Origin of the sequence: Kiloniella spongiae (assembly GCF_001026905.1) — a bacterium.
Taxonomy (GTDB): domain Bacteria; phylum Pseudomonadota; class Alphaproteobacteria; order Kiloniellales; family Kiloniellaceae; genus Kiloniella; species Kiloniella spongiae.
In genome coordinates this window covers 172,189-287,531 of the sequence record NZ_LAQL01000006.1, presented here as the reverse complement: position 1 = coordinate 287,531, position 115,343 = coordinate 172,189, and the positions used below count along the sequence as shown (strand labels likewise).

Annotated in this window: 109 protein-coding genes, 1 tRNA gene and 1 pseudogene (2 of these 111 only partly in view); 51 read left to right on the top strand and 60 right to left on the bottom strand. The window is 44.6% G+C overall.

Annotated features, from left to right (window positions below; all coding sequences use genetic code 11):
* The 7 genes from WH96_RS10300 to WH96_RS10270 all read right to left on the bottom strand — a co-directional run.
* A protein-coding gene (locus tag WH96_RS10300) for a hypothetical protein (RefSeq protein WP_047764057.1) crosses the window boundary here: on the bottom strand, positions 1-463 show its 5' portion. It extends 89 nt beyond the left edge of the window; the window shows 463 of its 552 coding nt (coding positions 1-463); it begins with the start codon at positions 461-463; its stop codon lies beyond the left edge, outside the window.
* On the bottom strand, positions 451-1,650 hold the full coding sequence (locus tag WH96_RS10295) for a glycosyltransferase family protein (RefSeq protein ID WP_047764056.1): 1,200 nt from the start codon (positions 1,648-1,650) through the stop codon (positions 451-453). The genes WH96_RS10300 and WH96_RS10295 overlap by 13 nt, the downstream gene beginning before the upstream one ends.
* Positions 1,650-2,294 carry a histidine phosphatase family protein gene (locus WH96_RS10290; protein WP_047764055.1) on the bottom strand — a complete coding sequence of 215 codons (645 nt, stop codon included), beginning with the start codon at positions 2,292-2,294 and terminating at the stop codon, positions 1,650-1,652. The genes WH96_RS10295 and WH96_RS10290 overlap by 1 nt, the downstream gene beginning before the upstream one ends.
* The gene (locus tag WH96_RS10285; RefSeq protein WP_047764054.1) at positions 2,287-3,492 is read right to left on the bottom strand and encodes a glycosyltransferase family protein; all 1,206 of its coding nucleotides are present in this window, start codon (positions 3,490-3,492) and stop codon (positions 2,287-2,289) included. The genes WH96_RS10290 and WH96_RS10285 overlap by 8 nt, the downstream gene beginning before the upstream one ends.
* 2 nt (positions 3,493-3,494) lie before the next feature.
* Entirely contained in the window at positions 3,495-4,682 is a 1,188-nt protein-coding gene (locus WH96_RS10280; RefSeq protein ID WP_047764053.1) for a glycosyltransferase family 4 protein, read from the bottom strand.
* A gap of 13 nt (positions 4,683-4,695) precedes the next feature.
* Positions 4,696-5,919, bottom strand: coding sequence for a glycosyltransferase family 4 protein (locus WH96_RS10275; RefSeq protein WP_047764052.1), 1,224 nt, complete (start codon positions 5,917-5,919; stop codon positions 4,696-4,698).
* 81 nt (positions 5,920-6,000) lie between these two features.
* Positions 6,001-7,299 (bottom strand): glycosyltransferase family protein, encoded by a 1,299-nt coding sequence (locus WH96_RS10270; RefSeq protein ID WP_218045032.1) that lies wholly within the window; start codon positions 7,297-7,299, stop codon positions 6,001-6,003.
* Between the two features lie 379 nt (positions 7,300-7,678).
* On the opposite strand from WH96_RS10270, the gene WH96_RS10265 reads away from it, so the two are divergent.
* Both WH96_RS10265 and WH96_RS10260 read left to right on the top strand, forming a co-directional pair.
* Positions 7,679-10,396: an ABC transporter transmembrane domain-containing protein gene (locus WH96_RS10265; RefSeq protein WP_047764051.1), complete on the top strand. Its 2,718-nt coding sequence runs from the start codon at positions 7,679-7,681 to the stop codon at positions 10,394-10,396.
* A 73-nt stretch (positions 10,397-10,469) separates the two neighbouring features.
* On the top strand, positions 10,470-10,934 hold the full coding sequence (locus WH96_RS10260; RefSeq protein ID WP_047764050.1) for a cyclic nucleotide-binding domain-containing protein: 465 nt from the start codon (positions 10,470-10,472) through the stop codon (positions 10,932-10,934).
* A 265-nt stretch (positions 10,935-11,199) separates the two neighbouring features.
* Here WH96_RS10260 and xth read toward each other — a convergent pair whose 3' ends face one another.
* Together xth and WH96_RS10250 are read right to left on the bottom strand one after the other, a co-directional pair.
* Complete coding sequence (gene xth, locus WH96_RS10255) at positions 11,200-11,997, bottom strand: exodeoxyribonuclease III (protein ID WP_047764049.1); 798 nt, start codon at positions 11,995-11,997, stop codon at positions 11,200-11,202.
* 557 nt (positions 11,998-12,554) lie between these two features.
* Positions 12,555-13,319 (bottom strand): gamma-glutamyl-gamma-aminobutyrate hydrolase family protein, encoded by a 765-nt coding sequence (locus WH96_RS10250; protein WP_047764048.1) that lies wholly within the window; start codon positions 13,317-13,319, stop codon positions 12,555-12,557.
* 168 nt (positions 13,320-13,487) lie between these two features.
* Between WH96_RS10250 and WH96_RS10245 the strand changes: the two genes are divergently transcribed.
* On the top strand, positions 13,488-14,285 hold the full coding sequence (locus tag WH96_RS10245; RefSeq protein WP_047764047.1) for a sterol desaturase family protein: 798 nt from the start codon (positions 13,488-13,490) through the stop codon (positions 14,283-14,285).
* A 19-nt stretch (positions 14,286-14,304) separates the two neighbouring features.
* Here the strand turns inward: WH96_RS10245 and WH96_RS10240 are convergent, their stop codons facing one another.
* The 4 genes from WH96_RS10240 to amt all read right to left on the bottom strand — a co-directional run bounded on the left by WH96_RS10240 (position 14,305) and on the right by amt (position 20,510).
* A complete protein-coding gene (locus tag WH96_RS10240) occupies positions 14,305-15,006 on the bottom strand; it encodes a LolA family protein (RefSeq protein ID WP_053005829.1) in 702 nt (233 codons plus the stop codon).
* A 118-nt stretch (positions 15,007-15,124) separates the two neighbouring features.
* A complete protein-coding gene (locus WH96_RS10235; protein ID WP_047764046.1) occupies positions 15,125-17,509 on the bottom strand; it encodes a DNA translocase FtsK in 2,385 nt (794 codons plus the stop codon).
* Positions 17,509-18,810, bottom strand: coding sequence for an aminotransferase class I/II-fold pyridoxal phosphate-dependent enzyme (locus tag WH96_RS10230; RefSeq protein WP_047764045.1), 1,302 nt, complete (start codon positions 18,808-18,810; stop codon positions 17,509-17,511). Before WH96_RS10230 ends, WH96_RS10235 begins: the two co-directional genes overlap by 1 nt.
* Before the next feature lie 314 nt (positions 18,811-19,124).
* The gene (gene amt, locus WH96_RS10225; RefSeq protein WP_047764263.1) at positions 19,125-20,510 is read right to left on the bottom strand and encodes an ammonium transporter; all 1,386 of its coding nucleotides are present in this window, start codon (positions 20,508-20,510) and stop codon (positions 19,125-19,127) included.
* Between the two features lie 400 nt (positions 20,511-20,910).
* Here amt and WH96_RS10220 point away from each other — a divergent pair, with 400 nt between their 5' ends.
* From WH96_RS10220 to WH96_RS10200, 5 genes are all read left to right on the top strand, one after another.
* Positions 20,911-22,761 carry an autotransporter assembly complex protein TamA gene (locus WH96_RS10220; protein WP_047764044.1) on the top strand — a complete coding sequence of 617 codons (1,851 nt, stop codon included), beginning with the start codon at positions 20,911-20,913 and terminating at the stop codon, positions 22,759-22,761.
* A 35-nt stretch (positions 22,762-22,796) separates the two neighbouring features.
* Positions 22,797-27,212, top strand: coding sequence for a translocation/assembly module TamB domain-containing protein (locus WH96_RS10215; protein WP_047764043.1), 4,416 nt, complete (start codon positions 22,797-22,799; stop codon positions 27,210-27,212).
* 197 nt (positions 27,213-27,409) lie between these two features.
* Positions 27,410-28,675 (top strand): UbiH/UbiF/VisC/COQ6 family ubiquinone biosynthesis hydroxylase, encoded by a 1,266-nt coding sequence (locus WH96_RS10210; RefSeq protein ID WP_245629473.1) that lies wholly within the window; start codon positions 27,410-27,412, stop codon positions 28,673-28,675.
* A 248-nt stretch (positions 28,676-28,923) separates the two neighbouring features.
* Positions 28,924-29,613, top strand: a complete 690-nt coding sequence (locus WH96_RS10205; RefSeq protein ID WP_047764042.1) for a hypothetical protein — start codon at positions 28,924-28,926, stop codon at positions 29,611-29,613.
* Between the two features lie 27 nt (positions 29,614-29,640).
* Positions 29,641-30,213, top strand: a complete 573-nt coding sequence (locus WH96_RS10200; RefSeq protein ID WP_047764041.1) for a TetR/AcrR family transcriptional regulator — start codon at positions 29,641-29,643, stop codon at positions 30,211-30,213.
* Positions 30,214-30,224: 11 nt separating this feature from the next.
* On the opposite strand, the gene WH96_RS10195 is transcribed toward WH96_RS10200, so the two are convergent.
* The 5 genes from WH96_RS10195 to WH96_RS10175 form a co-directional block, all read right to left on the bottom strand.
* Positions 30,225-30,623, bottom strand: coding sequence for a gamma-butyrobetaine hydroxylase-like domain-containing protein (locus WH96_RS10195; RefSeq protein ID WP_047764040.1), 399 nt, complete (start codon positions 30,621-30,623; stop codon positions 30,225-30,227).
* Between the two features lie 26 nt (positions 30,624-30,649).
* Positions 30,650-30,832 (bottom strand): Trm112 family protein, encoded by a 183-nt coding sequence (locus WH96_RS10190; protein ID WP_047764039.1) that lies wholly within the window; start codon positions 30,830-30,832, stop codon positions 30,650-30,652.
* A 44-nt stretch (positions 30,833-30,876) separates the two neighbouring features.
* Positions 30,877-31,578: an LON peptidase substrate-binding domain-containing protein gene (locus tag WH96_RS10185; protein WP_047764038.1), complete on the bottom strand. Its 702-nt coding sequence runs from the start codon at positions 31,576-31,578 to the stop codon at positions 30,877-30,879.
* A gap of 95 nt (positions 31,579-31,673) precedes the next feature.
* Complete coding sequence (locus WH96_RS10180; protein WP_047764037.1) at positions 31,674-32,588, bottom strand: thioredoxin family protein; 915 nt, start codon at positions 32,586-32,588, stop codon at positions 31,674-31,676.
* A 123-nt stretch (positions 32,589-32,711) separates the two neighbouring features.
* Positions 32,712-33,245 (bottom strand): prolyl-tRNA synthetase associated domain-containing protein, encoded by a 534-nt coding sequence (locus tag WH96_RS10175; RefSeq protein WP_047764036.1) that lies wholly within the window; start codon positions 33,243-33,245, stop codon positions 32,712-32,714.
* A gap of 165 nt (positions 33,246-33,410) precedes the next feature.
* On the opposite strand from WH96_RS10175, the gene WH96_RS10170 reads away from it, so the two are divergent.
* Positions 33,411-33,485: transfer RNA gene (locus WH96_RS10170), tRNA-Gly, on the top strand.
* A 199-nt stretch (positions 33,486-33,684) separates the two neighbouring features.
* On the opposite strand, the gene WH96_RS10165 is transcribed toward WH96_RS10170, so the two are convergent.
* Positions 33,685-34,476, bottom strand: coding sequence for a substrate-binding periplasmic protein (locus WH96_RS10165; RefSeq protein WP_047764035.1), 792 nt, complete (start codon positions 34,474-34,476; stop codon positions 33,685-33,687).
* A gap of 174 nt (positions 34,477-34,650) precedes the next feature.
* Here WH96_RS10165 and WH96_RS22760 point away from each other — a divergent pair, with 174 nt between their 5' ends.
* Both WH96_RS22760 and WH96_RS10155 read left to right on the top strand, forming a co-directional pair.
* Complete coding sequence (locus WH96_RS22760; protein ID WP_047764034.1) at positions 34,651-34,938, top strand: DUF2842 domain-containing protein; 288 nt, start codon at positions 34,651-34,653, stop codon at positions 34,936-34,938.
* On the top strand, positions 34,938-35,333 hold the full coding sequence (locus WH96_RS10155; protein WP_047764033.1) for a hypothetical protein: 396 nt from the start codon (positions 34,938-34,940) through the stop codon (positions 35,331-35,333). The genes WH96_RS22760 and WH96_RS10155 overlap by 1 nt, the downstream gene beginning before the upstream one ends.
* Here the strand turns inward: WH96_RS10155 and WH96_RS10150 are convergent.
* Positions 35,306-35,659 carry a hypothetical protein gene (locus WH96_RS10150; protein ID WP_047764032.1) on the bottom strand — a complete coding sequence of 118 codons (354 nt, stop codon included), beginning with the start codon at positions 35,657-35,659 and terminating at the stop codon, positions 35,306-35,308. The genes WH96_RS10155 and WH96_RS10150 overlap by 28 nt on opposite strands.
* 770 nt (positions 35,660-36,429) lie before the next feature.
* On the opposite strand from WH96_RS10150, the gene WH96_RS10145 reads away from it, so the two are divergent.
* Positions 36,430-41,265: an NAD-glutamate dehydrogenase gene (locus tag WH96_RS10145; protein WP_047764031.1), complete on the top strand. Its 4,836-nt coding sequence runs from the start codon at positions 36,430-36,432 to the stop codon at positions 41,263-41,265.
* A gap of 135 nt (positions 41,266-41,400) precedes the next feature.
* On the opposite strand, the gene WH96_RS10140 is transcribed toward WH96_RS10145, so the two are convergent.
* The 3 genes from WH96_RS10140 to WH96_RS10130 form a co-directional block, all read right to left on the bottom strand.
* A complete protein-coding gene (locus WH96_RS10140) occupies positions 41,401-42,114 on the bottom strand; it encodes a DNA helicase (protein WP_047764030.1) in 714 nt (237 codons plus the stop codon).
* Between the two features lie 283 nt (positions 42,115-42,397).
* The gene (locus tag WH96_RS10135; protein WP_047764029.1) at positions 42,398-42,718 is read right to left on the bottom strand and encodes a YbjQ family protein; all 321 of its coding nucleotides are present in this window, start codon (positions 42,716-42,718) and stop codon (positions 42,398-42,400) included.
* Positions 42,719-42,893: 175 nt separating this feature from the next.
* Positions 42,894-43,187, bottom strand: a complete 294-nt coding sequence (locus WH96_RS10130) for a putative quinol monooxygenase (protein WP_047764028.1) — start codon at positions 43,185-43,187, stop codon at positions 42,894-42,896.
* 141 nt (positions 43,188-43,328) lie between these two features.
* On the opposite strand from WH96_RS10130, the gene WH96_RS10125 reads away from it, so the two are divergent.
* Positions 43,329-43,601: a hypothetical protein gene (locus WH96_RS10125; RefSeq protein ID WP_053005828.1), complete on the top strand. Its 273-nt coding sequence runs from the start codon at positions 43,329-43,331 to the stop codon at positions 43,599-43,601.
* On the opposite strand, the gene WH96_RS10120 is transcribed toward WH96_RS10125, so the two are convergent.
* Entirely contained in the window at positions 43,598-44,365 is a 768-nt protein-coding gene (locus WH96_RS10120) for a substrate-binding periplasmic protein (protein WP_053005827.1), read from the bottom strand. The genes WH96_RS10125 and WH96_RS10120 overlap by 4 nt on opposite strands.
* A gap of 176 nt (positions 44,366-44,541) precedes the next feature.
* On the opposite strand from WH96_RS10120, the gene WH96_RS10115 reads away from it, so the two are divergent.
* A complete protein-coding gene (locus WH96_RS10115; protein WP_047764027.1) occupies positions 44,542-45,219 on the top strand; it encodes a LysE family translocator in 678 nt (225 codons plus the stop codon).
* A gap of 168 nt (positions 45,220-45,387) precedes the next feature.
* Positions 45,388-45,927, top strand: coding sequence for a YaeQ family protein (locus WH96_RS10110; protein WP_047764026.1), 540 nt, complete (start codon positions 45,388-45,390; stop codon positions 45,925-45,927).
* 70 nt (positions 45,928-45,997) lie between these two features.
* On the opposite strand, the gene WH96_RS10105 is transcribed toward WH96_RS10110, so the two are convergent.
* A complete protein-coding gene (locus WH96_RS10105) occupies positions 45,998-46,351 on the bottom strand; it encodes a DUF7674 family protein (protein WP_047764025.1) in 354 nt (117 codons plus the stop codon).
* Between the two features lie 190 nt (positions 46,352-46,541).
* On the opposite strand from WH96_RS10105, the gene WH96_RS10100 reads away from it, so the two are divergent.
* Both WH96_RS10100 and WH96_RS10095 read left to right on the top strand, forming a co-directional pair.
* Positions 46,542-47,312, top strand: coding sequence for a nuclear transport factor 2 family protein (locus tag WH96_RS10100; protein ID WP_047764260.1), 771 nt, complete (start codon positions 46,542-46,544; stop codon positions 47,310-47,312).
* A gap of 10 nt (positions 47,313-47,322) precedes the next feature.
* The gene (locus WH96_RS10095) at positions 47,323-47,616 is read left to right on the top strand and encodes a hypothetical protein (RefSeq protein ID WP_047764024.1); all 294 of its coding nucleotides are present in this window, start codon (positions 47,323-47,325) and stop codon (positions 47,614-47,616) included.
* 143 nt (positions 47,617-47,759) lie between these two features.
* Here WH96_RS10095 and WH96_RS10090 read toward each other — a convergent pair whose 3' ends face one another.
* Positions 47,760-49,901: a nuclease-related domain-containing protein gene (locus tag WH96_RS10090; protein WP_053005826.1), complete on the bottom strand. Its 2,142-nt coding sequence runs from the start codon at positions 49,899-49,901 to the stop codon at positions 47,760-47,762.
* A 390-nt stretch (positions 49,902-50,291) separates the two neighbouring features.
* On the opposite strand from WH96_RS10090, the gene WH96_RS10080 reads away from it, so the two are divergent.
* A complete protein-coding gene (locus WH96_RS10080) occupies positions 50,292-50,876 on the top strand; it encodes a helix-turn-helix domain-containing protein (RefSeq protein ID WP_046505501.1) in 585 nt (194 codons plus the stop codon).
* A 212-nt stretch (positions 50,877-51,088) separates the two neighbouring features.
* Here WH96_RS10080 and WH96_RS10075 read toward each other — a convergent pair whose 3' ends face one another.
* A complete protein-coding gene (locus WH96_RS10075; RefSeq protein WP_047764022.1) occupies positions 51,089-51,490 on the bottom strand; it encodes a rhodanese-like domain-containing protein in 402 nt (133 codons plus the stop codon).
* A 135-nt stretch (positions 51,491-51,625) separates the two neighbouring features.
* On the opposite strand from WH96_RS10075, the gene ftrA reads away from it, so the two are divergent.
* Positions 51,626-52,666 carry a transcriptional regulator FtrA gene (gene ftrA / locus WH96_RS10070; protein WP_082130439.1) on the top strand — a complete coding sequence of 347 codons (1,041 nt, stop codon included), beginning with the start codon at positions 51,626-51,628 and terminating at the stop codon, positions 52,664-52,666.
* A gap of 348 nt (positions 52,667-53,014) precedes the next feature.
* Here ftrA and WH96_RS10065 read toward each other — a convergent pair whose 3' ends face one another.
* Positions 53,015-53,407 carry a GFA family protein gene (locus WH96_RS10065; RefSeq protein ID WP_047764021.1) on the bottom strand — a complete coding sequence of 131 codons (393 nt, stop codon included), beginning with the start codon at positions 53,405-53,407 and terminating at the stop codon, positions 53,015-53,017.
* A 126-nt stretch (positions 53,408-53,533) separates the two neighbouring features.
* Positions 53,534-54,439 carry a leucine-rich repeat domain-containing protein gene (locus tag WH96_RS10060; protein WP_053005825.1) on the bottom strand — a complete coding sequence of 302 codons (906 nt, stop codon included), beginning with the start codon at positions 54,437-54,439 and terminating at the stop codon, positions 53,534-53,536.
* A 265-nt stretch (positions 54,440-54,704) separates the two neighbouring features.
* On the opposite strand from WH96_RS10060, the gene WH96_RS10055 reads away from it, so the two are divergent.
* Positions 54,705-55,892 (top strand): glycine C-acetyltransferase, encoded by a 1,188-nt coding sequence (locus WH96_RS10055; RefSeq protein ID WP_047764020.1) that lies wholly within the window; start codon positions 54,705-54,707, stop codon positions 55,890-55,892.
* Between the two features lie 278 nt (positions 55,893-56,170).
* Entirely contained in the window at positions 56,171-57,202 is a 1,032-nt protein-coding gene (tdh, locus tag WH96_RS10050; protein WP_047764019.1) for an L-threonine 3-dehydrogenase, read from the top strand.
* A 95-nt stretch (positions 57,203-57,297) separates the two neighbouring features.
* On the opposite strand, the gene WH96_RS10045 is transcribed toward tdh, so the two are convergent.
* Positions 57,298-57,888 carry an OsmC family protein gene (locus tag WH96_RS10045; RefSeq protein WP_047764018.1) on the bottom strand — a complete coding sequence of 197 codons (591 nt, stop codon included), beginning with the start codon at positions 57,886-57,888 and terminating at the stop codon, positions 57,298-57,300.
* A gap of 97 nt (positions 57,889-57,985) precedes the next feature.
* Here WH96_RS10045 and WH96_RS10040 point away from each other — a divergent pair, with 97 nt between their 5' ends.
* The 4 genes from WH96_RS10040 to WH96_RS10025 all read left to right on the top strand — a co-directional run bounded on the left by WH96_RS10040 (position 57,986) and on the right by WH96_RS10025 (position 59,515).
* Positions 57,986-58,603, top strand: coding sequence for a TetR/AcrR family transcriptional regulator (locus WH96_RS10040; protein WP_047764017.1), 618 nt, complete (start codon positions 57,986-57,988; stop codon positions 58,601-58,603).
* Between the two features lie 14 nt (positions 58,604-58,617).
* Positions 58,618-58,800 (top strand): hypothetical protein, encoded by a 183-nt coding sequence (locus WH96_RS10035; protein ID WP_047764016.1) that lies wholly within the window; start codon positions 58,618-58,620, stop codon positions 58,798-58,800.
* A gap of 114 nt (positions 58,801-58,914) precedes the next feature.
* Positions 58,915-59,190, top strand: coding sequence for a ribbon-helix-helix domain-containing protein (locus tag WH96_RS10030; RefSeq protein ID WP_047764015.1), 276 nt, complete (start codon positions 58,915-58,917; stop codon positions 59,188-59,190).
* Positions 59,174-59,515 (top strand): type II toxin-antitoxin system RelE/ParE family toxin, encoded by a 342-nt coding sequence (locus tag WH96_RS10025; RefSeq protein WP_047764014.1) that lies wholly within the window; start codon positions 59,174-59,176, stop codon positions 59,513-59,515. The genes WH96_RS10030 and WH96_RS10025 overlap by 17 nt, the downstream gene beginning before the upstream one ends.
* A 164-nt stretch (positions 59,516-59,679) precedes the next feature.
* Here the strand turns inward: WH96_RS10025 and WH96_RS10020 are convergent, their stop codons facing one another.
* Positions 59,680-60,618 (bottom strand): toll/interleukin-1 receptor domain-containing protein, encoded by a 939-nt coding sequence (locus WH96_RS10020; RefSeq protein WP_047764013.1) that lies wholly within the window; start codon positions 60,616-60,618, stop codon positions 59,680-59,682.
* A 202-nt stretch (positions 60,619-60,820) separates the two neighbouring features.
* Between WH96_RS10020 and WH96_RS10015 the strand changes: the two genes are divergently transcribed.
* The 7 genes from WH96_RS10015 (at position 60,821) to WH96_RS09985 (ending at position 66,705) form a co-directional block, all read left to right on the top strand.
* Complete coding sequence (locus WH96_RS10015) at positions 60,821-61,723, top strand: LysR substrate-binding domain-containing protein (protein ID WP_047764012.1); 903 nt, start codon at positions 60,821-60,823, stop codon at positions 61,721-61,723.
* 127 nt (positions 61,724-61,850) lie between these two features.
* On the top strand, positions 61,851-62,681 hold the full coding sequence (locus WH96_RS10010) for a LysE family translocator (RefSeq protein WP_053005824.1): 831 nt from the start codon (positions 61,851-61,853) through the stop codon (positions 62,679-62,681).
* A 179-nt stretch (positions 62,682-62,860) separates the two neighbouring features.
* Entirely contained in the window at positions 62,861-63,424 is a 564-nt protein-coding gene (locus WH96_RS10005) for a cysteine hydrolase family protein (RefSeq protein WP_047764011.1), read from the top strand.
* Positions 63,425-63,466: 42 nt separating this feature from the next.
* Positions 63,467-63,952 carry a cupin domain-containing protein gene (locus WH96_RS10000; protein WP_047764010.1) on the top strand — a complete coding sequence of 162 codons (486 nt, stop codon included), beginning with the start codon at positions 63,467-63,469 and terminating at the stop codon, positions 63,950-63,952.
* 279 nt (positions 63,953-64,231) lie between these two features.
* Positions 64,232-64,906 carry a helix-turn-helix transcriptional regulator gene (locus WH96_RS09995; RefSeq protein ID WP_204248168.1) on the top strand — a complete coding sequence of 225 codons (675 nt, stop codon included), beginning with the start codon at positions 64,232-64,234 and terminating at the stop codon, positions 64,904-64,906.
* A 162-nt stretch (positions 64,907-65,068) separates the two neighbouring features.
* Entirely contained in the window at positions 65,069-65,458 is a 390-nt protein-coding gene (locus WH96_RS09990) for a YybH family protein (protein ID WP_162200140.1), read from the top strand.
* Between the two features lie 338 nt (positions 65,459-65,796).
* On the top strand, positions 65,797-66,705 hold the full coding sequence (locus WH96_RS09985) for a hypothetical protein (protein ID WP_047764008.1): 909 nt from the start codon (positions 65,797-65,799) through the stop codon (positions 66,703-66,705).
* 78 nt (positions 66,706-66,783) lie between these two features.
* Here WH96_RS09985 and WH96_RS09980 read toward each other — a convergent pair whose 3' ends face one another.
* Positions 66,784-67,422 (bottom strand): LysE family translocator, encoded by a 639-nt coding sequence (locus WH96_RS09980; RefSeq protein WP_047764007.1) that lies wholly within the window; start codon positions 67,420-67,422, stop codon positions 66,784-66,786.
* Between the two features lie 340 nt (positions 67,423-67,762).
* Between WH96_RS09980 and WH96_RS09975 the strand changes: the two genes are divergently transcribed.
* The 3 genes from WH96_RS09975 to WH96_RS09965 are packed head-to-tail and all read left to right on the top strand — an operon-like array spanning position 67,763 to position 69,102.
* Complete coding sequence (locus WH96_RS09975; protein ID WP_047764006.1) at positions 67,763-68,356, top strand: DUF2975 domain-containing protein; 594 nt, start codon at positions 67,763-67,765, stop codon at positions 68,354-68,356.
* A gap of 21 nt (positions 68,357-68,377) precedes the next feature.
* On the top strand, positions 68,378-68,596 hold the full coding sequence (locus WH96_RS09970; protein ID WP_047764005.1) for a helix-turn-helix domain-containing protein: 219 nt from the start codon (positions 68,378-68,380) through the stop codon (positions 68,594-68,596).
* A gap of 41 nt (positions 68,597-68,637) precedes the next feature.
* On the top strand, positions 68,638-69,102 hold the full coding sequence (locus WH96_RS09965; RefSeq protein WP_047764004.1) for a hypothetical protein: 465 nt from the start codon (positions 68,638-68,640) through the stop codon (positions 69,100-69,102).
* A gap of 95 nt (positions 69,103-69,197) precedes the next feature.
* Here the strand turns inward: WH96_RS09965 and WH96_RS09960 are convergent, their stop codons facing one another.
* Positions 69,198-70,265 carry a porin gene (locus tag WH96_RS09960; RefSeq protein WP_047764003.1) on the bottom strand — a complete coding sequence of 356 codons (1,068 nt, stop codon included), beginning with the start codon at positions 70,263-70,265 and terminating at the stop codon, positions 69,198-69,200.
* A gap of 161 nt (positions 70,266-70,426) precedes the next feature.
* Here WH96_RS09960 and WH96_RS09955 point away from each other — a divergent pair, with 161 nt between their 5' ends.
* Positions 70,427-70,756: a hypothetical protein gene (locus WH96_RS09955; RefSeq protein WP_053005823.1), complete on the top strand. Its 330-nt coding sequence runs from the start codon at positions 70,427-70,429 to the stop codon at positions 70,754-70,756.
* Between the two features lie 187 nt (positions 70,757-70,943).
* Here the strand turns inward: WH96_RS09955 and WH96_RS09950 are convergent, their stop codons facing one another.
* The 7 genes from WH96_RS09950 to WH96_RS09920 all read right to left on the bottom strand — a co-directional run bounded on the left by WH96_RS09950 (position 70,944) and on the right by WH96_RS09920 (position 78,741).
* Complete coding sequence (locus WH96_RS09950) at positions 70,944-71,285, bottom strand: hypothetical protein (protein ID WP_053005822.1); 342 nt, start codon at positions 71,283-71,285, stop codon at positions 70,944-70,946.
* Positions 71,275-71,928: a nitrile hydratase subunit beta gene (gene nthB, locus WH96_RS21320; protein WP_053005821.1), complete on the bottom strand. Its 654-nt coding sequence runs from the start codon at positions 71,926-71,928 to the stop codon at positions 71,275-71,277. Before nthB ends, WH96_RS09950 begins: the two co-directional genes overlap by 11 nt.
* The gene (nthA, locus tag WH96_RS09940; RefSeq protein ID WP_047764002.1) at positions 71,928-72,578 is read right to left on the bottom strand and encodes a nitrile hydratase subunit alpha; all 651 of its coding nucleotides are present in this window, start codon (positions 72,576-72,578) and stop codon (positions 71,928-71,930) included. Before nthA ends, nthB begins: the two co-directional genes overlap by 1 nt.
* An 82-nt stretch (positions 72,579-72,660) precedes the next feature.
* Complete coding sequence (locus tag WH96_RS09935) at positions 72,661-75,459, bottom strand: Ig-like domain-containing protein (RefSeq protein ID WP_047764001.1); 2,799 nt, start codon at positions 75,457-75,459, stop codon at positions 72,661-72,663.
* 124 nt (positions 75,460-75,583) lie between these two features.
* Positions 75,584-76,669 carry an NAD(P)H-dependent flavin oxidoreductase gene (locus tag WH96_RS09930; RefSeq protein WP_047764000.1) on the bottom strand — a complete coding sequence of 362 codons (1,086 nt, stop codon included), beginning with the start codon at positions 76,667-76,669 and terminating at the stop codon, positions 75,584-75,586.
* Between the two features lie 88 nt (positions 76,670-76,757).
* Complete coding sequence (locus WH96_RS09925; protein ID WP_047763999.1) at positions 76,758-77,813, bottom strand: class I SAM-dependent methyltransferase; 1,056 nt, start codon at positions 77,811-77,813, stop codon at positions 76,758-76,760.
* A 355-nt stretch (positions 77,814-78,168) separates the two neighbouring features.
* Positions 78,169-78,741 carry a carboxymuconolactone decarboxylase family protein gene (locus tag WH96_RS09920; RefSeq protein WP_047763998.1) on the bottom strand — a complete coding sequence of 191 codons (573 nt, stop codon included), beginning with the start codon at positions 78,739-78,741 and terminating at the stop codon, positions 78,169-78,171.
* A gap of 390 nt (positions 78,742-79,131) precedes the next feature.
* Between WH96_RS09920 and WH96_RS09915 the strand changes: the two genes are divergently transcribed.
* On the top strand, positions 79,132-80,556 hold the full coding sequence (locus WH96_RS09915; RefSeq protein WP_047763997.1) for an aminotransferase-like domain-containing protein: 1,425 nt from the start codon (positions 79,132-79,134) through the stop codon (positions 80,554-80,556).
* A gap of 228 nt (positions 80,557-80,784) precedes the next feature.
* Complete coding sequence (locus WH96_RS09910; RefSeq protein WP_047763996.1) at positions 80,785-81,471, top strand: winged helix-turn-helix transcriptional regulator; 687 nt, start codon at positions 80,785-80,787, stop codon at positions 81,469-81,471.
* Positions 81,472-81,831: 360 nt separating this feature from the next.
* Here WH96_RS09910 and purH read toward each other — a convergent pair whose 3' ends face one another.
* The 8 genes from purH to WH96_RS09870 all read right to left on the bottom strand — a co-directional run bounded on the left by purH (position 81,832) and on the right by WH96_RS09870 (position 92,509).
* Positions 81,832-83,406: a bifunctional phosphoribosylaminoimidazolecarboxamide formyltransferase/IMP cyclohydrolase gene (purH, locus tag WH96_RS09905; RefSeq protein WP_047763995.1), complete on the bottom strand. Its 1,575-nt coding sequence runs from the start codon at positions 83,404-83,406 to the stop codon at positions 81,832-81,834.
* Between the two features lie 180 nt (positions 83,407-83,586).
* Positions 83,587-84,444, bottom strand: a complete 858-nt coding sequence (locus WH96_RS09900) for an NAD-dependent epimerase/dehydratase family protein (RefSeq protein WP_053005820.1) — start codon at positions 84,442-84,444, stop codon at positions 83,587-83,589.
* Between the two features lies 1 nt (position 84,445).
* Positions 84,446-86,398: a polysaccharide biosynthesis protein gene (locus WH96_RS09895; protein WP_047763994.1), complete on the bottom strand. Its 1,953-nt coding sequence runs from the start codon at positions 86,396-86,398 to the stop codon at positions 84,446-84,448.
* Between the two features lie 112 nt (positions 86,399-86,510).
* Positions 86,511-87,368, bottom strand: coding sequence for an MraY family glycosyltransferase (locus WH96_RS09890; protein WP_162200139.1), 858 nt, complete (start codon positions 87,366-87,368; stop codon positions 86,511-86,513).
* A gap of 164 nt (positions 87,369-87,532) precedes the next feature.
* A complete protein-coding gene (locus WH96_RS09885; RefSeq protein ID WP_053005819.1) occupies positions 87,533-89,332 on the bottom strand; it encodes a heparinase II/III family protein in 1,800 nt (599 codons plus the stop codon).
* Between the two features lie 12 nt (positions 89,333-89,344).
* Positions 89,345-90,007, bottom strand: coding sequence for a ribulose-phosphate 3-epimerase (rpe, locus tag WH96_RS09880; RefSeq protein ID WP_047763992.1), 663 nt, complete (start codon positions 90,005-90,007; stop codon positions 89,345-89,347).
* A gap of 118 nt (positions 90,008-90,125) precedes the next feature.
* Positions 90,126-91,307: a diaminopropionate ammonia-lyase gene (locus WH96_RS09875; protein WP_047763991.1), complete on the bottom strand. Its 1,182-nt coding sequence runs from the start codon at positions 91,305-91,307 to the stop codon at positions 90,126-90,128.
* A gap of 32 nt (positions 91,308-91,339) precedes the next feature.
* Entirely contained in the window at positions 91,340-92,509 is a 1,170-nt protein-coding gene (locus WH96_RS09870) for an amidohydrolase (RefSeq protein WP_047763990.1), read from the bottom strand.
* Between the two features lie 120 nt (positions 92,510-92,629).
* On the opposite strand from WH96_RS09870, the gene WH96_RS09865 reads away from it, so the two are divergent.
* Together WH96_RS09865 and WH96_RS09860 are read left to right on the top strand one after the other, a co-directional pair.
* The gene (locus tag WH96_RS09865; RefSeq protein ID WP_053005818.1) at positions 92,630-93,097 is read left to right on the top strand and encodes an Lrp/AsnC family transcriptional regulator; all 468 of its coding nucleotides are present in this window, start codon (positions 92,630-92,632) and stop codon (positions 93,095-93,097) included.
* A gap of 318 nt (positions 93,098-93,415) precedes the next feature.
* Positions 93,416-95,608 (top strand): methyl-accepting chemotaxis protein, encoded by a 2,193-nt coding sequence (locus WH96_RS09860; protein ID WP_053005817.1) that lies wholly within the window; start codon positions 93,416-93,418, stop codon positions 95,606-95,608.
* 10 nt (positions 95,609-95,618) lie between these two features.
* On the opposite strand, the gene WH96_RS09855 is transcribed toward WH96_RS09860, so the two are convergent.
* Complete coding sequence (locus tag WH96_RS09855) at positions 95,619-96,998, bottom strand: RsmB/NOP family class I SAM-dependent RNA methyltransferase (RefSeq protein WP_047763988.1); 1,380 nt, start codon at positions 96,996-96,998, stop codon at positions 95,619-95,621.
* Positions 96,999-97,181: 183 nt separating this feature from the next.
* On the opposite strand from WH96_RS09855, the gene WH96_RS22530 reads away from it, so the two are divergent.
* Complete coding sequence (locus WH96_RS22530; RefSeq protein WP_053005816.1) at positions 97,182-97,442, top strand: DUF1674 domain-containing protein; 261 nt, start codon at positions 97,182-97,184, stop codon at positions 97,440-97,442.
* 53 nt (positions 97,443-97,495) lie between these two features.
* The gene (locus WH96_RS09845; RefSeq protein WP_047763987.1) at positions 97,496-97,777 is read left to right on the top strand and encodes a chorismate mutase; all 282 of its coding nucleotides are present in this window, start codon (positions 97,496-97,498) and stop codon (positions 97,775-97,777) included.
* Positions 97,778-97,783: 6 nt separating this feature from the next.
* Here the strand turns inward: WH96_RS09845 and WH96_RS09840 are convergent, their stop codons facing one another.
* Entirely contained in the window at positions 97,784-98,734 is a 951-nt protein-coding gene (locus WH96_RS09840) for a DMT family transporter (RefSeq protein WP_047763986.1), read from the bottom strand.
* Positions 98,735-98,924: 190 nt separating this feature from the next.
* Between WH96_RS09840 and pdxR the strand changes: the two genes are divergently transcribed.
* The 3 genes from pdxR (at position 98,925) to WH96_RS09825 (ending at position 102,375) form a co-directional block, all read left to right on the top strand.
* Positions 98,925-100,469 carry a MocR-like pyridoxine biosynthesis transcription factor PdxR gene (gene pdxR, locus WH96_RS09835; RefSeq protein WP_047763985.1) on the top strand — a complete coding sequence of 515 codons (1,545 nt, stop codon included), beginning with the start codon at positions 98,925-98,927 and terminating at the stop codon, positions 100,467-100,469.
* Between the two features lie 92 nt (positions 100,470-100,561).
* Entirely contained in the window at positions 100,562-101,416 is an 855-nt protein-coding gene (locus tag WH96_RS09830; protein ID WP_245629472.1) for an HAD-IIB family hydrolase, read from the top strand.
* Positions 101,416-102,375 (top strand): LysR family transcriptional regulator, encoded by a 960-nt coding sequence (locus WH96_RS09825; protein WP_047763984.1) that lies wholly within the window; start codon positions 101,416-101,418, stop codon positions 102,373-102,375. Before WH96_RS09830 ends, WH96_RS09825 begins: the two co-directional genes overlap by 1 nt.
* A 178-nt stretch (positions 102,376-102,553) precedes the next feature.
* Here the strand turns inward: WH96_RS09825 and pgsA are convergent, their stop codons facing one another.
* Positions 102,554-103,111, bottom strand: coding sequence for a CDP-diacylglycerol--glycerol-3-phosphate 3-phosphatidyltransferase (gene pgsA / locus WH96_RS09820; protein ID WP_047763983.1), 558 nt, complete (start codon positions 103,109-103,111; stop codon positions 102,554-102,556).
* Positions 103,112-103,307: 196 nt separating this feature from the next.
* On the opposite strand from pgsA, the gene WH96_RS09815 reads away from it, so the two are divergent.
* A complete protein-coding gene (locus WH96_RS09815) occupies positions 103,308-103,928 on the top strand; it encodes a DUF2062 domain-containing protein (RefSeq protein ID WP_047763982.1) in 621 nt (206 codons plus the stop codon).
* Between the two features lie 117 nt (positions 103,929-104,045).
* Here WH96_RS09815 and WH96_RS09810 read toward each other — a convergent pair whose 3' ends face one another.
* A complete protein-coding gene (locus WH96_RS09810; protein WP_047763981.1) occupies positions 104,046-104,300 on the bottom strand; it encodes a DUF1344 domain-containing protein in 255 nt (84 codons plus the stop codon).
* 291 nt (positions 104,301-104,591) lie between these two features.
* On the opposite strand from WH96_RS09810, the gene WH96_RS09805 reads away from it, so the two are divergent.
* Both WH96_RS09805 and WH96_RS09800 read left to right on the top strand, forming a co-directional pair.
* Positions 104,592-105,017, top strand: a complete 426-nt coding sequence (locus WH96_RS09805) for a GFA family protein (protein ID WP_047763980.1) — start codon at positions 104,592-104,594, stop codon at positions 105,015-105,017.
* A 2-nt stretch (positions 105,018-105,019) separates the two neighbouring features.
* Positions 105,020-105,715: a DUF2461 domain-containing protein gene (locus WH96_RS09800; RefSeq protein ID WP_047763979.1), complete on the top strand. Its 696-nt coding sequence runs from the start codon at positions 105,020-105,022 to the stop codon at positions 105,713-105,715.
* A 188-nt stretch (positions 105,716-105,903) separates the two neighbouring features.
* Here WH96_RS09800 and WH96_RS09795 read toward each other — a convergent pair whose 3' ends face one another.
* Both WH96_RS09795 and WH96_RS09790 read right to left on the bottom strand, forming a co-directional pair.
* Positions 105,904-107,430, bottom strand: coding sequence for an EAL domain-containing protein (locus WH96_RS09795; RefSeq protein ID WP_053005815.1), 1,527 nt, complete (start codon positions 107,428-107,430; stop codon positions 105,904-105,906).
* 210 nt (positions 107,431-107,640) lie between these two features.
* Positions 107,641-108,313: pseudogene (locus tag WH96_RS09790) on the bottom strand (IS3 family transposase); the annotation flags it as partial.
* Between the two features lie 11 nt (positions 108,314-108,324).
* Between WH96_RS09790 and WH96_RS09785 the strand changes: the two are divergent.
* Positions 108,325-108,645 (top strand): DUF2461 family protein, encoded by a 321-nt coding sequence (locus WH96_RS09785; protein ID WP_245629471.1) that lies wholly within the window; start codon positions 108,325-108,327, stop codon positions 108,643-108,645.
* 164 nt (positions 108,646-108,809) lie between these two features.
* Here the strand turns inward: WH96_RS09785 and WH96_RS09780 are convergent, their stop codons facing one another.
* The 4 genes from WH96_RS09780 to WH96_RS22330 all read right to left on the bottom strand — a co-directional run bounded on the left by WH96_RS09780 (position 108,810) and on the right by WH96_RS22330 (position 112,305).
* Entirely contained in the window at positions 108,810-109,517 is a 708-nt protein-coding gene (locus tag WH96_RS09780) for a hypothetical protein (protein WP_047763977.1), read from the bottom strand.
* Entirely contained in the window at positions 109,518-110,708 is a 1,191-nt protein-coding gene (locus WH96_RS09775) for a nucleotidyltransferase domain-containing protein (protein ID WP_047763976.1), read from the bottom strand.
* Positions 110,689-111,855: an SAVED domain-containing protein gene (locus WH96_RS09770; RefSeq protein WP_047764245.1), complete on the bottom strand. Its 1,167-nt coding sequence runs from the start codon at positions 111,853-111,855 to the stop codon at positions 110,689-110,691. Before WH96_RS09770 ends, WH96_RS09775 begins: the two co-directional genes overlap by 20 nt.
* A 276-nt stretch (positions 111,856-112,131) precedes the next feature.
* The gene (locus WH96_RS22330; protein WP_204248167.1) at positions 112,132-112,305 is read right to left on the bottom strand and encodes a hypothetical protein; all 174 of its coding nucleotides are present in this window, start codon (positions 112,303-112,305) and stop codon (positions 112,132-112,134) included.
* Between the two features lie 123 nt (positions 112,306-112,428).
* On the opposite strand from WH96_RS22330, the gene WH96_RS09765 reads away from it, so the two are divergent.
* Positions 112,429-112,791, top strand: coding sequence for a helix-turn-helix transcriptional regulator (locus WH96_RS09765; RefSeq protein ID WP_047763975.1), 363 nt, complete (start codon positions 112,429-112,431; stop codon positions 112,789-112,791).
* A gap of 16 nt (positions 112,792-112,807) precedes the next feature.
* On the opposite strand, the gene WH96_RS09760 is transcribed toward WH96_RS09765, so the two are convergent.
* Together WH96_RS09760 and WH96_RS09755 are read right to left on the bottom strand one after the other, a co-directional pair.
* Positions 112,808-113,614 (bottom strand): ImmA/IrrE family metallo-endopeptidase, encoded by an 807-nt coding sequence (locus WH96_RS09760; RefSeq protein WP_047763974.1) that lies wholly within the window; start codon positions 113,612-113,614, stop codon positions 112,808-112,810.
* 260 nt (positions 113,615-113,874) lie between these two features.
* Positions 113,875-114,240 carry a winged helix-turn-helix transcriptional regulator gene (locus WH96_RS09755; RefSeq protein WP_047763973.1) on the bottom strand — a complete coding sequence of 122 codons (366 nt, stop codon included), beginning with the start codon at positions 114,238-114,240 and terminating at the stop codon, positions 113,875-113,877.
* A gap of 211 nt (positions 114,241-114,451) precedes the next feature.
* Between WH96_RS09755 and WH96_RS09750 the strand changes: the two genes are divergently transcribed.
* Positions 114,452-115,343, top strand: partial view of a Rossmann-fold NAD(P)-binding domain-containing protein gene (locus tag WH96_RS09750; RefSeq protein WP_047763972.1) — the 5' portion only. The gene runs 53 nt beyond the window's last position; 892 of the gene's 945 nt are visible here — the first part of the coding sequence; it begins with the start codon at positions 114,452-114,454; its stop codon lies beyond the right edge, outside the window.

Here is a 115,343-nt window from a genome sequence, read left to right as displayed (position 1 = left end):
CAAGCGGCAGGTTGGACTCTTTCGCAAATAGTATGACTGACCAGACCAGGTATCTGAAGCCATACAGGTTGGAATCAAAAGTGAGTTTTTGTTCTCTGCTTTTTAAAGTTAGATGTAGGACACCTTTGGGTTTTTGATCACTATCTTTGTCTTTTACCGGACGCCCATAATATCGTAACTCTATGTTTTCTATATCTTTAAATTGAACTTTACGTTTTCTGAAATCTGTAATTTCAACTTGTTCGCTGTCCAGATTTACGTGTGTTCTGTGACGTCGGAATGAATGAAATCCAAAGACAATAAAGATAACAAGGATGGCGCCAAAACAGATCTGAGAAAAAGTGTTGTTCAGACCGTAAATCAATCCGCCAAGACCTATTGTTAAGCCAAAAACAGTTTTCAGGTAATCAAGATAAATATCAAAAAGGGGGTATTTGAAGCTCTGTGGGGCTATTTGGGGCACTGTATGGCTCTCTGGTTAGTTTTTTTCTCAATTAAACTTTTGATAAAAAGTGTTGTTTTGTGTGTGCCGTGAACATCTATTTTTATAGTTGAAATTGATTTTTGGACAACATCGTCTATTTTTCTCGCTAGATTTTCCGGTGTTAGGCCTGCTTCTGACAAAAGTGAGAGTGCACCCGCTTTTTCGAGTTTCTGTGCTCGATCTGTTTGCTCGCTCTGACTGTCGGCTGAAAAGGGAACGACAATCGCTGGCGTCTCAGTCATAAGCGTTTCCATAACAGTGTTATAGCCGGCCTGACTGATGGAAAGTTGAGATTTGGAGAGAAGTGCGCAAAAATCCGGGCGGTTTCGTTCAACAATCATACCCTCAGGTGCCCGCTTGACGATGTCGTTGAATTCTTGATCAGGCAGATTGGTTCCCAGAAGCAATAGCCAGGGCACATTGTTCAAAGTGGAGAGATTTTTGGCTTTTATGACCGCTTCAGCCAAGGGCAGAGCTACGGCCCCTCCACCTGCAGAAACGAGTACACCTTTTCTATCCTCTGGTGAACTGGTTCTATAACTGGGGTCTCGATTTTGGTCATGTTCAACGACGTAGCCTGTATAGATGATTTTATCTTTAATTTTTTCGGCAAGCGGAAAGCTATCTTCAAGGGGGATAAAATCAGGATCTCCATGAACCAGAACATGATCAATATCTTTTTTGACCCGATCAATAATCCACTCACTTTTACCCGGGGTTTTATGGGTTGTTAGGATGTCTCGGATAGAACTGATGACGGGGATGTTCATTGATTTCGCTAACGCGATCAGAGGATCCAACTCGAAACGCATCTGGCGTCTGCCAAAAGGAAACATTTCTATCAAAAGTACGTCTGGAGAAGCCTTGCGAAAAGCTGATAAAAGCATCTCTTTTCGATGTTCTTTCCACTCATCATCAACGATTGATCCATTAATATCCTTTAGAACCTTAAAACTGTTATCGGCTGCATGAAGTGCAGGAAGCTGAAAAAGTTGGGCTTTACCAATATCAAGGTAGGATACGGGGCGCCCTCCCGATGCAAAAAGTACCGACATGCCTGCTTTGTCCATGGTTTTGGCAAGTAAAGAAGCGCGTCTGAGGTGTCCGATACCCAGAAGATGTTGAACATAGATAAAAACATTAACGGTATCTTTTGGGATCTTCATTAGAGGGCTTCTTCGGAGGGGTTTGATAATTTTGTGGGTCTTGGGAAAAAATCAATAGACGATAACAAACTGATATTCATTGTTTTTACGCTGATTTTACCTGCTGAGGAAATCTGAAAAAGATGAGCGCAGTTATCTCTTATTTTTTCTTTTGGTTTGCCGCGCATGTCCCAGTTTGTTGCGGCGGCATAAAGCGCTCGTAGGACTCCTTTGTGAGACACAGAGACAATTGACTGATTTGATTTTGCAATTCTACCTAGAAAAGGTTTCAGGCGTTCTTGAACATCTCTGGGGCTTTCACCGTCAGGGGGGCACAGATCCAGCCCAAGCGCCTCCATTTTTTCCATTTCTGGCCCTAGCTTTTCTCTCAATTCGGGTAACCTTTGCCCTTCCCAATTTCCCCAAGACATTTCGATCAACAAAGGATCAGTTTTAAACTTCTTTCGTCCTAGCAGTTTGGCGGTTTCTTGAGCACGTTGCAAAGGGCTGACATACCAAGACACGTCCATCCATTCCTTTGGAAGTTGCCACTTTTTAACAGTCTCTATGCCTTGCCCAGAGAGGGAAATATCAGATCTTCCCTGCATTCGTTTCTCTGCATTCCAAACAGTTGGCCCATGTCTGAAGATTAATATTTCAGACATTCTTCAGAAACTTTTGTAATGGTTTATCATTAAGAATATTTGAAATAATTGTTGCCGTGTTTTCAGCGCCATTTGTATTTAGGCTGGAGGGTGGCTTTTGTTTGTTTTGTAATGTTTTTTCTATGTCTGTGGCGAGTTTTTCTGCTGTCAGGGTTTCTTCGTCCACGTAGGTGAGGGCGTTTTGTTCCGATAACAGTTTGGCCCTGAGTGTCTGTTCAGTTTCCAGACCACCCGAATAGGGAACAATGACGCGAGGGCACCCGGCGCGCAGGACTTCCATAACAGTGTTGTATCCACCCTGACTTATTGACAAGGCGCAATTTGCCAAAAGTGATGTAAAATCTGGCCTTGAGCGTTCAACAATCAAGTGGTTATCTGATTGCGCTTTGTATTTTTCGAACAGTTTTTCAGGCAGGCTGTGTCCGATGAGAATACGCCATCGTTTTTCTTTCAAAACACTTTGTTTTCTTGCTTCTAAAGCTGCTTCTATCAGACGCTCGCTTACAGCACCGCCACCAGTTGAAACCAGAACCTCATCAATACCATCCGTAGGGTGAGGAGTACCATCGACCTTTTCATCAACAACATAACCGCTATAGAGAATTTTATCGGCGATATCACGCGCGGGATGAAAGGTTTTGTCAAAGGGGATCAGGTTTTGATCGCCGTGAATCAAAACGTGATCAAAATGGATATCTACCCAAGCAAGCATTTCGGTAATACGTTCCGGTTTTGGTGCTTTGACGAGAATATCCCGAACGGATGAGACTATTTTACTGGAAAAACCAGACATTTTAGCGGCTTCGAGCAAAGGAATAAGCTCAAAACGCATTTGTCGACGGCCAAAGGGAAACATTTCCAACAACAAAAGTCGGGGCCTTGTGGCACGATAAATATCGACAAGATCTCTGGCCCTTTTGGCCTTAAAAACTTTATCAATTGGCTGATCGTGTTGATCCAGTAATTCTTTGAACAGGATACCATCAGAACGAACGGGATCGAGTTGATAAAACTGTGCATCGCCGGTGTCCAGCCCGGGTACATCCATACCGCCGGAAACAAAAGCAGCCGAAAGGCCAGCCTTATTCATAGCTCGGGTCAGGGTTGCGGCTCGTTTTTGATGTCCAATACCCAGAAGATGTTGAACATAAAAGAGAACGTCAATGCGGTTATCAGATCTCGTGGTTTCAGATGTCATTGTTATAGCGTCTTGTTTCTTTTGGCATAATCTAACAGGGGTAACCCAGGTTCAATATAGTCTTTTCTGGATGTTGCAAGGATTGCATCCAGGCGGTGTCCGGCTGTAGTTAAACTATGCATGGCTTCGACCTTTTCTGCGGCAGATTTTCCCATATCTCTGCGACGCACCGGGGCTGTAAGTAAACTTCTGAGCGCAGCGGCAAAGGCCACAGGATCTCCTGGTGTTGTCAGAATACCCGTTTCGCCATCTGAGACTACTGCAGGGACCCCCCCTGTTTTTCCTGCGATGACAGGTAATCCACCAGCCTGGGCTTCTAGAAATGCCAGACCATAAGCTTCGTTAACCGCAGGCCAGGTATAGATATCACACGCGGGAATGATTGTTGCTAGTTCTTCTGCAGCAAGCTGGCCTGTGTAGGTAATTTTGTTTTTTGGCACCCATACAAAGGTTGCTTCAACCTCAGATCTGGCTTGTCCATCCCCAACGATGATTAACTGCCAAGGTAAATCCGGCAGACCGCGCAAAGCTTTTGACAGGACTTTGTATGATTCCAGCTTGTCTCCGGGGCGCATCATGGCAATTGCCAGTAACCATTGCTTGTGTGGATCTAGCCCATATTGTTCAGCAGCAACCTTACGACACTGTGACCAGTTTTCTCGTTTTGCTATAATTGGATCGGGAACAATAAAGGGTGGCAGGGACCAGTTTCTGACAGTTTCTGGTAGGCAGTGCGTGTCATGCGGATTAAGGCTGATGACACATTCAGCCTGATTTACGGCTGAAACCACAGCTCGGTGACTTAAATCCCAAGGGCCATTGGCCCGTTTGTTGGCAATGGAGGCTTCTATAGGGATGTAGGGAATATTGAGCGCTTCACAGACAAGGGGACCTATCCAGTCAGGCGCTTTATAATAGAGATGATAGGTGACCCAAATATCTGGACGCTGGTTTTTTGGTTTTCCCCGGATTTTTTTTACATATCTTGCGGCAAGCTTTTCGCCAATATTCTTCAACCGGGCTTGGCGGTCTTTGTCGCCTGTTGAGTCTCTACTGCGCAGATGGGAAGCAATTTCAACGTCATGTCCCTGAGTTTCGAGAGCTTGGATCAGTAATCTGGCAACGTGACGATCGCCTGATGGCGTAGGGTGGCGGGGTGATTTTAAGGGGGCGTAAAAAGAAATCCGCATTTCTGTCGCCTGACTATTTTGCCGTGAACCGGTCAAAAAGCTGATCGATACCTTGTTTCATGGAAAACTCACCTCTTACGCGTTTTGCTCCGGCTTGCCCCAGTTTTTCCCTGAGTGAGGGATTTTCGATGAGCTTTTTGAGTGCAGCGCCTAAAGCATCCGGGTTTTCTTGTGAAACTAATAAACCTGTTTCATTGTTGATGATAAGTTCAGGTATAGCAGATATATCGGTTGAAAGGCAGGCCAGAGCCTGACTTTGTGCTTCCATAAGCACATTTGGCATCCCGTCGCGATCTCCATCTTCTGTGATTCTTGATGCTAAAACAAAAAGATCTGCTTTTCGATATTGCTCCAGAACCACTTCCTGAGGTTGCGCGCCCATCCAGGTGATTTTATCTGCGATGCCAAATAATTGGGCCTGATTTTTCAGGTCCTTGCTTAATGTTCCTCCACCGATATGAATGAAGTGCCAATGTAATGTTTGTGGTAAAGAGGAAAGAGCTTTTAAGAGATCGTCATATCCTTTTTTTGCAACGGCACGTCCAACGGATATCAGAGTTACGCTTTTATCTTCTGAGCTTCCGTCATTCCGGGAATGGTCATGAGCAGTTTTATTAAAACGATCAAAATCAAGACCGTGGTAGACTAGATCTACACGGCTTTTATTTTCGGTTAAGCCTCTTAAATAATCCACGTTGAATTTCGTGCAGGTCGCCAACCATTTAATGTCGGATAGCTTTTCCCGCAGTTCCCATTCCGGAGATGTCCATATATCCTTGGCATGGGCTGATCCGCACCAGGGAATATCCCTCATAAAGGATGCATAGCGTGTCACTGAAGATGGTGTATGCAAAAAATGCGCATAGAGCCAATCGATGTCTTCTGGTAACTCAGAAGCGAGAACGCAAGCTTGGGCAAAGCGTCTGATCCGATTTGGGGTTCGGTCGCGTTTTAGATCTTTGATGAAAAGGGAAAAGGCCCTTTGGTAGCCAGCCAGTTTTCGGACTTTCCACCAGCTTTTTAAGACTCGCAAAGGTTCTTGATAAGCATATTCAGGCAGGTAGCTAACGGGAGCCTTGATTTCTTGATGAATGGGATGCGTGGATGTGTCCGTGGGGTGGCGGAGAGAGACCAGTGAAAGATCCAGTCCGCGTTGTTCCAGCGCAAGAAGTTCCTGTGCGATAAAGGTTTCGGAAAGGCGCGGGTAACCCTTTAGGATTACGGTTATTTTTTTCATACCGTCGGACTATATCTCTTGTGCTTCTGCATGGTTTTCGAAGAGGTGTTTCTGATGAAGAACACGATTAAGCAGGTGAGGTTAATTTGTATTTGATAGTTTGTCGATCAATCCCAGTTTTGACAGCTTTGCCTTGAAACAGTTATCAGCAAGTTTGATGACGTTTTTCTGACCGTCAAGCAAACCTGGTACGACGACATCAGATGGTAGATGTTGCTGAGGTAAGTTCCTTAAGGCTGTTGCCATTTTTTGCGGATCGCGTTTGTCGTCATTTTCCAACATACGAACCAAACCGAGTTCCTGTGCGCGACTGGCCCGGATGTATTGTTCCATCCTGGGGACAGTTCTTGGAACGATGAGTGCGCGCTTATCATAGGAAAGAATCTCACAAAAAGTATTGTATCCCCCCATACCAACAATGCCGATGGCTCGATCGACCAGACTTTCGAATTGGGCATTAAAGGTTATGGCTTCAACATTAGGTAATTTGCTGGCACGGACCTGAAAATCATGCTGAAGATCACTATTCATAAAAGGCCCAAGGGCAATCAGCGCTGGATAAGGAAGATCTGGATCGTTTTCATAGGCGGAGATCACCCAATCAATAATTTCTTCGCCATCACCACCGCCGCCGACAGTCACGAGTAAGTAAGGTGTTTCTTCACCAATTTTTTCAAGTACAGGCATTGGTACATCGCTGCCACCGGTCCGACGTAGATAGCCAGTGTAGGTCATTTTCCGTTGGACTGACGGAGGAAGATCAATGCCGTCTAGGGGGTCACAAATTTGTGGAAGACCATAGATCCAGATGTCGTCATAGTATTCGGATAAGGCAGGTGCGGTGTTTTTGCGCTCCCACTCAGTAGAGAGAAGATCTGGATCATCCATGACATCTCTCAGGCCTAGTACACAAGGAGTGCCACGGTTTTTGAGCAAGCGTAATGTATCTTCCACTTCGCCTCTTAGTCCCAGAGGTTCTTTATCCACAATGAACAGATCCGGATCATAAAACTCTGCTGTATGCTTGATAATGGATGATCGGATGCTCAGGGTTTGTTCAATATCAATGTGTAGGTTGAGCGATGTGTAATCGCCATTTCTCAGTTTGATGACTCCGGGTATGCGGACAAAATCCACGCGGGCTTTAAACCCGAATGACCCAATGATTGGCGAGCCGGATAAAATCAAAACGGATAAGTTTTTATGTTCTTCTACCAGTGTATGGGCAATTTCCCGACAGCGGCGTAAATGGCCCAAGCCAAAGCTATCGTGACTATAGATCAGAACACGGGTGCTTTTATGATCATCAACGATGTGTGTACTGTCTTGTGTAATGGTTTTGCTCCCCTCGGTAATGCTGGCGACTATGCCACATTTCATTCCCAGGACCCAAGAAAGAATAATGCCAATAGAGCTTTTTGGTATAATTTTTCTTGGGTAGTTAAATTCAGATTAATGTAACTATATGTTATTAAAAATATTTTTGTCAGATAGATATGTTTAATAACATAATATATCCAATATTATTAAGCTAACATAGTCTCTCTATTCGAGTATTACACAACGAATAACAATGTGTTTATTACCGTGAGTTTACCTCTGTTCGCACTTCGGATAGGCTGGTTTTCTCAGGCGTTAAAAATTTGTGGGTAGTTTACTCAATAGAATTTAGGATTTATCTTGTAACCTGTTTGAAATACAGATGTATTGGCCGCGGTTTTAGTTTTATTAAGGCCGGGTGCGGGGGATTTGGGGCGCAATGGAACAAAGACTTTTCAAGTATATTTGGAAGCACAGTAGAAAAGATCAAATTAAAATTCTTTTCCTGGTGCTGGCATCCATGCCCTTTTATTTCCTTTCATTGGATTTACCAAAAAGCATCATAAATCGTGCTGTTGACTCTCAGAATTTCGCAGACATCAACTCTACTTTATCTTTCATGCGGTTTGAACTTCCTTTTGGAGAAGCAATCTTTGGTGAGAAAGTTGTTTTATTTGAAGGTTTTGATTTAACACAAATTGCGTTGTTGTTTGCATTGTGTTTTTCTTTTCTGGGACTTGTGCTGGTTAATGGGCTCTTTAAGTTTGTTATTAATACGTTGAAAGGCCAACTGGGCGAGCGGATGCTCCGGAGATTACGTTTCGAGTTGACCGATCGCATTCTGCGTTTTCCTGTTATGCATACGCGCCGTGTTAAACAGGCTGAAATTGCAACCATGCTCAAAGATGAAGTTGAACCTCTTGGTGGTTTTATTGGCGATGCGATTGTTACCCCGTTCTTTTTGGGCGGTCAGGCCTTAACGGCGTTGATCTTTATCATGGTTCAGAATGTTTGGCTGGGCGTTGTGGCGATGAGTATTGTTCTCGTACAAGCTTTTGTCATTCCCAAACTACGCAAACGTATTCTGGATCTTGGCCGTCAACGCCAAATGACTGCGCGGGCTTTGGCCGGGCGAGTCAGTGAATTGGTCGAAGGTGCCGTAGAAATCCAGTCTCACGATACCAGTAACTATGAACGTGCCGAGATATCAAATCGGCTCGGCAAGATTTTCAAAATTCGGTATGAAATCTATCAGCGAAAGTTTTTTGTTAAATTTTTGAATAATTTACTGGCACAAATAACACCCTTTATCTTCTATCTTGGCGGTGGGTATTTGGTCATTACCGGGCAGTTTGAAATTGGTACGCTTGTAGCCGTTCTTGCTGCCTACAAAGATTTGCCGCCTCCTATAAAAGATCTCATTAACTGGGATCAACAACGGAATGATGTCCAAATCAAATACGAGCAGGTTGCTGATCAGTTCCAGCCAAGCGGTATGATCGAGGCTGAAATGCAACAGCTTGAAGAGAAGCATAGCCCGCCGCTGACAGGTGATATTGTTGTCAGTAATCTTGGTCTTGTAGATGAAAATGAAAACAGGCTCCTGGAAGGCATCACTTTCACAGTTGGTGTTGATAAGAAAATTGCCGTTGTTGGAAATGCCAGCAGTGGGAAAGAATATTTAGGGTTGCTTCTGGCCAATCTGGTTAAGTCGTCTTCTGGATCGATGAAAATAGGGGGCAAGCCGATAGCACATCTGCCTTCTGCTATTACCGGACGTCGAATTTCTTACGTTAGCTCAGAAGCTTATCTCTTTCCCATGTCTGTTATGGATAATCTTTTTTATGGGTTACGGAACTGGATGATCAAAGATCCAGCCTGCCTTTCTAATTCTGAGGCTGAACTTCTTAGGGAAAAACAAGAAGCTCTTAGGACAGGAAATATCGCCTTAAACCCGGATGGTGAGTGGATTGATTTTACCTCTGCAGGGATAAATGATCCGGCTGAATTGGTCCCTCGCGTAACAGAAGTATTGCGCGCCGTTGATTTTGCAGAAGATGTTTATCTCTTTGGTTTGAGCGGCATCGTAGATAGTGAAAATCGCCCGGATATTGCAGAGAGTATTCTGGGAGCCAGGATTGCATTGAAAGAGCATTTGAAAACGACTGGTGACGAAGATCTTGTTATCGCATTTGATCCTGAGAAATATAACAATAATGCGACTTTACGTGAAAATTTATTATTCGGAACACCACGTAAAAAACAGTACGCAGGAAATAATCTTTTAGCGATGCCTATCTTGCGTGAGGCTGTCAAAGAGGCTGATTTAAGAGACAGTATCTATAATATGGGTCTTTCTATTGCCCGAACCATGGTTGAACTGTTTATGGGCCTTCCTCCGTCTCATCAGTTCTTTGAACAATTCAGCTTTATCTCTGCTGACGATCTGCCGGAATTCGATAAGATTGTAAAACGAGCCGACAAAAGTAACTTCTCTGATATTTCGGATTCTGACCGTGAAGCTTTGATGTACCTACCTTTCGATTATGTTGAGGCCCGTCATCGTCTTGGGCTCGTGACGGAAGACGTTGAAGCAAAAATTTTGAAGGCCCGTAAGATATTTGCCGAAAAACTGGAAAGTCGTGATCCGGATGCCGTCGAGTTTTACGATCCGGATAACTATAACTCAGCGGCAAGTATTCAGGATAATATCCTCTTTGGCCGCTTGGCTTATGGCCGAGCTGAAGCAGGTGCGACTATCGGGCGGGTGATGACAGAACTTCTGGATGAATTGGGATTGCGGTCAGAGGTTATAGAGGTGGGGCTTGAATTTAATGTCGGCATTGCTGGAAATCGTTTGAGCAGTGTTCAGCGGCAAAAGCTGGCCCTGGCACGCTCGCTCATTAAACGCCCAGATCTTCTCATTTTAAACGAAGCAGCGGCAATTATGGATTCACAAAGCCAGATCAGATTGGTGTCATCTATCATGGAAGCCCAGGAAGATCGTGGCGTTTGCTGGACATTGCAGAGGGCAAGCCTGTCGCAACACTTTGAATATGTTATAGTTATGCAGAATGGAAAAGTTGTCGAAAGTGGCAGTTTCGACGAACTGAACAAAGAGGGTAAAGTTTTAAAAAGCCTTATTGATGACGAATAGAGGTACAAAACTAACCAAAAAAACTAACGCAAAAACTACCACGAGAAACAGAGTAAGTGGGGAAGCAGGGTAAATGTCTATCGAACAAGAAGTTGAAGTGCTAAAGAATATTCCGCTCTTCGCAAATATTGATCCTTCCAGATTAAAGCTTATGGCCTTTGCAAGTGAACGCCTGATTTTCAAAGAGGGAAAAGAGCTTTTCCATCAGGGAGATGCGGGGGATGCGGCTTATATCTTTATCGAAGGTGAAGCCGATGTCATTGTTGATACGGATGATGGTCCTCTTGTTGTTGCTTCTTTTGGGAAAAATGACTTTGTTGGTGAAATTGCTATTCTTTGTGATGTACCAAGGACGGCGACTGTTAAAGCCACGTCGGAACTCATTACATTAAAAATTACCAAAGAGCTTTTCTTTAATATGGTGATGGATTTCCCGGAAATGGGTGTGGAAGTTATGCGGGTGCTTGCGCACCGCATTGATCATACGACCAGTCAATTAACAGAGGCCCGAAACGTCTTGGCTGAAAAAGCAGGCTAGAACTTTGACTATATTTAGAAGTTTAAGATGATATTTCTTTTACTCTTAAATCGCCTTTAATCTTGATATTTATGCACAGCTTAATTTCAACTTGGCTCTTCTATCGCTAACCTATTATCCTTCACTTAAATACAGTGTCGGAGTAGCTGAATTTTCAGCTCGATCTCTATTTTTTAAGCTAGAGAGAGCTGTGTGATCAGTTCTTTGGTTTAAGACTTAGGATTTTGTAACCGACATGAGAAAAGCTATAAACGACATGTGGAAATCAGATGTCGATATCGACGATATTTGGAACATGATCAGATGGCTTTTCCCAACCACGTGTGTGCCTAACAACTTCAAAGTTTTTCAAAGCAGATTTCAGACTTTGGGTGGCAAGTATGTGATCCAAACGCCATCCATAGTCTTTCTCAAAGGAAGGTTTATAGCGATAGCCCCACCAGCTGTAGAGAGGCTGGTCTTCAGGAATAAAATGACGACCAACGTCAATTAAGTCGCCTGATTTTCTAAGTTTTGCCATCAGCTCACTTTCTAATGGCGTGTGTCCAACAGATTTAAGGAGCTTTTTGTGGTTCCAAACATCCTTTTCCAACGGAGCGACATTTAGGTCACCAACAAGGATCAGTTTTTTCTCTTTAACGTCTGGTTTTTTGGCCCATTTGGACATTTCTTTGAGGAACTGGAGCTTATGAGCAAATTTGTCATTTTGTTCCGGGTCCGGAATGGGGCCGCCTGAAGGAACATAAAAATTATGAACTTCGAGGCCATTATTTAACGCAATGGCGATATGTCTACGGTCATCTTTCCCACACCAGATTATCTTTTCATGATTTTTAACGGTGTTTTTGCAAAGAATCGCGACGCCGTTATAACTTTTTTGTCCATGGAAAAATACTTCTTCGTAACCCATTGATTTTATATCATGTAATGGGAATTCGCTATCTTGAACTTTAGTTTCTTGTAAACAGAGAACATCGGGTTTGTGACTATCTGTAAAATCTTTAAGATGGCCTAAACGTTGTCTGACGGAGTTAATGTTCCAGGTAGCAATACGAAGCGTCATTAATTTATTCCATATACGAAACAAGTTTATTCCGTATTCGATATGAATTTGTTTCGTATATGGAATAAATGATTGGTTTTATTTCTGATGCGAAATGAGATCAAACTATTATTAAATTAAAACCTCAGGTGAAGAACATTAAAGATTCTATCACATAGATTTCAAAAATAAAAGAAAGGAACACCTGATTGGGGGGATAACCAGGTGTTCCCGCTTCTTCGCAGAGTTTCAAGGAACCAGAGGGGGGATTCCAGTTCCTTTAACGTCGCCAGGAGTGAGGTAGGAGGCGACGTGATTCTAAGATAAGCCATCTAGTGGGGATTTCAATGAACCTGTGGATAAAATTTAAGTTACAGGACTTTATTCATAAAATAAGAGGTATTTTTGGAATATAACCCTAATTATGAAGATAATTTGTCGTTTAAATTGAAAGTATTTGTCGGGACTCCACAGAAAACAAAGAATTATAAAACAATGCTCTCGACGTATATCCTAGAAAAGGATCCCTACAAAAGCAATCTAAGCTAGAAGGCTTGATCCTTAAAGACATCCAGCCCTTAAGAAAATTCTCTTTCTCGCTCTCTTACAGCATCCCCGAAGGCTTTGAATATAGCTTTTGATGTATTGTTATCATTCGCTCTGTATTCCGGATGCCATTGAACGCCGAGAACAAAAGACTGTTGTTCTGGCATAGAGATAGCTTCCACAGTACCGTCCTTTGCAACGGCGTCAGCGATCAGTCCCTCACCAAGTTGGTTTATCGCTTGATAATGGAGTGAGTTTACCTTTGTTTCGTTGCTCTTAAGTATATTAAACAAACACCCATGCTCTGCGATGGAGATAGAATGGTTTGGACCATAATCAATTTCCATGTCCTTAGTATCGGGGCTGCTATGATCCATGCGTCCGGGGATATCACTGACCTGTGGATACAAACTGCCGCCCAAAGCAACATTTAATTCTTGGAAACCTCTACAAATTGCTAAAATAGGTATTTCTTGTTTAAGGGCTTCTTTTATCAAAGCAAAGGTTGTCTGATCCCGCATGGGGTCATACGGCTCTGCTTCGGGGGAAGGTGGTGTATTATAACGATCAGGGTGAACATTGCTGGCACTACCGGTTAGCATGATGCCATCCAATCTTGAGACTAGCTTTGGTATATCCAATAAGTCACCAAGAGCTGGAACGATTACAGGCATTATACGTGATGATACAGCAACCGCGCGTAAATACTTATCATCAACAGCGTGGTAAGGTTTGGGTGTATCTGCTTTGTACAGGCAGGCTGATACACCGACAATTGGTAATACTGAATTGGTCATTGGACTTATAGATCAAATATGTTCATGAAAACTTGATTTGTGATGGTACTGTTTACGCTATTGAGTGCAAGCTTGTTCTGACTTCCAGAAAGTAATTGGGAAAATAAACAAAAAGACAATAATGAGAACGAGGATCAGGGTATGAGTTTAGTGATGTGTGATATATAGATGGAAAATTTAGTAACAACTTTGTTGGCTTATAAAGGAGGGCTTGTTTTTTTATGGCTCTTATTTCTTTTTGTATTTGAGAGAGCTTTTCCTGCGGTGCCTTTGAGTTCGCGCGGTGAATGGCTAGAGAAGTATTTCCCCATCAGGGTTCGGCGAAATATAGGCTTATGGTTTTGTAATCTATTCCTGTCCCCATTTGTTGTTATTCCGCTGACTGCTTGGGCAACGTCACACATCATTGGTTGGCGACCGGAATTTTTGTCTGGTAATGCGGGGATTATATTTGATCTTATTCTTTTGGATGTTTTGATTTATTGGTGGCATCGTCTCAATCATGAAATACCCTTTCTCTGGCGCTTTCATGAAATACATCATTTGGATACAAATTTGGATACGACTTCAGCGCTTCGTTTTCACTTTGGTGAGGTTTTGTTGTCTGCATTAATGAGAGTATTTATTGTTGTAATTTTTGATATTCCTTTGATATCGATCATTATATTCGAAATTATTTTATTGATTTCAACGCTCTTCCATCATTCTAATGTGCGCTTGCCAGGTCCGTTTGAGAAGGCTTTATCGCTGGTCATTGTTACGCCAGCTATTCATTGGGTACACCATCATGCACTTCGTGATGACACGGATAGTAACTATGGAACGGTCTTCAGTTTTTGGGACAAGATTTTTCGCTCCAAAAGCAAGACGCAAAGAACGGTTGGTATGGCGATTGGCGTTGAAGGAGCACAAGACAAAGCACTCCTTCAGTTATTAATAAGGCCTTTTAAAAAGAGGAATCTCTAAACAGCTTATTTTAAACAGCTTATTTTTCTGGATTTTGTCTTTTTAAATCGAGATCATCAGTTTTAAAAATGTCTTCATCAATTGTGGTATCATAGACAGGGTTTATCAGTGATACCTGAGTTGTGATTCCTTGAGCATCCACGACTTCCCATTTTCTCAAAGAAATAGGATTATCACTGAATAGCAATGTCATCTGTGTGCCGTCTGACTCGCCTTCTGCTTTTAATTCAAGTTGAATTGTGCTGTCGGATTCCTGGGCACTAAGAATTTGAATATCTTTGTGCAGCTCGACTTTTTCGCGAATTAAAAACCACAGCGGTGTTTTCCAAAGGGGAAGATAAGTTGATTGTTTTAGTTTTTTATCGAAATAAAGCAGGGTTGCGCCATTGGCAATCATGATAATTGGAACCGGAGGATCATATTCAAAACGCATTTGTCCTGGCCGCTGGATGCTTACTTTTCCTTCAGACAGGCTGCCATTACTGGATATTTGTATAAAGCGTGCTGAAACTGATTTCAGATCATTTAAATAGCCTTCTACGCGACGAACGATAGATACTTCGTCAGGGGAGAGGCCTGTTAGACCGTTGGGTTCATTTGAAATATTTGAATCTGCATAAGCTAGTGACTTTGTGAACCAAGGCGATCCTGCGAACACAGATAATGTTAAGGTAAGTATTAGCAAGGTTTTTGCTGAAAATATTTGGGTAATCTTGACCAAGATTTGATCCTTATAAATCAATAATTCAATAATATGTTTGTGCGTTATGTTGCGATTGAAAACAAGGCCGTATCTCTACGTATTCTGAACTCCCCTGTCCTCAATTCACTTTTGTTTTTTATTCATCTCGGTCTGGCACCAGAACTTCACGTTTCCCAACGTGATTAGCTGATGAAATAACGCCTTCATCTTCCATTCGTTCGATGATTGTTGCGGCTCTGTTATACCCGATTTGAAGGCGTCGTTGAACGTAGCTGGTAGAGGCTTTTCGACTCTTGATAACTTCTGCAACAGCTCTGTCATAAAGCTCGTCTGCTTTACTGCTGTTCCCGCCGCTACTAGATGGAGCTGTGGCGTCAAAATCGGGGCCTTCGGAATCTTCAGTGGTTACTGATTCGATATAATTCGGCATGGCCTGCTTTTTCAACCAGTTTACAACTTCTTCGACTTCTTCATCGGTGACCAATGGGCCGTGGACACGCTGAATTCTGCCACCCTGTCCCATATAAAGCATGTCACCTTGCCCGAGAAGCTGTTCTGCGCCCTGTTCGCCAAGGATCGTACGGCTGTCAATTTTTGACGTGACATGGAAGCTGATGCGGGTCGGGAAGTTTGCTTTGATTGTACCGGTGATAACATCAACAGACGGACGCTGTGTGGCCATCATAATATGGATGCCGGCGGCACGGGCCATTTGTGCAAGTCGTTGAATCGCAGCCTCAATGTCCTTGCCAGCCACAAGCATAAGATCGGCCATTTCATCGACAACAACGACGATGTAGGGCAGGGCATTCATATCGAACGGTTGTTCTTCGTGGATAGGCTGCCCGGTTTCTGGGTCAAATCCCGTCTGAACCTTTCTTGTTAGAATTTCACCATTCTTGCGTGCTTCTTCCATTCGGGCGTTGTACCCGTCGATATTCCTTACACCTAGCTTGGACATAGCGCGATAACGGTCTTCCATTTCACGTACGGTCCATTTCAGAGCAACCACAGCCTTTTTAGGTTCAGTGACCACAGGTGCCAATAGATGGGGGATATTGTCGTAGACAGAGAGTTCCAACATTTTAGGATCAATCATGATGAATTTACATTCATCTGGCGTAAAGCGATATAACAAGGAAAGAATCATGGCATTTACGGCCACTGATTTACCAGAGCCTGTTGTACCTGCAATCAGCAAATGGGGCATCCGGGCAAGATCTACGATGGATGGAATGCCACCGATATCTTTACCAAGTATGATGGGGAGCTTGCCTTTGTCTTTATCGTAGTCGCTGGATCCCATTAGCTCTTGCAAATAGACGGTTTGCCTTTTGCTGTTTGGTAGCTCAATACCAATCGTTGTTGAACCAGGAACAACGGCGACACGTACGGAAATTGCTGACATTGATCGGGCAACATCGTCGGCAAGACCAACAACCCGGCTTGTTTTTGTGCCTGGGGCTGGTTCTAGTTCATATCGTGTGACAACTGGGCCAGGTCGTATTGTAACGATCTCTCCTTTGACGCCAAAATCATCAAGAACGGTCTCTAGCAAGCGTGCCGTTTTTTCTAACGCGTCTTTACTTAAGCTGTTTTTACCTGAATCGCTTGGGGTATCATTGAGTATGGAAATCGGCGGTAGTTCATATTCACCGTCAACGGTTTCCAGATTGAGACGCCCTTGCTCTTCTGCCTTGATACGTTTACTTGGTTTAGTCGCTTTGGCAGATGTTTCAACGCGTGCATTGGTGATTTTTTCTTCTTCAAGAGTCGGTTCAATCCGATCTTTCTTTGCGCGTCTGCGGATTGCCTGATCTCGTTTGCCACGAATATCAGGCATTTCATCTTCTTCATCGCGGTTTCTTTTAAAGGGGTTGGGCGCGCTGAAGATATGTTTGATTTGACTTGTTGCGGAAAAGCCAAACTTTAATCCACGTCCGATTGTTAGCCATTCTTCTTTTCTGAGGGCGACAGCATAAAGGAAAAGAGGAATGGCAATAAGGAATGAAACGAGAGAAATGACCCAGGATAAATCACCTAGATAAGGTTGAGACTCGTTAAGGGCTAATTGACCAAATGCGCCACCTAGATTGGATGTTTGGCCTTGGCCTAGCCAGCCCTCTGCCTGTGGGAGCCCTGCAGACGTAACGAAGAGCGCGATGATCAATAGGGGGAGTGTTAAGGTTCTGAGCCAGGGGTGGCTGAGGCTGTGATCTTTAAAGCATCTCCAGCACCAGGCCGCGAGTATAAGGGGTAAGCAATATACGGATAAGCCGACAAACGGCAGCATAAAGCTCGCGATTTGAGCGCCGTAGATACCTAACAGATTCTCAACAATGCTATCTGTGGCTCTGTTAAAGCCCGGATCTGTAGGGCTATAGGTCACGAAAGACAGGAATAGCGCGATTCCTGTAAGCAACAGTATAACGCCTAGGCATTCTATAAGTCGTTTTTGAAAAAAAACGCCAGTGCCCTGTGGAAGCAGTTGAACTTTATCCGATTTGGCTGATCGTGCCATTAACTACTAGCTCCCAAATCTTTGGTTTCTGAGTTCTTCATTGTTTCGAGCAGGTTACGAATACTTTCGAGAGCCTTTTCCATAAAATCAGAATTATACACAAGGGCAAGGCGAATATAGCGATCCCCAGGTGATGAACCCGTACTGTTGGCATGACTCATATAGGCGCCGGGCATGACACGGATACCAGCTTCCTGCCAAAGTCTTTTGGTAACTTCTATACCATCACCAACTTCCAGCCATAAACAAAAGCCGCCTGCGGGAATCTCCACAGGAACACTTTTCCCGAGGATTGTCTGCGCAAGGTCGAAATTTTTCTTATAGAGTGCTCGGTTAACCTCAACGTGTTCTTCGTCTTGCCATAGCCGTGTTCCTGCGGCCTGAACGGGAATAGGAACGCCTGCGCCGCCAACCTGACAGGTGGTGTTAATCATGGAAATCCATTTTTCATCGCCGGCAATAAAGCCGCAACGAAGGCCAGCTGCACTGGATCGTTTGGAAAGAGAATGAAAAACCAGAATATTGGCCAAGGGATCAGGTTGAGAGCTGCCTGGAAAATTTGTTTCCAGTTCTGCTGCTATTTCTCCAGCTATTTCTAAAGCTGAATGTGGTGCAGTATCGGTATAAATTTCGGCGTAACACTCATCAAAAACGACGACGAAATTGTACTTACAAGCCAGTGAGATCAGGTCTTTTATACGTTGTGGATCTGCGACAGCCCCTTCGGGATTTGAGGGACTGCAGAGCACGCAAAGCTCGGTTCGCTTTAAAATATCTTCGGGAACTGTTGTGTAATCGGGCAGGTAACCGCTTTCTTTGGTTGCACTGACGGTTACAACTTCTGCTGCGGCTGCGGCTGCGGCCCCCGTGTAAACATGATAGCAGGGGTTGGGGGTCAGGAATACAGGAGCTTCTTCACCTTTTTTGGGTGTTGAGAGCACTGTGAGGGCTGTCATAAAAAGCCCCTCGCGCGTGCCGGGTACAGCTAAGATATGTCTGGTTGGATCGATAAAATTTGTTGGTAGATTGTATCGTTTTTCCAGCCAATTAGCGCTGGTAGAAAGATATGCTGGTGTCCCTTTTGAGAGAGGGTATTTTGACCAGCCTTTAGCTGCTTTTTCTATTTCTTCGGTAACAAAATCGGGTGGTTGTGTCTGCGGTTCACCAATTGAAAGGTTGATCACCTGTCCATCTTCCAGGCAAGAGCGCCCGACAGGAAGGTCTTCTAGCAGGGCGCGAAGACGGGTAAAGGGATGAAATTCCTGTAATTTTTGGCGGTCAACAAACTGGCGGGTAATCACGTGAACTCTTAACCTCAGACTCTTTAATGTTTTAATCAGCAGTAAATTGATTTTAATTAATGTAACTAAATACCAATTCGGGCAAGAGCGTGGCTAGAGAAAAGAAATTTTTTTGCCGTTTAATAAAAAGACCGCCTATCACGAGGGTGTGATAGGCGGCAAGTTAAGGCCCTACTAGGAAAGAGCTCGGATAGCGGTCTGTAGGGCCTAAGGAGGATGAGACGTACCGGAAAAGGGATTAACCGGATGCCGCGCCTCAGGTGATTTCGCGATAGGTTGCGAAATCACCAGCTTCAGTGGAGAGACTGAAAACGTTAGACGAGTTTCTGTGAACCTCGTCCAAATTCTGGATAGGCTTCCAAACCTAATTCGCTGACATCAAGGCCGTTGTATTCCTCTTCTTCGGAAACCCGAATGCCAACGGTCATTTTGAGCAGAAGCCAAAGGCCGGTGCTGCAGATAATGGTGAAGGCGCCAATGGCAATAATGCCTGTTAGTTGTGAAACAAAAGTTCCAGAGCCAAAAATTCCAACAGCCAGCGTTCCCCATATTCCTGCGCAAAGATGCACAGGAATTGCACCGACAACATCGTCAATCTGCAAGCTATCAAGTAACGGAACGGCAAAGACAACAATCGCACCGCCTATACCGCCAATGATAATGGCCATATATGCATGGGAAACATCGGGTCCTGCCGTGATCGCGACTAAACCGGCTAAAGCACCGTTGAGAGCCATTGTGAGATCGATTTTTTTGTAGAGAAGTTGCGTCAGGATCATGGCGACCACAACACCAGCAGAGGCTGCGATGTTTGTGTTCACAAAAACAATAGCCATGGCAACGGCATCTGCTGCAGATCCAAGCGCAAGCTGTGATCCACCGTTAAATCCAAACCATCCCATCCACAGAATGAATGTTCCGAGTGTTGCGAGTGGTAGATTGGATCCGGGGATTGGTTTGACTCGACCATCTGCTGAGAATTTACCTTTGCGTGGGCCTAGCACAATTGCACCAGAAAGGGCTGCCCATCCGCCGACTGAGTGAACGATGCTTGATCCGGCAAAGTCACTAAAGCCAAGCTCGGTCAACCAGCCACCACCCCAGCTCCAGGAAGCCTGTATTGGGTAGATAATGGCGGTTAGAACCGCAATGAATAACATAAATGGCCAGAATTTTATGCGTTCGGCCAGTGTGCCAGAAACAATAGACGCGGTTGCGGCGACGAAGACCATCTGAAAGAACCAGTCAGACATAACGGAATAGCCGTTTGATGTGACAGCGGTTATCAACTCTTCGGTGCTGGTTTCTGCGGAAAGCAGAGCGACTTCTGTGTCGCCTGAATCGTAGAAAAAGCTGAAGGTTCCTATGAAGCCGCCTTCGTCTACGCCAACATATAAAAGATTATAGCCAACGAGATAAAACATAAGCCCTGCAATAGAATAAAGGGCAATGTTCTTCAGACAGATTGCGGCGGTGTTTTTACTGCGAACCAAACCTGCTTCAAGCATGGCAAAGCCTGCTGCCATCCACATGACGAGGACACCATTTACCAAAAAAGAAAATGTATTGAAGACAAAGGCAGTTTCTTCTGTCACCGCAGCATGTGCAGGTGCGGTGAGTGTAAGTGATGAAGCAGCGATCGCAAAAAGTGCGATAGTACTTTTGCGGGCTTTTTGTAGGGAGCTGAGAAAGCTGGACATTGTTTCTTCCATTATTAGCGTTCTGGGACTGATCTTCTAGTTCCAAGAAACGTGCCAACTTTTAAAAAAAATAATATTGTTTAATTTCAAATAGATATATGTTGTATATGGCACTTTAGAGTGGATTCAAATTGTGCAATGCAAAATAATTTATGTCTAAATTTTAATCACAGAATATCAGTTGATTAAAATTTAGACATACCTGATGTGCTTATTTATAAATAGGTATAAGCCACGATTGAATAGTTGCCGATAAAGCTATAGTCATTGATAGGTAGAGTTTAGTGGAGCGTTGTTTTTCTATATTAAGGCACGGGGTAAGCTTATTTGACTGGACAGGTTGATCCCGAATAGAGCCAAGAATGGAGTAATAACGTAGATACAATTGAGTACGCCCTTTATGAGACGATTTAACTTTCTTGGGAAGATCACGAAATTCCTAGGAATTAACATACCTTTTGTTGTCTTTGTCCTGTTGTTTGTCGGGATGTTTGGTCATGCGAATGCTCAGAACTTATTATCTATCGATAATTCTGAGGGATATAAATACGAGGTTTTTATATCAGGCGATATACAAGGTGATCTGTTAAGTCTTACTGAGGAATCTTCCCGCTTGGAACAGCTTAAGGACAAGCTCCCTTCCAGTTTGGCGGCACTCAAGCGCAGGGTAGCGGAAGACAGTGAGGGGTTTGATAAGGTTCTGCGCTCTGAAGGTTACTACGATAACAACATCTCTTATGAGGTTGATGATAGTCAAAGGCCCATCAGCGTCGCTTTTGACATTAAGACAGGTCCTCAATTCCACCTCAATACATTCAGTATTGTATTCAAATCCGGAAAGCAGATTCCCCCGGCATTAAACAATGCTAACATTGGAATCTCAGTGGGTGTTGTTGCCCGCTCGGAAGCTATTGTCGAAGCGAAAAACCAGGCAATTGTAATTCTGGCTGATCATGGGTATCCGGATGCGAAACTGGCTGATCAGGAAGCCATCGTTGATTTTGCGACACAAAAAATGGATGTCACGCTTGTTCTTGACGAAGGTCCGAGACTGGTTGTGGGGAATTTGGAATTCGAAGGTTTGAATGAAGTTGATGCAAACTATTTGCAGAAACTGGGACAGTGGAAAGCTGGTATTCTTTACAACGCCAAAATCATAGATGAACTGCGGCGTAAATACCTGCGGACTGGTTTGTTCGAAGCTGTCCGGATGAAGCCTCTGGATACAAGTAATGCGGCCCGTGATGGCACCTATGTGACTCCCATAACCTTTGTATTTGTCGAGCGAGAGCATAAATCGGTTGGCCTTGGGGCCAGCTTCTCAACAAGTGAAGGGGCTGGAACGCAGTTTTTCTGGGAAAACAGAAATACCTTTGGGCAAGGCGAAAAGCTGAGGGCAGATTTAACCGTTGCCGAGATCCGTCAGCAACTAAAACTGGGGTTTAACAAGCCAAATTATCTCAGAAATAACCAGAGCTTTAATGCCAATACAAATATCAAGCATGAAGATACAGATGCCTACGAAGAAAATTCTGTTAGTGCTTTTGTTGGTATAGATCGTAAGTGGGGTAAGAATTGGACTGTTGGTGGTGGTCTTGAGCTCGAATTATCCGAAATTGAAGATGAAGACGATACAGAATCCTTTGCCTTTGCGAGTATTCCTCTTAGTGCGCGATACGATTCAACAAATGATCTGCTGGATCCAACAACAGGTTTTCGCTTTGGCGTGACAGCAACGCCCTATTATGGATTAACGGCTGCTTCTCCGGAATTCTTCAAGACCGAAATTGATGGATCGACCTATTATTCAATTCTTGATGATGACAGGTTGGTTTTTGCGACCCGTGGTAAAATCGGTCTCTTGGCTGGGGATAGTGCCAGGGACATACCTGCGACCAAGCGATTTTATGCCGGGGGTGGCGGGTCAATTCGGGGGTATGAGCATCAAACTGTTGGCCCGCTTAATTCAAGCGATGACCCCATAGGTGGACGGTCTCTTGTCGAATTTGGTGCAGAAGCCCGGGTGCGTGTAACTGAAGACATTGGCCTGGTTCCTTTTATTGAGGGTGGCAATGTTTATGACAGTGCGGTTCCTGATTTCTCTGAGAACTTTCAATGGGGTGCGGGCCTTGGGCTTCGGTATTACACAGCCATTGGCCCGATCCGACTTGATGTGGCTGTTCCGTTGAACCGACGCGAAGAGATTGATGATGCCTGGCAGTTCTACGTCAGTATAGGGCAGGCCTTCTAAGATGAAGATCAGTCCAAACTGTAAATGGGCCTAAAATGAAAGTAGGCAAAGGTAAAATTCTCGCCGGGATCATTTGTGCGCCACTGGCTCTCATTCTGCTTTTGCTTCTCGGTAGTTATATTTATCTACAAACCGATAGTGGACAGACGACGCTATTGGCACAGGTTGAAGCCGCTGTTAATGCCCCCGATGATTTGAGCATTAATCTGCAACAGCTTGAAGGTAATGTCTTTTCCAGTGCTCGACTTGGTAAAATTATCCTAAGTGATGCTAAAGGGGACTGGCTTGAAGCAACGGATCTGGCTCTGGATTGGTCACCACAGGATTTATTGTTTGGTCAGTTAAAAATAAACCAAATCTCTCTTGCTTCTCTGGTTGTGAAGCGTAACCCAGACTTGCCTCCCTCGTCGGAAGAGACACAAAGCACAATATCCCCCCTACCTTTACCTATAGATATAAGTCTTGGTCAGCTTGATGTTGCAAAGATTGAGCTTGCCGAGAGTATATTGGGGCGAGAGGCTTTGTTGGCACTGTCGATGAAGTTTTCTGCGCGGGATGAATCAGGCATTCTCAGCACCTTCAATATTGACCAGTTGGATGCTCATCAGGGATCTGTCAGCGCCAGGGTCAATTACCAACCTGTTGCAGATACTCTGTCAATTGATGCACAGCTTACAGAACCACAGGGCGGGTTGATTGCACGGGCATTGGATCTCCCCGGTTATCCTGAAGTTAGTCTAACTGTTACAGGGCGAGGACCCTTGGTTGACTGGCAGGGGCAACTCAAAGCTAACGCAGGGGAATTGTTTGAAACAGATCTGACCCTTTCTAGTCAGGGTCAGGATACGATCACCTTTGATCTTTCTGGTGCAACAGAGTTTTCAGATAAACTGACGACTTCCCTGCCTTTGTTGGATAACAAGCCGATTGACCTGGCATCGACGGTTTTCTGGAACAGAGAAGATGATCTGATCACGCTGTCATCATTGGATATTACCAATACAAACCTGAGTGTTTCTGTTGGCGGTAAGGTGGATCTGGACAACGAGACAGTTGATATCTCAGCCAGTACCTCCTTATTGCAGGTTGATGCTTTAAATCAGTTGATTGCACCGGCCTTGCTAGGGCGTGGGACTGTTGATCTTGATGTCGCTGGTGATTTTCAGTCGATGAATATCACGACAACATTCCAGGCAGGAGGCATAAAGCTTAATCAGGACGAGAAGTCTGATGCGCTAGCGCAGAATGCTTTAAGTATCGGGGATATCATCGGGAGTATCAGTTCTGATCTCAATTTGGCGACGCTGGAAATGATTCCCGTTAATGCCTCTGCAGCTCTCACAGAAGTTAGCGGACTTCCTCCAGAGGCAGAGAAGGTGCTGGGGCGTAACTTGCGCCTTGAGCTTGAGAGTCACTACGTCGTTGAAAGCGGGTTGTTAAATATCCCGATGTTGCGTGCACGCGGGGCGTTTTTTAGCGCTGATGTCAGGGCGGCCATGGCAACCCGTGAGAATACGGCAAGTTCAAAGATTGCAATCATTCTGGATGATCTTTCCCAAATCGCCCCAATAAAGGGCAAGCTTGTCACTGAGTTAAGCGTGCAGAGTCTGGATATTGCCAAGCAGTTGAGCGGTGACATTGGGGTTACAGTTCATGACCTTGATGTGGGCAATCCTGACCTTCAAGAGTTAATAAGTACTGATCCAGCCTTGCATGCCAACATCAATTTGGACAATGCGATACTTAATATATCGAACATCGCTCTTTCTCTTCCGGTGGCACAAATCGCAGGGTCAGCTAAACTTCCTGCCACCTTTGAAAGCCTTGTGGCTGATATAAATGTTGAGGCTCCGGACCTTTCGCGTTTCAGTAAAGTTGCCGGGCTTGCTCTATCGGGATCTGCAAACTTTGAAACAACACTTAGCGGCGAGGTGGCAGACCCAGAGGCAGAAGGAAAGGTGACGCTATCTGCTTTAAATCTAAATCAGAATACAATCGGTAATTTGGCGACAACCTTTAGTGCGAAGACGTTGGCGAGTGGAGCAAGTGGTGTTGTTGAGTCTGAGCTTCGCGGTGGAATTCTGCCTCTTGATTTGGTATTTGGATTTTCCCTACCAGATTATGGGCAGCTGGAAGTCGCCGATATTCTGTTACAGACGGGGCAGAATAATATTTCGGGCACAGCAACAGTACCCTTTGATGGTACACCGCTTATCGCTGATATCCGGGGGGATTTACGCGATATTGCTCCTCTTGGGGCCGCCTTTGGGGTTGATGTCGCTGGTGCCGTATCTAGCAATGCAGTCCTAAGCAAAAAAGATGGGGCACAACATCTTGCTCTGGATTTGAAGGCAAGGAATCTTTCACCAGATTCAGGGAACACGGTTATCAGAGATCTGGACATAGCGGCCACATCACAGGGTGATTTCAGTGATCCCGTGTTGGCAATGACCGCCAATCTATCCGACATTTCAGTGCAGGACCGTCTTATTGAACAGGTACGTTTAGACCTGCAAGGTGGTTTATCTAATGCTGATTTTACCTTTGCCCTGAACAGTTCAACAGCACCGGCTGTTACCCTAGGGGGTGCTGGAAATTTAGCGCTTCCTGTGGCGGGAAAAACAACACAGACGCGTTTTGAGTTATCTCAACTGGATGGAACGGTTGCAGAAAAGGCTCTTGTTTTGCACCAAGCTCTTGTGGTGCTTCAGGGACAGGACAAAACCAGTGTTAATCCCTTTGAACTTGCATTTGATCGGGGGGTGATTTCCGGCTCTGGGGAGCTGACAAACTCCGGTGCTGATGCAAAAGTAGAGATCAAAACCTTTCCCGTTGATTTGATCAATTTGGTTGCTCCTGATCTGGAAATCAAAGGGATGTTGGCAGGAAAAGCAAACTTGTCTCTTCGTCCTGAAAAGGCAGAGGGAAACCTTTTGTTAAAGGCTGAAAACATTAGGTTTTCAAACGATCCGAATACAACAATACCTCCTTTGCAAACGACATTATCTGGAACGTTACGCAATAATCGGTTTGATTTTCAAAGCGATGTAACAGGGCTAGAGCAATCGACAATTCAGGCCAAAGGCTCGGTGCCTTTTCAGGTTGGCTTTTCACCTTTGTCTGTCCCGGTGCCTGAGAATCAAGCTTTGACGGGGGATCTTTTAATCGACAGTGAGATTGAGAGTTTGTGGGCAATTTTGGCGTTGGACACACAGGAAATGCGTGGAAAACTCCACAGTGATTTTCAGGTTTCCGGGACTGTCGTGAACCCGCAGTTGGTTGGCACAGCAACTCTGCGCGAAGGTCGCTATGAAAATATCGAATTGGGCACACTGCTTAAAAACATCACACTTGATGCCGGGTTGGAAAATAGTCAGTTGCTGCGATTAAATCTTCAGGCAAATGATAATAAACAGGGAACTTTGAAATCTGAAGGTACTGTTCGCTTTGAAAATTTAAGCAACCCACTGGTTGATTTGGCTATTCAACTCGATAATCTTGCCGCCCTCGATCAGGATCAAATAGCCGTACAGACCGATGGTAATATCGCCATCAAGGGATCACCGGTTAGCATGATGGTGTCGGGTGATATCACGACCCGGGAAACCAATATTAATATCGGCAGTGCTGTTGCCCCTAGCGTCGTAGAGCTGGAGGTAACTGAAATAAATCGTCCCCATCGCCCGGGCCAGCCGACTTCGGGGGATGTGATGGCTGAGAAGGAAAAACCACCTTCAAAAATTTCACTGGATTTGTTGCTCGACATGCCGCGTAAGGTTTTCATTCGCGGACGGGGACTTGATTCGGAATGGGAAGGTAGATTCACCATCAAGGGACTTGCCAATGCACCAGTGATTGAGGGGTATCTGAGTCCAGTAAGAGGGCAGTTTTCCTTTGCAGGTAAAAACTTCAAATTGCGACAGGGTAAGATAGCATTGTTGGGTGGTACGCAGATTGATCCAGAACTTAACCTGTCTGCAATCTACGAAGCGGATAACGTGACGGCTATTGTATCTATCCAAGGAACAGCATCCAACCCGAAGATCAGTTTCTCTTCACCTGATGGCCTGCCCGAGGATGAGGTCCTTTCTCAGGTATTGTTTGGTAAGGCTTCGGGTAAACTTTCTGCGGTGGAGGCTCTTCAACTTGCATCGGCCATAGCGTCTTTGTCGGGCAAAATAGATTCTGGCGGCGGTGTTCTTGGCTTCGCACGGGATACCTTGGGGGTAGATGTTCTTACCGCAGGAACCAATTCCGATACGGGATCGCCAGAAGTCAGTGCCGGAAAATATATCACCGATAATATCTATATCGGTGTTGATCAGGGGGCTTCAGCGGATAGCACTAAAGCAAAGGTTCAAATTGATCTGACACCCAACATCACACTTGAGAGTGAGACCGGACAGACGGCAGATAGCAAGGTCGGCGTCTTCTGGAAGTGGGATTACTGATTAATTTTCATTCTCTGAATATTTATCAAAATCAGTATTTGAAACTCACAGGTCAAATTGCCGCAAATAACTGCTCGTTGTCGGTTATCTTTTGGCAAAGGCTTTAATCCCTCTTATATAAGAATGAGCAAGTCTGGTGCTATCTGGATTATCTTTGTTCTGATTGTACTTATCTTAAAAAAAGATCCTGAATATAAATGGCTCAAAATAATATGGCTCAAAAAGATCTAACCGTTGAAGTTCTTGTCGTTGGTGGTGGCCTGGTTGGCCTGACGTTGGGTGTTGCTCTTGCTGGCGCAGGAATGGATGTTGCCGTTGTTGATCGTGAAGAACCTTCTGCTCAAAAAGCTACACCTTTTGATGGACGTTCATCTGCCATTGCGTTGGGGTCTCAGCGGGTTTTTGATCAGGTTGGTCTGTGGGATGGTATGACATGGGCGGCGGAAGCTATTCGCTATATCGAGATTACCGATGGTCAGATTGACCGGGGGCCGTCGCCGCTTTCCATGTCTTATGATTTTAGTGAAGTCGGTGATATGCCGATGGGATGGATTGTGGAAAATCGGGCCATCAGACTTTCGACACATGCCAAGGCTGCTGAACTTGAAAACCTGTATCATCTGGCGCCGCATAGCTTGCAGGAACTGGAAAGAGATAAACGTGGCGTTGTTGCCTTTCTGGATGATGGCACAAAGATCAAAGCGCGCTTGGTAATTGGCGCAGACGGACGTGGTTCTCAGCTACGTAAAAATGCCGGGATTAAGGTATCAGGGACGGATTATCATCAAAACGGTATCGTTTGCACCGTGGTACATGAAAAGCCCCATAACGGCGTTGCTTTTGAACATTTCTTGCCTTCCGGTCCCTTTGCGCTTTTACCGTTACCTGATAGCGAAGAGGGTGTACATCGCTCTTCATTGGTTTGGTCAGAAAAAAGAGACCTTGTTGATGGTTATATGGCCATGAGCAATGAAGATTTTGCCAATGAGCTTCATCGTCGATTTGGCGAAAGTCTCGGGGCCTTTACCGTGACAGATATGCGCTGGTCCTATCCTTTGAGCTCATTACATGCCGAACGCTACACAGATACCCGCCTTGCCCTTGTGGGGGATGCTGCTCATGGTATGCACCCGATTGCAGGGCAGGGATTGAATCTTGGTTTGCGGGATGTTGCTGCATTGGCACAGGTTGTTGTCGATGCCCGAAGAGTAGGGCTTGATGTTGGATCAGTCCAGGTTCTGGAAGATTATGCCAAGTGGCGCCGTTTTGATAACGTGCTCTTGCTGGGTGCCATGGATGGTCTTGTAAAACTGTTTTCCAATGATCTGGCGCCAGTAAGGGTGGCACGTGATCTTGGCTTGGCGACCGTTGACAAAATTCCACCCGTAAAACGTTTTTTCATGAAACATGCCATGGGAATTGTCGGGGATCTCCCCCGGTTGATGCAGGGTGAGAAACTATAAATCCTTGAGGGTCTAGATCAAGATATTCGGTCATAAGGCAAATCAGTCGAACCAGAAAACTGACAAGAAGAACTCTCTGGACTAATGACATAAAATCGCCAGAGTTGGTTGTTATCTTTATGCTAATATTTGAGAATATAATGTGATATCTCACAAAAATGTTGAGTATATATCTTGGCATAGACTGGCCTAGCTTGGGATGGGATGAGTAGAAGTTGTTTTGCGTTGGAGAGATATCAGTGTCTTTCATGAAAGACGAAATTAAATGGCCCAAAAGTGTCTTTGCTGGCCTGTTTTTATTTGCCGTTGGCTTGATGCCTATAAGCAAAGTTCAGGCGGCGGGGGATTCCGTTATTGCCCAAGGCGGAAATGGGGAGGTTTTTTTTGCGGCTTTACCCGATCAATGGCAGGCTTTGCCCAGAAATACCCAAGCCCAATCAACAACCGCAGAATGGCTGCCGCCCGGGCAGGACGTCAATAACTGGAAGGATATGATTACGGTTCAGGTTTTCCCGGGTTGGGCTGATGGTGATGTTACCAGTTTTCTGGATGAACTGGCGGCAATTTATAAACAAAATTGCGAGGTTAGTGGTGCAACACCGCCCCTGAAAGATCAGGTTAACGGCTTTCCGACAGGCTTCCGGCTGATCAACTGTACCCGTGATTTAACTCGTAATACAGGAGAAGTGGCTCTCTTTCGGGCGACGGTTGGCCAGAATGCTTTGTATTTAATTCAGCATGTTTTTCGCGTGCCTGAATTTGAAATCGGGGCACAACCTGTCACAAATGAGGCAATGAAGCAGGCTTTCGAAGGAATCCGGACGGGTTGGGCATGTAATAAAAATTCTAAGAAACACCCTTGTCCACCAAGTTGGCAAAGCTCTTTATCCAAACTGGATGGGAAACCGTCCGTTGTTGTGATCAAGGCCCAAAACTAACAAAACAAATAAAACGAATTGAACGTGATGCGCCGATCTAAAAAACGTGATCACCTTGTTGATGTGGCACTCGGGCTTTTTTATACCCAAGGATTTCATGCGACTGGTGTTGAACAGATTGTTTCCGAAGCTGGTGTGGCCCGCATGACGCTCTACAAACACTTCCCTTCCAAAGATGATCTGATTCTTGCCGCTCTCGAACGACGCGATGAACAGATCAGGCAATGGTTATTAGAGTACATGGAGGCACAAGGTGAGCCAAAGAACCAGCTGCTGGCTATGTATGATGCTTTGGAATTATGGTTTAACGATCAGGCTTTCCCCAAGCACCGTTTTTCGGGATGCATGTTTATTAATGCAGTCGCTGAGTTTTCTGATTTCAGGCATAAGGTCCATGAGGCTGCAGCTCGCCATAAGGCTATCTTAACCAAAGAGATAACAGGATTTGTTGCAAAGGCTGGTTTTGCCAACCCAGATGAACTCGCTGCAGAACTCATGCTTCTGAAAGAAGGTGCTATCGTGACAGCGCAGGTGAGCGGTGACAAGAAGGCTGCCAGACGAGCTAAAAAAATAGCGGTTAAACTGTTGGCAGAAAAGTAATTTTCATACTTTTAAGGATCTCTGGAAAGGCCCCGTTTTTCCATTTCGTCCAAGTATGCTTGCCAGATTGTTTCTTGCTCTGTTGCCAGCTTATAGAGGTATTGCCACGAGTAGATTCCCGTATCGTGTAAATCATCAAAGGTTAGTTTGACGGCATAGTTTCCAACGGGCTCAATTGCAATAATGCCGACCATACGTCGCCCGGAAAGGACCTGCTTCTGGCTTGGATGATGACCTTGTACTTCTGCTGAGGGGCTTTCTATCCGAAGGTATTCCGCTGGTAGGGCAAAGGTTTTTTTATTTTCAAACGTTATATGGAGTGCGCGTTCTTCTGACTTGTATTTCAGATCGGTCGGCCAGTGTTCAGTGTGAAAATCTTGCGCGTTATCTTCTTCAATTGACTCGGTCATTGATGATCTATCCAGAACCTGTTGGCTTAATCGATTTGTCTGGCTTCGTCGGTAAGCATAACAGGAATACCATCACGAATAGGGTAAGCGAGCTTTGCCTGATGTGAAATTAGCTCTTGCTTCTGTGCGTCATACTCCAGTGGTCCTTTGGTTTCTGGGCATACAAGTATTTCGAGTAATTTTCTGTCGACGCGTGGTTCGCTGCTCATAATCTTATCCATTGTGCGCTGATCTATCGTGTAATCAGTACGGTTTATTGTTTGGCAAAGTTCTGGTTACTTTGGTGAACGGCCATATCCATGATTGTTTCCATGATATCGGCACGTTGTACCAAAGTTGAAGCTTCTAATATTGCTTGCTTTTCTGCGGATGAAAAGGGGCAAATCATTGCAAGAGTATTTACCAGACGATGATTGTTTGTGTGCTCTATTGCTTTCCAGTCGGCATCAATATTGTTGAGGTCAAAGTAGTTCCGCAAACACGACAAAAGTCGGGTACGATCCAAATCTTCTGACTCGGTATTTTCCAGATCGGGTCGGTAAGGATTATAGTCTGGAATAACACGTCTATAACCAAATTCTGCGGGTGTCTCCTCGGCAACGTTATAGCGGATCAAACCTTGAAGAGAGATGAGGTAGCGTCCGTCATCGGTCTCCATGAAAGATGTGATTCTGCCAAGGCACCCGATTTTGTAGAGCGATACATCGTCATCATCCAGAGTATCCTGATCTATGGCACCTTTATCTAGAATACCGTGGGCTGATTTGTTGTTTGGTTGAATCATCCCGATACAGCGACTTTGTCCCAATGCATGATCAATCATCGTGAGATAACGTGGTTCAAAAATATTAAGCGGAAGCGTTCCCCCGGGAAGTAATAGTGCGCCTTCCAATGGGAAAACTGGAAGTTCGTTCGGGAGTTCGTTAAACTTTGGATCGAAGATACCACCGGTCATAGCATGCCTTTGAAGACTGTATTTATGAAGACTGTATTTGTAGGGTAACTCACCGTAATCTTTTTGCTTGGTTTGTAATCACACAATGGCGGTTTTTAGCTAAAGAGCAGCGATGATAATTTACCACGTGCTTTCATTGTCATGGGGTCCATCATGCCCCAGGCTTCAAAAAATTTCAAAAGTTGAATACGCGCGGCATCATCATTCCACTCACGATCGTGCTTGATTATGTATAACAGGTGGTCAGCAGCCTCTTCGTGGTTGCCTTCTGCCTGCAGTGCTAATGCTAGATCAAATCTTGATTGATTATCGGTCTGATCGTTCTCAACTTTGTTTTTGAGCGCAACAACTTCTTCGTTATCAAGGCTTTGGCCAGCGAGCTCGAGTTTAGTCACGATAGCTGAAAATTCGGGCTTTGTTTTAACGTCATCTGGTAATTGATCAAACAGCGCCTGCGCTTCTTCTGCCATGTTAGCACTAATCTGGCATTCAAGCATACCAATAAGCGCAGGTTCGTTGTCAGGTACGTGTTCCAGGATTTGGCTATAGATAGACATGGCTGCCATATCGTCTTGGTTTTCCCGTGCCATTGCGGCTTGTTCAAGCGCATCTGCAATAGGATCGCCCTTAACGCCGCCGGTTTTCTGGATCACAGTATCAATGAACTTGGTGATTTCACTGGGGGGAAGAGCACCGTTAAAACCGTCAACAGGCTGGCCTTGAAAAAAAGCATAAACCATTGGTACGGATTGCACGCGTAGTTGTGACGCCAACATTTGATTTTCATCGATGTTGACTTTAACGAGCTTTACAGCGCCTTTAGCAGCCATAATAGCCTGTTCGATGGCAGGCATCATTTGTTTACATGGCCCACACCATGGCGCCCAGAAATCAACAAGAACAGGCTGGTTCATAGAAGCTTCAATGACGTCTTTGGCAAAATCTTGCTGATTAGTATCTTTGATCAGATCAGCTTGTGGTGCTGGTGTGTTGCCGATGAGTTCTTCCATAGTTCAATATCCGAGCTTTTAAGATTTACGATCCTAGACTTGGGCTTTAATCAGGGGCCTCAATCCAGGAAAATTTGTTTTCTACCTGACAAGATGATGCTGAATAACCTCAACTGCAAGGGGTCAAGTCAGGTCCTGCACGAGTTGTGTTAAATTATCCATATCCAGCTCTTCTGGTGGGTGGTTAATTGCTGTTAGAAACTGCACCAGATCTGTTGGTGTAATTGATGTGGTCATCGTATTTGTTAGGGGGTGGGAATTAATTGGTGATTGTTTCATCATTTGTGAATCGAGAATCACTTTTACGGCATTATCTTTATCGTTGATCGCGGTAAAGGGAGAAACAGATCCGGGGGTGATGCCAAGAAATTCCATTAGACGATCTGCACTGCCAAAAGAAAGCTTCCCTGCGGTTAGGGCCTTCCCGAGTAATTTCATGTCGATTTTTCTGTCTTCAAGACAGACAAGAAGCCACATCTGCCCCTTTTTATTACGTAGGAAGAGGTTCTTTGTGTGAGCGCCAGGGATGTTGCTGCAATGTTCTTTGGATTCTTCTACGGTATAAACGGCGGGATGGGTAATCGTTGTGGTTTCGATTCCAAGTGTATCAAGTTTTTTAAAGAGATCATCAGGGGTGCAAGGGGTGTTGTTGGTCATATTTTTCGCCTGCGTCTTTATGCAAATTTTGTTTAGAATTAAGGGTATGCCTCGTTTTTTTTGTCTTTGAAACCAGAAAGAACCAACAAGGATTATTTTTTTGCGAAAAAAGCCCTTGCAAAGTCAAACTTCGTGGCGTAAATACCCCTCCATCAACACAGAGACGCGGGCGTAGCTCAGTGGTAGAGCATCTCGTTGCCAACGAGAATGTCGTGAGTTCGAATCTCATCGCCCGCTCCAGTGTTGAATGAAAAAAACCCGGCTTTGGTCGGGTTTTTTCGTTTGAAAGTAAATATTTATGCAAGCCAAGTTGAAATAGATCTATCAGTATAACGGCTTATATTTTGATTGTTCTACGCTCTATTTCACGCTCAGAAGATATTCAGCTCGCTGCCGTAGAAATTTCAACAGCGCTTGGTAATTCCTTCATTCTATCTGATTAATTGACCTTTACCTGAATACCTGTTTCCAAGCTCCAAAGAGACAGATTAGGCATATGTTTACTGAGGATTGCCGCGTGTTGACCTTCTTTGATAAGCTCGTTTAAAGCTTTTTGCCATTTGTTGACTTCCGCCAAAGGTGTATTCTTTGAGAAGGCAAGATACATATCTGCTTCATTAAGAACCGCGATGGGCTTTACCTCGGTAAAGCGCAGATTATTTTTTTGCAGGTCAAAAGACATCGTGAGGTCAGAGACCTGAAGAGCAGAGATTCGACCACTAATCAAAAGATCTAATTGTTTGTCGACCTGGTGAATGGGGACCAGATTGTTAAAGGATAATTTTTCCAGCGCTTTATGTACGGCACCTTCGGCTTGTAATCCGATACTGTGTAGAGCTTTTAGGTCTGAAATATTTTGCCCTGAAAAATCAGATGTTTTTCTTATGAATATATAATCACGAACACTGTATAAAGGGCCGACCCAGTTGAATAGGCTTTCTCTTTGTTTTGTACGTGTGATTGAAAATATACCGGTATTGGGGGTGGACAGGGTGGTTCGATACGCTCTTTTCCAAGGAAGAACCTTTGGTTCGCTAACTGTATCTGTTTTTTCCTGCAAGGCACGGACAATATCAGCACCAACACCCTTGAGCTGGTTTTGCTCAAGATAGTTAAAGGGCGGATAATTTTCTGTGAGAAGTTGTAATTCTGAGGCCTTTGCGGGAGAAATGTTTGCTGGGAAAATGCTTAAAAACAGTAATAAGACGATTAAAGAGCGTAACAGTACCATTATATCCTCAGTTCCTACCCCCTCCCGATGATCAATCGAATGACTACTATAGTATGTTTGGTGTTAAAGATAGTTTAAAATGTTTTTAGTTGTCTGGTTCTGATGAACTGGGCAATTCAGGTGAATTTTGATTAGGATACATAGGGGTGTAACCTACAGTGTGTTTCTTTTTTTGTGCTGGCCCTTTTTTGGGGAGCGGGATATAAAATCATCCATTCTGTTTTGCTTGTATTAACTGTTCAAAGAGTTACAGCCTTGGTTAAAAACCTTCTTGGGTATCTTTTATTTTTTCTTTTTCTCGGGCTCTATTCTGCAATGGTTATTTCTATCGGGACAGACTGGTTACCGGATCATCCAGTTGTACATCTTTTATATTATCCCTTTGTTGGGCTTATCTGGATATATCCAGTGATCAAGGTGATGTTCTGGATAAAGCGACGGCGTGAAAGGCAAGAGAGTTAATGTATTTGAACAAATTCTCATGGATTTCAGTATGGTTTTTTACTGCTGTAATTATTGTGGTCCCATATAGTGCCAGATCCTTCGATAATCTCGGCCGTGAAGAAACCCTTGATTTTTGTGTGAGAGAACTAGGGAAACGCATAGGAGCTGAAAATGCCCTCAAGATGGAAGATCACTGTGGATGTGCTGCGGATCTTGCTTTGAAAAGAACACCTGATTCTTTGAAAACGCCTCTGGCGCGGTTAGTGCGCCATCAGGGTTTAAGGCCCGAAGATCGAGCAGCACTCAAGGCTGAATCAGGTAATCTTTTTCTTTACATTGCAATGCTCGACAGTCATTGCCCCAAAATTTTGAGTGATCCACAGCTTCAAAAACTTTTATTGCCATCACAATAAAGCTTGCATTCGGCGATAACTTCACCGGCTTTATTTTCCAGTTTGCTGTGCAAAGAGTCAGGTTTGATTTTTTTCATAAACCATTTGCTAAAAGCCGTGAGCTCAAGGGTATGCACCTCTGCCTCTATTAGAAGACAGTATTGGTCTTTTTCTGCAGAGGCTGATAAGTCAGCGAGCACAGTGTACTCATTGAGGTTCAATTTTTTTTTAACCGTGTCGATTGATAGTGATTTGGCTGAAAAACTCAGTCTGATAAATCGATAGGGGCTAGATAATTCATCGAAATTAGATGTGCTGTATTGCTGGGCCTGAGCTGAAGTATTCATGATCGGATCTCGTATGGCGAAGATTTAAACAAGCAGGCGTCGTGATGGGCGTTGACATTTTCATGCCACCGGTCATTCGCGTGCTCGTATACATTCGCGCAGATATTGCTATGTTTATCCGATACATGCTCATAGAGTTACCTCGTCTCATGTTTTAATGCAAGTCGCAGATGAACAAGTCACAAAGGTGTCATCTTGACTGACGGGGATATAGAGCATTTCCAAGAGTACTTCTGTTGAACTATTGGGTGCTCTTTGCCCTGGTTATCTTTTCCGTTTTTATAAGAAGGGGTAATTGTGGATATTTTGCGATCTGAAAATGTCTCTATAAAAGATTTCCAAATATATACGTCTTGTTTGTTTATTGGTTCTCTTTCTACTATCAGCTTTCGTGTTTGAGTAAATGATTGTGTGATCATGGGGACTTGGGTTGTGATGACTCTGGGCGAATCTGTTTCATTAAATGAAATACTTAAATAACTTTGACCCATGCCAGCAATAGATGATGCCAATGGGCTACTTTTGTTCTCTTTTATTTGGTGGTTTTATAACTTATTTCTTAAACTTATGGGCGAAAAAAATGTGGATAACTTTACTCTTTTGTAAGTATTGAAAAAATATCCTGTAGGCGACGCATTTTTTACTAACAATGGTTCTGAAATAGGTTAACGTGGTTTGTCCTCCACCTTTAAGGGCGGACCTGGGGTGGGGACGTCGAATAGAGCAATAACCTAATAATTAAAAAGCGACAGCGGTCCGAGGAAAGAATAATGGCCATTCATGGCAATAACAGTACATCTGAATGTATTGATAAAGTAGTCGAACTGGTTCACAAAAAAATAAGTGCTGATAAAGCCCAGATGATTGAACAATTTGTGCGCACTTTTTATGAAAACGTCCCGCCGGATGATTTGCGTGGAGAGACAGCAGATAATCTTTTTGGGGCTTCTCTGGCTCTTTGGGGGCAACTACAACAGCGCAAAACCGGGGAAACCAAAATAAAGGTTTATAACCCGCGGCCTGAAGAGCACGGATGGAAATCGTCCCATACCATTATTGAAGTCGTGAATGACGATATGCCATTTCTGGTTGATTCGGTCACGGCAGCGCTGGAGCGTCTGGATGTTGAAGTGCACCTGGTCGTGCATCCAGTCCTTAGTTGCATTCGTGATGCAAAGGGCAAACTCAGCGCCATAAATTCAAACGGCGGCGGTGAAGGTATCCTGACTGAATCTGTGATGCATATACAGATCAGTGAACAGGTTGCCGAAAGTCATACCCAGATTGCGCACGAACTGACCAAGGTTTTTGAAGACGTCAAAGCGTCTGTTGAAGACTGGCAGCCAATGCTTGGCAAGATGAACAACGTGATTAGCGAGTTAAAGAAATCACCGCCTTCTCTGTCCAAAACCGAGATCAGCGAGTCAATTTCTTTCCTGGAATGGATGACCCAGGATAACTTTACCTTTCTTGGTTATCGCGAATACAAGTTTGAAGGCGAAGGTACCAATTCAATTTTGAAGGTGTTGCCGAATTCATTGGGTGTTTTGCGCGATATTGATGTTCATGTTTTTGATGGCCTGAGGGATTTTGGATCTCTGCCTGCAGAAGTGCGGGACTTTATGACCAAGCCTGTTCTATTGCGCATCACAAAGGCGAACCGCCGCTCAACAGTACATCGCGCGGTGCATCTGGATACGATCGGTGTGAAGCGCTTTGATGATAAGGGCAAGGTGATCGGTGAGATCCTTTTCGCGGGTCTTTTGACCTCAACGGCTTATGCTCGCTCACCGAGTGATATTCCACTTCTACGCCATAAAGTGAAGAAAGTGTTGGATAAGTCCGGTTTCAAGTCCGGTAGCCATGATAGCAAAGGACTGGCACATATTCTTGATACCTACCCTCGGGATGAACTGTTTCAGATTTCAAGTGCCGAGCTTTCCACAATCTCTCACGGTATTCTTCATCTTCAGGAACGTCGCCGGATTGCGCTTTTTGTTCGTAAAGATCCTTTTGAACGCTTTGCTTCCTGTCTGACCTATATTCCGCGTGACCGTTTTGATACAGCACTGCGCCGCAAGATTGGAAAGATCCTTTGCGAAGCCTACAATGGGCAGGTTAGTGCATTCTTCACACACTTGTCCGATACTGTCCTTGCACGGGTTCATTTCATCATTAAAACCACACGCGGTCAGGTGCCGGATGTGGATGTTGGTGAATTAGAAGCCCGTATCGCGGAAGCTGGTCGTTCCTGGCAGGATCGTCTTGAACAGGTTTTGATCGAAGATCGTGGTGAGGAACAGGGTATCCGGGCGATGCGTCGTCTTGGTGCTGCTTTTCCGGTGAATTATCAGGAACACTTTAACGAAAACGATGCGGTTTTTGATATCACCCGAGCCGAAGAAGCGCTTGAGGGTGATGGGCTGTCCATGAATCTCTACCGTCCACTTGGGGCAGATCCTGAACAGGTTAGATTTAAGATCTATCTGAGGGATAATCCGGTTCCATTATCTGACGTCTTGCCGATGTTAGAGAATATGGGGTTGAAGGTTCTCAGCGAGATTCCGTATCACTTTAATTCTCTTGAAACCGGCGAAAGCGTGTGGATGCACGATTTCAATATGGTGATTTCAGGGGATCACGAAATTTCTATCTCTCACCTGCGCGAAGGTTTTCATGAGGCATTTGCCTCTGTCTGGCATGGTCAGATGGAAAACGACGGTTTCAATAGACTGGTTCTGGTTGCCGGGCTTAAAGTTCGTGAAGTTACTGTTCTAAGGGCCTATTGCAAATATCTCCTTCAGGCACGTATTCCTTTCTCACAGAGCTATATGGAACAAACTCTGGCTAGTAATCCAGATATCACAAGGCTGCTCGTTGATCTCTTTCTGGTGCGCTTTATGGGCAAAGGCACAGAAAGAGATGAACAGCTAGCGGATGATCTTAATAGCAAGATTAACGAAACACTGGATAATGTCAGTAACCTTGATGAAGATAGAATCATTCGTCGTTTCCGGAATGTCATAGAATGCACGTTGCGCACAAACTTCTTGCAGAAAACGGACGAAGGCGATTTTAAAACCTATCTGTCGTTCAAGCTGAACTCGGAAAAAATCACTGATCTACCGTTACCAAGACCTTATCGCGAGATCTTTGTTTATAGCCCGGATGTTGAGGGTGTGCACCTTCGGTTTGGCCCCGTTGCCCGCGGTGGGTTGCGTTGGTCGGATCGGCGTGAAGATTTCAGAACTGAAATTCTTGGTCTCGTCAAAGCACAGCAGGTCAAAAACTCGGTTATTGTGCCTGTAGGTTCCAAAGGTGGTTTTGTGGTCAAGAATCCGCCGCCAGCTAGCGATGGGCGCGAAGCTTTTATCGATGCAGGTATCGAGTGTTATAAAACCTTTATCCGTGGTTTGCTGGACCTTACAGATAATTTGGTTGCTGGCGAAGTTGTACCGCCTGAAAGATTGATACGTCGCGATGCGGATGATCCTTATCTGGTTGTGGCAGCTGATAAAGGGACGGCAACTTTCTCTGATATCGCAAACGGCGTTTCTGCCGACTATGGTTTCTGGCTGGATGATGCCTTTGCTTCTGGTGGTTCAGCTGGCTATGACCACAAGAAAATGGGTATTACGGCCAAAGGGGCTTGGGAATCCGTTAAACGTCACTTCCGCGAATTGGGTAAGGATATTCAGACCGAACCCTTCACGGCGATTGGTGTTGGCGATATGTCGGGTGATGTGTTCGGGAACGGCATGTTGCTGTCTGATCAGACCAAGCTTGTGGGGGCCTTTAACCATCTGCATATCTTCGTTGATCCTAATCCCGATGTGGCGAAATCTTTTGCGGAACGTCAACGCCTCTTTGATCTGCCGCGTTCATCCTGGACGGATTATAACGAGAAACTGATCTCCAAGGGTGGTGGGATCTTTGATCGCAATGCCAAATCCTTGAAAATTAGCAAAGAGATGAAAGATCTTTTTGATATTACCGAGGACGAGTTGGCGCCCAACGATTTGCTGCGCGCAATGCTGAAATCAACAGCTGAATTACTCTGGTTCGGAGGAATTGGCACCTACGTGAAACATTCCAGCGAAACCAACGGGGATGCTGGTGATCGTGCCAATGATGCCTTGCGTCTCAATGGTAAGGAGCTGCGCTGCAAGGTTGTGGGTGAGGGCGCTAATCTGGGTATGACCCATCGTGCACGTATCGAGTATGCGCAAAATGGTGGGCGTGTGAACGCTGACTTCCTGGATAACTCTGCGGGTGTTGACTGCTCTGACCACGAGGTAAATATCAAAATTCTGCTCGGCGCTGTTGAACAGGATGGTGATATGACCCGTAAACAGCGTGATAAACTGTTGGAATCCATGACCGATGAAGTGGGTGATCTGGTCTTGCGTGACAACTATTTACAAAGTCAGGCCATCTCGGTTACGGCGAATATTGGTGGACGTCTGCTTGACCGTATTGCCCGTTATATGCGGTCTTTGGAAAAGCAGGATCTCCTGAACCGTGCTATCGAGTTCCTTCCCGATGATGAAATGGTGCTCGAGCGTATGAAACAAGGACTTGGTTTTGAGCGACCAGAGCTGGCAACCCTGATGTCCTACAGCAAAATTTCTTTGTATGACGAATTGTTAGGATCAAATCTTCCTGATGATTCCTATATGGAAGATACGCTGATTGACTATTTCCCGACTGCTTTACGGAAAAAGTTTGCCAAGCAGATTGGCGAACATCGCCTGCGTCGTGAAATTATTGCCACAGCCGTGACCAATGACATGATCAACCGCGTCGGGATTACCTTTGTTTATGAGGTAAAGGAAAAAACCGGCATGGCGTCATGCGACATTGCCCGGGCCTATACTATTGCCCGTGAAGTGTTCGATATGAATACGCTGTTCGATATGATTGAAGGGTTGGATAACAAAGCACCTGCCTCGCTTCAGGCAACGCTTTTGGCGGAATGTGGTCGTTTGATAGAACAGGGAACTGTTTGGTTCTTGCGTCATGGGGCTCATCCGCTGGATATCCGTAAAGAGGTTGATTCCTATGCCAAGGAAGTTGGCACCATCGCTGCTCAGCTGGAAAAACTGCTCTCAACCGAGAACAAAGATTTGCTAAAAGCAAATATTGCAGGCTTGAAGGCACAGGGTGTTCCGGCTGATATTGCCAAGCGGATAGCGGGTTTACGTCTTCTGACACCAGCCTGTGATATCGTTCGTCTTGCCCATACGCTTAAAATGCCAGTGGATACCGTTGGCAGCACCTATTTCTCTATCGGAGAACGCTATGGCTTTGATTGGTTGCGCAGTGCCGCCGGTCGTCTGCCAAGTGAATCTGCATGGGATAAACTGGCTGTGACGGCGATTGTTGATGATCTCTATGGTCATCAAGGTGAATTGACATCCCGAGTACTCGAGGCGGCGGGAAAAACCGACCGTGTTGAAGCGGCAATCAAAGAATGGGCTGAATCCAAACGTCCGCTGGTGAACCGGACGGAACAGATTCTCGCGGAGCTGAATGCCGCTGGTAAGCCAGACTACGCCATGCTGGCCGTCGCGAACCGACAGCTCAAAAACATGGTCTCCTCCTAAGGTAACTTTGTTACATCCATTTAGGGGTTAAAGTTAAGGCCAGCTTCGCTTTAGAAGCTGGCCTTTGTTTTATGATTGATATGTATCTTTGATAGATGGAATTACAAAAAAGAAAGTTGATTTAGATACCATCCCTCAGTTTATGCTATTTACCTGAACGACATCCTTATTCAGAAAGCAACTTTTGTCGAAAAGTGTCAGGTCTAGTGGATTAGGAAGTCGAATATCTGAAAGCTCGGGAAGCTGCTTTTGAGAAAGTTCAAATGACCGGTCGATCTGTGAGATAAGTACAAATATCGCGCCAGTTTCTTTGGCATAATCCTTTAGGGATTGAATCTGTGTCAACAGATCGGGGTTAGTTCGCTTTTGATCCAATAGCTGTAGGTAATCAATAACGACAAGCTTGGGTGCAGTACCGGATTTTATTTTCTCGATAATGTAATCAGCACTGATTTCGTCTGATGTATCAATCTCTAGATTGTTATCTGTAATTAGATCGTTTTCGCCAAATGCTTCAATGCGCTCGAGCGCATCTTTTTTGTTATAATCCAAGGTAAAGAAAATGCTTCGGTGGCCTGATTTAACTGTTTCAGCGACCAACTGTAGCCCCATAAGGGTTTTTCCGTGCCCTGGCCGGGCGCCGAGCAGGATCAATTCACCCGGATTCAGCTTTGAAAGCAGCGTGGCGGGATGAAGGTGTGTTGATGCTTTGGCTGAAAGTAAACTCCAGTTAGAAAAGCCTTCTTGTGTTGCGATTTTGTTCAAGGCTTTGTGGAGCGGAATTTCTTGATGACGCGCCAGCAGCTTCGCTTTGTGTTTTAACTGGTATATTGGGGCAGATAATTTCATTCGGAAACCTCCTGTGACGAGCGGCTGATACAATCCCTCCTTATGCATAATGCTCGAACAGTTGGTTCGATGAATTGGTTACCCTGTATGTAGAATACTTTCCCTTCGGAGGGGGGAGGCAGGAGCAACAGCCTATAAAATGAAGATTACTGCGCCAATGATTTAGGTTCAAGTGGGTTATGTTCCGGGAAGTTGAAAAAGCCCTTAAAAAGAAGAAGGTCGGTACAAACCGCACCGACCTTTATCTAAAATCATATACACAGTGAGTGCATAGGATGTATGCCTAGGCGTCTTCTAGAACCACAGCAGTACCGTTTGCGCTGACCATCAGCATAGAACCACCGATTGATTCGTAATCGAGGTCCACACCGATAATGGCATTGGCGCCTGTTTCCTGTGCCTGTTCGATCATGTCATTCATGGCGTGATCCTTGGCACCACGCAGGGCTTTTTCATAGCCGCCAGCACGTCCGCCAAGCACATCGGTGACCTTGGCAAAGAAATCCTTTACGAAGTTAGCGCCGACGATGGCATCACCGCTGACGATACCTTTGTAGGCAACGATACGTTTTCCCTCGATGGAATCAGTTGTGACGATTTGCATGAAAGTTCCCCGTTTTTATAGTGATTTATTGAATTTAACTGCTTGTCTATTCATGCCTTTTCTACACTTTTCTACAAGGGCATGGCAATAATTTGGGTGAAATAAACCTTGAAAGAGAGGGGTTTGGGAATAGCTTTTCCCTGCCTCTGAATCTGTTTGTCTTACCTGATCTGGCTCATTTCCCGATCTGGCTCATTTCATGGAGAGTAAAGTTTTCAACGGCGCCGTCGGTTGCGGCCAGATAGGCGGCTAAGTGCGGAGCGGACATGTGGGTTTGCCACAGTTCGCGGTTTCCCCAGCTTTCAAAAAACATGAAATGAGCAGGGTTGTCATTATCCTGATGCAGATCGTATTGCAGGCAACCTTCCTCGGCACGTGTAATGGGGATCAGCTTTTCCAACTCGGCCCGTACCAGATCAATTTTATCAGATTTGGCATAGATATTGGCAACGATGGTGAGGTTTGTCATGGGTTTTCCGTTTGTCTGGTTTGATGTGTACAGGTGAATTAGTGACGAGAAAAGGAAAGCTATTCTTCAGAATATCGCTGTAATCAATGTAAAAAAACTTCAGGCGGACATACTGCGAACTCAAATGATTTAAAAGCGTTCATGGACAAGGGCAAAGATTACTTTAATCAGCAACTATCTTTCTATGACCCAGATTTGACGATTTGTTGTGGGACAGGTTGGTTTTATCATGAGTTTGTATTTGGCGTGAAAGAATGGAAAATTTCACAAAGAGGGATTGAGTATTTTGAACGGAAACGCGGAAAATTTGTGCTTTCTTATTCTCATCCTGAAGCCCGTGTTTCACCAAACTTACTGTACTATGGCTTGGTTGACGCTATCAGAGAGATATTGAAGGTACGGGTGTTTTGTTAATGCGTAGCACCAACATACTTTTCGATGATAGCTTGATCTTTCCCAGCAGCGCAGAATTTTGCAAGCTGTTGGTTAAATGAATCCCGAAGTTGCTGGTTATTAAAACCAACCGAGGCCGCGACTTTGGGAAAGATAGCGTGGGCGTCAAAGATACTTAAATCTCTGTTTTTATTTTCTTTCCTGTAAAAGTAGTAAAAGATGTTTTCGTCCAGAACGGCGGCGGAATATCGCTCCATCAACAACAGCTCGGGCATGGCGTTGACGTTATTGATTTCGTTGTAGGAAACGGCGTTGTTTACGGCCTTAGTAAATTTGGAACCAAAATAACCGCCTGCACCGACAAAGGTGACGACCCTGTGCTCGCTGAGCGAGCTTAGGTCGTCCAGAACATAATCATATCGGTTGAGGGTAAAAACCGTGGGTTTGTAGTCAATAATGGCATCTGATGTATAATATCCATCTCTGTCGTCTTGGTAAAAAACGGGCACAGCTACGTCGGCTTCTCCTTGGTTGACCATGGCTAAAGCACGCTTTGTCGGCACAAAGCTTACGGTTGATTTATACCCCATGTCATCGAAAACAGCGCGCAATATATCGAGGTCCATGCCCCCTTCTTCAGCGGCAATAATATGTGGTGGATAATCTGTCGCGACTATTTTGATTTCTCGCCCTGTTTCTTGCGCATAGGCCCCACTTGTAAGCAAGTTTGGAAACAGGCCAAAAGAGAAAAGACCAACCATCAATAGATCATAGAGTTTGGGCAAGCTTTTCCTCCCAAGATCAGTTTTTCTTTTCGTGTATCTTATAATAAGATTATCAACTATAGATTAAAGTTTCCCTGATGTCGCCCAGATCATTTGTTGAAGCTATCAAATTACCCTCGTAACATAATGCTTTTGTCCTTGAAGAAGGAAGAGCACGAAGGATAGGGCAGGAGAATATGATTGATCTAATTTCGTTAGCATCCATAGGGCTTGCGTTTTTTATTGTTGCGGTCTCTCCCGGCCCGGCAACGCTGGCGAATGCTACGGTGTCCATGAGCAAGGGGCGTAAAGCGGGCCTGATCTACGGCGCAGGTCTTTCCTGTGGTCTCGGTTTTTGGGGGATTGTCGCAGCCAGTGGTTTGGGCGCGGTGCTGCAAAGCTCGATGTATTTGTTGATGATCCTCAAGGTTTTTGGTGGGCTGTATCTGTTGTGGTTGGCCTTTCAATCCGTCCGTGCGGCGATGAAATCCGATACCAAACAGCAAACTCAGCCTTCTACTCAACAATCGCCAGCTACTCAATCAGGCACCAAAAAATGGTCTATGCAAAACTGGTTTATTCAGGGCCTCATTCTGAATCTCTCCAATCCCAAAGCTGTTGTGGCGTGGATGGCGGCCCTTTCCGTTGGGCTAGATGCCAATGCCAATGAGGGTGTCTGCGTCTATGCGTTAATTGCTGCGACCCTGATGTGTATGGCTATCGGTGTGCTGGTTTATGTGTTTTATGCCGTTATCTTTTCTTTTGGCGGCATCATGCGTGGCTATAAACGCGGTCGTCGCTGGATCAATGGCGCGATCGCCGGGTTATTTACTCTGGCGGGGTTCGGTTTGATCCGATCGGCCTTTGTTCGTTAGCTCCATAGTCAAACGGTTCTCGTAATATCCTACTGTGGCGTCATGCAAAGGTGATTGAGCAGCTTACTGCCTTTTCCGCTTTCCCAAAGTCGCTAATGCCATTAAACAGAACCAGCAAACAAATCCAGTACAATCCCAACTCCCCAAAAAGCAGAACAGGCGCACCTCATGGCAAAGAATGCCACCATTTATAAAGTCGAACTTTCCGTTGCCGATATGGATCGTCACTATTACGAGACTCATAACCTGACTGTTGCCAAACACCCTTCGGAAACCGATGAGCGTTTGATGGTGCGTGTGTTGAGCTTTGCCCTGAACGCCCACGAACAGCTGGAATTTACCCGTGGTCTGTCTACCGAGGACGAACCGGACCTCTGGCAAAAAAGCCTGAGTGGCGAGATCGATCTGTGGATCGCGCTGGGCATGCCGGGGGAAAAGATCGTGCGCCAGTCCTGCGGCAAGGCTAGCAAGGTAATAATCTATTGTTACGGTGGCAACACAGCAGAAATGTGGTGGGAGAAGATCAAAAACAGCACTACCCGCTTTGACAATCTCGAAGTGATAAACTTCTCGCGAGAAGACACCCGCGCCCTGGCCGACCTCGCCAACCGTTCTATGCGGTTATCTGTGACCATTCAGGACGGCGATGTCATGGTCGCTATTGATGACAGCACGTTGCACGTGACGCCGATTAAGTGGAAGAATTAGTCAAATTAACAAGCTGATAAAATGAGAACAGTGCGATTTCAAGCACTTTCGCGACAGTTAACTTTCCCTGTTAGATAGCAGGGTTGTGAAAGTTATTATATAGCTCTTTCAATTGCTTGGGTAAAATTTCCCATGCCCAGGTTTGATCTCTTTTTTTGTGCGGAGGAAATTCCAAATCCTCAACGTAGCAGGTATCAATTGCATCACGCATCTTCGCGGAACCCTTTTCATAGTACTTAAGGGCGATTGCATAGCAGGCTGCAACGGCTTCATGGTCATCTTGTTTAATCTTTGCCATGGTGAAACGACAAAAGGCATTCAATTCAAAACTGAGTAATCCTGATTCAGCATTGAGTGCTTCCGTTAAATCGGGAAAGCTCTCCTTGAGCTCTGCAAGCAACTGGCTACGGTGCAATTTCTCCATTGGCTCTGGCTTCCAGTCTTGTTGATAAACTGACCTGATTGATAAATTGATTTCGAATTATAGGCGATCAGATATGATAATTCCAGACTGGTATTAGCTATTGGCCAGACTTGTATTCCCAATTAGAAAATATGTTATCTTTCGCTTGGGTTGTGAAATCCGTGTAATCCAAAACAAAGGGCAGCAGGCTATGGACCAGAAAAAGTCAAAGAAAGATCAAATCCATGCGTTGCTAAAAAGCATAGAGACCGGAGATCCCGAACCCATTGCGGTGGTCAATGAAGCAAAATACATCCAGCACAACCCGCAAACCCATGAAGGCAGTGAGGGTCTTGCCGCACTGTTCAAGCGCCTCTCCAAAACGGGGCCGAGGGTAAATATCGTCCGTGCCTTTGAAGATGGCGACTTCGTTTTTGCTCACACGGAATACGATTTCTCACGCCGCAATATCGGTTTCGAAGTCTTTCGCTTCGAAGATGAGAGGGCGGTCGAACACTGGGATAACATCCAACCGCGTTTAGGTCCCAATCCGGCGGGCCATTCCATGGTCGATGGTCCTACAGAAGCAGCCGACCACACCCATACAGAAAACAACCGAAAGCTGGTACAAACCTTTGTTGAATCTGTGCTGATTAACGGCGATCTTGACCGCCTGACAGATTTCCTTAACCCTCGGGATTTTACTGATCACAACCCCCGCCTAGGCGAAGGGATCGATGCGTTACAACAGGAATTGGCAAGCACCCACGAAGGACAAAGACGCATCAACTATCAACGTAGCCACCGCATTCTGGCCGAAGGCAACTTCGTACTGTCCATCAGCGAAGGCAGTTTTGAAGACAAACATACCGCCTTTTATGATCTCTTCCGCGTGTCAGAAGGAAAGCTGGTAGAGCACTGGGACACGACAGAGCACATCGCCCCGAAAAGTGAGTGGAAAAACAAAAACGGGAAGTTTTGAGTGAGAGAGCATGACAGCAGCACCAAAATATATTCTGCATTGCCCTTTATCAGATGAAAATCTCTTAGAAGAATTTGTTGAAGCGACCCTTAGAGAAAATGGATCTCTGATAGCAGTTGTTGGTATGGGGTGCGAAAGGATTGAAGATATCATCGATGAAATTATCGTTGGAGATGCTCAGTATGAAGAGCATCGATTTATAGCTACGACATCTCATCCTGATGAAAGCTACGAAGAGGTACTTGAGTTCGTGGAATTATATGATTTCGGTCAGGGTGAAGTAATACATGAAGTGCGGCTGTGAGGGGGAGCTCTAACTTCAATAAGCCGGCTTTGTGCCATAAGCAGACATTAAGTTGTCTTCATAAATTGTCACATCGTCAGGACATTAATTGGAAAATTCCAGTTCTAAATGGTCCGATTAAACCCGAGCACGTCACGCCCATTTTATATTAAACAGCATTTCTTGAATTTCTTTCCGCTGCCACACGGGCAGGGCTCATTACGCCCAACCTTGTGTAAGGATTGGTTAAGCATACTGATTTTGCGTACTTTCTGTTTTGTTACATGATTGCGGACAATTTCGTCCTTTTCCCGGTCATACTTCCAAGGACATTTTAAGTATCCGCCAAATTCAAAAGGCTTACCTGATGTCAGTGCGATGGCGAGACCGAACCAAGTATCTGCACGCTCTTTATATCTATACATTTCACAATGGGCCATTAAATGATCTTGTCTGAGCTCATGGGGTATAAAGCTAAATAATATTGTCAGACCTCCTTGCTTTGACCCGAATGACAGCGTGAATGTTTTCTTTGTTTGATTAATCTTGTGAGCGGCATATTCTAAGCTATCATTTACCTCTCCAAGAGCTTCTTCACTTTTTTCCAACAGATGATAGCCAAGATCAATCATACCATCTTGGTCACACTGGCCGATGGCATCCAGCAAATTTCCAATAGGTTTATTCGCATACCGTGTGAGCAAACCATCTGGGGTCCTTTCGCCAGGCCAGCCAAGACGACGGACGTAAAATGAAGCGTCCAGATCGGCAGAGAAATCTTCACCAAGATCTATGAAATCAACTTTTTCATCATCGAAAAACAGATTGTATTTCATATGGTAGGCAAGGACTTCATATTCCAACATTGAGGCGATCTTTTCATTATAAAGAGACCGTCGATAAAGAAAATTTATGAAGTGAAGTGGTGTGTCGAGGAATTCGCAAAGAGCATCCAGATAAAATACGTCAAAAACGTAAGGATCACGTATTATTTCTGTGCTATCATATTTTAAAAATTTCCGAACTTGAAATCCAAGCGCGGGGTAGCTTTCAGCCACTACACAGCCAATGAAAATTTCTGCAAAGCTTCGACGAATTGAGATGATTTTTTTATCAGATGTTTCTAGTCTGTAGTTATTATCTTGTATAAGTTTTGCACAGTTATAACCCTGTTTGTACGCATGCTGCACAGCCTTTTCAAAATCCGATTTAATGGCTTTGTTATCACCGCTACGTGCCTTCAAAGTTAGTGGTTTTGACTTTGCTTGCAGAATTATCGCTCTGTCCGCAAACACAACCAGCACATCGATTTCACCAGCTATGTCATCTGTTTCGCCAAGTATATTGATATTGGTAAAAACTCGCTTCTCGCCAAACACAGATCTCAAGCGTTCTGCTGAGAATTCCTCAGTAAAGTCTCCACGATGTTTTTCGGCTAAGGGTCTATATTCTTTATTATCCCGCATCCAGAAAATAGGAGACACATAAAACGACTCAGCTAAAGTGAACATATCATACAGAACATATCTTCCATTTGGTAAAGGAATGAATGGCTGAGCATTAGTCAAACTAAAGTCATTAATGGAAACATATCCGGTATTACACGGTGTTGATGGGATGGAAAATGTCTTAATGAACGCTTCCACAGATTGTTTTTTAACTTCGGTACGTTTCGTTAATTCATCGGCACAAAATTCGAAGATAGGGAGGCAAGTGAACTGGTCAAAGTTATGATTTTGCTGTCGAAACTCATGTAGTTTCTCATTCAGTAAATCCATAAGGGCATAACATAAATCACAACATTCAGTGACTGAAAATCCTTTATTCTCCTTAAACCAATCGGCGTCTTTGTCGTATCGGATTTTAGCTAAATCCAAATACTGGATCATAAAAGCGCTTTCGCCAGAATAGAAAAATGGTTCACGCAGAAACTGCCCAGTGCCAATGTCATCCATTATGCTTGGATTAACCTGATCACCTACGATCAATTGTGGGCTCAATACTTTATGCAATTCTAGAAGCAGACTTTGTGTTTCATGATGCATTCGTGCCATCTCTTCGGGAGAAGGTATGACATTGTGAATTTTGGATTTTACCATCAGACTGATTAGTAGTTGAATTTCGTTACGAATCAGTCGGTCATCTCTCTTGACTTGCATCATGGTGTCGCCAGTGACTTTTTCTCCAAAAGAGATGAAGTTATTCTCGACACTAAGGTTTGCAATCAGATGCTGGTATCCTGCTGAGGAGCTTAAAGCTTCCAATTCGTTTAAAATATCTTTTTCTGATCTGGTTTGATGAGGCATGTGAGGTTACCAATAAGATCCTAGAGCCCTGTCTACGGTCGTCTCCCTGATCCCATGTAGGTGTCTGGTGGTCAGATCGGTATGCTGGACATATGAAGACATCCCCTCTTCATGTAATTTTATTAGTAACGCCAGATAACTCATTTCAGCAATAGCTCGCGAGTTCCTATTCTTAAATTCCATATTCCGCTTTGGGTCGAAAGCAGAAGCTTCAATAGAAACATTATCGTGTAATATTTTTTGCACAACCTTTAGTATTAAAAATAACCATATAATAAATAATGCTTCTCTATCAAACAATACAACCCAACTTCAAAACTTCTTCCATCTGGCACCTCAATTAAAAATCCACTATGGTGGAAATTCCACTAAAGGGGTTTTAGATTAGGTATGAGTACAAAACGCAAGGGTGTTCCGCAGATCGGGGATAAGGTGCGGGATGCGCGCAAGGAAAAGAAGCTGACGCTGGATCAGTTGGCGAAGCTTTCCGGAGTGTCGAAATCCATGCTTTCGCAGATAGAGCGCGGACAGGCCAACCCGACCTTTGCGACGCTTTGGAGCCTGACGCAAAGCTTTGGCATGGATATCTATGAACTGTTAGAGGGCGCACCGCGCGAGCCGGAAGTGGTCAAGATAGAGGCCGTGCCCGCGAACCTGACGCCCACAATGTCCAGCCCGGATGGTAGCTGTGTGATGCGCATTCTCTCCCCTGTTGAAAACGCCGCGCTGTGCGAGTGGTACGAACTGAGCTTCGAAGCCGCCGGGGCCTTGCGCTCTGCCCCCCATGCCGAGGGAACCCGCGAACACCTGACCGTGCTGTCGGGCCGGATAGAGGTTGAATCCGCGGGCGATACAGAAACGGTAGAAGCAGGCGGCACCGCCCGCTACCCTGCCGATTGCGACCATGCCCTGATCAACGTGGGCGATGGCAACGCCGTTGCTCTGTTGGTTGTGGAGCGGCTACAGGGGCTTTAGTATTCGGGCTGTACGTTAACGCGTACGCTATTTGTATAAAAGGCATCTACTTCGACCTATTTGTTCGGGTAGATGCCTTTTCTGTATGTAAGTTCGTAAATTTCTATCTTGTGATTCTGGTCAGTCAATCACCCACGCAATGATCGTCTGTCGGGCTTTTATCCTGTCGTAGATGACTTTTAACTGATCCCCCAAAATCAGGCCCCAAAAAATCAAATGACGCCTGTGACGAGGTCAAAGCCTTCGTCTTTCCAGCCTTCGATACCCCCGATCAGTTCTTTGACCTGATAGCCCAGTTTGGCGAGGCGGATGGCGGCTTTGTTGGCGCCGTTACAGTGCGGTCCTGCGCAATAGACGATGAACAGGGTGTCGTCGGGATAGTCGCGCATTTTACGGGCAATGATCTTGCCGTGGGGCAGGTTGATGGCCTTGGGGATGTGTCCGGCTGCGTAGAGATCCGGTGATCGCACATCCAGCAAAACAAAGTCCTGTTCCTGTTCGGTCAGAGCATAGTGGGTATCCCAGCAGTCAGTTTCCAGACGCAGGCGACGTTCAAAATGAGCCAGGGCTTCGTCAGGGGATGCGGCGGGAACAAGGGCGACATTAGAAGGCATTTCTTTTCTCCAAAATCTTTGTGCTCAGGTAAGGGTGAAAATGATCATAGAGCCGCTTTTTATGCTTGCCTATTGGCATAAATGACTATATTCATATAAATAATGCCAATTAATTCAGATAGTGAAAAATCTGCCATGAATGAAAAGTCACAAAAATCGCGCCTGAAGTCAGTCCAGAAATCGATCCCAGAGGTGAGTGAACACACGCCGCAAGACACAGCCGTGAAAAAGCAAAATCACCTTGTTGCTGCGGTGGTCTATGATGGTCTCTGTACCTTTGAGTACGGCATGGTTGTTGAGGCTTTTGGTCTGGATCGTCCCGAGTTTGATCACTGGTACGATTTCACGACCTGTTCAGCAGATAGCGGGCCTTGTCGCGCCATTGGTGGGCTACAGGTCACCGCGGAAAAGGGGCTGGAAGTATTGGAAAAGGCGGACACCATTGTGGTGCCGGGCTGGCGCTCTGTGCACGAACGCCCGCCCGAGGCTTTGTTGGAAGCCATCTGGGCGGCCTATTATCGTGGCGCCAGAATCGTGTCGATCTGTTCCGGTGTTTTTGTCTTGGCGGCGGCGGGAATCCTGCGCAATCAAAAGGTGACCACTCACTGGCGCTATGCGGATCTGTTGGCAGAGACCTATCCCGATTTGCACGTTGATCCCAATGTCCTCTTTATTGATGAGGGGCGAATCATGACCTCCGCGGGGTCAGCGGCGGGTCTCGACCTCTGTCTTAATATTATCCGCAATGACTTTGGCCCTGCTGTGGCCAACAAAGTCGCCAAGCGTTTGGTGCTTCCGGCACAGCGCGACGGCGGACAAGCTCAATTTATTGACCGCCCACAGGTGCGTCGGGAATTGGCAATGGATGATTTATTGGCGTGGATCAGAAAGCATCTGCACACCCCGCTGCGGGTGGAAGAGTTGGCCAAACGCGCGCATATGAGCTTGCGGACCTTTATCCGGCGATTCAAGGAAGCAACAGGTTTGCCCCCGGCCAAGTGGATGATTCAAGAACGTCTGGCGCTGGCCTGTACCTGTCTGGAAGAAACAGCGATGTCTGTGGAAGAAATTGCCTCGCACTGTGGCTTTGGTCTCGCCGACACCCTGCGCCACCATTTCCGTGACCAGATGGGAATCAGCCCGACCCGATACCGCCAGAACTATCAGATTATCTAGCCTGATTCAGGCTTGTTTATGACAGCGCCACGGGCATTAGTCTGGAGCTTGAATCTGGGGTGTGTGATTCATATGGTGAAGTTCATACGCTTGTCATTGAAGCTCTTCTTATGATTCACGCTCTGGGTTGGAGGGTTATTGATTCAGTCCTTTTGCATCAGGAGTGAATCAAAGCTGATCCAGATTCATTGATTGAGGTGTGCTTGAAACGCATTAAATGAAGGTGCTTTACGGCAGTATTTCAATTCAGATGTATCGCTATCAAAATAAGTAGAGCCTGAATCCTGATAGCACTTACTCAAGGCTTTGCCCTAAAGAGCGAACAAAAGAACAGAAGCGGCCTAGCCCCTATTCCTCTGAGCGACCTGTGTCATCACGGTCACGCGCATATTGTTTTGCATGGGGAAAGGCTGGCAGCGAGGCTTCGCGACGAATTGTCCAGCTTTCATAGCTGGGAATCAGTTGATAAGGGGCATCCAGCGTTCCCAAATGCACTTCAATTTCATCGTCAGTCTGTGCAAAAACCGATGACCCGCAGTCAGGGCAAAAATGCCGTCCCTGATAATCGCGTGTGTCGCCTTTAATTGTAACTGCATCCTGCGGAAACACAGCAGCGGCATAAAAAAGCGCGCCATGATGTTTGCGGCAATTCAGGCAGTGACAGACCCCCACCCGATAGGGCTGCCCCGACGCGACTAGCCGAACCTTGCCGCAGAGGCATCCACCGGTGAACTGTTCCATGCTGCGTCTCCTTTGAAATTGAGCTAGCCGTGGATTTTCCGAGACTTAGTTTGGATTAAGTATCGGAGCTTGAATCAAATACTCTGATCAGAATCAAGTGTTGAAAGTTTATGTTATCACTTGCAACTAAAGATACACGGCGCAGCCGTTCTCTTCCAGCTCGCCCAGCCAGTGCGGTAGGTTGCGCAGGCGCGTCCAGCGAAGGTCAAGCTTTCTGAGCTTGGGAAGATCGCGCAAGCTGTTGGGGAGTTCCGTAAACCTGTTGGCTCTGAGATCAAGATGAATCAGATTGTGTGCTTCACCCAGTGAAACAGGAATTTCTTCAATCCCGTTGTTCCGCAGATCGAGGACTTCCAGACTTTTTAGATTCCCGATTGCATCCGGTAGGCGCGTAAGTTGGTTTCCCTGAAGATAAAGCTCGCGGAGAGTAACGAGAGTGCAGAGTTCATCGGGGAGAGATGCCAGCTGATTATTATACAGCCTTAATTCTCGTAGGGACCTGAGATTTTTCACACCATCGGGTACGTGACCCAGTTTGTTATCCGTTAGGTTGAGATATTGCAGCGCAGGCAAAGACCAGAGCGCTTCAGGCAAATCACTGATCTGGCTATTGCTGGCATAGAGGATCTTTAGCTTTTGAAGCCGTCCTATGGTTTCAGGCAAACTCTCCAGCGGTTGATGACTCAGGTCCAGTATTTCCAGCTCTGTCAGAGCGCCGAGTGAATCAGGCAACGCCTTCAATTTATTACCATAGATATACAGCTCTTTTAGCTGGTGTAGTTGCTCAAGGCTCTCAGGGCACCGGGTGAGGTTATTACGTCCGATAAAGAGCTTTTCCAAATGCTCGAATGACAGCATATCTTCTGGCACGACATCAAGCCCGCAGCTTTCGGCAGCAATATGCTGGATCACACCGTTTTCCTGCGTATAGCAAAGCATGCCGTCTTCCCGATCACTGATGTGGGGAATTTCACGGACCTCAACCGTCTTTTGCAGAGCATCAAAAGGCTGGAGTATTGGAGCTGATGTCACCTTGTGTCCTTCTTCTTTTTAGTCTTCTGATCATATAACCTACGCGCATACTGCGGGTGATATATCGCGGTAAAACCACGGTCTGATTCGTGTACCGGTCTGATATGATAGTATTCCCTATATCCGCTATAGGGGAAACTGGAGTCTTGCTGCCATTGTCATCGTACTCATCAAATTCCAGGCAGTAAGTGGCTTGACGAATCCCTTATACTAGATAATATATCTATTATATTGAACTTCCATTGAAACGGGATCGCGTCGGGTTATGAGCAAGTCCATTATCAAACATCTTACGGGTGAAATCGCCACCTTGAAGGAATCAGGTCTCTACAAGGCAGAGCGGGTGATTGAATCATCCCAGTCATCGGCGATCAAGGTTCAGTCTTCTGGTGAAGTTCTGAACTTCTGCGCCAATAACTACCTTGGCCTGTCCAATGATCCCGGCTTGGTCACGGTGGCGCAAAAGGCGCTGGATGCTTATGGTTTCGGGCTTTCCTCCGTGCGTTTTATCTGTGGCACGCAGGATATCCACAAGGAGCTTGAAGGTCGCCTTTCCACCTTTTTGGGACAGGAAGACACCATTCTCTATTCCTCTTGTTTTGATGCAAACGCCGGTTTGTTCGAGACGATCCTCGGGGCTGAAGATGCCGTGATCAGTGATGCTTTGAATCACGCCAGTATCATCGACGGGGTCCGCCTCTGCAAAGCCAAGCGCTACCGCTACGCCAACAGTGATATGGACGAGCTGGAACGCTGCTTGAAAGAGGCACAGGACCAGCGTTTCCGTTTGATTGTGACAGATGGCGTTTTCTCGATGGACGGTTATATCGCGAACCTGCCAGCAATCTGTGATCTCGCTGATAAATATGACGCACTGGTGATGGTGGATGACAGCCATTCCGTCGGTTTTATGGGACCAAACGGTGCCGGAACGCCGGATTACTGGGGCCTGCGTGATCGTGTTGATATTATCACAGGCACATTGGGTAAGGCCTTGGGCGGGGCATCCGGTGGTTATACTTCTGCGCAAAAAGAGATCGTTGACTGGCTTCGCCAGCGTTCACGCCCCTATCTCTTCTCTAACTCTCTGGCCCCTGTGATCACAGCGACGACCCTTGCGGTGCTTGATCTGGTGGAAAACGGGCAGGACCTGCGTGCCAAACTGGTTGAAAACAGCAACCACTTCCGCAAAGGCATGGCCGAGCTGGGCTTTGATTTGCTCCCCGGCGAGCATCCGATTATTCCAGTAATGATCGGCGACGCGGCCCTTGCAACCAAGTTGGCAGACGCGCTGTTACAACGTGGCATTTATGTCATCGGCTTCTCGTTCCCCGTGGTGCCAAAAGGCCAGGCGCGCATCCGCACCCAAATGTCGGCCGCCCACACAAAAGAACAGATCGACCGCGCGATAAAAGCCTTCGGTGAAGCCGGAAAAGAACTGGGGATAATATAAATATTGTACGCTCAAACGCCGCTGAGGCTTACCTCGCATAAGCTCGGGCGTGCGGTCGCACTTGCCAGATCCTTTATAGGATCTGGTTGGAGTTAAATTTTGAGAGTAGGAGTTAACACCAAATTGCTTACCGCAATTTGGCAAGCCCGACCGGGCGCCCGAGTTAATACGAGGACAAGCATGCGCGGCGACTGAGCGCAATACGCTTTCTTGAGAAGCGGTACAAAACTACAAAACAAAATATAATATACCAGCCTCTGGCTGGTTGGAGTTAAAACATGAAAACCTTGGCAAAGTTAAAGGCAGAACCCGGTATCTGGATGCGCGATGAAGCCAAACCGGAAATCGGCCCCAATGATGTTCTGATCAAGATCCGCAAGTCGTCGATCTGTGGCACCGATGTACATATCTACAACTGGGATGACTGGGCCAAGGCAACGATCCCAGTGGGCATGACCGTGGGGCATGAATACGTGGGCACCATCGAAGAGGTCGGCAGTCAGGTTTCACATCTGGAAATCGGACAGCGAGTCTCGGGCGAAGGCCACCTGACCTGTGGGCATTGCCGCAACTGTCGTGCGGGTCGTCGCCATCTCTGTCGCAATACAGAGGGCGTCGGGGTGAATCGCACAGGCTCGTTTGCCGAGTATCTCTGCCTGCCTGCCAGTAACGTCTTTATCCTGCCCGATGATATTTCTGACGATATCGCGGCAATCCTCGATCCCTTTGGCAATGCAGCCCATACCGCGCTGTCCTTTGATGTGGTTGGCGAAGACGTGCTGATCACAGGCGCTGGCCCCATCGGCATTATGGCGGCGGCAATCTGTCGCCATGTCGGCGCCCGCCATGTGGTGATTACCGATATCAATCCTTACCGCCTTGAGCTGGCTAAAAAGATGGGCATCAAGCATGCCGTCAATGTCACGGAAAGCTCAATCGAAGAAGTCATGGCTGAGCTCGGCATGACAGAGGGTTTTGACGTCGGTCTCGAAATGTCCGGTAGCGAACCCGCCTTTAATGGGATGCTTGGCGCCATGAATCACGGCGGGCGCATCGCCATGCTGGGTATTCCCCCCGGACGCATGGGCATTGACTGGAACGAAGTGATCTTCAAAGGCCTTGTGATCAAGGGCATCTATGGCCGCGAAATGTTCGAAACCTGGTACAAAATGGCCGCCCTTATCCAAGGCGGCCTCGACCTGACCCCGATCATCACCCACCACTACAGCATCGACGACTTCCAGCAAGGCTTCGATATCATGCGTTCCGGCAATTCTGGTAAAGTGATTCTGGATTGGGGTGTGGATTAAGCATTTGCAGTTTGCGCAGCCATTGTACCTTAGACAATTATCTATGCAGCTGATTAGGCTTAACGGCAGCATAGATAATGCCTTGGTTTTGAAGCCTAGAGTTTTCTGCCATTTAGAAGAATCTCTGTTGAAGCTGGAACAGCATTAATAACTGTTTGAGCAGCCATACAAGCTTGTTCAGCCACATTGATCATTTTCTTGATCGTATCGTCATTTTCCTTAGCTTCTATAAGAACAAAAGTCTCAATCCCATTGGATAAACCTTCCATTTGGCCGCCCATTTCAGAAGTCATCCCCGGGATACGGGATTGGAATTTCATTTTTTGTTCAATTTTGATTGAAGAAATATCCAGCTTTAAATTATCAGCATATCCCTTTAGGTGGGTTAGCAGGCAAAAAGCTATTCCTGCGGCTAAATAAGAAAGCGGTGCCGGTGCGCTATCGGATCCACCAATCATTTCCCCTTCATCACATAGAAGCTCAAAAGCACCAAATGTTGGGATATTGGGCTTTACGTAACCGCGTTTGACGAGGCCAGGACCATTAATGAGTTCTGCAATAACGTGGAGTTCAAGATTTAACCCGTCTTTTGTTTTCTTTGCAGGCTGTATTTCAAACGATATGGGCGATGGCATTTTATCAATAGGTTTAACTATTGGCTGATTAATTATTGAATTTGATGTCATAAGGGCTTCTCCTATAGGGTAAGATACGATATCGTATCCATAAATACATATATGATACGAATTCGTATCCTAACAAGAGGCAGCTAGGAGAAAATTTGTGGTTCAAGATGAAATAGATCTTACCGAGAAACAAATATTAAGGCGTGGCGAGATACTAGGAAGTGCCACGAAGTTATTTCTCAATGAAGGGTATGGGCGCACCACAATGGATAATGTGCTCGCTTTAGTCGGGGGATCGAAACGTACACTTTATAAGTACTTTCCTAATAAAGAGGCACTTTTTACAGCGATTATAGAGCAGGTTTCGGATCGTGTATTGTCTGCATTTACGCCGCCACTTTGCGAAGGTATCTTTAGGGAAACTCTCATAGGCATGGGGGCGCGTTATCTGCAAGTGATGACTTCTGCGGAATGTATTTCACTATACCGTGCAATGGTTGCAGAAGCCCCTCATTTCCCGGATCTAGCGGATAACTTCCTTCAGAACGGACCATGCCGTGCCAGCCAGCATCTCGCAGAATATCTTCGTTCACATGCAAAAAATAATAGATTGAGAATTACCGATCCGGATCTTTGTGCAGCCCAGTTTATGGGCGCTGTAAGAGGAAACGTGCATTTTCATGCTGTTTTTAATGGACGAGTTCCAACAAAAAAAGAAACCCAGATGATTTCAGAAGCAGCAGTCGAGACTCTACTTAATGGTTGGAGCAAATAAATAATCTTTCGGCGATGAGCATCTATGGCCGTGAAATGTTCGAAGCCTGCTACAAAATGGCCGCCCTGATCCAAGGCGGCCTCGACCTGACCCCGATCATTACCCGCCACTTTGGCATCGACGACTTCCAACAAGGCTTCGACATCATGCGTTCCCGCAATTCCGGTAAGGTGATACTGGATTGGGGGGAGGGTTGAGGGTTTGGCTTTTTGAAGCTCAGACACGACATACTTGATGTTAGTGCTACCAAGTAGTACCATTTTCATTCCACAGTTTCAGCGCGCGTGTTGAGGCTGATGAAGGAGGATATCATGACGGTTAAATCTTCAATCTCCCTGACGGATCAACAGGCAGCTTTCGCTCGGTCGTTGGTTGATAAGGGGCGTCATAGCAGTGTAAGCGCGGTGGTTCAGCAAGGTTTGGACTTGCTACAGCAAAAAACCGAAGCAGAAGAAAGCGATCAGGAAGCGCTGCGTTTGTTGCTGCGTCAGCGACAGGAAGGGAGTTTTATTTCATCTACAGAAATGAAATCTCGCCTCTCAACATTGCTGGATGAAAAGCGTCGCTCTCATGACGTGGCGGATTGAATTTTCGGCTGACGCCGAGCAGGATTTCTCTCTGATCTTCGATCATCTTTTTGAAAGCTATAAAAACCTCGGATCAGAGCCCAAGAGTGCCTTCGACTACGCGGAAAAAAGGTTGGCTGAAATTATGACAACAGCCGAAAGCTTGTGCGATGCACCCTATCGTGGAACACTTCATAATGACCTTTTACCCGGCTTACGACATGTCACCATCAATCAGGCAATTTTCTGGTTCAATCCAGATGAAGTGCAAAAAATTGTAAGGATATTCGCGGTATTCTACGGTGGACAGGATCATATCCGGCATATGTTAGTGCGGTTGTTATAGGTGTTATTTAGTCCCAACCTCTTCGTATGTCTGTTCTTTTACATTTGGGGCATTGTATTGGAGATGTAGGCTAGTTTCGTCTTCTAGCTTCATATTGTTCGTCCTGATCCATTGCTTCTGCTTCAAATCGTGCTCCGCAATTCAAGCAACGAAATCGAACGTTCTCAGTCATAATCTATTCCTGCTTTTTTTATAAAACTCGTCCATAATAATTCTGCGGCTGATTCTGGCGATAGTTCAGTGTTTGTTATTTGGTGATCAAATATTGATGGCTTGAGGAATAAGTCATATTCAGTGGTATCTATACTGAAATAACCATTGGCTGAACCCTCTGGTGCATTTTCTGTGTAGGAAAAATAAATGTCACCAACTGCTAAAAAAGTCCCTCCTTGATGCACGGTCAAATGAGAGGCTAGACCGTTTCGTTCTTTGTTAATAACTGTACACCCAAAACTAGAAGAACTTGCCATAGAAAAATGGCCTCGGATACCTTCGACGTGATCAATTTCAGCAATGGCTTTTTCAAAGTAATTTTTAATAACGATAAAAGAATGATCTCTAAATTTTGTTTTATCTATTTCATCAAAGCTACGAGTAACTCTATATTTACGTGTTTGAGAGTTATTGGTGATGGTATTCCGATTTATTTCTGGAGTTTGTGTTTTCTTTATAGGCTCTTGAGCTAGAGATCTTAACTCTTTTGTAATGTCCAAAAAGGCCGTATTTGGGTTTATCCAATCACTTACAGGGATGCCATCGCGAGGAAGAGCCTTAAGAGCTCTTAAAGGAGAAGTAAGCCAGTCACATGGCTCTATAATTATTGGAATTACTCTTGCTTTCCCTGTTTGATGTTTCTCTAAAGCGACATGCATTTCTTTATTATAACAGTAATCAGATGCAAGAAAATCTGGGCTTATGAGTAATAAAAATAGTTCACTATTATTTAGCTTATTAGAGATTTCATTGTCTAAGTCACTACCTGCAAGAATATCTCTATCATACCAAGTTTCAATAATTTTATCTCTTTTAAGAGGAGCTAGGTGAGTATGTAATCTCTCAAGAACAGAAGCGTCCTTGTGAGAATAAGATATGAATGTTTTCAAGTCGGTATTGCCTTAGAGCATATTTATTTCGATAGGGAACTCATTAGGTTTAGTTTAGTGTTCTCATACCATTATTGCGAGTAATAATGTATGTTTAAACTGATTTATCTATATTTATATTCCAAAATCATCATTACAGATTATAAAATACCTGTTATCTATTCCCCTATGTCACAAATAAATTCTGACTCAGGGCAGGCATATGGATAATCTTTCGGCGATGGGCATCTTTGTGAAGGTGGTGAACGAGGGCAGCTTTTCGGCGGCTGCGCGGGCGGCTTCTTTGACGCCTTCTGCTGTGAGCAAGCAGGTCGGGCGGTTGGAAGATCGCCTTGGGGCGCGGCTTTTTAATCGCACGACCCGCCACCTTTCTCTGACCGAGGTTGGTAAAGGCTTTTATGAGCGTTGCTGTCAGATTTTGGTCGACGTGGAAGAGGCCGAAGATGCGGTGGCAAACCTGCATGCCGCGCCGCGTGGAACCTTGAAAATCAATGTGCCCGTGGCTTTCGGGCGTCTGTGGATTACTGAACTTATTCCCGAATTTATGACCCTCTATCCGGAAATGAAACTGGATCTGAATTTGCAAGATCGCTTTGTGGATCTGCTTAGCGAGGGCTATGACCTAGCTGTGCGTATCGGGGATCTGGAAGATTCCAGTCTGATCGCGCGCAAGCTGGCGGCAAACCGTCGTGTGGTCTGTGCCTCGCCGGATTACCTCAAAAAACACGGTGCGCCAAAGCACCCGAAAGATCTGGAAAGTCATGATTGTCTGATCTATGCTTCGCGCGCCTTTCGCAATGACTGGCGTTTTGAAGGGCCGGACGGGGAAGAGCTGGTCCATGTCAGTGGCGCAGTGGAAACCAACAACCCCGAAGTCATTATGGATCTGACCTGTAAGAACATGGGCATTAGCTTGCTCCCCCTCTGGCTGGTTGGCCCGGCCATCCGCAAAGCCCATATCGTCGAAGTCCTGCCCGACTACCACGTCCCCGACAGCGCCATCTACGCCATCTACCCCCCGGGCCGCCACCTGTCTCCTAAAGTCCGCGTCTTTGTGGACTTCATGGTGGAAAAATTCAACCTACCCGAAAACCATTTTATCTAGGAGACATTGTCTCCTTTTTTGCTTGAGTGGGTTGAAATTACAGTGTTTAGGTAACAAACTGGTTACCTCCAAATCAAACCTTTGATTTGGCAAGCGTGACAGAAACTATAAGTGGGCGCCCGAGCTTATGCGAGGACAAGCATGCGCGGCGTCTGAGCGCAATACGTCTCTTAAAGGACGGTACAAAACCAGATTGACCCCCCTCAATCTGGCAAGTCCGACCGGACGCCCGCAGCAAAGCGAGGACCAGCATGCGCGGTGTCTGAGCGCAATACGCTTTCTTGAGAAGCGGTACAAAAAAACAAAAGGAATTCTCAGCCCGATGGATACTTTCAGTGTTCTTTCCACCATTGCTCTTGTGAATATCATGGGCTGGCTATCGCCGGGGCCAAACATGTTTGCCGTGATGAGTGCATCGCTCAGTCAGGGGCGGCGGAATGGTGTGTTAACGGGGTTGGGCATTTCGCTGGCGAGTTTTATCTGGGCAATCCTGGCTGTTCTGGGTGTGATTGCCCTGTTTGACCTCTTCCCCCAAGTGGTGCTTGGTCTCCGGCTGATGGGGGCGGGGTATTTGCTCTGGTTGGGTTTCAAGGCTTTTAGAAGCGTTTTCACTATGTCCAATGGGGATATGTCTTTGTATCATTCTGATGACTCTGGTTTTAAAGCCTTCCGGTCCGGCTTTATAATCTGCGCGACAAACCCCAAGGCGGCATTATTCTTTGGCTCTGTTTTAACGGCTTTTGTACCCGCCGATGCTTCGAATGAATTATTGATAGAAATCCTTGCTGTTTGTCTTGTTTTTGGTGTGTCGGGCCATACGATTACCGCGACAGTTTTTTCTACGGATTTTGTTGTTCAGAAATTTGTGGCTGCGCGGCGACAGATTACAGGTGTCTTTGGCGCAACCTTTACCTTGCTCGGCGTTGGCGCAGCCTACGATGCGATAAGGCGGTTTTAATGAAACTCATATGAGAATGGAATAGGCACCAACCAAATCAAATTCTTGATTTGGCAAGTCCGGCCGGACGCCCGCAGCGGAGCGAGGACCAGCATGCGCGGCGCTTGAGCGCAATACGCTTTCTTGAGAAGCGGTACAAATCCCTTAGTGGCGTTTGAACGATTTTAAAAGGTCTTTTAATGAAATTTCCCACAAACACGGCACTTGTTATTATTGATGTGCAGCGGGCTATTGATGAAGCTTTCTGGTCTCAGCATGGGCCGAGAAACAATCCGGGTGCGGAAGAAAACATGGCGGCTGTGTTGAAGCACTGGCGCGATACCAAGCGCCCTGTTTTTCATATCCGGCACGATAGTGTGCACGCTGATTCTACTTACGCGCCGGGGGTAGAAACTCATGGTTTTAAGCTCGAGGTTATGCCCCGATCTGATGAAACAGTGATTGGTAAAGCTGCTAATTCTGCTTTTATCGGCACAGGGTTGGAGCAAATGCTCCGGGATCAGGGGGTTGATACCCTTGTGATGATGGGCGTGATTACCAACAATTCTGTGGAAGCAACGGTGCGTCATGCTGGTAATCTCGGTTTTAGCACTTATCTGATAGAAGACGCCTGTTTTACCTTTGCCTTTCCCGACTACAGCGGCACCCTGCGATCAGCGCAGGAGGTCCATGATATGTCACTTGCCAACATGGATGGTGAGTACTGTCAGGTCATCAAGGCAGCACAGGTATTGGACGCTTAGACACAGATCTTTGCTGTAAAAAGACAATAATATGGGGGAGCTATGAAAAACTATCTGATTAAAAAACATGAAATCGAACAGATGCAGGGCACGGAGAAAGAGCATTTTCTCAACCCCAATGCGATACGCACCAACAAATCCCTTGGTGATCTGACAGGCCTGACGGGTCTTGGCTTTCATATCATAGCGGTCGAACCGGGCCGGGAGACAACGGAATACCACGTACACTACCACGAAGATGAATGTGTCTATGTTCTGTCCGGCACAGCTACGGCCTATATTGGTGATGAAGAATATCAGATTAATGAAGGTGATTTTATCGGCTACCGTGCTGGTGGTGAGGCCCACGGGATCACGAATACAGGCACTGAAACCCTGAAATGCATCGTTGTGGGCCAACGGCTTGCCTTTGACATGGCTGATTATCCGCACAAGGATAAACGGATTTTCCGGGAAGACGGCAAACCATGGCAGCTGGTGGACAAAGAAAACATCGAAACCCCCACTGGCTCTGTCGGTAAAAAATAAAGATTTTATTTTTACCGTCTCTTGAAGAAGACGTATTCTCGTTCAAGTGCCACTAATGCTGGTCCTCACTTCGTTCCGGGCGTCCACTTGAACTTACCAAATTGTGGAAAGCAATTTGGTGTTAGCTCTAACCAGATCCTATTTAGGATCTGGCAAGTCCGACCGGACGCCCGAGTTAATACGAGGACAAGCATGCGCGGCGGTTGAGCGCAATACGTCCTCTTGAGGGACGGTAACATTACTTCAGGGGAGGTTAGTATTTCACGCGCAGAACGACTTTTGAGCTTGATAGAGGAATTCAGACGCCATCGCCGTCCCGTTTCGGGGAATGATCTGGCGCAAGCATTGGGCATATCAATCCGGACGCTCTATCGGGATATCGCGTCCCTGCGGGCGCTGGGGGCAGGCATCGAAGGGGAACCCGGTGTTGGCTATGTTCTGCGTCCGGGTTTCCTTTTGCCGCCGGTGATGTTCACGGCAGAAGAAGTGGATGCATTGGTTCTCGGGTCACTCTGGGTGGCGGATAAGGCCGAAGCGCCGTTGGCTGAAGCAGCCCGAAAAGCGATGGCAAGATTGACAGCGGTTATGCCGATCGAACTTGTTGATCGCGTTGAAGCTCAATATGCCGTTGTGGGGCAAGGCGAACCACCTCATCAAGAGACAATTGATATGACGGTGGTGAGGCAGACAATCCAAAACGAACGGAAGCTGCTTGTTCACTATCGCGATGGCGCGGGTAAAAGTTCCGAGCGCGTTATATGGCCGTTCTTTTTGATTTACTTTAATGGGGGACGCCTTATTTCGGCGTGGTGCGAGTTAAGGGACGATATACGGCATTTTCGCACAGATCGCATTGAAAGCCTTTGTGAAATACCAACACGATATCCTCGTCGTCGTCACGATCTTATAAAGCTTTGGCGTGAAGCTGAATCGTGTGAAAATTCCCCAAAGTGACTACTGCCATTTTCTGACATGTGTGCGGGTTAGTGTTCTTCCATAACCAGAGGAACACACATGAAACCAATAGCCTTTCAAAGATTATTTTGCCTTGCAGTTTTTCTGCTCGGCACACAGTCAACCCACGCTCAATCGCAAGATAGTCAGGAAAATAAAATTATGGAACAGAATCAGATTCACACCGTAATCGAAACAAATAACGCGGCTGTTGCTGCAGGTGATATAGAAGGTGTGCTCGCTACCTTTGAGCCAGACGGTGTTTTGGTTGGGGAGCCCGGAATCACCGCCAAGGGCACACCAGCGTTACGAGAAGCTTTCAAGCAGTTCATAGCCATAAATCCCAAGATTACGATTACCGGTCATGAGATTATTCAGGCTGATGATATTGCTATTCACTCCTCAACCTGGAAGATGTCAGGACTGGCACCAGATGGCTCGCCCATTGAACAAAGCGGATTTTCTGTTGTGGTGCTGCGTAAACAACCTGATGGTAGGTGGTTGATGGTGATAGACAATCCCTTTGCAAATCACCTTTTGCCTAAAAATTAACGCTTAGAACTTTATTTCGTTCAAGCGTCACTGAGGCTGGTCCTCACTTCGTTCCGGGCGTGCGGTCGCACTTGCCAGATCCTTTTTATGATCTGGTTAGAGCCAACACCAAATTGTTTTCCGCAATTTGGCAAGTCCAAGTGGACGCCCGAGTTAATACGAGGACAAGCATGCGCGGCGTTTGAGCGCAATACATCCTCTTGAGGGGCGGTAATAAATCTAAATTATTTTCTAATGGCGGGAATAAAACGCGCTCTGCGTTGTAACCCTGACAGGACAAGGATTTCCAATGTCCTGTCAGGGTTATTTATTTTTACCGTAAAAGGAATAGTCGGGTTATGTATTACCGTCACACTTTCAAGGCATCATCACTTGCGAAAAACGGCCTGTCAAAAGGCACGGTTTTAAGCACATTGCTTTTGGTTGGCGCCCTTGGAATTTCAGGAACAGCGCAGGCAGGGGGCAGTCTTTTCCAGAAGTTAAAGAACAATCTGGAAAATGAAGCCACTGAAGAAGCTACCAAAGTACTTGAGGCGGGGAAAAAAGAAGTGATAACGGGTGTAACCCAAACTGGGGCACCTAAAAAAAGCGGAGCTCAGACAACCACGTCATCTTCGACAGAGGTCGCGGCGGCAGGGCAAACACCAAAGTTAGGTACACCATCTTCAGATTTGGTCGCTATGACCAAATGCGCTGCTTTAAAGCCGGAAAAGATTACGATTGGAACATTGGGGGACTATACGTTTCAACAGGGCTTTAGCAATGAAAAGCGGTCGGGCTTGATCAATCGCCGCACAGAGGCTTTGAGCAATGGGTGTATTCTACCGTCGCTTAATTCTCGCGAGATTGCCTATATGGAAGTTGACGAAAAAAAGCTTGATGCCTTGGGCAGTTCCAATGATTGGGAAATGCAGTGCATTAAATCCGGCAATCCGGGCGCAGGTGTTGTCGGGGCGAGCGAGCCAAAAACCGAATACCCCTACACAGTGAACGTGCTAAGCGGCAAAGACATGATGCTACATTGTGGCAACTCTGAAAATGTTGCGGAATGTGCTGAAGGCAGTAACAGCAGTCGTAGTTCTGCCTGGAAGAAAAATCTGGATGCACGCGGTAAAACCATGCTGAGTGTCTTGGCAAACACCAGTACATTGGCCCCGGCACAGGGTGAAAAGCTTTACTGCCAATATTACAACAAAAAATCCGGTAACAGTCTTTTTGCTTTTGAATATCTAAGACTGCAAAACTAAAGTTGATTTTCAGATGATGTGATAAATAAGAAAAGGGGTTCGGATATTTTGTTATCCGGGCCTCTTTTTTTGTTCTGTTTACTTGCTGATCGTGACACCAATCATCTTTAACCCGGCAAAGATCAGGGCTGCCCCGGCAAATTTATTCAGAGCGCTGGCAAACCATGCTTTAATTCCACCTTTAATGCCGCTGCGGGTAATCCGTTCACCCATATAGGCATAGGCGCTATATATTGGTATTTGAAGGGCATAGGTTGTTGCCCCCATGATCAGGATTTGCGGTGCGATTGGACGCTCAAGATCAATAAATTGCGGTAGAATTGCTGTGAAGAACAGCATGGCTTTGGGGTTTGATACCATGATGAACAGGCCCTGCAGAAATAAAGCAGAGCGCGTTTTCTGTCCCTTTTCTGGGGTGATGTTTATAAGCGCCGACTTGCTGAATAACGCTTTGAGGCCGAGATAGAGCAGAAAAGCGACACCAATCCATTTAATGGTCGAAAAGACAAACGTGGATGTAAGTATAAGCGACGCAATACCGGTTGCTGACAGGGTGAAATAAATCATGCCACCAACGGCAATTCCCATAATGCCAAATATCGCGCGTGCCAACCCGTAACTTGCCCCTTGAGAGACAACCAGTATAGCAGACGGTCCCGGAGAGGAAATTACGATAGCCGTCGTGGTGGCAAAGAGAAGAAAGAGATGGAAGTCCATAAATGGAGCCTGTTGGAAAGTCGTCTGCGAATTAATAAGGTTCAGCTAACAGGATATAAGAGCAAACAGGCAAGCTTTTTCTTGTTATTTCGATTTCTCTTGTGTGCTGAGTGTTGCCTTGGGATTAGATTTTCCCGCATTTATAGCTGATAAAATCAATGCTTTTGCGGTCGATTCTTAAAAAAAATCATAAATAGTTATCTCATTGATATGTTTTGTTTTTGGAGAAAATATTTCCTTTTATCGAATAATAATTATTGTTTATCGATAAAAAAATATTGATTTTCAAAATTTGTCACAGTACTTATTCTCTCAGATACCGACATTTATGGAGATAAAAATGGATGGTTTAGAGAAACAGATCAGCCTTTTCAGTTATCGCATTCGTATGTGCCTTTTTGCGCTTCTGGGTGTGATCGTAATTGCTACGGTACTTGGTCTCACTTTGGATAAAGGGGCACTTTGGGTCGGCATAGAGGGCATCAATCTTGGCTTTGTTTCGGGCGAAGAGATTGTGCTTGATGAAGAAATGGATTTGCCAGAATTGCCCGATTATCTTTTCTACGGTGATATGGTTTTACTTGCTGTGACCGTGTTGTTTTACGGTCTGCTGATTTTCCAGTTGGAAAGGTTGTTTGCTGCGTATCAAAAAGGAGAGCTTTTTACGCCGATGAACGCAAGGCGCATTCGTAATGTCGGGCTATTGTTTTGTAGTGCGGCTTTGATCGGGTTTTTGGATAGTTTGAATCAGCTTTATCTGATGCAAGAAATCATGGGGATGTCGGCTGACGAAGGTTTCGAAGATGGTTGGGAAATCGTCAGCGAAGTACATCTGCCTATTCCTTTCCTGCTTGGTGGTTTGGCAATCATTCTTATCGCTCGGGTCATGGAAAAGGGTGCCTTGTTACAGGATGAAATGGATCATTTGATCTAAAGCGAACGCGAGGAAAAGCAAATGATCATTGTTAATTTAGATGTCGTGTTGGCTCAGCGGAAAATGCAACTAAGCCAGCTTGCGGAACAGATTGGTATTACCGTTCCCAACCTCTCAGTGCTCAAGTCTGGTCGGGCAAAGGCAATCCGCTTTTCTACACTGGATGCTATTTGCGAGGCACTGGATTGTCAGCCCGGCGATATTCTCGCCTTTGGAGAAAACAGCGACGATACGGAATAACGCTGAAAACAGCGAGAATATGAATAGAAGGAAATATAGAAATGAAATCAAGTATCAGTAATCATTCGATCTTTTTGATCGGGATAGTAGCAATTACTCTGTCGATGACTTTGATGGTCACAAAAGCTAACGCAAAACAAGTACAATGTCGCGAATATCAAACTAAGGTTCTTGTTGGCGGTAAGAAGGAAAATGCCTATGGAACGGCCTGTCTAAAGCCGGATGGCTCTTGGCAAATTCAAAAAGACGCAAAGGGAAATGCGCAACTGAAAACCGGCTATGCACGTCAAAGAACACAAGACACTCGCGTTATTGTTATGCCAGCTTCTGAAGTAGAGATGATGTACTACGATGATGCACTGATTGTTGTCGATGAGTACTGGTATGATGAACCGGAAATCTTCTATTACGACGAACCTGAAACTTACGTCTTTATCGACGACTACAGTGACGAAGAAGTTTATATCGTAGACGACGGCTATGATGACGTGATTATTCTGGACTAAGTGAATTTTAATCAAATTTATTAATGTCGTACTACTGAAAAGTTGTAACTCTTCAATAATACGACATTAAGCTTTTAAAGCTTCAGAAATTACTATTAGAAGCTAACAAGTACACCACTTTGAACAGAGGTGAATTCTTCGGCACCGCCTTCGTAATCACCTGCGATTGCGGAACCGTATACAGCGAGACCAGGGGCAACTTCGTATTGGATACCCGCAGAAACAGCTGTGCTTTCAAAATCATCACCTGATGAAGCAGTTACGTTTGTTGTTTCTGACCAAACACCAGCAACGGCAAATTGCCATGGACCTGTTGTGTAGTTGATGCCGGCATCAACAGTATTCTGGTCGTCATAAACGTCATCACCATCTTGATAGGTGTAACCCGCACCTACTGTAAAGCCTGCATAACCGACATTAAAACCGACACCTGCACCGAAGAACTGAGCATCATTCTGAGCAGTGCCTGTATCTCCGCTGTGATCAGACCAAACACTACTGGCTCCGATTTCAAGTGAAACATCATTGAAAGAACCAGAATAATTAAGCCCGGCTTCTACAGTTTGTTCAGCACGAGTGTCGACAACGCGATTGGCAACTTCTGCACCATCACTTGAATCCGGTGCATAGGAAACACCAGCTTTGAAACCATTAAAACTAGGTGTGTAATAAGTGATTTTGGTTGCATCAGAAGAATCGCTGATATCAGCAGCAGTTGCTGCAACTGATGCACTGCCTGTATCAAGTGATGAACCTGTTGCGTTATCAATCATGCCATAGATCAAACCAACGTCTTTACCACTTACGAGCAGACCGTCGTCAGCACCATCTTGATCGCCGAGTTCTACGCGACCGAAATCGCCTTCGAGCCAGATGTAGTTTTCATCAGTATTTTCAGTTGAGTCCTGATCTGTTTCCAACTGAATCTCGAGACCGTATCTTAGGCCGTTATCAGCGGTATTTGAGGCTGTCAGCTTGATTTCAGAGTTGGTGTTAAAATCATGCCCGTTATTTGTTCCCAACGTTTCGTTATCAGCATCAGTTGATGAGGCGTGGAATTGTGTGAATACAGACAGGTTGATTTTACCGTCTTCGGCTTGTGCGGTTGGGGCTAGAGCAACAGCGGTAACCAGTGCTGAGCTCGCCAGTAAAAGGGATTTCATTTTATTCTCCACATATATAAATAAGTACCAAACGGTACTTATTTATAAGTAAGAAAGCGTAATACAAGGGGTAGGCGTAAATTTTTTATTTATTCGTCAGTTCTCCGTCAGACTAGGTTGATAATGTTTTTCTGATTTATGAGTAAAGCAGAAAGCATTGAATGATGAGACGTATTGCTTGTTGGGCTGGTCTGATTTCTTTGGGGTTTGTTGTTATCCTCTTGGGAGGGTGCAGTAACACCGGCGCGGATTATAGACCGATTGTTGATGGAGGGGCTGATACCGCGGCCTATGAAAGTGACCTAACCGCTTGTGCCAAAGTTGCAGATCAACGCGATTATCTTAATGGTGATGTTCAGAATGCTGCCCTTCTGGGGACAGGTCTTGGCGCTGCAGGTGGTGCCGGGGCACAAGCCTGGGACACACAGGATGAGCGTAAGCAAATCGTCAAGAACTGTATGAAGGGACGTGGCCACAACGTTGTTGGCTAGAACTTCATTATCTCTTCAGGCCTTCTTGGGAAATGCTGTGCCAACCCGAACAGCATTTATGTCTTGGTCAACCAGTGGCTCTGGTTCTAACTTTCCCCCAGAAACAGAGCCAAACCAATGTTGATCTCCCGTGGTTGAGAATCCAAGCAGCAGGAAGGCCTGATCCTAGGAGTGATGACATCTTTGGTTAGGATAGTTGTACAGGTTTGCCATGGGGGGTAGATAGGTAAGCCTGTCTCCAGTCTTCATGTTTTTTTGTTACGTCAGTTTTGGTTATTTCACATTGATCGGTTATCAGTTTTTCAAGAGTTGTCAGTGCGGCAGAAAAATAAGTATCTAAATTATCAGGATCACCTTTTTGATAAGCGGCGTTCAAATTTTTGCCGAAACTCTCTGACCAGTTGACAGGGGTGATAACATTTTCAGTAATCAGTGCATCGACCATTGATAAGACTTGGGCTTGCCAAAGTTCGTCAAACGCAGGGTTCCCATCGAGGTGGCTTAATGGTTTAGGATTATTAATTGTCAAAATAACTCTCCCACAAATCAACAAAAATTATATCGTTGCTGTCATGAGCTTCTGGCCATAGATCACATGCATTAAAAGCGATTGTGTATAAATGCTCGGCTATTTCTTCACCTTTTGCACCAGCATCAGGTAACAGATGCGCGCCATGATAGGCATAAACTTTTCCAGGTTTTCCGCGAACATATGCTGGCAGACGAGTATGCCCGGTTGAAGTGAATTGACATGTAACAACATCGTTTCCGACAATGTATTTTGGATCTGCGTTAGATGGACGGTCAAAACGTCTTGAACTCATCCTGTTGGCTTCTAATGCTTGGTCAACGGTTATATTATTCGCATCTTCCAAACGCGGTGTATTGGATTTACCCGTGGCTAATTCTTCCACAGTACAAATGTTGGAATCAACCAAGGTTACCATGTCTGATTCTGACCAACTGTCCAGATAGGGGCGGGTTAAGTAATCTTCTGGAATTGTCATTTCGCGTATGTAACGCCACCAGTCAATGGTTATCCCTGGTGCGCCTGTACTGCAAGAGATCCCCCATACCCGTGCCTCCCATTCTTCGTGAAAGGGTTCGGTTGGCTCGGTTACATTAATTGGACCGAAACCCTGCTTGCCTCCTAAATCATGAATACCATCCATCAGCTTTTCACCTTCGCTTGAGAATTTAAATCTCGATCAGTACCTATCATGGAATTTCGAGTGACCAGTTCAGCTAATTCTTTCTCATTTAAATTATCTGTACCAGATGGACGTTGAGGCACTACAAGATACCGTAATTCTGCTGTGCTGTCCCAGACACAAACTTTGATATCATCATTCAGCATAACACCGAATTCATTTAAAACACCGCGTGGATCCCGTACAGCCCGTGATCTGTAAGCAGCGGTTTTATACCAGGTTGGGGCAATGCCAAGAATTGAAAAGGGATAGCAAGAGCACAAAGTACAAACGACCAGATTGTGAATCTTATCTGTATTTTCTACAGCCTTTAGATGCCCGGTTGCTTTTCCTTCAAAGCCAAATTCTTCAATTGCTTTTGCTGCATCAGCCATTAGTCGCTTTTTGAATTCAGGGTCAACCCAGGATCTTGCTATAATAAGTGCGCCCCGTTTTGGACCAATTTCTTCGGAATAGGCTTCAATCCAGGCATCGATAGTTTCTGAAGTTGTTAAACCTTTTTCGATCAATAAACTTTCGAGGGCTTTGACACGTAAAGCTGGTTCTGAGGGGAGATGGCTATGTAAAGCCTGATGAATTTCAACGGCTTTTTTCTCATCAAAGGTTGTCATAAACTTTGCCTCCTATGGCGTGACTTTATTTTAAAACCGGGAATGGAAATGATTACCCATTCCCGGTTTGGTAAATGAAACATCACATAGGAATATCAGGAATACTCACCGTATATTCATCATGATCAAGAATTACTCTAATATCATTACCTGCTCTAAAATCATTTAATAGGGCCACAGTTTGAAAATCTTTACCATCCCCGTCTTCATCAACGAGCAACTCGACATTATTTTCGGCTGTTGAAACAACTTTTAAATAGCTGGAAATATCTTCTGCAAGATTTGTTTCGTCATCAAAGGTAACGATGTCACTAATATCAATTATGTCGCCGTTCTCTGCATCATAATTCATAATAGTTTGTTTTTCGAGCTCTTCGATAGATCCTGAAAAAATAATAAGATTGGTGTCATCATTCTCGGTTTCAGGAAAATTATCTAACGTATTGTTTTCTTTAAACTCTTGGTTAATTTCTACTATTTGAAGCCTTGCCTGTGGTTGTTCTGATGGGCCTTGTGCGTCCACATCTGTCAGGACGTTGATAGATAATGTATCTGTATCAGTATCTCCATCTCTATCTCTTAGAGTATAGGTAAATTCATCAGTACCAGATTCACCATTAGGCGTGTATACATATGAACCATCAAAAAATATTTTTAACACACCTCTGTCTGCAGATATTAAGAATGCAGGATCACCAGGGCCAGCTCCATAATTGGGCGTATACTCAAGTGAATTGTATATTACCAAAGATACTTTTCCGCCATCAGCTCCGAGATCATTACCGTTATCAGTATTGAGATTACCTTCAAATAGTTCATCCGGGCGTATTTGCGTTTGGATCTCATTAGCATCAGGACCATCGTCCCTTATCTTTATCTTAATTGTGCTGCCTGCTGTGGTATCACTTAGATCGCCGTCGTTATCTGTTGCAAAATAAGAGAGATCAAAATCGATTTCATCGTTGTGATTGCTAGTGTATACATGGTCAAAAGGCAGGAATTGAACAAAGGTTACTTGTGCGACAGAAAAATTGCTGCCGTCGTTTAGATCCTCTGGTGTTGACAGATGTACTGCAAAGTACGGATCTTGATCTCTCGCAAGATATCCCCAAACAATATTAGGTGAATCCTCGTCCCGAGTTAACAGGACTGCTTGCCCTCTGTATTCTATTGGATTCCCGTCCGCGTCATATATCAGGTCGCCTATATATCGATTAAAGCTTAATGTTGCACCGTGTGCACCATCTTGCCCGAATTCAGATAACAGATTACTAACTTGCGCTTGCCCAATAGGTTCTGGAAGGGGGTCGCTAAAAATTGCATTCACACTTGTTTCCAGAGCAGTCCTGACATCAGAAAGCAACAATTCAGTATCATCGCTATCTATCTGTATGTGAGGGGTTTCGTCATGAGTGATATTTGTCCCGAAAACACTTGGAACATCTTCGGATCTGAAAACGAGATGCGTTGTTTCAGCCTCGGCTGTATCATTGTGGTTGAAAATTTCAAGATCTGTAGCTGTTTCTTTCGTGATTGCCTTGATACCAATTTCAGCATCTAGGGGAGCTTGATCATGTGGCGTTCCATCACTCCAGCGTTCGGAAGTCCAACCCTGTGGTCTAAAAAATTGTGCATAATTAACCTGCCCATTGAAATCACTGACAAGGTTAACATCAACGGTAAGTTCATAGGTCGTATTTAATCCTTCATCGCCAGGATTTTGTCCAGGCTCCAGGCCTGTAACTGTATATGTAAGAGGTGGAGTTTCGGCAGGTATCCAATCGGATGGAATATTACTAAAAACTATCAAATGATCTTCTGAACCGTCATGGTCCAGGAACTGAACTCCGACAGGAACTCTTACATATTCGTCTCTCTCAGAATAACTGGATTCCTGTCCTTCGGCGATGATTGGCACGTCAGCAACTGCATCAATGATCGCCGTCGCAACTGTCGTTACAGTTACGGAATCGCCTTCGGTATTTGTTGTTCCTGCTTGAAAAGTGAGAGGAATATCTTTGTCACTGTGAGCAGGCGGTAGCAGATAGATACCTGCAGCTAGTTGTGTTGGGGTAAGCGTAACAGAACCACCTGGTGTTGGTACTTCATAGGCATAATCAATTGTCCCATCAGAAGCTATTGGGTTACCAATGAAAAAAGCAGCACCATTTCCTTCCGGAATATCACTGATTTTCAAGGATGTAAGATCTCCTCCAGTAAAAGATATCTTGATCTCCATAGGCGATAAACGATTACCGTCATCCCAATCTTCCAAACCAACATTGAAAGGTTCTTCTGATTCAATTGATGTAATTACAGTTTCAAAATGAGGGGTAAGTTGAAAAGGACTTGGGGTTGCACTTTGCTCAATATCGGGCAAGGCATCTCGAGTATTGCCAAGTAAGCCAAAACTGAGGTCAGTACCTAAGATACCGCCCTGAGCTTGTAGGAGGTCAATAATGCTACCAAGATTTTCATTGTAGATACTGCCGCCGCCACTCGCGGAGATGACAACGGCCCCTGCTGCAGTTTCAAGCGTGTCGGCGTCTGTTAACGATAAGGTTTGTGTAATTAGCAGCTTTGCTGGAATCTCAGTTCCGTTGATAATAAGGACCGTTGTATTTGGACCTTGAGATCCTTCGACAAGATTTTTGAAAACAATACGGCCACCATCTTCTTCGGGACTATTTCCAGGAAATGTTAAAACAAAATCTTTTCCCTCTACGGAAGGAATAGCTGTTGAAGCATCAAAATCCAGATTGGCAGAATAACCATTTGTAATAGAAACATTTATTGTTTCACTCTCAATTGGTTTTAGAACCTTGATCGGTGACAGATCGAAGCGATCTGATGTGTTAATTCTGTTTGCAAGGTTGCTCATAATTTTTCTCACTTTACTATTTTTGGTATAAATTTTGACGTAGCTGGAGCGTGCGCAGAATACGTGTCTTGTATTTGCGTTAACTTATTAACTAGCGTTAAAGGTGTATTAGAGTGCCTGCAGTTTAATCATGATCTGTTGCAAATCCCTTCAGTAGAGATCTTGCTTTTAATGCTAGATCACGTGTGAGCTGTGTTGCTGATTCTGAAGATTTCATTGCAACTGATTGGCCGCAATAATGTGGACTAAAATCTCTTTTACCTTGTTGTTCCCCTTCTATTCGTAAGGCTGACATAGCCGAAAAACCGAGAGGGAATTGTGGAGATTTATCCGAAATAGGTCCATGCTCTCGTATGAATCGATTCATACGGCAACGCGTGGGGCGTCCAGAAAAAACATTGCTCAAGCAAGTGTCATGCGCGGTCGCTGATTTTAATGACGCGCGGTAAATCGGACTAATCGTTGATTCTTTTGTATGAAGATAAGCTGTGCCTACTTGTACTGCAGATGCCCCAAGTATAAATGCAGCAGCAACACCACGTGGGTCTGCAATACCTCCTGCTGCAATAACAGGTATATCAACAGCATCGACAATTTGAGGAACAAGTGACATGGTTCCAATCTGCGTGTGAGTGTTTTTACTGAGGAACATGCCTCTATGTCCACCAGCCTCATACCCTTGGGCAATGATTGCATCGCATCCACGGCTTTCTAACCAACAGGCTTCCTCTACTGTTGTTGCAGTACTGATAATTTTCATACCTGCATCTTTTAAGCGCTTGATTAGTCTTTGATGCGGTAAACCGAAGTGGAAGCTCACAACTCTAGGGCAAATTTTTTCCAATACTGAACAGCGATCTTCATCAAAGGATTTGATAAACCCAGCGGTTAGTTCTTGTGGTGCTTCTTGGTGTAATTCGTTGTAGTAGGGTTTCAGCAAAGAAAGCCATTTATCATTATGCTCATGGTCAACGTTAAATTCTTCGTGTGCGAAGAAGTTAACGTTAAAAGGTTTGGTTGTTTTGCCTTTCATTTCAAGAAGATGAGTTTCTAATTGTTCAACATCCATTGTGGCGCAAGCCAAGGATCCAAGCCCGCCGATTTTTGATACGGAAAGTGCCATCTCAATTCCACTTGATCCAGCCATGGGGGCTTGAATAATGGGAAGTTCGATATCAAAAAGGGATGCTATTTTATTTGGTAACGCCATAGTATTATTTCCTGATTGGCTTGAACAACGTGTGTTGGGGCCGATCCAATAAACGAGATAATTTCAAGCTCATTGGATCGGAAAATTATTAATCCAATTTTGCTTCGAGAATTATGTTAAAAGGCGTCTCAGCTACACGATGAACATGTTTGAATCCTGCATCAGCCAAAACTTCTGAAAGTTTTAACTCGCCCGCTTGTGCACCTAATGCTAATCCGACGTCTTGTGAGAGTGAACATGGTGTACAAACCGCCGTTGAGGCGGCGTAATACAATCTGCTTACGGGGTTTATGTTTTCTTCGACACTGTTCCCTGCTGCAGGTTCTACTATCATGACAGATCCGCCAGATTTCAGAGATTTTGCAGCATGTCGAGCCGCACCAATTGGGTCGCCCATATCATGAAGGCAATCCATAAAGCATATGAGATCAAATTGATCTGTTGAATAAGATTGGGCATCAGCAATTTGGAAATCAATATTAGCTGTTATGCCTGCTTCGGTAGCTCGATTTTGTGCTGTTTGAATTGACTTGTCGTGATTATCAAACCCGATAAAATGTGATTTTGGAAAAGCTTCGGCCATAACAATTGTTGAAGCTCCGTGTCCACATCCAACATCTGCAACACGAGCGCCATCAGATAATTTTTCGGTGATACCGTCTAAAGTTGAAATCCAGTCATTCACCAAAAAGGTTTTATAGCCTGGGCGAAATAATGATTCGCTACCACAAAATAGCCTGTGGTGATGATCCCCCCAGGGAATACCTTCACCTGTTCGGAAAACATCCGTGATTTTTGCTTCATCGAGCCATAGTGATGCAGCTACTTCTAGCGCAGGCACCAAAAACACAGGACTTTCTTGATCTGCGAGAACGGGAACATAAGCATCGGGAAGAAGATATGATTGAGTTGACTTGTTATATAGCAAATACCCCCCCGCGACCTGATTGTTGAGCCACTCACGCACGTATCGTTCTGATAAATTACATTTTCCAGCCAATGCTGATGAACTCATCTCACCAGCATTTGCCATTGCTCGATAGAGACCAAGTTTATGACCTATGTTGGTCATTACGCCGGATAATGTAGCGCTGACATCGGATACAACTTGTCCCGCAAACTCTTCTGTTGTTAGTGATTTCATTGTAATTTCTCTTAATTATTTTATATTTAGAGGCTTAATGGCCTCCGTCGAATTTAAATTTCTGATTTCTTCAGATGATAAAGTATTAAAAAAGTGTGAGATTTGGTGATCGCGATCATCAGATCGTTTCCATTGAAATTCACACTTTTATAGAGCCATTTTTGGCCAAACTTCTCTTCGCACCTGCTAGCATTATAGCTGATGAAAAATTAATCTGATAAAGAGCATCATGGCATAATGTTCTTTTCCATAACAGTTACAGATATGGAATATTTAACCAATACAGTTTTGCTGTAATCCAGTTCATCTCAAAGAAAAGTCAGGGTTTTAAATAACTAGAATGTTCATCATTCAGTTATGCAGCTGATTTGTTTAGATACTTGGAGGACCATGTAAATGGTGTAAAGGGCTTGTCCAAAGGAAGCTTTGTTAGCCCGCTAACAAGATTACTAAACGTTTTTATACAAACACCAAGAATCACATCAATAGCTTGTAATTCGCTATAGCCAGAATTGATAAAATTCTTTAATTCGTCATCAACATCACGTCCAGCACTGTTAACAAGTGCAATGGTGAAGCGACGGAGAGATTCTAGTTTAGGATTGTCGATAATTGCTTCAGTACGAACAGCGTGAATTATTTTATCATCAAGTTCTTGCACTTTGGCAAATGCACTATGTCCGGCAACACAATACGGACATTCGTTCTCTACGCTAACGGCGATTTGAACGATTTCTCTTTCTACTGCTGTCAGGCTACTAAAATTGAATTTCTCATTCATTGTGAGAAATGCTTCGAGAGTGTGAGTGTTTTGCCCTAAAACGGCAAAAACATTTGGCACAAAACCAAGTTGGTTCTCTAGAACTAAAAAAGTATTAGCTGTTTCAGTTGAAACACTTTCTCTATTATGAAGTTTATAATTAGTCATAAAGTCATTCCCTTAACGATTGTCGCTGGGTATGAATAACCAGCCGATTGTTAGAGAATAGACGTGCTTCTTATTTTATATAGTTCACTCACTGTACTAATGTACTACACATTATGGACTAACGCGCTTTAGTTTGTGTAGTTAACAAGTTGAATATGGACATTCTGCCTGATTCATTAAGGTTATTGAGATCGTTGTAGGAGACTTCATTCAATTTTATTATTTCTATAATTTATTAATCTTGAAGAATATAACTAACCAAAAATAATCAACTAACGAACTCATGGATATTATCGAATCAGAACTGTACTCAATCCGAAAATGGATTATTCAACACGCGTAGCGTAATATTCATTTGTAAACGGCACTATCCGAAAGAGAGATTATATAATGGGCAAGCAGCAGCCTTTTCTATATGAAAAAGTAGCATCTTATGTCGCGGATATGATTGATGAAGGTACACTTAAACCTGGTGAAAAAGCTCCTTCATTGCGATTGTTAATGCAAAGTCAGCATATCAGTTTGGCAACAGCTACACAGGCCTACAAAAACCTTGAGGATCGAGGGTATATTGAAGCCAGGCCTCAATCCGGATTTTATGTTTCTCACCGTTATACTTCTAGATTGCAAGAACCAGCGGAAACAACGCCCTATCAGGCACCAGAATCAGTTAAAATAGCTAAACCAATTCTCAAACTTTTAGAATACTATGCGTCTGATCCATCTTTACATCCCTTTGGGTGTGCAATTCCAAGCCCAGAAATATTAGCAGCAGGAAAGTTGGATCTTATTCTTGCAAAAAAAGCCCGCCATAATGGAAAAGATCACAACAATTACAGCCCAGCTCAAGGCAATGTAGATCTCAGAAACGAAATTGCCAATCGATCTACCCGGCTTGGATTAAAATTAACGAAAGATAATATTACAATTACAAACGGATGTACCGAAGCTCTTACATTAGCGTTGAAGGTTGTTACTAAACCGGGAGATGCAGTCGCTTTAGAATCTCCTATCTATTTTGGTATTCTTCAAATTTTGGATGCTCTGGGATTAAAAGCTTTTGAATTACCCACTTCGAAACATGGTATTAACATAGATGCTTTATATGACGCTGTAACTTCAAACAAAATCAAAGCTTGTCTCTTCATATCCAGCTTTAGCAATCCTTTAGGATGTACTCTTTCAATAAATCAAAAACTATCAATTATTGATTTATTGAAAGAGTACAATATTCCGCTTATAGAAAATGATATTTACGGAGATATGTATTTTGGCAAGGTTCGCCCAAAATCATTCTTATCTCTCGCGCCAGATGCCAATATTATTTATTGTAATTCATTTTCCAAGTCCATTGCTCCTGGCTATCGAATTGGTTGGATTATTTCATTTTGTCATATCGAAAAAATTACTGAAACCAAGTTTGGATTATCAATATGTTGCCCGACTCTTTTACAAGCCAGCCTTGCAACTTATCTGAATTCTGGAAACTATGATCGTCATATCCAAAAAATTAAACTAGCTTTGCAGATAAATGTTGAGAAAACGCGGTATGCCATTTCAAAGTTTTTTCCAAAGCAAACAAAAGTTTCTAACCCGGCAGGAGGTTTTGTGTTGTGGCTCGAACTGGATAAAAAAATTAATAGCGCTGAATTGTTTGAAAAAGCGATAGAGCAGGGGATTAGCTTTGCCCCAGGTAGTTTATTCACAACAACTGATAATTATAATAATTGTATGCGTATATGCTGCGGACACGAATGGACACCTGCATTGGAAAAAGCCATACAAACTTTGGGTAATCTTGTTAAGGAAGGGTAACAAAGTATAATTAATGATTCTGAAAATCATCTCTTACTCCTTAGCTACTCGAAATAATTTCTAATTTAAAAGGCGACTACCTTTTGAGCGTGATTATGCTCTGTTGCCGTTCTTATACGGGCTTAAGATACCTTTCTCTATAGTAATTGCTTTTCACTTTATGTAATCCATTGCCTGTATTAATATAAGATGCTTAAGACGAATGTTCTTAGTTAGTGGAGTTAACGAATGGAATATGGTCAATTCTGTCCGATTGCTAAGGCGTTTGAAGTTGTTGGTGAAAAGTGGACAGCCTTAATAATCCGTGAAGTTCTTATGGGTAGCCGTCGATTTTCAGAATTACAGAGAGGATTGGGAAGTATTTCCCCTACCTTACTATCTCGGCGTCTTAATGAACTTGAAAATCACGGCATAATTTATAAAAAAAGTATAACTGGCCAACGAACTCACGAATACTACCCAACAGAATCTTGCAAAGAGCTTTTGCCAATTCTATTAACTATTGGTGATTGGGGTATGAAATGGGCACGATCAAACTTGCGAACGGAAGAATATGATGTAGAGCTTTTGATGCTTTATCTGCAGCGGAGTATTCGTCCTGAAAACCTTCCCGATACAGAGACGATTATTCGATTTAGCTTTACAGATATGACAGAGAAGGGGAATTGGTGGATCATTTCGAATGAAGGGGAGGTAGATATTTGCGATAAAGACCCAGGCAAAGATGTTGATGTTTATTTTTCTACAACAGTTCCAATTATGACAGATGTCTGGATGGGTAAAAGCACCTATCGCAAAGCAAGTAAAAATAAAGAGATATCAATTGTAGGTAATGATTATTTAGTAAATAACGTATCTGTTTGGATGGAAAACTGTGTGTTTTCTGAATTACCTTCGGCTGAGAACATACTATAAACACGATGATAATTATTAAGAGTATTTGCATAGAACTGGTCTTTCTTAGGTCAGTAAAATCTTTCATCTTGTAGAGAATATTCCTATCTCCCGTGGTTGATAATCCGAGCACTCCAAGAAGGTCTGATTCTGAGGGATTTTAACGATAAGTAACCCCAGAATTATGGTCTTTAGGGATAACAAACAACTTCTTGATCGCTGAGTTATGAACAAAGAAGTTTAAGACGTGCAATAGATATCTTTAGAGCCGTTTGTATGTTGTATCCATATCTATACTTACAATCGATAACTACAACAAAAAAGGCTGTCCAGGGAAGGTAATCCCAGGACAGCCTTTTGAAAGTTTTGGGGCGATTTACCTTAGTGGCGGAAGTGGCGCATGCCCGTGTAAACCATGGCAAGTCCAGCTTCATCAGCAGCGGCAATAACTTCGTCGTCGCGCATGGACCCGCCTGGCTGGATAACAGCAGTTGCGCCGGCTTCGGCAGCGGCTAGCAAACCATCTGCAAAGGGGAAGAAAGCATCGGAAGAGACGACAGAGCCGATAGTTCCTGCCTCGCTCAAGCCTGCTGTCTCGGCAGCTTCGTTACTTTTCCATGCCGCTATTCGGGAAGAATCAACCCGGCTCATCTGTCCGGCACCAATGCCTACGATTGCACCGTTTTTTGCGTAGACGATAGCGTTGGATTTGATGTGCTTGCCAACCCTGAAAGCAAAAATCATATCGGCAATTTCTTGCTCTGTTGGCTGGCGTTTCGTCACGACCTTGAGATCCGCAGCAGTAACCCGACCATTGTCGCGGCCCTGTAGCAGGAACCCGCCAGAGATTGTTTTCATGGTCATGCCTGTGTCTGCGGGGTTTGGCATTTCACCGGTAACAAGAACGCGCAGGTTTTTCTTGGTCGCGAAAATTGCTTTGGCGTCGTCATCAATTGCGGGAGCGATAACCACTTCCGCAAAAAGATCAGCAACCTGTGCGGCTGTCGCGGCATCCATGGTCTTGTTGGTCGCGATAATACCGCCAAAAGCACTTGTCGGATCACAGGCGAGGGCGGCTTTGTAGGCGTCACTCAGATTATCTGCCGTTGCCACACCACAAGGGTTGGCGTGTTTAATAATGGCAATTGTCGGGGCGTTGAATTCCGAGACCAGCTCAAAGGCTGCGTCGGTATCGTTCAGGTTATTATAGCTGAGTTCTTTTCCCTGTAGTTGCTGTGCAGTGACAACGCCGGGACGTGCATCAATGGACTTGTAGACCGCGGCGACCTGATGCGGGTTCTCGCCATAGCGCAGAGATTGTTTAAGCTCACCGCCGATGGTTGTTTCGCGTGGGAAGTCAACACCACATTCCCCCTGGAGCCAACCTGAAATCATGGAATCATATTTCGCCGTATGGCTATAGGCTGTGGCAGCAAGTTTACGACGGGTTTCTTTGGTGGTTGCCCCGTCATTGGATTTTATCTCATCTTGCACCAGGGCATAGTCATCCGGGTTTGTGACGATGGTTACAAACCCATGGTTTTTAGCCGCCGCACGTACCATGCCTGGGCCACCAATATCGATGTTTTCAACACAGGTGTCGTAGTCTGCGCCAGATTTGAGAGTCGCTTCGAAGGGATAAAGGTTCACCACAACCAGATCTATCGGTGCTATGTTATGCTCTACCATTGCGTCTGTATGCGTTTTGAGATCGCGTCTGGCCAGAATGCCGCCATGAATTTTTGGATGTAGCGTTTTTACTCTACCGTCCATAATTTCAGGAAAACCTGTGTGACTGGACACTTCCTTTACAGGCACACCGGCATCGCTAAGTGCTCGTGCAGAACCTCCTGTTGAGAGGATTTCAATTCCTTGGTCTGCGAGAAATTTACCAAACTCGACAAGACCAGTCTTGTCGGATACGGAAACGAGGGCGCGACGGATGACGTCAGACATAGCAGTTCCTTGCAGCTGTCTTCCACCCCGGTTGCCCGCCAGGGCGGGAAGTAAAGATCATCTGGATGATTTTTCCATCAGGGATGATCAGTGTTGGCCGAAATTTTCTTAGGCGAAGGCACTAATAAACCGAAGAGCTTAAGGATGCAACGATTTGGTGTGTAGAATTCACGAAAGATATTATTTCTTTGATGTAAACAGCTCTTCCAGCCCTTTGTCAAAATCACGAGGGATAAGACTTAACAATTGTGTCATTTGATGCGTATCAATATTTTTATCTTCCATAAGTCTTTGGACTTCTTCTGATGTAATAGAAGGAAGGAAAGGGAGCCATCGCGTTAAGAATGCGAGTATCTGCACAAGTGATTCGCTCATTGATATTACGATACAATTTGAACCTGAGGCTGCAGCAATTTTAGTGATAAAATCTTTATATGTAAAAGCTTTGGGACCGGCAATCAGAATACTTTTTTGCATACACGGCTGTTTTCCCATTGCAAGAAGGATTGCCATAACAACGTCTTCAACATGTATTGGTTGTATTAGACTCCTTCCTTTGTTGGGTAATGGAATCATTTTGAATTTTTTAATAAATAAGGCCATCCTTTGAATGTTATTTTCGCCAACAGCCCCATAAATCATGGTTGGGTGCAACATCGTCCAGGGACCTTCCCAAGCCTCAAGTTGTTGTTGTGCATGGTTTACTTCTTTTGCTGCTAAATCTGGGAAGGAAGTAAGATGTCTTGTTGAACCAATCACGATTAATTGCTTTATTGATGGTGGGCAGCATTCAAGTATAGGTGTTGTATATCTGGCATGGGCTAGATTAATGACGATATCATTGGCCTGAATCAGATCTTTAAAGCTATCAGTATTGTTTAGATCAGCAACATATCCCCGACCGGGGAGGTGGATTGTTGCGTTAGCTTTGCGTGATACATTGATAATTTCATATTTATCTTGGGGGAGGCGATTACATAGAATTTGGCCTGTTTTGCCAGATGCACCAAAAATAATACAACGTGTTTTTGCTGACATATCACACGATTGCCTGAGCTTGTTCTTGTAACTCAGTTTTGGTGCCACTATTGCTTTTATGAACCCCGTCGTATTCTGGAACAAGCTGTGCCAGTAAATTTATAATTTCATCGCGTTTTTTGTTATGAACCAGTTGTGTCATTTTTTCTAAGCTGTGTGTAAGGAATTCTTGGTTCACAATTCTGGGCGTAGCAAGTTTGAGGCTGTTGTGTGTTGTTGGCACCAGAGGTTCCGTTTCATGGAATAGTTCTTCATAAAGCTTTTCACCTGGACGAAGGCCTGTGTATTCGATTTTGATATCTTTGTCTGGTTCAAACCCGCCAAGCCGAATAACTTGTTTGGCTAGGTCGGTAATTTTGACTGGTTCGCCCATATCAAGCACATAAATTTTGCCAGCATCTTCGCTGGCTAATGCAGCACCCATAGTCATGGTTTGTAACACCAGTTCCACGGCTTCTTTTATGGTCATGAAATAACGGGTGATATCAGGATGGGTGACCGTAAGAGGCCCCCCGGCTTTGAGTTGCCGCTCAAAGAGTGGCACAACTGAGCCTGTTGAGCCGAGAACATTACCAAATCTAACAGTAACAAAGCGAGTATTGTTCTCTTTCTTTCCAACGAGATCCATCATTTGGCAATAGATTTCAGCCAACCTTTTGCTGGCACCCATAATATTAGGCGGGTTAATGGCTTTGTCGGTTGAAATGAGAACCATTGTTTTTACGCCAACCCGCCGACAGGCATCGGCAGTATTCTTTGTGCCTAATACATTAGTATGTATGCCTTCTATTGGATTTGCTTCAACAAGTGGTACATGTTTTAGGGCTGCGGCATGGAAGACAAGCTCGGGTTTGAAACGATCAAAAATCTGATTGAGGCGGGATGTATCTCTGACATCGCCAAGAACGGCATCACGCTTTAGGGAGGGATAATTTTCAGATATTTCCATATCGATGGAATAAAGATTGAATTCTGAACTATCCAAAAGAATAATATGCGATGGTTTAAAAGAGGAAACTTGTCTTGAAAGCTCTGATCCAATTGAGCCGCCACACCCTGTAATGAGGACACGTTTTCCTGAAATAAGACGCTCCATAGCTGGTCGATCAAGTTTAGCTTGTTGTCGGCCGAGTAAATCTTCAATTGCAATTGGTTGAACTTCTATTTCATTCCCCAAATTACTTTTAAACTCGGTGGGGTTGGGGAGGCGCTCGATTGATAAATTGTTGTTTGCAGCGATCTCATTGATGAGTTGCATGCTATCTCTGTCGATTACTTTTGAAATAACAATTCGCTGTGGCTTTCGATTGCTTAGAGATACTTTGTCCAAGGCCTTTTGAAGTTTATCTAAAGGCCCCATGATCGGGAGATTGTGCATGCGTCGACCCGCTTCTTGGCCGGTTGGATCTAATATGCCAACGACCTCATAAGCGCTTGCTGGGTCACGTGTAATGTGTCGAAGAAAAGCTTCGGCTATATCATCAAAACCGATCAGGAAAACGGGTACTCTAAGATGGCTGTCTTTTTCCATTATTCTTCGTATCCCCTGATCTTTCCAGATGCGATAGATCATACGGGGTCCACCAAGAAGAAAGATCAATACAAACCAGTTAATGATCAGTGAGCTTCTGGGGATATCTTCCAAACGATTCCAGAAAAAAAGTACAGGCAAGAACAACAGCATAATCAGTGTTGAAGTTTTTATGATGTTGAGGAGATCATTCATAGATGCGTAGCGCCAGGTTCCTCTGTAGAAATCAAGCATCCAGAAATTAGCGATCCCAATCAGAATAAAGATTCCCCACGCAGGGAACAAACTGAATGGAGGAATCCCAGCAGCATCAGTAATATCCATGCGTAGTGTCAGGGAAATCGCAAAAGAAATCGCAAGCATGAAAAGATCATGCGAAAATGCAATTAACGATTTGTTGCGTGAAGTTATACCAAACTTCATATGATAATTTTCCTGACAGCAATGTTTGTGAGTGAAAGGGCTTATTTAATTGTGTTTTACTTTACTGGCAATGTCCAAAAATGACCAGAAGACATTCAATTCAAAGCTTAAGTCAATTTTGGTTTTTTTTCCCGGTATTGTTCGTTTTCAATAGTTTTATTGTACTGGAAACGATAATCAGAGAAATCATCAGACTGTACCAAGGGTAATCAGCACTCAGAAATAACGCTAAAGCGACAAGAAGTGTGTTACAGGCAAGAATAACCAGAGAAACAGATTTATGACTCAAGCCATTTTGTGCACCAATTTGGTAGTAATGTTCTTTGTGAGCTTCCCAAATTCGTTGTTTTCGTATAGCGCGTTTTATAAGCGTAAGAGTTGCATCGCAAAGGTAATAGAGTGGCAATATAAAAGCCGCCGCCCACATGCCTTTTGTGATGAGGAAAATCATAAACCATCCGAGAATATATCCCAGTGGAACAGACCCGACATCTCCCAAAAATATGGCCGCAGGTTCCCAGTTCCAGATTAGAAAACCTAAAGTAGCAGCCAATACAAATAGGGGTAAATATAGCGCATCAGGTTGCCAAGAATAGTAAAATGCTATGAGAATGAGGCCTAATGTTATTGTTGATGTTTCTACCCCGGTAATACCATCAATACCATCCATGAAGTTATAGAGATTGATAAACCAGATCCATGATAGGGCAATAAAGAGGTAATCAAGCCATTGCGGGATTATTTCTGGAAATAGTTTAATTGTCTGCCCGTCATGAGTAATGGCCCATAAACTTGCACAAACCACAATAACCTGAATCAACAAACGAGATTTGGGGGAAAGGTTCTTTAGATCGTCTAACCAAGAAATTGACATCAAAGCGATAGAACCTGCAAAGATATACCAAAATCCGGGGAGAGGCGTTGTTGATGATGCGCCATATCCCGCCCAGCCAAGAAGCAAAATACTCATTAGGGCGAGTCCACCACCACGGGGGGTGGGGATTGTATGGCTGCTTCGTTCATTTGGATTATCTAAGATACTTTTTTTAATAAGTATCTTGCGAAGCATGGCCGTAGCGATGCATGAAGCGAGCGTAAAAATAGCTAATATCGTCAGGATATGGAGTAACTCTGTCATTGATCCCATAAGTTTGATTGATTGTTTTTTTGTGCTGATTTTTTTGTGTTTACTCTGACAAGCGACCAGTTGATCTCTGTATTACTGGTACTTGTTGTAATTCCTGACAAGACAATTTGTTGGCTGCGGCGTATTTCACCTGCTTTTCCAAGGTAAACACTTGGCTCTAAGGTTAAGGTTGCGCCTTCGCAGGAAAACTGCCAACCACCCCCCTTTTGTAAGCTTAGTAACACTGCATCGCCACCGTTAATTAGAGAGGCTTTGACGTCAGAATGTAGATGGAACCGGATTGCAAAATCTTGTCGAATTCTTTCATCAAGTTCGTCAGCGAAGATTAAATTGTCATGCCCCTCTAGCCCTTCGCCTTTTGCAAGGACAACCAAGGTACGGTTATGGATAAGGTCCAGTTTATTTAGATAGCCATCATGAGACATTTCTAAACGTGTTTGACCATTATTATCTTCTTCTCTGCGACAGGTTACATTATCGGGACGCTTGGCAAGTCCACCATTTGGTGTCAGGTGTGCTGAATTTGTTTCTGCGAGGGTCAGGGTTGTGTGCGCTGCTGTTGCGCGTGGTATCCAGCGCCATTGAGGATGATTTCTGTGGACGCCACAGTTGGTAATAAGCCGTTCTCGTCCAACAGACATTTCAAAGCTGAGGGTACCAGCGTGAGCTGTAATATCATAACCTGGTGGTGGTGGGGCACCGGCATCAACAATTACCATGATGCGCCCGGATTGAAGTCTTTGAAACCCACTTTGCGGGGCAGCTAATAAAGGTTGTTTTCTGCCTTCTGCGCGACGCAAGACCATATCAATCTGCCAACCATGATCTTCATTTGAATCATTGAAAAGGCATAAGCCGCCATCACCATGAAGGAACATTCTCAAAACCGGGGACATAGATTCAATTGCCGAAATTATTGATCCGGGAACTTCCTTTTTCCCCGCGTGCAATGTTGCTCTTATATCAATTAGATGTCTTAAAGCTTCAAGATGGATGTGAGGGCTTCTTTGTATGTGGCCACCATCCGGTAAAATTTGTAGGGAGAGCTCTTTGCTCAATAAGCTTAACGCACGTTTTAGCCATGTGCTTCCCTCGGGCAGACAGACACCTGCGTATAGAAGGCCTTTAATGGCTCGAATAAGCTCCACGCCAGTTAGACCACCAGGCAGGCAGGCAGAAAGATATCGTGCCTGTTTGGCAAGGCTATCATGAATACGCTGACGTAGGTCTATGTCAGCAGAGCTGCCGATAAATTCATAGTGGCCAAGCCAGTTATAGAGGCGACATCCTGTTATTGATGGCTCCCAGGTTAAAGGGCGCCATTGATTGTTATCTTTAATCCAAAGATTAAGCATTTCACGGGCTGTCCGACGCGCCTGGTCACCCGCTGCGGCACGTAAAGATCTTAACCAGCTAAAAGAATGAAATTCTTTAACCCAATCCGGCTCTGCGCCGATGGGATTCCAAAGGGGTGCAGGATTGTTAATGACGTGACCCGCCAGTTCAATTTTTCCGGTCAGAATTGCCCTGCCTTTATTGGCGTCGCCCAACCATGGATCTGTGGGTGTAAAAACCAAATTGGGAATGGATTTGCCACTTATCATCCAATCATAAAAGGGACTGATAAGCAGTGGGTATTTAAGTTTATACCCAGTTTTTTCAAGAATAACCGGGGTTGGAAGCCTAAAGAACGAAGCCATACGTTCGGACATATTGCTCTGGCCATTTATCCAACGGCCAGAGCTTTTTTTTGTATCCGGTTTATGAGTTTGGCTTTGGCCTTCCATAGGCGGATGCTCTTATTGCCCTTTTAATTTTTTAATATTATTCGCATAGTTGTCAGGCCCCCCACGGAAAGTCGCGGTGCCTGCAACCAGAAGATCGGCGCCAGCTTCTACAGCCAGTGGTGCCGTTTCAAAGTTAATGCCGCCGTCAACTTCCAGATCAATGTCTTTGCCAAGGGCATCGATTTTATTTCTCAGGGCTGAAATTTTCCCAAGAGCACCGGGAATGAATGACTGGCCACCAAAGCCAGGGTTTACGGACATAACCAACAGAAGATCCAAGTCTTCAATTACATGATCTACTATATCGACAGGTGTGCCTGGATTTATTGCAAGGCCGGCTTTTACCCCCAAAGACTTAATGAGCTGGATTGTACGATGAAAGTGAGGGCCTGCTTCTGGGTGAATAGTGATGATATCAGCACCTGCATCAACAAAAGCTTCGATATAGAGATCAATGGGGGAAATCATCAAATGAACATCAAATGGCTTTTGGGTTGCCGGGCGAACGGCTTTTGTTATGGACGGGCCAAAGGAAATATTGGGGACAAAGTGTCCGTCCATAATGTCGATGTGTATGTAATCTGCACCGGCCTGATCCAGACGTTGAATCTCTTGTCCTAATTGAGAAAAATCAGCGGCAAGGATAGAGGGGGCGATACGTGTAGCTTTTTGCATTTATCCGGTTCTTTTATCCGAGGAAGCGAGGCTCTGCTAATAGAGATAATTTTCTCCACTTTGGTAGCAGTATAGCCTCATCTTCGCAAGCAATTGCCAGATAATGTCTTGTTATGAATTAGCTAGATATGATTTTGTGGTAGAGGGCTTTGTCAGTCGCGCCTTCTGATCCGATCAGTAATATCTGTGAGGAAGTATTGATATCTAGATCCTTACGAAGTGTCTCATCTTGTGCAACAGCAATGATTGCTGCAAGCCCGGCCACAGCAGATTCTCCGGCCACGATAGTTGGATCATTGCCGATTGGTTTTGCGAGTAGCTTCATTGCAGGCGCAATAAGTGTATCGGGTATGGAGATAAAATCGGAAGCTTCTTCGCGTAAAATATCCCAGGCCAAAGGAGAAGGGTCTCCGCACGATAAGCCGGCCATGATCGTTTCGTCTGTAATTTGAACTGATGTGGGTGCATCTTTGATCGCACTTGTATAGAGGCAATTGGCTAAGTCCGGTTCTACAATGATAACACGTGGAGAGTCTTTCCCCCATTTTTGCCGTAGAGCAGCGCAAACAGAAGCTGCGAGGCCACCAACGCCTCCTTGAAGTAGTACATGGCTTGGTGGAAAAGGCAGTTCCTGAATGATTTCATTGGTCATAACACCATAACCTGCCATGACATTTGTTGGTGGTTGTGTGTAGTTTTCCCAGGATGTGTCCGAGACAATAAACCAACCGTTTGCTTCGGCATTGGTTTTCGCAATTCGAACAGAATCATCGTAATCGCCATCTATGCGAATGACATCTGCGCCGTAACTTCTCATCGCTTTGGCGCGTTCTTCACTTACTTCTGTATGGATGTATATTTTACAAGCGGCGCCAAATTGTTGTGCACCCCAGGCTAGGGAACGCCCGTGATTTCCATCTGTTGCAGAGACAAGAGTGATTGTATTTGTCAGCGAAGCGTATTTGCCTGTGCGAAGATTTGACAGGGTTACTTTTTCATTGAATTTATTTTTGATTTCTCTTTGTAGTACCTTTGCGGCAGCATAGGCACCGCCAAGGGCTTTGAAAGATCCGAGACCAAATCTGGGTCCTTCATCTTTGTAAAAGATATTTTGAATTTTGAGCTTCTGGGCTAAGTTTTCCAAACGATGGAGAGGGGTTGCTGTATAACCATCCCATGACGTGATTTCGTTGGACGCATCGGCAAAATTTTGTGGTTTTATAACGTTCTTGAAAGCGTTCCCTGTGTGAGGGTTATAAGAAACGTGTTTAATGGTATTAGCTGAAAAAGTATCAAGCATAAAATTTGTCCTAGCTAAGGTAATATCAAAAATTATTCAGGAAGGCGATTTGCAACAAGCTGTGCCCAAAAAGCAGCGCCAATTGTAAGAGCATCATCATTGAAGTCATAATCAGAAGCATGAAGGGGTTTTCCATGGGCACCTTCCGTTCCGTTGCCCATTAATATAAAGCAACCCGGCTTTTTCTGGGAAAACAGAGCGAAATCTTCTGAAAATGACATGGGTTCACGATCTCCCTCGACATTGTCACTTATTTTTTTGGCTGCCTGTATCGCGATTTGGGTTGGGTCGGCAGAATTAATCGTCTCGATAAATTCTGTGTTGAAACTAAAATCTGCTTCGACATCGTGACCGTGTGTTATGCCATTCAAGAGGCGTTGCATATGGGTTTTGATCTGCTCACGGTCATCTGGTGTCCGGGCGCGAACATCACCTTTGAGTGTTGCTGAGCCGGGAAGCACATTTCGACGTCCATCGGTGGTGAATTCTGTAATGGATACGACAGCACCACAACCTGGATCCATTTTCCGTGCAACGATGGACTGGAATGCCTGCACTATTTCAGAACCGACAAGAATTGCATCGACCCCTTTTTGTGGCATTGCAGAATGACCACCACGCGCTTTAATTGTGATTTCAAACAAGCTTTCGCTAGAGCAAATTGTGCCGACTCTTGTTGAGAATTCACCGAGAGGCGCGCCGGGTAAATTATGTAGGCCATAGATTTCATCGACTGGAAATTTTTCAAGGAGCTCGTCATTGACCATGGCGGCCGCGCCTAGACCATTTTCTTCATTGGGTTGGAAGATGAAAACAACAGTGCCGTTGAAATTTTGTTTTTCTGACAAAAATTGAGCCGCGCCAAGAAGCATTGCGGTATGTCCATCGTGTCCACAGGCATGCATTTTCCCGCTAACCGTAGAGCAATATTGATGGGAACTGGTTTCTTCAATGGGGAGTGCATCCATGTCGGCTCTTAAGGCGATTGCCTGATTTCCACCGCCTTTTTTTAGAATGCCAACAACACCAGTGCCACCAATACCCTCATGAACTTCCAGACCATAGGATTTGAGTTCCGAAGCAACTTTCTGTGCTGTTCTATGTTCTTCAAATCCCAATTCGGGGTTACGGTGCAGATCATGACGTATGTCGATCAGTTTTTGTTTTTGATGCTGAAATGCGTCTGGTGTGACATTAGCCATAATCAACTCCTCTAATTCTAGCGCATAAGGATACAGGGGGATTTTTATTAAATTTATTGAATTCTAAATTTTTGAATACTAATTTTATAATAATATAACTTTTTGAAGATGAGAATAATAATGGACGCCTTTGATTATAAAATTCTGTTTCACGTGCAAAAAGATAGTCGTATGACAGCAGAAAAGATCAGTGCTGAAATTGGCTTATCACCTGCGGCAGTTCAGAAGCGTTTGAAACGCCTAAAAGATAGTGGGGTTATCAGAGCAGAGGTGGCGTTGCTGGATCCCAAGAAAATGGGGCATCCAATGACTGTTATCACAGAAGTTAGTCTTGAGCGTGAAAACTTGAACGTCCTTGATGGTTTTAAGAAGCGTATGAGACAGGCACAAGAGGTCCAGCAATGCTATTACACAACTGGTGAGGCGGATTTTATTATTGTCTTATTAGTACGAGATATTCAGCATTACGAACAATTCACCCGGGAGTATTTTTTTGGGAATGCTGAGGTAAGTAAATTTAAGACTAATATAGTAATGGATTCAGTAAAAGTTGGAATGTCTATTCCTATACTTACTAATCAAAATTAATCATTAAGTTTTTGCTTTAAGTAATCTTATGCTTCTATTTTGGAGGATTTGGTTTTCATATCATATCCTATTTATGGTGTTGTCGCTTTAATGAAATGTAAATAATATCAAAGATATAATGTGCGTAACTAATTAATAAGTTTAGCGTTTTTACCAAGCTTTATTGTATTAGATTATTCGGTTAAGTTCTTTTTAAGAATTTCTGCATATCATGGTATGCATGGTGGTCGTTGAATTACACGCACTCAGAAACATAATAAAGGCTGAGGGGGAAGGCGGGCTATTCAGCATAGGGCGATAGGAGGGCCTTACAAGGTGATGAAAATCTCTAAACTGCTTGATATGAGAATATCAAGAAAACTTCCGATTTTGTTTGTGATTATTTCTGCATTATCTGTCGTTTCAATTGGAATCTTCAGTGTTAAGAACGCAACTTCAAGTCTGGTTCATCTCGAGGAGAAAACTCTTGTTGCACTAGGTGAAGCTCGGAAATCAGCGCTACAAAGCTATCTCAACTCTATTGAAGAAGATATCACTGTTTCAGCGGCTAATGGGTATGTTCAAAATGCGATGTCCAATTTCACACTCGGTTTTCGAGACGAAAAACGCAGACATTCAGATCCCTTAAAGTCTTTACAAGGAATTTACATTAATGATCCCTCTGCTGAAGCAACCAATACAGAGGGGAATCCTGAAAAGCTTGGTGATAAACATCTCTATGATGGTCCCCAAATAGAGGGTTCTTATCACTCAGACCATCGTCGTTTTCACCCATGGTTCCGTCAAATGTTGGAAAGCAGAGGGTATTATGATGTCTTTCTGGTCGATGTTGATGGCAATGTTGTTTACAGTGTTTTTAAAGAGCTGGATTACGCGACAAATCTTAAGAGTGGAAAATATAAAGATACTGGTATCGCTGAAGTATACAATGCAGCCTTAGATAATCAAAAAGCTGGATCTGTTAATTTTATTGATTTTGCACCTTATGCACCAAGCTATGGCGCTCCGGCTAGTTTCATGTCCACGCCAATTATTTCGCAAAATGGCTTTCAAGGAGTGCTTATTTTCCAAATGCCCATTGATCGAATTAATAGCGTTATGCAACAGAGCGCGGGCATGGGAGAAAGTGGGGAAACTTACATTGTTGGTACAGACTATTTAATGCGGAGTGATTCACGCTTTTCAGAAGAATCAACCATTCTTAAAACCAAAGTTGAAACCGAAACAGTGAAAAGGGCTCTTGCTGGTGAGGCGGGCATTGCCATTGTTCCCGATTATCGTGGCATAAATGTTTTATCTGCTTATCAACCGCTTGATATTCACGGTGTACATTGGGCGTTGATGGCAGAGATTGATGAAGAAGAAGTTCTGCACCTTTCAGATTCTACTGTTGTATATATTTTGATAATTAGCGCAGTTGTATTGTTTTTCGTAGCGATTCTTGGTTGGTATTTTGCCCGTACTATCAGTAATCCTATCCGTCAATCCACATCAGAAATGTTGATGTTGGCCAATGGTGATAAATCTTTTGATGTATCTGGGCTTGGGCGTGCGGATGAAATTGGCGATATGGCTTCAGCTCTTCAAACCTTCAAAGAAAACGCCATTAAACAAGGTGAAATGGCAGAAAAAGAGAAGGAGTTGGTTGCCCTTCGTGAACAACGAACGAAGCGCATTGAGGAGCTAGTTGCACAGTTTGAAGCAGATAGTAATCAGATTTTGACGAGTGTAAGTACGGCTGCTTCTCAGATGAATACAACATCGGGCGAAATGTCTTCAGTGGCTCAGGATACGGCACTTCGTTCCAACACGGTTGCTGCTGCGGCAGAAGAGGCCTCGGTAAATGTACAGACAGTTGCTGCAGCTGCGGAAGAACTGAGCTGTTCTATCGAAGAAATCAATCGCCAGGTTGGTGAATCAAGCCAGATTGCCAGCGATGCTGTTTCCAAAGCCGATGCAAATATCGCAACAATTAAGGGTTTGGAAGAAGCATCGAACCGGATTGGGGAAGTTGTTGGCTTGATTTCCGATATTGCAGAGCAAACGAATCTTCTCGCTTTGAACGCGACAATTGAAGCTGCCAGAGCTGGTGAAGCAGGTAAAGGTTTTGCCGTTGTTGCCAGTGAAGTGAAAAATCTGGCTAATCAAACAGCCAAGGCCACTGAAGAAATCAGCAGTCAGGTTGATGAGATGCAGGATGTTACCAAATCGGCTGTTACGGCAATTGAGGCAATTGGTAAAACAATTGAATCAATGAACGAGATTTCTGTTTCAATTTCTACGGCGATTGAAGAGCAAGGTTCTGCGACACAGGAAATCTCTCGTAATGTTCAGGAAGCATCTGCAGGAACGGCCGAAGTAACATCGAACATGCAAGGTGTAAGTGAAGCTTCGACGCAAACTGGAACGTCTTCTCAGCAAGTGTTGGAAGCTTCTGAAGGCCTTTCGCGACAGGCTAGTGAGATGCGTAAAAGCGTGGAGGAATTTATCCAGGGAATCCGCGCGGCTTAAGGATAAATCCTTAGGCAATTTTTCGAAGGCGGCAGGCGTAAAACCCGTCCATGCCGCCTTCGTCATGTCTGTGACATGGCAGGCAGCGGAGATCGCCCTCTTTTGTCAATAGCATTCCTAGCCAGTTAGCACTTCCAAGCTCTTCAGCTTTAACCGGAACGCGTTCAAAGTTCGTTCCATTTTTCTTGAGAAAATGCTGAATCTGGTATTGACCTTCTTCGGGTTCAAGTGAGCAGGTGGCATAAACTATTGTGCCGCCAGGTTTGACCATTTTGGCGCAATTTTCAAGCAACTCACGTTGCAAATCAGCTAAGATTTCGATGTCTTCAGGACGTTTAATTCTGCCTAATTCAGGGTGCTTACGCAAAGTGCCTGTTGCAGAACAGGGCGCATCAAGAAGCAGAGCATCAAACTCTTCGTTCGGCTGCCAGGTTGTGGCATCGGCTTGAATGACTTCTGCATCTAGCTGAAGTCGTTCGAGATTTTCGTGAACCCGTGTCAGTCGTTTTGCGGAGGAATCTACAGCGGTAACATCCGCGCCTCCTGTGACGAGTTCTGCTGTTTTGCCGCCGGGAGCTGCACAGATGTCTCCGACTTTTTTGCCCTTTACTGATCCGAGCAGAAGAACGGGAAGGCTTGCGGCAAAATCCTGAACCCACCAATGACCTTCTTCATAACCTTCTAGGAATACGGGGTCTCCTGTACCAGCGGGTAAGCGAATAGAATTGCCAGAAGTAACGTTACCACCGAGCTTTTCGGCCCATTCAGCCGGAGCTTCTTTTACAGTCAAATCCAGAGGCGCTTCGGCAAGGTGGCTGAGCGAAATTGCCTTGGCTGTTGCTCCGCCATAGGTTTCCGCCCATTTTTTCCAAAGCCAGTTTGGCAAGTTGTCCTGGCTTTCGTCCATCTTCGCCAGCATGTCTTGGCCTTCGCGTGAGAGGCGGCGCAAAACGGCATTCATAACTGGTTTATTCCCACTGAGTTTTGGGCTTCTAGCTAGGTCAAGGCTGGTGCTAACCGCAGCATGAGGTGGTGTGTCGAGATAAAGCAACTGAACAGCACCCAGGCGAATAATGTCACGCACGTCTGCCATTTTGGCAGGTAAACGTCGTTTCATGCAGGCATTGATGGCTTTATCAATTTGGCCAAGACGACGCATAAGTGTTGAAATCAACAAACGGGCAAAAGCTCTGTCGCGTCGTTCCATGCTTTCAAAATCTGCCTTGTTATTGTTCAGGGCTTCATCAAGGGTTTTTTGTTCCCGCATGATGTCTTTCAAAAGATTCAGAACGAGCTTTCTCGGATTAGCTGGGCGGCCACTATGAGACTTATTGCCTGCTTTGTTTCTGGATCCGGAAGCGTTTGTATGTTTGTTGTGTTTTTCAGTCATGGGCTAGGGTTTACCATGAATGTAGCGTGAAGAAAGAGCTATTTTTGCGCAGGTGCTATGTTCTTGATGAAATATTGATAAGTCTATTGGTAAGCTGTTCCCCGAAAGAGGCGCGACAAGATGCGTTATATCTTTTGGTTTGGAGGCTTGGCATTACCCCCATGACATGCCATATGAATAGTTATGACAAGATCTTTTACGACACATACACCTAATCAAAAAGCCAGAAAGAATCATTTCCCGGCACCGGGGGATATCGTTTCTGGTGCGAAGCGTAAAAAAGTTACGCCTGGTGATCTTGATAAAGCAATGGCGGCTCGACTTGAACGTGAAAAACAATTGATGGAAGGCTTGGATAAGAAGCCAGAAATCGGTGGCCCCAGTGGTCCAGAGCCGACACGTTATGGTGACTGGGAGCGTAAAGGTATTTGTGTTGATTTCTAAGTTCGTTGTATTTGCATAGTTTCTAATCCCTTTAGTCGGAGTAACCAAAAGTTATGGAGCTTCTCAGCCCTTATCGTCGGCGCATTGATGATCTTGATGATCAGATTATGGAGCTTTTTTCTCAACGATTTGAAGTCATTCGAGAAGTGGCCGAACTGAAAAACAAGCATAATATTCCGGCGATCCTACAAGATCGGGTCGATGAAGTGCGTGAACGAAACGCCGAGACGGGTGCGCAAAAAGGTCTTGATGCAGATTTTATTCGCAAGCTCTATACACTGATCATTGATGAAGCCTGTGAACTTGAAGATCGTTTAATGGGGAATAAAGAGTAATGGCCGTTAGCTTGGTCTGGTTCTCAAGCCAAGCTTTTTGATCGGCCGTAGATTCACTAGGGCAACGCCGATTACAGTCATCGCCATACCGACCAAGGCTGTGGATCTGAAAGTTTCATCATACAGTACCCATGCCATAAGGGCGGCAGTTGGGGGCACGAGGAAGAACATACTTGATACCTTCGAAGCCGCGCCTTTGCGGATCAAGATGTAGAGCAGACTTATGGCCCCGACAGAGAGCACGACAACCAGCCAGAACATGGCAAAAATCATTTCCTCGGCCCAGTTGATGATCATGCTTTCGGTAAAATAAGCCAGTATGCCTGTGGGGATTGAAGCGGCCGCATATTGTATTACGGCACCAGTGCGCAAATCCATTTCGCCACAAAAACGTTTTTGATAAACGGTGCCGATAGAAATACCAAAAAGAGCCACAACGGCGATGCTGACACCCAATGGTGTCCCCAGACCATTTTCAAGCTTTGCCCAGACGACCAGAATAACACCGCTAACGCCGAGAATAAGACCGATCCATTGTCTGGTCGTTATCTTTTCTTTTAGGAATACGCCAGCAGCAAAAGCCACCAAGAGCGGTTGAATGCCGACAATCAGTGCGGCAACACCAGCTTGAAGACCCAGTTCAATTGATGCAAAAACACCCCCAAGATAAATCGCATGCAAAAGAATGCCTGCGACAGCGATGTGCAGTATTTGCATTGGATCTCTGGGCCATTTTGCTTTCCAGATAAGGGAGATAAGCAACAGTAAGCCCACGGCGAGAAGGAATCTGGTGGCGAGGAGTGTCATGGTTTCCGCATAAGGCAAGGCCATTTTGGCAAAGACAAATCCAGTGGACCAAATCAAGACAAAGGTACAAGGCGCAAGTATGGCCAGGAGGTTTGAATTTCCGTTATTCGAATTTCCGGGATTTGAATTTTCTTGCGATGTGTTTGTCATGAGACTCTGGTTTTTATGCGGATAGATTACATTTTCTTAGCAAAGTTCGTTGTTGTACGCAGTAGCGATATTGTCAGGGTGCAATTTGTCAGGGGGCAAGCCTGAGATTTGTTAGAAGGTATATTGTTAATTGGCTCTAAGAATGTAAGGTTTCCTTGATAGTTACGAGGGCCAATTTTTGAGGTTAAGGATGGTTGGAAAGCCAACAAATACCCCTTTGTTAGATGTAGTTCTGGATAAAACCAGTGAACATTCCTTGCAGCAGCAGCTTTTTACTCAGTTGAGGGAGATGGTGTTGGGTGGTCGACTGCAACCGGGGGAAAGATTGCCATCTACTCGCGCGCTCGGAAAAGAGCTGGCATGCTCACGCAATACTGTCCTAGGGGCTTTTGATCAGCTGCTTGCGGAGGGATATCTGGAAGGTGTCAGTGGTTCTGGTACCTATATTTCGAAAGAGTTGCCGGATGATATCGGTGTTGCTTTGGCTAGACCCTCTGCTTATTCACAATCAACACCGGAAATAAATCCGCGTGGCCTTTCCCGGAGGGGAGAGCAACTGGCAATAATGCAAAAGGAAAAACGTGCGCATAAAAATCATACGGCATTTTCGCCGGGCATGACAGATGTGGAATCTTTTCCTTTTCCACTCTGGGCGCGATCTCTTTCCCGCACCTGGCGTTATCCAAAAGCTGATCTACTGAGGAATCCTGACCCTTGCGGTTATATTCCGCTTCGCAAAGAAATTGCTGATTATTTACGTGTTGCCCGGGGCATAAAGTGTGACTGGCGACAGGTTATGATTACCTCTGGTGCACGTCAGGCAACCGATTTTATGGCGCGAATCCTTTTGGATTCAGGGGAAACAGCCTGGTTTGAAGAACCGGGATATCCGGGATTAAAAGGGCCATTACATTCGGCGGGCATTGAGATGGCATACGTACCTGTAGATGAAGAAGGACTGTCAGTTGAAGCTGGTCGTGTAATGGCAAAAAATGCGCGAATGGCGGTAGTTTCGCCATCACATCAATACCCTTTGGGTGTCGTGATGTCTTTGAGGCGCCGCCTTGAACTGCTTGACTGGGCCGAAGAAAATAATGCGTGGATATTAGAAGATGACTATGAGAGCGAGTTCAGGTTTTCCGGTAAGCCTATATCTTCTCTACAGGGACTGGAAGCTGAAAGGCGGGGGCATTTGCAAGAAGCTTCCCGAGTAGTTTATCTCGGCTCGTTTTCCAAAGTTCTGTTCCACGTTTTACGTCTGGGGTATCTCGTCGTGCCAGAGCATCTGGTTGATGCCGTGAGTTCGGCGCGGATGCTTATGGATGAACGTTCTTCCCTGCTTGCGCAACCTGCACTTGCTGATTTTATGGCCGAAGGTCATTTCTCGTCTCATATCAGGCGGATGCGCAAAGTTTATGCACAGCGTCAAGAGATGCTTGTTCAAGGGATAGAGCGTCACTTGTCTGATTATCTTGTCATAAATCCGAATGTCGCAGGATTACATATTACGGCATACTTTACAGATAGGGCATGTCGGAAAACAACAGATCGCAAAGTTGTGGCCGAAGCAGACAAAGTGAATATTTCAGCGTCACCTCTTTCTCTTTTTTACGACGATAAAACGAGTGCTAGGCAAGGGTTGTTGATGGGGTATGGTGCTTGCCATCAGGATCAGATTGAATCCGGCTGTAAAAGGTTGGCGTCTGTGTTTGAAAAGTTGGTGTCCAAGGCGTGATATGGGGCGTGATTCTGGATTAGCAGTAAGATGAGGAATAACCAAGGACGCTTCTTTTCTTTTCCCGGCTCCCCTTGTACACAGGGGGTTAATTGTACGCAGGTGATATTTATGGATCTTGGTTTATCAATTTTGGCCCTAATGATGGTGGAGCAGAGATGAAACCCTTAAGCGATTTTCCACGAGCTGTTAAAAGCCAGATTCGCTATGTGCTGACAGATATTGATGACACGGTAACAACTGATGGTCAGCTTAGTGCCGAGAGTTATATGGCGCTGGAAAATCTGACGAAGGCCGGGTTTAAAGTTATCCCTATTACAGGCCGTCCGGCGGGATGGTGTGATCACTTTGCGCGTATGTGGCCGGTTGATGCTGTTGTTGGGGAGAATGGCGCATTTTACTTTCGGTATGAACATCATGCCAAAAAAATGACCTGCCGCTTCTGGAAGGAAGCAGGTGAGCGGGCGGAAGATCGCAAGCGTATCAATCGGTTGCGTCAGTCGATTCCTCTGAACGTTCCGGGATCGGGAATCGCATCTGATCAAGACTATCGCGTCGCTGATCTTGCTGTGGATTTTTGTGAGGATGTTGATCCTCTTGATCAGGAATCAATCGACAGGATTGTCTCGTTGTTTGAAGAGGCAGGAGCCAAGGCAAAGGTGAGCTCGATTCACGTTAATGGCTGGTTTGGGGATTATGATAAGCTATCCATGACCGAGGTTCTGTTCCGCGAAGCATATAATCTGGAGCTGGATCAGGTTCTGGATCAGGTTGTCTTTTCCGGCGATTCGCCAAATGATGCACCGATGTTCGCACGGTTCCCACACTCTGTTGGTGTTGCGAATGTGAAGGACTTTATTGGCAGGATACCGCATGAGCCGACATGGGTTACTGAAAAGCGAAGCGGCAGGGGATTCGTTGAACTTGCGAAGATGCTATTGAGCTGATGTCCGATTTTGATCTTGATCTGCGCGCGCTGGATATCTTTGTCACCGTTGTTGAAACGGGGGGTATGACAGCGGCTGCCCAGCACAAGGAAATCTCTCAATCTGCGGTTTCTCAGGCTGTGGGTGCGTTAGAGAAAAAGATGGCTGTACAACTGATGGATCGCTCTGTACGTCCCCCGGCTTTGACTCCGGCAGGTCGAACCCTGTTTGAACGGGCGAAATCGCTGCTGGATACGGCGAGGGAGACTTCCTTTCTGGTTAGGGCCTATCAGCAGAGATCACTGCCAAGATTGAACGTGGGAATGGTTGATTCCTATGGGACGACAGTTGGCCCTCATTTGGTAAGCGGGTTGATGGATGAAGCTGTAGAATGGTCCGTATGGTCCGGCCTGACAAAGCTTCACTTCAAACGCCTCTTTACCCGCGAAGTTGATGTGGTGATAACCGAAGGCAGTATTCCGACGGATGAACGGATTATTTCGCACCGTTTACTACAGGAACCTTTTGTTTTGGCTTTGCCTGCTGATTATCGGAAGCCGGTTCAAAGTCTGAATCAATTGAATCAGGATTTACCGTTGGTACGATACAGTTCTCGTTCTTTGACGGGAATGAATATCGAGAACCATTTGAGATCTCTTGATATTATCGCGCGACGTCGGTTTGAATTTGATACGGCAGATACGACTTTGGCGATGGTTGCAGTAGGGATTGGCTGGGCGATCACAACGCCACTGTGCTTGTTACAGGCCAGAACACATCTGCAGAGTATCCGGTGTGAGCCATTGCCCGGTCCTGCTTTTTCCAGAAGTTTAATGCTGGCCACGCGCCGACATGAACTTGAATCGCTGCAAAAGATGATAAGCGATATATCTCGGGATACGCTGACGCAAAAATGTATGCCGGAAATCGCAGCATTCGCGCCGTGGGTCACAGACATGATTGAAATTGGGGAAAAGTAATTAGGCCAGAATTATCAAATCGATATCTGGCTGATTAAGCAAATATAATTGTTTAGTCCAGCTTTTCGTAAGACGTGAAGAAAGAAGCGTCGAATAACCTTCACCAATGATCAGATGCCTCATAAAACGATGAGGACAAGAGTTAAGCTAAACGACTATACCTAGAACTGGAAAGTCCCTAGCTGGTTTCCCGCATGGATTTGATATAGCCCAGTGCGTAATCAATACCGGACCATGCTGTCACAGCTGTTGCGATTGCCAATAGCCAGAATGATACCTGCACCGTATCCATATACTGGCTGAAAAATCCGCTAAGAGCATAGAGGCCGACTGTCCAAACCTGTGCACAGGCCTGAACGATAGCTTTGATCTTGCCGCTGGATCTCGCGGCCATGGTAAAGCCCTGTTGCTGGGCAAAGATTCGCAGGTAAGAAACAACGATGTCACGGGTGATGATGATGGCAACGAACCAGACAGGAATCCAACCGATTCCCAAGAAGCCGATAAAGACCATGGCGCGATAGAGGCTGTCGCTCATGGGATCAATGATCATGCCCAGTTTGGTGACCTGTCCATAACGACGGGCGATATGGCCGTCGGCCATGTCGGAAATCTCTGCAATCATCATGACGACGATAGCCGCAAGTAAATATGATTGTGTTCCCTGTAGGAGAAGATAAATGACGACAAAGCCTGCGCCACTTCTAAACACACTAAGCCAATTGGGAAGATTCATGCCGTCGCTGCCCTTTGCATGAGATAGTTTCAAGGTCCTCTGGTTTCCGCTATCTCGTGAAAGGCGGATTTTTGTCCGTGGACTATAGATAATTTTGGTTTATAACAGTCGCTAAGAGCGGTCACAAGGACGATAAAAAAAAGATCGCTAAAAACGATACCAAAAGTGGTAACAGAGGGCGTTTGTAAAAGGCTAAATGAGATTCTGGTTTAAGAAGAAAATTCACGCCCGTAATAAGAAGGAAACCATCGCTGGTTTGCTTCGTCTTCTCTATTTCCGTCTTGTTATTCCTGTTTTAAGGTCGGTTGATCAGCCTGAAATTGTTGCCCGTGGTGTCATGATGGGCTTGGCCCTCGGAATGACACCGACAGTAGGTATTCAGCTTTATAGTGTTTTTATTGTCTGGTGGCTTTGCCGATATGTCATCAAATGGCAGTTTAGCCTGATTATTGCCATGGCGTGGTCCTGGCTTTCTAATCCTATCACGATGATCCCGCTTTATTATCTGTACTATATTACGGGTCGTTTAATGTTGCTGGATTTTGATGGCGAGCAGAGCTTTAAAGATTTCTCACAGATGATGAGCGAGCATCTGACGCTGGACGGCGGTATTTGGGAAACGATCGTGGAAGTATCCCATTTTATGCTGGAGCAGGTTGGGACCTCAATTCTGGTTGGGTTTATACCTTACAGTGTCGGTCTTGGTGCCTTGGGGTACTGGTTGTCTTTTAAATTGGCCACACGCTATGCTGTTGCCCGCAAGAAACGGCTTGCAGGATCGCGAGATAAACTTAAGAATCCTGATTTAGAAAACTAAACTTCCTAAAACATGTACCCAGAAATGAATAAACCGATAAGGGCGAATGGGGTTTAGTTTCGCTGACTTATCGGCTTATTCAAGTAACTATGTGTGCTTGTTTAACAAGCTGGTTGATTAAGAAGCTGGCGCAATGTTGGTAACCAGATTTTTACCTTCTTTTTCATCATAAGTCAGAACAACTTCTGTACCGGGCTCCAGGCCTTCTACTGTCAGACCGTTAACAAGCTCCATCACAGTGCCGTTTTCAAGGATAATTGTGTTTGTTGCCGGGTCCGCAGTCATAACGCGACCTGTCATTTCAGCGGCACTTGCGATTGATGCAGATGCGATAAGACCAAGAGCGATAACACTTGTAATTAATTTTTTCATTGTCTGTTCCTTTGTTGACAAATTGAGTGTGTCGATAAGCAAAAGTTAAGTTCTCACCGGGCATTTGAGAAGGAACAAGAAGAGGACAAAGTTGGGTGCATCTTTCGAGCATTCCTGTGTCAGAAAAAAGGTAAGTGTCTGAAATATGGCAATTATCAGATGTTACGGTCATGTTCTCTTATAAAAGAAGGCAAGGGGGTGACATTTCGTTTATAGGTTGCCTTAATTAAGTCACTTTTATTTTGCAAGTTACTTTTGATTTGATCAAAAACACAACCAAGGGAGATAGAAATGACCGAAATAATCGAAGGCGGATGTTTGTGTGGGCAGGTTCGCTATCAGACCAATTGTATAAAACCGCTTTTTAAGGTGAATTGCCATTGTCGCGATTGCCAAAAATTGAGTGGGAGCCCTTATGTTGCTGTGATGGGCGTGCCGGAAACCAGCTTTTCTGTCACCGGCGATTTGAATTGCTTTGAGCATCAGGGCGGAAGTGGTGGTGCGATGAAAAGCTATTGTTGTTCGAAATGTAACAGCCGAATCTATGGGACGCCGGAAATTGCCAAAGGGATGGTTTTGATTGTAGCAATGAGTCTGGATAATCCTGAATTTTATTCAGCTGATGCAGATATGTTTGTTAAACAGGCTGTATCTTGGGATATGATGAACAGTGACATTCCAAAGTTTGATGGCAGCATGTTTCGACGAGGAGGATAAAAATGAGCACTGACTTTCCCGGTTTTCCCAAAGCAGGGTTTGAGTTTCTCGACGATCTAAAAGAAAACAATACCCGGGATTGGTTCGCGGAAAACAAAGCGCGATACCGGGAAACGTTACAGGATCATTTGCTGGATTTTATTCAGGCAATGGTCGAGCCCCTTGCTGAAATTACCCCTCATTTTGTGGCCGATGCCCGTCGCAATGGCGGGTCAATGTTCAGAATCCACCGCGATGTCAGATTCTCGAAAGACAAGCGGCCCTATAAAGAACATGCGGCATGTCATTTCCGTCATTCGTTGGGCCGGGATGCCCATGCACCGGGTTTTTATGTTCATCTGGCAACGGACGAAGTGTTGTATGGCGGTGGGATCTGGATGCCGCCCAGTGATGCGCTTTATATGATCAGGCGCGCAATCGCTGATCGCCCAAAAGAGTGGGAAAAGGTTTTATCGGATCAGGCAATACGTGATATCTTTGGTGAAATTGGTGGCGATGGGCTCAAGCGCCCACCAAAAGGTTTTTCAGCAGATGAGCCACATATCAAAGACCTTAAGCGAAAAACCTTTTTCCTTATGCATCGGACAACACCAAAAGCAGCCCAGAGTCCGGCATTTTTGAACGAAGTTGTCGAAGGGTTTAAAACGGCAGCGCCACTGATGAGATTTCTGTGTAAAGCGGTTGATGTTCCTTTTTAGGGGCATCAATCAGAATGCTAAGTGTAAGGGCCTGCAATCACCCATCTCAAACCACAATAAATTGCGACTAATAAATCAGACAATGATTTATAGTTGCTTCGTGCTAAAAGCGGACATCAAGATTCATTCAACTCAATTTATACGCAAACACATGCGTTAAAAAAACTCGTGTAAAAAATCTCAATACTTTAAGGGGTTTTATCCTTAATCCATTGTTGAAGTTGATCTAAAGGCATAGGTTTTGCGTAAAAATAACCTTGGATCAAATAGACTTCACGTTCTTGTAAATAAGCCACCTGATGCGCCTCTTCAACACCTTCAGCAATCATGCCTAACTGAGATGATTTGGCAAATGAGATAATAGACTCTAGTACTGAGCCTTTAAAATCGTCTTTGTCTATAGTATCAACAAACATTTTGTCGATTTTTAATGTACTTATGCCGAGTTCTTGAATATAAGAAAAACCGCCGTACCCCGTGCCTGCATCATCAAGTTTTAATTCTACTCCTAGGCTATAAAATTTTTCTATATGTTGACGGGCATCTTCAAGGTTTTCAATTTTTATTCGCTCAGTGATTTCTAGTGATATGGCCGATGACGGCAACTGATTTTCGGTAATTAGCCGGGAGATAAGTTGGAAAAGTCTATCATTTAGCAAATGTTCGGGAACAATATTGATGCTGACAAATTGTTGTGTTTTATCCCAGCCTAAAACTTTTATATCTTGTATAGTTTTTTGAATTAACTGTTCGGTTATGGCCACAATCATCCCGCTATCTTCAGCAAATGGAATGAACTGATAAGGAGGCACCACGGAGCCGTCTTGACGTACCCAACGTGCTAGCATTTCAACCCCAACGATGTGACCCGTTTTGCTGTGTACTATGGGTTGGTAAAATGGCGTGAATTCTTGATATTTAAGGGCATCTTTGATAACTCGCTCAAATGATTGGCGGATCGTTAATAACTTATATGACAAAAGCGTAATCATACTTGCAAAAAGGAACGAAAATAAGGTGGTGCTAAACCAACTTAATTCTTTGTAATAATTATAAAATTCTTCGGTACCGCGGACGTGTAATTCCACCTGTACCTTTTCTTCGAATCTTGATGTGTTGTACTCAATGTAACTTTCTTGGGCCATAGCACGACCACTGAATGTCAATTTAGGCAAACTGCCTATAATAAATTCGTATTCTAGGCAGTTGGTACAGGCAAATTCTGCTAAATAATTAATCATAAAAGGATTAATGCTAGCAAAATATCGACTGTTGGCATGCGAGCGAACCAACAACAAATCTATGTGTTTGTCACCATGAGATACCGTTGCCAAGGAAAATTTGTCACTAAGTTGATGTCTAGTCGGGTTAAGTATACGTTCATGGTAATCTTCAATATCAATATGAATATCTTCACTTGCACAAGCTTGTTTATTGCCATGCAAAACCCCGATAAGTCGAACTGCTGGGTGTTCATAGGTCAGCAATGCCAATTGTTCAATGTTGCTTTTAGTACATTGAAAGTCCTCTGGCTCAGGCAGTGTATCTAATATTTTATAGGCTTCTAGTAGGGCATCATGAAATTGATAAAGGAGTTGTTCTGCATCTTTTTGTAATGCTTTTTCGGCATAAAAATGATTAAAAAAGTTAACCGTAGCAAGACCTGCAACAAAGGTAATGGCAAAAATACTCGAGGTGATTTTAGTTATTTTCACGATGATCCTTTTCTTCGCAATTTTTTATCAATTGTATGTAAAGTGTGACATGAAATTGGCTAATTATAGGCAGTGGGTTATCTACAACACATAAATATCCAAGCTGCCCATCTAAGTTAATTTTTCATTCGTACCTACACTTTATAAGTGAGGTGGTCCCATCTTGTTGGACAGCCTAGCAGTTTGGCTAAGGTGTATTGGGTTATCTGCTCACGCTGCTAATTGTATATTTTTTTGATAGCGCTTCAAGCGGTATACTTCATTTGGTGTTTTGCCGTTGAAACTGGAGTGCGGGTGCTCAGTATTGTAAAATGTGATCCATTCATCGATCACCTGCTTCGCAACAAAACCATTGGTTAACTCATGTAAATGAACAGCTTCGTATTTGAGGCTTCGCCATAGTCGCTCAATAAAAATATTGTCCATGCAACGACCGCGACCGTCCATGGATATTTTAATTTCGGCACCTTCCAAGATACCTCGAAATCTATACTTGTGAACTGACTTCCTTGGTCTGTATTGAATATTTCAGGTTTGCCGTATTGGTCGATTGCTTCCTTGAGAGCTTCAACGCAGAAACTTGCATCCATCGTATTGGAAAGCCTCCATGTCAATACTTTACGGGTAGCCCAGTCCATGATCGCAACAAGATACAGGACGCCGTGTTGCATAGGGATGTAGGTGATGTCGCTGCACCAAACTTGATTGGGCCTATTAATCACCATCTTTCTCAAAAGATATGGATAGATCTTGTGCTCAGGGTGCGGGCGACTGGTATTTGGCGCCTGGTAAATAGCTTCCAGACCTATCAATTTCATCAGTCGACGTATTCGGTGGCGTCCGATTTTTCACCTTCACGGCAAAGATACCGTGCCATCTGGCGGCGGGATCTGGATGCCGCCAAGCGATGCGCTTTATATGATCAGGCGGGCAATCGCTGATCGCCCGAAAGAGTGGGAGAAGGTTTTATCGGACCCCAAAATACGTGATGTTTTCGGTGAAATCGGTGGCGATGGGCTCAAGCGTCCACCAAAAGGTTTTTCAGCAGATGAACCACATATCAAAGACCTCAAGCGAAAAACCTTTTTCCTCATGCATCGGACAAAGCCAGAAGCAGCTCAGAGTCCGGTGTTTTTGAACGAAGTTGTCGAAGGATTTAAAACGGCAGCACCTTTGATGAGATTTCTGTGTAAGGCCGTTGACGTTCCTTTTTAGATTTATCAATCAGAATGCTATGTGTAACGAACTGTAATCATCCACCCCAATCCACAATAATTGCGCCTAATAAATCAGACCATGATTTATAGCTGCTTAGTGCCATTAGCGGAAATAGAGCGATATTAAAAGTTATGAGACATCATGAATTGACTATTAAAAAGTCAAGTGATTTTTGACTTGGACTTTAAGATACGTTTTTTCTTAGGAGGACGTTCAATCGGGGTAAAGGACTGTTTCAGGTGTTCTCTAAACCAACGTCGACGCTCGATCATTCGAAAGCTGTTTAATTTGAAACGATATTCACAGCACCCCAAACGTTTCTTGCATCTACAAGGACAAGATAGTTTGTTAGCTTCCCGTTTACGTTTACCTAGTGCTTTTAACGCTAGTACAACAGCCTCTTTTCCTTGAAGTCTGAGTATATCTTCATACTCATCAACAAGCCCTTTTTCTCCATGCGCCAACTCACCAAAAGGGTAATTACCAAACTCTATGCGGTGAGATACTGCATATAAAAAAGGATCAACGACGTTCCCAAAGAATGCTGTAATAGATTTATCCGAATGTAATAGAGACTTTATTTTAAGCTCTGAGCCTAGACAAAACGATCCGTTAGTATAGGTGTGATACTCTTGGCTTCGTGGAAAGTAATTTGACTCATCCAATACCGTAGGCAGTTTACTGGGATATTCTCGGGGACAAACAACCCTAAGTCGAAAAGTTTTATCAATAAGCTGACTACCCACAAGCTGTGCTTTTAAATGATACTCACCTACCAGTTCAACCTTATCATCATTGATCTCGGCAATCCTGATTCTTGGATGACAGACAAGAAAATCATCCAGTTGTATACCGTCCCAAAACCACATTTATTGAGCAAACCATGGCTTCGGATCAGAGGCATGAATCTCTTTAGTTGGTGTGATCACAGTCGCAGATAGCCCTAAAGCCAGTGCAACCGAAGTGGCATCCAGATGAACATTCAGGCCACGATCAGCCGCCTCAACCACATGCTGGCTGTTATCCTTGGCGCATAATGTCTTAAAATCGACTCTAGCCTGATAGAGCCATTTGTAAAAATTCTGTTCCAATTTGTACTCAGCTGAGCTTTCGTCATACCACTTATCTGCAAAATCCTCGGCAGGGTTTACAGGGTTGGGTACTACTGGCACGGCAGCATTAATATATTCCCCCATACGGGACAGGATCTTGGTTAAGGCCGATGCAAGATCAGCTTCACCATTATAGGCTTTTGCGGCCAAAGTGGTGATAATTACTGAAATAGGCTTGCAGTCTTCGTTGTCCTTGAACATGGTATCGCGGTGACGTTTCAATAGCTGAATGGCTTGCTGCAAAGGCGTTTTCCATTGGTAGTATGGCAAGCTGTCAATGCTGGCCTTAAAGCTTATTTCACGCTCGTTGATGATCGATTTCGCAGTTTTCATACGCGTTTCAAACCAGCGTGCATAGCCTTCAGGGTTACTAATGCGCCAGTTGTTAGTCGTAACCTTATATCTATGATCGGTGTTGTCCGTGATAGATACCGCATGCTCGGATACATTTTGAGCAAGCGCATCATCGAAGCGTGAATTTTCGATCATGCGCTTCTTCAAAATGCCCCTGTCGGTTTCACTCTCAGGGATACACGGTACGATATCCATGTGAAAGCTCAACCCATCAGCATATTCAAGCCGCCAGCAACGTTTTTTCTCTGCAAGATCTTCTTTGATACCGCGCGCCTTGCGATATAGTTCCAACTCATCACCAACATTATTTTTGAGCTGTTCCTGTGTGATCTGGTTCTTACTCAGGCCTTGGCGCAGGTTACACCCCATATCAAGATCATATTCTTCATCAGAATCCGGTTTGATCGCCGTGCCCAATCTGAAAGACCCTTGCGAGAATACGTGCGGGTCGTATTCGACGCAGCTTGAACTAGGCCGATGCAACCATTCACCAATATCTTTATACCGCTTTTCCGCCTTCTCATAAGCCTCGTCCTGCAGTTCAATTTTTCCCAAAATGCTCTTCAGCACTTCATTACTTCGATTGCCGAGCATGTAAATCACCTTTCAGTTCAATAGCATTAATAAATTCCTGAGTTTTTAGATCGTGGTCATACACGAACCATGGCATATCGGCCTTGGGCGTTCTCGCCCGCCCGAATTCAATTGCACAGGAAACAGGCATCACGGGAAATATATGCAAAGGAGTTACTTCGCCGTGCTGTTGTTTAATGTCCACGATCAAACCTCTCAAGCGCTGTCGAAACAGAGAAAGTTGCTGCCTTGACTGCATAAAATCGTTGTGTGGATTTTCGATAGTAATTTCCCAGATAGCCGCATCATCACCAAGCACTCTCGTGATACGGTTTTTCGATACGTTATCACTTAGGGATACAACCAGTGCAACTGCCCCTTTTGTGCATTCAGGTTTACGGACGATGTAATCAAAATCATCTTGGCAGTCTTGCCACTGCCAACTTTTGGGTTCTCTATGAAGCTGATAGCTTTCCACCGATATTTTATCGGTCAGTAAAGCTCCAAGTTCTATTAGGAGTGGTTGAGGTGCAAGCGTAAAAAGGGAGAGGTGTTTACAGGGATCATCTTCGATGACCGGTAAAATTTTTCTTTTGAAGGCTTTTAAAAGATGCAACTTTTCAGCCTGCCAATACTCCGGTGAACTGTCTTCTAACTCTGATTTGGTAGAAATCTGTATTGGTCGTTCATCGGAAGGATACCAATGGGGAAACATAGCCTGGACACAAGCATAATATTCAATCGACGTTTTTTCAGAGCCGATATTCGCTCCGTAAAGTACAACGTGAGATTTCTTATCCGGTGCAATGCCTGTAACAATCTCTACTCGCTGCTCATGTTGTGCCTTCCAATTGATCAATAATGCTGCGGTATATCGAATACCGTCTTTATCCTGATCAATTTTCTGATGACAACTATGGCAAATTAACATCAAGTTACTAATATCATTAAGCTTATTTTGTTTTTGGCTGAGCATGCCCCAGCCACGAGGTCCTATTTTTGAAAACGAATAGATATGGGCTTTTTGAGAAATATTTACTGGTTCTTGTGTGACTGATGATTTATAGAGAAATTTATTGCAGCCATTAAACTGGCATCGACCCGCTGAACGAGCCCATAGTTCTCGTTCCACTGTGATTTTAATGTGCCTAGTAACTTCCACAACCATGTTTTCTATAGCCTTCCGATTAAAGGAGGCGAGCATGAAAAAAAATCATCAAGCAGTAAGTGAAGGAAGTTATCGACTCTAGTATACAGTGCCGCGGCTCTCCAAACCTCGTCATTGCTACCGTTCAGCTTCGGCCCATAGGTTTTCTTCATACCGTAGACTAACATTATGACCAAAAAATTTTATCTGTAAGTTCTTCGTATCTTTTTTGATCGCAGCGCACACCCAGAATAGGCAGTTCACCTACAACTAGGTATGTCGCTCCTTTCATCATTATTATTTCTCCTTCCTAACGCCTTTAAATGGTTTTTTATCTGATGTTTTAACATCCATGAAGCGTCCCGTATCAGAATCACGCTTAACGTAGTGTCCCGACGGGGTCTTTGTTTGTGATCTTCCTCGAACGGCCCCGTTACGATGACCATCACCTTTTGGTGGATTTGTAGCCATTACTAAACCTCATCTTTTGTCATTAACTTTGGTTAATATCAATATTAACTCTAGTTAATAATATTGGGACTCTTTTCAAGGATGTCAACAGGTGTTAATATTTTTTTTAACAGGAGTTAATTTATGATCAGTAAAACAGAACAAGCTCAAAAAATTAGTAACGCTATTAAAAAACTAAGGAGTGAAGTCGATTGGAATCAAGCCCGGTTAGCTCAAGAGGCGGGTATTAGTGGTGCAGCTCTAAGTAAGATAGAAAAAGGCGGGGAAAGAATTCCAACAATAGTAGTATTACGTAAGCTATCAGCAGCACTAAAAGTACCACTACATGAAATAACTGGAGAAGATTTTGCGGAAACTTCTGAGACCGATGTACGCAGTAGGGAGTTTTATCGCAAGTGGGACGTACTTGATGATCTTTCTGTAGAAGATCAGGATAGGTTAAGAGATATGGCTGTACGTCTAAAGGAAATAACCCCAAAGGAATGATAGATGGTATTGAGATTCATTGATCAGAAAAGCAGTCGTCATCATAAGTAATTAAGGAGTATGAAAACCCATCGTTCAATAAAATTGAACTTACGTACAAACGTTCTAATTTATCGCCTCTATACTGAGGGTTAACCCAATCTGAAGCATCAACTTCATCAAAACAGGAAGGGTATGATTGCTCTTTTACATCAACTAATAACTCTCTTTGATTGGATGATAATGGATAATTTTCGACATAAAATTCAAAATTGTCTGACACAACAAATCGTTTGAATTCTCCATTTTGATGGATCACAAGGGCAGTCGGGTCTTTACTTAGAAGCAACATACGCCTTAACGTCGCCTCCAATGAACTGGCGCAAACAGACGATATTCTAGATATATTTTCCCAATTAATCTCTCCATCTGTAAGCTTCTTAATTAGTTGCTTAGGCATAAGAAGACCAGATGCAAAGCCATTTGCCTGTCGCTCAATTGGATCATTAAATGCGTTAGACAATTCTTTGTTACCGCATTCAAAGAACATTTTTTTTTGTGGCATTATGTGCATGCAAACATGACCAACTTCATGCGCTGCCGTAAAATTAAAACGTCCTATGTCAGGAATATTTTTGTTTATATAAATTAGTGCAGCGTTCTTATTGCCTTGAGCCTTGCCAAGTATTTTCTTAGAAGAAAAATCATGCACTTCCATAACTACTCTGAAATCATTGGAGCTAATAATATCGACGACTTCTGAAGGAACTATTGGTAATTGGTCAATTCCTAACTCTTCTAAGGTATTTTCAGCTTCAGCCACTCCTTTTTGCACTTCAATCATCTTCAAACGCCTAAATGTTTTAGTTAACGAGCTAATTGCCCAGACAGTCATGAATTTAAAATTCTTACAATGTCCGCTTTGGGTCGAAAGCGGAAGTACGGTAACAATTCAAACATTATATAAAATTAATTGATGCACAACCTTTGGTGTTATTGTGGTTGTAAATTAATCGGATGTTTTCTTGACGCTGTAGTAGTTTCAAAAGCCCGATAAGTGCAGTTTGAAGCTCTGATGATTGCAGTTCGTTAAAGCCAGGTTGATCAAGCGGGAGGTTCGTTCTTGGAAGTCTCTTTGTTCAGTGCATCCAATGGTATCTCGGTATTCTCAATATGCTCCATCCCCCAGGTTGTCACTTCGCGCATGAGCGGGCGGAGACCCTGTCCCTTTTGAGTGAGGTGATATTCATAACGTGGTGGATTATCCTGATAGGATGTTTTTTCAATAATGCCTGATTGCTCAAGGCGTTTGAGACGATCTGCAAGAATATTTGTCGATATCTTTTCTGGAGAACTCAAAAGCTCTTTGTACTGGCTTTTACCAAAAAACATCAGATCACGAATGATGAGAAGGGTCCAGCGATCACCCAGAATTTCCAGTGTTTGGGAAATAGGACAAGTTGATCGCATCGGTCGCTTTCTGACTAGAGTAAGATGGAAATTTTAATCGCTGTTAAGAGAGAAAAATCATCTCATAGATAGTCTATCATTTTATTGGGTTCAAAATAAAAACAATATCCTTGCTGACAGTTCTACAAGAAAACTTCCGTGCGTCTTTTTGTTTCTTGATTGCCCGGATCAGGAGAGAGATAAGGAAAGCCTAATCTAAAGGGAGTTTAAGATGTACCTTGTGGCAGATGCAGGTGGCCCCATTGGACGCGCGGTAACAGAGCAGTTGGTTGGACAAGGGCAATTGGCTCGGGTTTTAACTGCGGATGCAGCTTGTCGCGATTTATGGCGTGGTCGTGGGGTTGAGGTAAATGAAGGTGACCCCAAGCATGCAGCCAGTTGGACAAAGGCACTTTCCGGTGTGCAGACACTCATTGTTATCTTGCCACCCTTTTTAAGTGAAGAAGGTTTGTTGGGCGCTGTGGATGACTATCGATCTGCTTTGATGGATGCGCTTTCTTCAAGTGTTTCTGATTTTCCGACGGATCATGCGCGAGAGATAAAAATTGTGCTGTTATCAGCTATGGGGGCAGAAAAAAAACTTGGTTGGGCGGATACGCTTGGGCAGTTGGAAAGCGATCTCAAAGGCATTTGTGAAAACCTGACGATCATCCGGACTGCCTTTATCATGGAGAATCTGGCGTCCGGTATGGCGATGGCCAAACACCATTCGGTACTCCCCAGTTTTTTCATTGAAAAGCAGAGCTATGCAATGGTGGCACGAAATGATCTTGTCTCTGTTCTGGTTTCAGCCGCCCTTGATCCGCTTGACGGCTATAGCCTGCTAGAGCTTCATGGGCCGGAAGCCTACAATCTGGATGAAATTGTTGAGGCCGGACGGAACGTTCTCAATAAGCATATTGCATCTCTATCGCTGCCCGAAGATGACTGGCTCCAGATCATGATTGATCAGGGATTGGACGAAAGTGCTGCTGTGTTGTGGCGTGATTATTATAAGCAGATGAATCTGGGAAATATCACAAGCGATCCAAAGGCAACTCCAATTGCCGGGGAAAGCAAGCTATCAGATGCTCTATTTCAGGTTTGGAAAATCATGCGTCAAA

What these genes read in the sequence shown, in the direction of transcription:
- nthB (WP_053005821.1), bottom strand. Translation starts at nt 71,928, where the DNA reads ATGGATGGTATTCATGATTTAGGAGGCAAGCAGGGTTTCGGTCCAATT.
- WH96_RS10290 (WP_047764055.1), bottom strand. Translation starts at nt 2,294, where the DNA reads ATGTCTGAAATATTAATCTTCAGACATGGGCCAACTGTTTGGAATGCA.
- WH96_RS09970 (WP_047764005.1), top strand. Translation starts at nt 68,378, where the DNA reads ATGATCATTGTTAATTTAGATGTCGTGTTGGCTCAGCGGAAAATGCAA.
- WH96_RS09965 (WP_047764004.1), top strand. Translation starts at nt 68,638, where the DNA reads ATGAAATCAAGTATCAGTAATCATTCGATCTTTTTGATCGGGATAGTA.
- WH96_RS10205 (WP_047764042.1), top strand. Translation starts at nt 28,924, where the DNA reads ATGAAAGACGAAATTAAATGGCCCAAAAGTGTCTTTGCTGGCCTGTTT.
- WH96_RS09805 (WP_047763980.1), top strand. Translation starts at nt 104,592, where the DNA reads ATGACCGAAATAATCGAAGGCGGATGTTTGTGTGGGCAGGTTCGCTAT.
- rpe (WP_047763992.1), bottom strand. Translation starts at nt 90,007, where the DNA reads ATGCAAAAAGCTACACGTATCGCCCCCTCTATCCTTGCCGCTGATTTT.
- WH96_RS09825 (WP_047763984.1), top strand. Translation starts at nt 101,416, where the DNA reads ATGTCCGATTTTGATCTTGATCTGCGCGCGCTGGATATCTTTGTCACC.
- WH96_RS10200 (WP_047764041.1), top strand. Translation starts at nt 29,641, where the DNA reads ATGCGCCGATCTAAAAAACGTGATCACCTTGTTGATGTGGCACTCGGG.
- WH96_RS09770 (WP_047764245.1), bottom strand. Translation starts at nt 111,855, where the DNA reads ATGGTTGTGGAAGTTACTAGGCACATTAAAATCACAGTGGAACGAGAA.
- WH96_RS09980 (WP_047764007.1), bottom strand. Translation starts at nt 67,422, where the DNA reads ATGGACTTCCATCTCTTTCTTCTCTTTGCCACCACGACGGCTATCGTA.
- WH96_RS09810 (WP_047763981.1), bottom strand. Translation starts at nt 104,300, where the DNA reads ATGAAAAAATTAATTACAAGTGTTATCGCTCTTGGTCTTATCGCATCT.
- WH96_RS09955 (WP_053005823.1), top strand. Translation starts at nt 70,427, where the DNA reads ATGATGAGACGTATTGCTTGTTGGGCTGGTCTGATTTCTTTGGGGTTT.
- WH96_RS10065 (WP_047764021.1), bottom strand. Translation starts at nt 53,407, where the DNA reads ATGGAACAGTTCACCGGTGGATGCCTCTGCGGCAAGGTTCGGCTAGTC.
- WH96_RS10265 (WP_047764051.1), top strand. Translation starts at nt 7,679, where the DNA reads ATGGAACAAAGACTTTTCAAGTATATTTGGAAGCACAGTAGAAAAGAT.
- WH96_RS22330 (WP_204248167.1), bottom strand. Translation starts at nt 112,305, where the DNA reads ATGGCTACAAATCCACCAAAAGGTGATGGTCATCGTAACGGGGCCGTT.
- WH96_RS10000 (WP_047764010.1), top strand. Translation starts at nt 63,467, where the DNA reads ATGAAAAACTATCTGATTAAAAAACATGAAATCGAACAGATGCAGGGC.
- WH96_RS09845 (WP_047763987.1), top strand. Translation starts at nt 97,496, where the DNA reads ATGGAGCTTCTCAGCCCTTATCGTCGGCGCATTGATGATCTTGATGAT.
- WH96_RS10025 (WP_047764014.1), top strand. Translation starts at nt 59,174, where the DNA reads ATGACGTGGCGGATTGAATTTTCGGCTGACGCCGAGCAGGATTTCTCT.
- WH96_RS10045 (WP_047764018.1), bottom strand. Translation starts at nt 57,888, where the DNA reads ATGACATCAAATTCAATAATTAATCAGCCAATAGTTAAACCTATTGAT.
- WH96_RS10180 (WP_047764037.1), bottom strand. Translation starts at nt 32,588, where the DNA reads ATGGAAGAACTCATCGGCAACACACCAGCACCACAAGCTGATCTGATC.
- WH96_RS10195 (WP_047764040.1), bottom strand. Translation starts at nt 30,623, where the DNA reads ATGACCGAGTCAATTGAAGAAGATAACGCGCAAGATTTTCACACTGAA.
- WH96_RS09930 (WP_047764000.1), bottom strand. Translation starts at nt 76,669, where the DNA reads ATGGCGTTACCAAATAAAATAGCATCCCTTTTTGATATCGAACTTCCC.
- WH96_RS09765 (WP_047763975.1), top strand. Translation starts at nt 112,429, where the DNA reads ATGATCAGTAAAACAGAACAAGCTCAAAAAATTAGTAACGCTATTAAA.
- WH96_RS09815 (WP_047763982.1), top strand. Translation starts at nt 103,308, where the DNA reads ATGAGATTCTGGTTTAAGAAGAAAATTCACGCCCGTAATAAGAAGGAA.
- WH96_RS09785 (WP_245629471.1), top strand. Translation starts at nt 108,325, where the DNA reads ATGCCGCCAAGCGATGCGCTTTATATGATCAGGCGGGCAATCGCTGAT.
- WH96_RS09860 (WP_053005817.1), top strand. Translation starts at nt 93,416, where the DNA reads ATGAAAATCTCTAAACTGCTTGATATGAGAATATCAAGAAAACTTCCG.
- WH96_RS10285 (WP_047764054.1), bottom strand. Translation starts at nt 3,492, where the DNA reads ATGACATCTGAAACCACGAGATCTGATAACCGCATTGACGTTCTCTTT.
- xth (WP_047764049.1), bottom strand. Translation starts at nt 11,997, where the DNA reads ATGACGCTTCGTATTGCTACCTGGAACATTAACTCCGTCAGACAACGT.
- WH96_RS10110 (WP_047764026.1), top strand. Translation starts at nt 45,388, where the DNA reads ATGGCAAAGAATGCCACCATTTATAAAGTCGAACTTTCCGTTGCCGAT.
- amt (WP_047764263.1), bottom strand. Translation starts at nt 20,510, where the DNA reads ATGTCCAGCTTTCTCAGCTCCCTACAAAAAGCCCGCAAAAGTACTATC.
- WH96_RS09975 (WP_047764006.1), top strand. Translation starts at nt 67,763, where the DNA reads ATGGATGGTTTAGAGAAACAGATCAGCCTTTTCAGTTATCGCATTCGT.
- WH96_RS10190 (WP_047764039.1), bottom strand. Translation starts at nt 30,832, where the DNA reads ATGAGCAGCGAACCACGCGTCGACAGAAAATTACTCGAAATACTTGTA.
- WH96_RS10090 (WP_053005826.1), bottom strand. Translation starts at nt 49,901, where the DNA reads ATGCCTCATCAAACCAGATCAGAAAAAGATATTTTAAACGAATTGGAA.
- WH96_RS09775 (WP_047763976.1), bottom strand. Translation starts at nt 110,708, where the DNA reads ATGCTCGGCAATCGAAGTAATGAAGTGCTGAAGAGCATTTTGGGAAAA.
- WH96_RS10270 (WP_218045032.1), bottom strand. Translation starts at nt 7,299, where the DNA reads ATGAAATGTGGCATAGTCGCCAGCATTACCGAGGGGAGCAAAACCATT.
- WH96_RS09915 (WP_047763997.1), top strand. Translation starts at nt 79,132, where the DNA reads ATGGGCAAGCAGCAGCCTTTTCTATATGAAAAAGTAGCATCTTATGTC.
- ftrA (WP_082130439.1), top strand. Translation starts at nt 51,626, where the DNA reads ATGAATGAAAAGTCACAAAAATCGCGCCTGAAGTCAGTCCAGAAATCG.
- WH96_RS10080 (WP_046505501.1), top strand. Translation starts at nt 50,292, where the DNA reads ATGAGTACAAAACGCAAGGGTGTTCCGCAGATCGGGGATAAGGTGCGG.
- WH96_RS09890 (WP_162200139.1), bottom strand. Translation starts at nt 87,368, where the DNA reads ATGAGTATTTTGCTTCTTGGCTGGGCGGGATATGGCGCATCATCAACA.
- WH96_RS10035 (WP_047764016.1), top strand. Translation starts at nt 58,618, where the DNA reads ATGAGCATCTATGGCCGTGAAATGTTCGAAGCCTGCTACAAAATGGCC.
- WH96_RS09800 (WP_047763979.1), top strand. Translation starts at nt 105,020, where the DNA reads ATGAGCACTGACTTTCCCGGTTTTCCCAAAGCAGGGTTTGAGTTTCTC.
- WH96_RS10075 (WP_047764022.1), bottom strand. Translation starts at nt 51,490, where the DNA reads ATGCCTTCTAATGTCGCCCTTGTTCCCGCCGCATCCCCTGACGAAGCC.
- purH (WP_047763995.1), bottom strand. Translation starts at nt 83,406, where the DNA reads ATGTCTGACGTCATCCGTCGCGCCCTCGTTTCCGTATCCGACAAGACT.
- WH96_RS10280 (WP_047764053.1), bottom strand. Translation starts at nt 4,682, where the DNA reads ATGCGGATTTCTTTTTACGCCCCCTTAAAATCACCCCGCCACCCTACG.
- WH96_RS10055 (WP_047764020.1), top strand. Translation starts at nt 54,705, where the DNA reads ATGAGCAAGTCCATTATCAAACATCTTACGGGTGAAATCGCCACCTTG.
- WH96_RS09870 (WP_047763990.1), bottom strand. Translation starts at nt 92,509, where the DNA reads ATGGCTAATGTCACACCAGACGCATTTCAGCATCAAAAACAAAAACTG.
- WH96_RS10010 (WP_053005824.1), top strand. Translation starts at nt 61,851, where the DNA reads ATGCGAGGACAAGCATGCGCGGCGTCTGAGCGCAATACGTCTCTTAAA.
- WH96_RS09755 (WP_047763973.1), bottom strand. Translation starts at nt 114,240, where the DNA reads ATGCGATCAACTTGTCCTATTTCCCAAACACTGGAAATTCTGGGTGAT.
- WH96_RS10165 (WP_047764035.1), bottom strand. Translation starts at nt 34,476, where the DNA reads ATGGTACTGTTACGCTCTTTAATCGTCTTATTACTGTTTTTAAGCATT.
- WH96_RS09840 (WP_047763986.1), bottom strand. Translation starts at nt 98,734, where the DNA reads ATGACAAACACATCGCAAGAAAATTCAAATCCCGGAAATTCGAATAAC.
- WH96_RS10150 (WP_047764032.1), bottom strand. Translation starts at nt 35,659, where the DNA reads ATGAATACTTCAGCTCAGGCCCAGCAATACAGCACATCTAATTTCGAT.
- WH96_RS10210 (WP_245629473.1), top strand. Translation starts at nt 27,410, where the DNA reads ATGGCTCAAAATAATATGGCTCAAAAAGATCTAACCGTTGAAGTTCTT.
- WH96_RS10015 (WP_047764012.1), top strand. Translation starts at nt 60,821, where the DNA reads ATGGATAATCTTTCGGCGATGGGCATCTTTGTGAAGGTGGTGAACGAG.
- WH96_RS09760 (WP_047763974.1), bottom strand. Translation starts at nt 113,614, where the DNA reads ATGATTGAAGTGCAAAAAGGAGTGGCTGAAGCTGAAAATACCTTAGAA.
- WH96_RS10155 (WP_047764033.1), top strand. Translation starts at nt 34,938, where the DNA reads ATGTATTTGAACAAATTCTCATGGATTTCAGTATGGTTTTTTACTGCT.
- WH96_RS09900 (WP_053005820.1), bottom strand. Translation starts at nt 84,444, where the DNA reads ATGTCAGCAAAAACACGTTGTATTATTTTTGGTGCATCTGGCAAAACA.
- pgsA (WP_047763983.1), bottom strand. Translation starts at nt 103,111, where the DNA reads ATGAATCTTCCCAATTGGCTTAGTGTGTTTAGAAGTGGCGCAGGCTTT.
- WH96_RS10250 (WP_047764048.1), bottom strand. Translation starts at nt 13,319, where the DNA reads ATGACCAATTCAGTATTACCAATTGTCGGTGTATCAGCCTGCCTGTAC.
- WH96_RS10175 (WP_047764036.1), bottom strand. Translation starts at nt 33,245, where the DNA reads ATGACCAACAACACCCCTTGCACCCCTGATGATCTCTTTAAAAAACTT.
- WH96_RS09875 (WP_047763991.1), bottom strand. Translation starts at nt 91,307, where the DNA reads ATGCTTGATACTTTTTCAGCTAATACCATTAAACACGTTTCTTATAAC.
- nthA (WP_047764002.1), bottom strand. Translation starts at nt 72,578, where the DNA reads ATGACAACCTTTGATGAGAAAAAAGCCGTTGAAATTCATCAGGCTTTA.
- WH96_RS09935 (WP_047764001.1), bottom strand. Translation starts at nt 75,459, where the DNA reads ATGAGCAACCTTGCAAACAGAATTAACACATCAGATCGCTTCGATCTG.
- WH96_RS10030 (WP_047764015.1), top strand. Translation starts at nt 58,915, where the DNA reads ATGACGGTTAAATCTTCAATCTCCCTGACGGATCAACAGGCAGCTTTC.
- WH96_RS09960 (WP_047764003.1), bottom strand. Translation starts at nt 70,265, where the DNA reads ATGAAATCCCTTTTACTGGCGAGCTCAGCACTGGTTACCGCTGTTGCT.
- WH96_RS10125 (WP_053005828.1), top strand. Translation starts at nt 43,329, where the DNA reads ATGGACAAGGGCAAAGATTACTTTAATCAGCAACTATCTTTCTATGAC.
- WH96_RS09885 (WP_053005819.1), bottom strand. Translation starts at nt 89,332, where the DNA reads ATGGAAGGCCAAAGCCAAACTCATAAACCGGATACAAAAAAAAGCTCT.
- WH96_RS10145 (WP_047764031.1), top strand. Translation starts at nt 36,430, where the DNA reads ATGGCCATTCATGGCAATAACAGTACATCTGAATGTATTGATAAAGTA.
- WH96_RS10275 (WP_047764052.1), bottom strand. Translation starts at nt 5,919, where the DNA reads ATGAAAAAAATAACCGTAATCCTAAAGGGTTACCCGCGCCTTTCCGAA.
- WH96_RS09855 (WP_047763988.1), bottom strand. Translation starts at nt 96,998, where the DNA reads ATGACTGAAAAACACAACAAACATACAAACGCTTCCGGATCCAGAAAC.
- WH96_RS10220 (WP_047764044.1), top strand. Translation starts at nt 20,911, where the DNA reads ATGAGACGATTTAACTTTCTTGGGAAGATCACGAAATTCCTAGGAATT.
- pdxR (WP_047763985.1), top strand. Translation starts at nt 98,925, where the DNA reads ATGGTTGGAAAGCCAACAAATACCCCTTTGTTAGATGTAGTTCTGGAT.
- WH96_RS09780 (WP_047763977.1), bottom strand. Translation starts at nt 109,517, where the DNA reads ATGTGGTTTTGGGACGGTATACAACTGGATGATTTTCTTGTCTGTCAT.
- WH96_RS10245 (WP_047764047.1), top strand. Translation starts at nt 13,488, where the DNA reads ATGGAAAATTTAGTAACAACTTTGTTGGCTTATAAAGGAGGGCTTGTT.
- WH96_RS09920 (WP_047763998.1), bottom strand. Translation starts at nt 78,741, where the DNA reads ATGACTAATTATAAACTTCATAATAGAGAAAGTGTTTCAACTGAAACA.
- WH96_RS09895 (WP_047763994.1), bottom strand. Translation starts at nt 86,398, where the DNA reads ATGAAGTTTGGTATAACTTCACGCAACAAATCGTTAATTGCATTTTCG.
- WH96_RS10130 (WP_047764028.1), bottom strand. Translation starts at nt 43,187, where the DNA reads ATGACAAACCTCACCATCGTTGCCAATATCTATGCCAAATCTGATAAA.
- WH96_RS10100 (WP_047764260.1), top strand. Translation starts at nt 46,542, where the DNA reads ATGGACCAGAAAAAGTCAAAGAAAGATCAAATCCATGCGTTGCTAAAA.
- WH96_RS09925 (WP_047763999.1), bottom strand. Translation starts at nt 77,813, where the DNA reads ATGAAATCACTAACAACAGAAGAGTTTGCGGGACAAGTTGTATCCGAT.
- WH96_RS22530 (WP_053005816.1), top strand. Translation starts at nt 97,182, where the DNA reads ATGACAAGATCTTTTACGACACATACACCTAATCAAAAAGCCAGAAAG.
- WH96_RS09985 (WP_047764008.1), top strand. Translation starts at nt 65,797, where the DNA reads ATGTATTACCGTCACACTTTCAAGGCATCATCACTTGCGAAAAACGGC.
- WH96_RS10260 (WP_047764050.1), top strand. Translation starts at nt 10,470, where the DNA reads ATGTCTATCGAACAAGAAGTTGAAGTGCTAAAGAATATTCCGCTCTTC.
- WH96_RS10005 (WP_047764011.1), top strand. Translation starts at nt 62,861, where the DNA reads ATGAAATTTCCCACAAACACGGCACTTGTTATTATTGATGTGCAGCGG.
- WH96_RS10295 (WP_047764056.1), bottom strand. Translation starts at nt 1,650, where the DNA reads ATGAAGATCCCAAAAGATACCGTTAATGTTTTTATCTATGTTCAACAT.
- WH96_RS09910 (WP_047763996.1), top strand. Translation starts at nt 80,785, where the DNA reads ATGGAATATGGTCAATTCTGTCCGATTGCTAAGGCGTTTGAAGTTGTT.
- WH96_RS10115 (WP_047764027.1), top strand. Translation starts at nt 44,542, where the DNA reads ATGATTGATCTAATTTCGTTAGCATCCATAGGGCTTGCGTTTTTTATT.
- tdh (WP_047764019.1), top strand. Translation starts at nt 56,171, where the DNA reads ATGAAAACCTTGGCAAAGTTAAAGGCAGAACCCGGTATCTGGATGCGC.
- WH96_RS10105 (WP_047764025.1), bottom strand. Translation starts at nt 46,351, where the DNA reads ATGGAGAAATTGCACCGTAGCCAGTTGCTTGCAGAGCTCAAGGAGAGC.
- WH96_RS10095 (WP_047764024.1), top strand. Translation starts at nt 47,323, where the DNA reads ATGACAGCAGCACCAAAATATATTCTGCATTGCCCTTTATCAGATGAA.
- WH96_RS10235 (WP_047764046.1), bottom strand. Translation starts at nt 17,509, where the DNA reads ATGGCACGATCAGCCAAATCGGATAAAGTTCAACTGCTTCCACAGGGC.
- WH96_RS10215 (WP_047764043.1), top strand. Translation starts at nt 22,797, where the DNA reads ATGAAAGTAGGCAAAGGTAAAATTCTCGCCGGGATCATTTGTGCGCCA.
- WH96_RS09990 (WP_162200140.1), top strand. Translation starts at nt 65,069, where the DNA reads ATGGAACAGAATCAGATTCACACCGTAATCGAAACAAATAACGCGGCT.
- WH96_RS10135 (WP_047764029.1), bottom strand. Translation starts at nt 42,718, where the DNA reads ATGCAAATCGTCACAACTGATTCCATCGAGGGAAAACGTATCGTTGCC.
- WH96_RS09865 (WP_053005818.1), top strand. Translation starts at nt 92,630, where the DNA reads ATGGACGCCTTTGATTATAAAATTCTGTTTCACGTGCAAAAAGATAGT.
- WH96_RS10185 (WP_047764038.1), bottom strand. Translation starts at nt 31,578, where the DNA reads ATGACCGGTGGTATCTTCGATCCAAAGTTTAACGAACTCCCGAACGAA.
- WH96_RS10140 (WP_047764030.1), bottom strand. Translation starts at nt 42,114, where the DNA reads ATGAAATTATCTGCCCCAATATACCAGTTAAAACACAAAGCGAAGCTG.